This window comes from Mitsuaria sp. GD03876 (assembly GCF_029840635.1).
GTDB lineage: Bacteria > Pseudomonadota > Gammaproteobacteria > Burkholderiales > Burkholderiaceae_C > Roseateles.
The window spans coordinates 1-93,658 of sequence record NZ_JAOCCU010000024.1 but is presented as its reverse complement, the minus strand read 5'-3'; the positions used below and the strand labels follow the sequence as shown (position 1 = coordinate 93,658).

81 protein-coding genes and 2 pseudogenes are annotated in these 93,658 nt (G+C 71.6%); 42 read left to right on the top strand and 41 right to left on the bottom strand.

What is annotated here, in order from left to right:
* Together N5D62_RS16430 and N5D62_RS16425 are read right to left on the bottom strand one after the other, a co-directional pair.
* Positions 1 to 806, bottom strand: an 806-nt coding sequence (locus N5D62_RS16430; RefSeq protein WP_279758929.1) for a beta/gamma crystallin-related protein, incomplete at its 3' end; no start/stop codon positions are given.
* Positions 807 to 912: 106 nt separating this feature from the next.
* Positions 913 to 2,010, bottom strand: coding sequence for a hybrid sensor histidine kinase/response regulator (locus N5D62_RS16425; protein WP_279758928.1), 1,098 nt, complete (start codon positions 2,008 to 2,010; stop codon positions 913 to 915).
* A 222-nt stretch (positions 2,011 to 2,232) separates the two neighbouring features.
* On the opposite strand from N5D62_RS16425, the gene N5D62_RS16420 reads away from it, so the two are divergent.
* From N5D62_RS16420 to N5D62_RS16380, 9 genes are all read left to right on the top strand, one after another.
* Positions 2,233 to 3,108 carry an STAS domain-containing protein gene (locus N5D62_RS16420; RefSeq protein WP_279758927.1) on the top strand — a complete coding sequence of 292 codons (876 nt, stop codon included), beginning with the start codon at positions 2,233 to 2,235 and terminating at the stop codon, positions 3,106 to 3,108.
* The gene (locus tag N5D62_RS16415) at positions 3,105 to 3,539 is read left to right on the top strand and encodes an STAS domain-containing protein (protein ID WP_279758926.1); all 435 of its coding nucleotides are present in this window, start codon (positions 3,105 to 3,107) and stop codon (positions 3,537 to 3,539) included. The genes N5D62_RS16420 and N5D62_RS16415 overlap by 4 nt, the downstream gene beginning before the upstream one ends.
* Before the next feature lie 13 nt (positions 3,540 to 3,552).
* The gene (locus N5D62_RS16410) at positions 3,553 to 3,933 is read left to right on the top strand and encodes an anti-sigma regulatory factor (protein WP_279758931.1); all 381 of its coding nucleotides are present in this window, start codon (positions 3,553 to 3,555) and stop codon (positions 3,931 to 3,933) included.
* Positions 3,934 to 3,935: 2 nt separating this feature from the next.
* Entirely contained in the window at positions 3,936 to 4,997 is a 1,062-nt protein-coding gene (locus tag N5D62_RS16405) for a SpoIIE family protein phosphatase (RefSeq protein ID WP_279758925.1), read from the top strand.
* 5 nt (positions 4,998 to 5,002) lie between these two features.
* The gene (locus tag N5D62_RS16400; RefSeq protein ID WP_279758924.1) at positions 5,003 to 5,941 is read left to right on the top strand and encodes an ATP-binding protein; all 939 of its coding nucleotides are present in this window, start codon (positions 5,003 to 5,005) and stop codon (positions 5,939 to 5,941) included.
* Positions 5,938 to 7,950 (top strand): response regulator, encoded by a 2,013-nt coding sequence (locus N5D62_RS16395; RefSeq protein WP_279758923.1) that lies wholly within the window; start codon positions 5,938 to 5,940, stop codon positions 7,948 to 7,950. The genes N5D62_RS16400 and N5D62_RS16395 overlap by 4 nt, the downstream gene beginning before the upstream one ends.
* A 232-nt stretch (positions 7,951 to 8,182) precedes the next feature.
* Positions 8,183 to 8,698, top strand: a complete 516-nt coding sequence (locus N5D62_RS16390) for a hypothetical protein (RefSeq protein ID WP_279758922.1) — start codon at positions 8,183 to 8,185, stop codon at positions 8,696 to 8,698.
* 332 nt (positions 8,699 to 9,030) lie between these two features.
* On the top strand, positions 9,031 to 10,563 hold the full coding sequence (locus N5D62_RS16385; protein WP_279758921.1) for a hypothetical protein: 1,533 nt from the start codon (positions 9,031 to 9,033) through the stop codon (positions 10,561 to 10,563).
* Positions 10,564 to 10,629: 66 nt separating this feature from the next.
* A complete protein-coding gene (locus N5D62_RS16380; RefSeq protein ID WP_279758920.1) occupies positions 10,630 to 11,601 on the top strand; it encodes a hypothetical protein in 972 nt (323 codons plus the stop codon).
* Positions 11,602 to 11,637: 36 nt separating this feature from the next.
* Here N5D62_RS16380 and N5D62_RS16375 read toward each other — a convergent pair whose 3' ends face one another.
* A complete protein-coding gene (locus tag N5D62_RS16375; protein ID WP_279758919.1) occupies positions 11,638 to 13,776 on the bottom strand; it encodes a TonB-dependent receptor in 2,139 nt (712 codons plus the stop codon).
* Positions 13,777 to 14,016: 240 nt separating this feature from the next.
* Between N5D62_RS16375 and N5D62_RS16370 the strand changes: the two genes are divergently transcribed.
* Both N5D62_RS16370 and N5D62_RS16365 read left to right on the top strand, forming a co-directional pair.
* Positions 14,017 to 14,718, top strand: coding sequence for a hypothetical protein (locus N5D62_RS16370; protein ID WP_279758918.1), 702 nt, complete (start codon positions 14,017 to 14,019; stop codon positions 14,716 to 14,718).
* A gap of 114 nt (positions 14,719 to 14,832) precedes the next feature.
* Positions 14,833 to 16,263 carry a sorbosone dehydrogenase family protein gene (locus N5D62_RS16365; RefSeq protein ID WP_279758917.1) on the top strand — a complete coding sequence of 477 codons (1,431 nt, stop codon included), beginning with the start codon at positions 14,833 to 14,835 and terminating at the stop codon, positions 16,261 to 16,263.
* A 93-nt stretch (positions 16,264 to 16,356) separates the two neighbouring features.
* Here N5D62_RS16365 and N5D62_RS16360 read toward each other — a convergent pair whose 3' ends face one another.
* Positions 16,357 to 16,551, bottom strand: a complete 195-nt coding sequence (locus tag N5D62_RS16360) for a DUF6496 domain-containing protein (protein ID WP_279758916.1) — start codon at positions 16,549 to 16,551, stop codon at positions 16,357 to 16,359.
* Positions 16,552 to 16,716: 165 nt separating this feature from the next.
* On the opposite strand from N5D62_RS16360, the gene N5D62_RS16355 reads away from it, so the two are divergent.
* From N5D62_RS16355 to N5D62_RS16345, 3 genes are all read left to right on the top strand, one after another.
* Positions 16,717 to 19,257, top strand: coding sequence for a catalase (locus N5D62_RS16355; RefSeq protein ID WP_279758915.1), 2,541 nt, complete (start codon positions 16,717 to 16,719; stop codon positions 19,255 to 19,257).
* A 163-nt stretch (positions 19,258 to 19,420) separates the two neighbouring features.
* On the top strand, positions 19,421 to 19,735 hold the full coding sequence (locus N5D62_RS16350; protein WP_279758914.1) for a helix-turn-helix transcriptional regulator: 315 nt from the start codon (positions 19,421 to 19,423) through the stop codon (positions 19,733 to 19,735).
* Entirely contained in the window at positions 19,732 to 21,207 is a 1,476-nt protein-coding gene (locus N5D62_RS16345) for a type II toxin-antitoxin system HipA family toxin (RefSeq protein ID WP_279758913.1), read from the top strand. Before N5D62_RS16350 ends, N5D62_RS16345 begins: the two co-directional genes overlap by 4 nt.
* A gap of 39 nt (positions 21,208 to 21,246) precedes the next feature.
* Here N5D62_RS16345 and N5D62_RS16340 read toward each other — a convergent pair whose 3' ends face one another.
* The 3 genes from N5D62_RS16340 to N5D62_RS16330 form a co-directional block, all read right to left on the bottom strand.
* A complete protein-coding gene (locus tag N5D62_RS16340) occupies positions 21,247 to 21,810 on the bottom strand; it encodes a hemerythrin domain-containing protein (RefSeq protein WP_279758912.1) in 564 nt (187 codons plus the stop codon).
* Positions 21,807 to 22,079 (bottom strand): hypothetical protein, encoded by a 273-nt coding sequence (locus tag N5D62_RS16335; RefSeq protein WP_279758911.1) that lies wholly within the window; start codon positions 22,077 to 22,079, stop codon positions 21,807 to 21,809. Before N5D62_RS16335 ends, N5D62_RS16340 begins: the two co-directional genes overlap by 4 nt.
* A gap of 86 nt (positions 22,080 to 22,165) precedes the next feature.
* Positions 22,166 to 23,158, bottom strand: a complete 993-nt coding sequence (locus N5D62_RS16330) for an SDR family oxidoreductase (RefSeq protein ID WP_279758910.1) — start codon at positions 23,156 to 23,158, stop codon at positions 22,166 to 22,168.
* A 135-nt stretch (positions 23,159 to 23,293) separates the two neighbouring features.
* Between N5D62_RS16330 and N5D62_RS16325 the strand changes: the two genes are divergently transcribed.
* The 4 genes from N5D62_RS16325 to otsB are packed head-to-tail and all read left to right on the top strand — an operon-like array spanning position 23,294 to position 27,173.
* The gene (locus tag N5D62_RS16325; protein WP_279758908.1) at positions 23,294 to 23,506 is read left to right on the top strand and encodes a hypothetical protein; all 213 of its coding nucleotides are present in this window, start codon (positions 23,294 to 23,296) and stop codon (positions 23,504 to 23,506) included.
* Positions 23,507 to 23,566: 60 nt separating this feature from the next.
* Entirely contained in the window at positions 23,567 to 24,124 is a 558-nt protein-coding gene (locus N5D62_RS16320; protein WP_279758907.1) for a hypothetical protein, read from the top strand.
* Complete coding sequence (locus N5D62_RS16315) at positions 24,121 to 26,415, top strand: trehalose-6-phosphate synthase (RefSeq protein ID WP_279758906.1); 2,295 nt, start codon at positions 24,121 to 24,123, stop codon at positions 26,413 to 26,415. Before N5D62_RS16320 ends, N5D62_RS16315 begins: the two co-directional genes overlap by 4 nt.
* The gene (gene otsB, locus N5D62_RS16310; protein WP_279758905.1) at positions 26,412 to 27,173 is read left to right on the top strand and encodes a trehalose-phosphatase; all 762 of its coding nucleotides are present in this window, start codon (positions 26,412 to 26,414) and stop codon (positions 27,171 to 27,173) included. The genes N5D62_RS16315 and otsB overlap by 4 nt, the downstream gene beginning before the upstream one ends.
* On the opposite strand, the gene N5D62_RS16305 is transcribed toward otsB, so the two are convergent.
* The 3 genes from N5D62_RS16305 to N5D62_RS16295 all read right to left on the bottom strand — a co-directional run bounded on the left by N5D62_RS16305 (position 27,151) and on the right by N5D62_RS16295 (position 30,087).
* Positions 27,151 to 27,948: a hypothetical protein gene (locus N5D62_RS16305; RefSeq protein WP_279758904.1), complete on the bottom strand. Its 798-nt coding sequence runs from the start codon at positions 27,946 to 27,948 to the stop codon at positions 27,151 to 27,153. The two genes, otsB and N5D62_RS16305, sit on opposite strands and share 23 nt — an antisense overlap.
* A 166-nt stretch (positions 27,949 to 28,114) precedes the next feature.
* Positions 28,115 to 29,236, bottom strand: a complete 1,122-nt coding sequence (locus tag N5D62_RS16300) for a mechanosensitive ion channel domain-containing protein (RefSeq protein WP_279758903.1) — start codon at positions 29,234 to 29,236, stop codon at positions 28,115 to 28,117.
* Between the two features lie 41 nt (positions 29,237 to 29,277).
* Entirely contained in the window at positions 29,278 to 30,087 is an 810-nt protein-coding gene (locus N5D62_RS16295) for a hypothetical protein (RefSeq protein WP_279758902.1), read from the bottom strand.
* Between the two features lie 126 nt (positions 30,088 to 30,213).
* On the opposite strand from N5D62_RS16295, the gene N5D62_RS16290 reads away from it, so the two are divergent.
* Positions 30,214 to 30,654, top strand: a complete 441-nt coding sequence (locus N5D62_RS16290) for a hypothetical protein (protein ID WP_279758901.1) — start codon at positions 30,214 to 30,216, stop codon at positions 30,652 to 30,654.
* A gap of 60 nt (positions 30,655 to 30,714) precedes the next feature.
* On the opposite strand, the gene rpoN is transcribed toward N5D62_RS16290, so the two are convergent.
* Positions 30,715 to 32,118 (bottom strand): RNA polymerase factor sigma-54, encoded by a 1,404-nt coding sequence (gene rpoN / locus N5D62_RS16285; RefSeq protein WP_279758900.1) that lies wholly within the window; start codon positions 32,116 to 32,118, stop codon positions 30,715 to 30,717.
* A gap of 622 nt (positions 32,119 to 32,740) precedes the next feature.
* Between rpoN and N5D62_RS16280 the strand changes: the two genes are divergently transcribed.
* The 3 genes from N5D62_RS16280 to N5D62_RS16270 all read left to right on the top strand — a co-directional run bounded on the left by N5D62_RS16280 (position 32,741) and on the right by N5D62_RS16270 (position 36,917).
* The gene (locus N5D62_RS16280) at positions 32,741 to 33,961 is read left to right on the top strand and encodes an AI-2E family transporter (RefSeq protein ID WP_279758899.1); all 1,221 of its coding nucleotides are present in this window, start codon (positions 32,741 to 32,743) and stop codon (positions 33,959 to 33,961) included.
* A gap of 82 nt (positions 33,962 to 34,043) precedes the next feature.
* Complete coding sequence (locus N5D62_RS16275) at positions 34,044 to 36,410, top strand: ATP-binding protein (protein ID WP_279758898.1); 2,367 nt, start codon at positions 34,044 to 34,046, stop codon at positions 36,408 to 36,410.
* Positions 36,411 to 36,458: 48 nt separating this feature from the next.
* The gene (locus tag N5D62_RS16270) at positions 36,459 to 36,917 is read left to right on the top strand and encodes a PA2169 family four-helix-bundle protein (RefSeq protein WP_279758897.1); all 459 of its coding nucleotides are present in this window, start codon (positions 36,459 to 36,461) and stop codon (positions 36,915 to 36,917) included.
* 19 nt (positions 36,918 to 36,936) lie between these two features.
* On the opposite strand, the gene N5D62_RS16265 is transcribed toward N5D62_RS16270, so the two are convergent.
* The 4 genes from N5D62_RS16265 to N5D62_RS16250 all read right to left on the bottom strand — a co-directional run bounded on the left by N5D62_RS16265 (position 36,937) and on the right by N5D62_RS16250 (position 39,156).
* Positions 36,937 to 37,494: a hypothetical protein gene (locus tag N5D62_RS16265; RefSeq protein ID WP_279758896.1), complete on the bottom strand. Its 558-nt coding sequence runs from the start codon at positions 37,492 to 37,494 to the stop codon at positions 36,937 to 36,939.
* Positions 37,469 to 37,939 carry a hypothetical protein gene (locus N5D62_RS16260; protein ID WP_279758895.1) on the bottom strand — a complete coding sequence of 157 codons (471 nt, stop codon included), beginning with the start codon at positions 37,937 to 37,939 and terminating at the stop codon, positions 37,469 to 37,471. Before N5D62_RS16260 ends, N5D62_RS16265 begins: the two co-directional genes overlap by 26 nt.
* An 82-nt stretch (positions 37,940 to 38,021) precedes the next feature.
* Positions 38,022 to 38,393 carry a hypothetical protein gene (locus N5D62_RS16255; RefSeq protein WP_279758894.1) on the bottom strand — a complete coding sequence of 124 codons (372 nt, stop codon included), beginning with the start codon at positions 38,391 to 38,393 and terminating at the stop codon, positions 38,022 to 38,024.
* Between the two features lie 262 nt (positions 38,394 to 38,655).
* Positions 38,656 to 39,156, bottom strand: a complete 501-nt coding sequence (locus N5D62_RS16250; protein WP_279758893.1) for a hypothetical protein — start codon at positions 39,154 to 39,156, stop codon at positions 38,656 to 38,658.
* A gap of 261 nt (positions 39,157 to 39,417) precedes the next feature.
* Here N5D62_RS16250 and N5D62_RS16245 point away from each other — a divergent pair, with 261 nt between their 5' ends.
* Both N5D62_RS16245 and N5D62_RS16240 read left to right on the top strand, forming a co-directional pair.
* On the top strand, positions 39,418 to 39,960 hold the full coding sequence (locus tag N5D62_RS16245) for a response regulator (RefSeq protein WP_279758892.1): 543 nt from the start codon (positions 39,418 to 39,420) through the stop codon (positions 39,958 to 39,960).
* Between the two features lie 22 nt (positions 39,961 to 39,982).
* Positions 39,983 to 40,531: pseudogene (locus tag N5D62_RS16240) on the top strand (HAD-IIIA family hydrolase); the annotation flags it as partial.
* 52 nt (positions 40,532 to 40,583) lie between these two features.
* On the opposite strand, the gene N5D62_RS16235 reads toward N5D62_RS16240, so the two are convergent.
* From N5D62_RS16235 to N5D62_RS16210, 6 genes are all read right to left on the bottom strand, one after another.
* Positions 40,584 to 41,777 (bottom strand): DNA topoisomerase IB, encoded by a 1,194-nt coding sequence (locus tag N5D62_RS16235; protein WP_279758891.1) that lies wholly within the window; start codon positions 41,775 to 41,777, stop codon positions 40,584 to 40,586.
* Between the two features lie 121 nt (positions 41,778 to 41,898).
* Positions 41,899 to 43,356 carry a sigma-54 dependent transcriptional regulator gene (locus N5D62_RS16230; RefSeq protein ID WP_279758890.1) on the bottom strand — a complete coding sequence of 486 codons (1,458 nt, stop codon included), beginning with the start codon at positions 43,354 to 43,356 and terminating at the stop codon, positions 41,899 to 41,901.
* Positions 43,357 to 43,660: 304 nt separating this feature from the next.
* Positions 43,661 to 44,008 carry a hypothetical protein gene (locus N5D62_RS16225; RefSeq protein ID WP_279758889.1) on the bottom strand — a complete coding sequence of 116 codons (348 nt, stop codon included), beginning with the start codon at positions 44,006 to 44,008 and terminating at the stop codon, positions 43,661 to 43,663.
* A 184-nt stretch (positions 44,009 to 44,192) separates the two neighbouring features.
* Entirely contained in the window at positions 44,193 to 45,254 is a 1,062-nt protein-coding gene (locus tag N5D62_RS16220) for a glycosyltransferase family 9 protein (RefSeq protein ID WP_279758888.1), read from the bottom strand.
* 120 nt (positions 45,255 to 45,374) lie between these two features.
* On the bottom strand, positions 45,375 to 46,538 hold the full coding sequence (locus N5D62_RS16215) for a hypothetical protein (RefSeq protein WP_279758887.1): 1,164 nt from the start codon (positions 46,536 to 46,538) through the stop codon (positions 45,375 to 45,377).
* A gap of 140 nt (positions 46,539 to 46,678) precedes the next feature.
* Positions 46,679 to 47,593, bottom strand: a complete 915-nt coding sequence (locus N5D62_RS16210; RefSeq protein ID WP_279758886.1) for a YihY/virulence factor BrkB family protein — start codon at positions 47,591 to 47,593, stop codon at positions 46,679 to 46,681.
* Positions 47,594 to 47,738: 145 nt separating this feature from the next.
* On the opposite strand from N5D62_RS16210, the gene N5D62_RS16205 reads away from it, so the two are divergent.
* Complete coding sequence (locus tag N5D62_RS16205; RefSeq protein ID WP_279758885.1) at positions 47,739 to 48,080, top strand: PRC-barrel domain-containing protein; 342 nt, start codon at positions 47,739 to 47,741, stop codon at positions 48,078 to 48,080.
* 191 nt (positions 48,081 to 48,271) lie between these two features.
* Here N5D62_RS16205 and N5D62_RS16200 read toward each other — a convergent pair whose 3' ends face one another.
* Positions 48,272 to 48,727: a CBS domain-containing protein gene (locus N5D62_RS16200; protein WP_279758884.1), complete on the bottom strand. Its 456-nt coding sequence runs from the start codon at positions 48,725 to 48,727 to the stop codon at positions 48,272 to 48,274.
* An 88-nt stretch (positions 48,728 to 48,815) separates the two neighbouring features.
* Here N5D62_RS16200 and N5D62_RS16195 point away from each other — a divergent pair, with 88 nt between their 5' ends.
* The 3 genes from N5D62_RS16195 to N5D62_RS16185 all read left to right on the top strand — a co-directional run bounded on the left by N5D62_RS16195 (position 48,816) and on the right by N5D62_RS16185 (position 51,379).
* Positions 48,816 to 50,129 carry an O-acetylhomoserine aminocarboxypropyltransferase gene (locus tag N5D62_RS16195; RefSeq protein WP_279758883.1) on the top strand — a complete coding sequence of 438 codons (1,314 nt, stop codon included), beginning with the start codon at positions 48,816 to 48,818 and terminating at the stop codon, positions 50,127 to 50,129.
* On the top strand, positions 50,126 to 50,953 hold the full coding sequence (locus N5D62_RS16190; protein WP_279758882.1) for an alpha/beta hydrolase: 828 nt from the start codon (positions 50,126 to 50,128) through the stop codon (positions 50,951 to 50,953). Before N5D62_RS16195 ends, N5D62_RS16190 begins: the two co-directional genes overlap by 4 nt.
* Positions 50,954 to 51,085: 132 nt before the next feature.
* Positions 51,086 to 51,379 carry a DUF962 domain-containing protein gene (locus N5D62_RS16185; protein WP_279758930.1) on the top strand — a complete coding sequence of 98 codons (294 nt, stop codon included), beginning with the start codon at positions 51,086 to 51,088 and terminating at the stop codon, positions 51,377 to 51,379.
* A 6-nt stretch (positions 51,380 to 51,385) separates the two neighbouring features.
* On the opposite strand, the gene N5D62_RS16180 is transcribed toward N5D62_RS16185, so the two are convergent.
* The 4 genes from N5D62_RS16180 to kbl all read right to left on the bottom strand — a co-directional run bounded on the left by N5D62_RS16180 (position 51,386) and on the right by kbl (position 54,667).
* Entirely contained in the window at positions 51,386 to 51,604 is a 219-nt protein-coding gene (locus N5D62_RS16180) for a hypothetical protein (RefSeq protein ID WP_279758881.1), read from the bottom strand.
* A gap of 85 nt (positions 51,605 to 51,689) precedes the next feature.
* Positions 51,690 to 52,415 (bottom strand): hypothetical protein, encoded by a 726-nt coding sequence (locus N5D62_RS16175; RefSeq protein ID WP_279758880.1) that lies wholly within the window; start codon positions 52,413 to 52,415, stop codon positions 51,690 to 51,692.
* Between the two features lie 41 nt (positions 52,416 to 52,456).
* Positions 52,457 to 53,428 carry an NAD-dependent epimerase/dehydratase family protein gene (locus N5D62_RS16170; protein ID WP_279758879.1) on the bottom strand — a complete coding sequence of 324 codons (972 nt, stop codon included), beginning with the start codon at positions 53,426 to 53,428 and terminating at the stop codon, positions 52,457 to 52,459.
* A gap of 21 nt (positions 53,429 to 53,449) precedes the next feature.
* Positions 53,450 to 54,667 (bottom strand): glycine C-acetyltransferase, encoded by a 1,218-nt coding sequence (kbl, locus tag N5D62_RS16165; RefSeq protein ID WP_279758878.1) that lies wholly within the window; start codon positions 54,665 to 54,667, stop codon positions 53,450 to 53,452.
* A gap of 141 nt (positions 54,668 to 54,808) precedes the next feature.
* On the opposite strand from kbl, the gene N5D62_RS16160 reads away from it, so the two are divergent.
* The gene (locus N5D62_RS16160) at positions 54,809 to 55,387 is read left to right on the top strand and encodes an XRE family transcriptional regulator (protein ID WP_279758877.1); all 579 of its coding nucleotides are present in this window, start codon (positions 54,809 to 54,811) and stop codon (positions 55,385 to 55,387) included.
* Positions 55,388 to 55,526: 139 nt separating this feature from the next.
* Complete coding sequence (locus N5D62_RS16155) at positions 55,527 to 55,847, top strand: hypothetical protein (protein WP_279758876.1); 321 nt, start codon at positions 55,527 to 55,529, stop codon at positions 55,845 to 55,847.
* On the opposite strand, the gene N5D62_RS16150 is transcribed toward N5D62_RS16155, so the two are convergent.
* Positions 55,831 to 57,096, bottom strand: coding sequence for a YihY family inner membrane protein (locus tag N5D62_RS16150; RefSeq protein WP_279758875.1), 1,266 nt, complete (start codon positions 57,094 to 57,096; stop codon positions 55,831 to 55,833). The genes N5D62_RS16155 and N5D62_RS16150 overlap by 17 nt on opposite strands.
* A 19-nt stretch (positions 57,097 to 57,115) precedes the next feature.
* Between N5D62_RS16150 and N5D62_RS16145 the strand changes: the two genes are divergently transcribed.
* The 3 genes from N5D62_RS16145 (at position 57,116) to N5D62_RS16135 (ending at position 62,447) form a co-directional block, all read left to right on the top strand.
* Positions 57,116 to 57,538, top strand: coding sequence for a DUF2069 domain-containing protein (locus N5D62_RS16145; RefSeq protein WP_279758874.1), 423 nt, complete (start codon positions 57,116 to 57,118; stop codon positions 57,536 to 57,538).
* Positions 57,539 to 58,951 (top strand): FAD-binding oxidoreductase, encoded by a 1,413-nt coding sequence (locus tag N5D62_RS16140; RefSeq protein WP_279758873.1) that lies wholly within the window; start codon positions 57,539 to 57,541, stop codon positions 58,949 to 58,951.
* 205 nt (positions 58,952 to 59,156) lie between these two features.
* Entirely contained in the window at positions 59,157 to 62,447 is a 3,291-nt protein-coding gene (locus tag N5D62_RS16135) for a sensor histidine kinase (protein ID WP_279758872.1), read from the top strand.
* Here N5D62_RS16135 and N5D62_RS16130 read toward each other — a convergent pair whose 3' ends face one another.
* The gene (locus N5D62_RS16130; protein ID WP_279758871.1) at positions 62,448 to 65,681 is read right to left on the bottom strand and encodes an efflux RND transporter permease subunit; all 3,234 of its coding nucleotides are present in this window, start codon (positions 65,679 to 65,681) and stop codon (positions 62,448 to 62,450) included.
* Positions 65,682 to 65,709: 28 nt separating this feature from the next.
* Positions 65,710 to 66,927 (bottom strand): efflux RND transporter periplasmic adaptor subunit, encoded by a 1,218-nt coding sequence (locus tag N5D62_RS16125; RefSeq protein WP_279758870.1) that lies wholly within the window; start codon positions 66,925 to 66,927, stop codon positions 65,710 to 65,712.
* 392 nt (positions 66,928 to 67,319) lie between these two features.
* On the opposite strand from N5D62_RS16125, the gene N5D62_RS16120 reads away from it, so the two are divergent.
* Together N5D62_RS16120 and N5D62_RS16115 are read left to right on the top strand one after the other, a co-directional pair.
* The gene (locus N5D62_RS16120) at positions 67,320 to 68,396 is read left to right on the top strand and encodes a glycosyltransferase (RefSeq protein WP_279758869.1); all 1,077 of its coding nucleotides are present in this window, start codon (positions 67,320 to 67,322) and stop codon (positions 68,394 to 68,396) included.
* A complete protein-coding gene (locus N5D62_RS16115; protein ID WP_279758868.1) occupies positions 68,389 to 69,318 on the top strand; it encodes a hypothetical protein in 930 nt (309 codons plus the stop codon). The genes N5D62_RS16120 and N5D62_RS16115 overlap by 8 nt, the downstream gene beginning before the upstream one ends.
* Positions 69,319 to 69,334: 16 nt before the next feature.
* On the opposite strand, the gene N5D62_RS16110 is transcribed toward N5D62_RS16115, so the two are convergent.
* The 12 genes and pseudogenes from N5D62_RS16110 to N5D62_RS16055 form a co-directional block, all read right to left on the bottom strand.
* Positions 69,335 to 69,676, bottom strand: coding sequence for a YnfA family protein (locus N5D62_RS16110; protein ID WP_279758867.1), 342 nt, complete (start codon positions 69,674 to 69,676; stop codon positions 69,335 to 69,337).
* Positions 69,677 to 69,730: 54 nt separating this feature from the next.
* A complete protein-coding gene (locus N5D62_RS16105; RefSeq protein ID WP_279758866.1) occupies positions 69,731 to 70,834 on the bottom strand; it encodes a kelch repeat-containing protein in 1,104 nt (367 codons plus the stop codon).
* A gap of 44 nt (positions 70,835 to 70,878) precedes the next feature.
* Complete coding sequence (locus N5D62_RS16100; RefSeq protein WP_279758865.1) at positions 70,879 to 72,348, bottom strand: MFS transporter; 1,470 nt, start codon at positions 72,346 to 72,348, stop codon at positions 70,879 to 70,881.
* Between the two features lie 151 nt (positions 72,349 to 72,499).
* A complete protein-coding gene (locus tag N5D62_RS16095; protein WP_279758864.1) occupies positions 72,500 to 72,913 on the bottom strand; it encodes a hypothetical protein in 414 nt (137 codons plus the stop codon).
* A 63-nt stretch (positions 72,914 to 72,976) separates the two neighbouring features.
* Positions 72,977 to 73,762, bottom strand: a complete 786-nt coding sequence (locus N5D62_RS16090) for an inositol monophosphatase (RefSeq protein WP_279758863.1) — start codon at positions 73,760 to 73,762, stop codon at positions 72,977 to 72,979.
* A 268-nt stretch (positions 73,763 to 74,030) separates the two neighbouring features.
* Entirely contained in the window at positions 74,031 to 75,299 is a 1,269-nt protein-coding gene (locus N5D62_RS16085; protein WP_279758862.1) for an ABC transporter substrate-binding protein, read from the bottom strand.
* Positions 75,300 to 75,393: 94 nt separating this feature from the next.
* Positions 75,394 to 76,350, bottom strand: a pseudogene (locus tag N5D62_RS16080) (carbohydrate kinase).
* Positions 76,343 to 77,605 carry an AGE family epimerase/isomerase gene (locus tag N5D62_RS16075; protein WP_279758861.1) on the bottom strand — a complete coding sequence of 421 codons (1,263 nt, stop codon included), beginning with the start codon at positions 77,603 to 77,605 and terminating at the stop codon, positions 76,343 to 76,345. Before N5D62_RS16075 ends, N5D62_RS16080 begins: the two are co-directional and overlap by 8 nt.
* 72 nt (positions 77,606 to 77,677) lie before the next feature.
* Complete coding sequence (locus N5D62_RS16070) at positions 77,678 to 78,667, bottom strand: LacI family DNA-binding transcriptional regulator (protein ID WP_279758860.1); 990 nt, start codon at positions 78,665 to 78,667, stop codon at positions 77,678 to 77,680.
* A 211-nt stretch (positions 78,668 to 78,878) separates the two neighbouring features.
* Positions 78,879 to 83,912, bottom strand: a complete 5,034-nt coding sequence (locus N5D62_RS16065) for a hypothetical protein (protein WP_279758859.1) — start codon at positions 83,910 to 83,912, stop codon at positions 78,879 to 78,881.
* A gap of 326 nt (positions 83,913 to 84,238) precedes the next feature.
* Positions 84,239 to 84,964, bottom strand: coding sequence for a hypothetical protein (locus tag N5D62_RS16060; RefSeq protein WP_279758858.1), 726 nt, complete (start codon positions 84,962 to 84,964; stop codon positions 84,239 to 84,241).
* An 18-nt stretch (positions 84,965 to 84,982) separates the two neighbouring features.
* Positions 84,983 to 86,503, bottom strand: a complete 1,521-nt coding sequence (locus N5D62_RS16055; RefSeq protein ID WP_279758857.1) for a helix-turn-helix transcriptional regulator — start codon at positions 86,501 to 86,503, stop codon at positions 84,983 to 84,985.
* A gap of 243 nt (positions 86,504 to 86,746) precedes the next feature.
* Between N5D62_RS16055 and N5D62_RS16050 the strand changes: the two genes are divergently transcribed.
* From N5D62_RS16050 to sctS, 7 genes are read left to right on the top strand one after another with little or no spacing between them, the layout of a single operon-like run.
* The gene (locus N5D62_RS16050) at positions 86,747 to 87,427 is read left to right on the top strand and encodes a GNAT family N-acetyltransferase (protein ID WP_279758856.1); all 681 of its coding nucleotides are present in this window, start codon (positions 86,747 to 86,749) and stop codon (positions 87,425 to 87,427) included.
* Between the two features lie 9 nt (positions 87,428 to 87,436).
* Positions 87,437 to 88,531 carry a type III secretion system export apparatus subunit SctU gene (gene sctU / locus N5D62_RS16045; RefSeq protein ID WP_279758855.1) on the top strand — a complete coding sequence of 365 codons (1,095 nt, stop codon included), beginning with the start codon at positions 87,437 to 87,439 and terminating at the stop codon, positions 88,529 to 88,531.
* A gap of 20 nt (positions 88,532 to 88,551) precedes the next feature.
* Positions 88,552 to 90,618 carry a type III secretion system export apparatus subunit SctV gene (gene sctV, locus N5D62_RS16040; protein WP_279758854.1) on the top strand — a complete coding sequence of 689 codons (2,067 nt, stop codon included), beginning with the start codon at positions 88,552 to 88,554 and terminating at the stop codon, positions 90,616 to 90,618.
* A gap of 16 nt (positions 90,619 to 90,634) precedes the next feature.
* Complete coding sequence (locus N5D62_RS16035) at positions 90,635 to 91,498, top strand: type III secretion HpaP family protein (RefSeq protein WP_279758853.1); 864 nt, start codon at positions 90,635 to 90,637, stop codon at positions 91,496 to 91,498.
* Complete coding sequence (locus tag N5D62_RS16030) at positions 91,495 to 92,604, top strand: FliM/FliN family flagellar motor switch protein (protein ID WP_279758852.1); 1,110 nt, start codon at positions 91,495 to 91,497, stop codon at positions 92,602 to 92,604. The genes N5D62_RS16035 and N5D62_RS16030 overlap by 4 nt, the downstream gene beginning before the upstream one ends.
* A complete protein-coding gene (gene sctR / locus N5D62_RS16025; protein ID WP_279758851.1) occupies positions 92,582 to 93,247 on the top strand; it encodes a type III secretion system export apparatus subunit SctR in 666 nt (221 codons plus the stop codon). Before N5D62_RS16030 ends, sctR begins: the two co-directional genes overlap by 23 nt.
* Before the next feature lie 32 nt (positions 93,248 to 93,279).
* On the top strand, positions 93,280 to 93,543 hold the full coding sequence (gene sctS, locus N5D62_RS16020) for a type III secretion system export apparatus subunit SctS (RefSeq protein ID WP_279758850.1): 264 nt from the start codon (positions 93,280 to 93,282) through the stop codon (positions 93,541 to 93,543).
* Positions 93,544 to 93,658: the final 115 nt, after the last annotated feature.

The window sequence follows — 93,658 nt, the reverse complement described above, 5'->3', positions numbered from 1 at the left end:
TATTCGCGCGGCTCGCCGCGCGCGTTGACGGTCACGGTCGCTCCCGGCGGTCGCCGGGTCTGCATGTAATGGTCCTGTCCCTTGAATCGATAGGTCACGTCCCAGTACTGGGGGTTGCCGTTGTTGGGCGCCGCGCCGCAGCGCTGCACGTTGCGCACCTCGCGGTCGCGGTTGACGTTGCTGCCGACCACCGCGCCGCCGACCGCGCCGGCGGCCGTCGTCACGGCCTGCCCGGAGCCGCCGCCGAACTGGTGGCCCAGGATGCCGCCCAGCACGCCGCCGATGACGGCGCCGCCGACGTTGGGCCGGTCGCGCACTTCCTTCTGCTCGATCCAGCAGCGCTGCTGCGCGTCGCCCATCACCGCGCGCACGGACACGACCTGCGCCTGGAAGGTCGCCTCGTCGCCGCGGCGGTAGTAGGTCGGCTGCGGATCGGGGCCGTAGCGGTCGCGGCCCACGTCGACGCCGCCGTCGACGCGGCGCGCGGAGCTGATGCGGTCGTCCAGCCCCATCGACTGCAGCGACGGATAGCTGCCGGGCTGCAGCACGCGGCAGCGGCCGCTGTAGCCCGGGTCGGCGCAGACCTCCCAGCGCTCGCCGCGGACCTCGATCGACGACGCGCGGTCGTCGAAGCCGATCTCCTTGAGGAAATTGACCTGCGAGTCCGCGCCGGCCGAGCGGCCGCGGAAATGTTCGTGCTCGTAGAAGGTGATGTCGGCCATCGCCTGGCCGGCCAGCGCGCAGGCGGCGGCCGCGACGGCGACCTTCATCGCGCGCTTGAAGACGGGTGTGGAGCAACGGGTCATGGCAGTCCCCATCGTGGTTGGTGTGATGCCACCACTGTGGACCGCGCGGGGCCCCGGGTCTGTCGGGCCGCGCTGGCGACCGCTGTAGGACGGCATGCCGCCTCGTTCATCGTTCGGACTGGAGCCGCGGCAACAGCAGCTCGAACAGGGTGCCCTGCCGCGTCCGGGACGTGCCGATCAGCGAGCCGCCATGCGCCCGCGCGACGCGCTCCGGCTCCTGCAGCCCGGGGCCGACCTGCGCCGGCGACATGCCCGAGACCGGCTCGTTGCCGCCGAACAGGTGCAGCGTGGCTTCCGGATCGAGCACCGTGTCGAAGCTGATGCGCAGCATCAGCGAGCGCTGCGCGCCGCCGTCGACCTGGATGCGCAGCGCGCTGTCGCCGGCGTGGGTGGCGGCCTGCATCAGCAGCTGGTCGATGGCCTGCGCCATCAGCTCGGGGTCGAAGTCGCCGCTGGTGTCGCCGATCCGCTCGAAGGCGGGCGGCGACCACAGCACCGTCTGGTTGCTCTCGATGTCGAGCCGCTGCGCGGCCAGCGCCGCGAGGTCGCCGCGCACCGCCTGCACCTGCAGCAGTTCGCAGGGCCGGCGCGCCAGGCTGCCCAGGTGGTCGACCTGGCGGCCCAGCAGCGTCGCCGCTGCCTTGACGCGCTGGCCGGCCTTCTGCAGCGACGGGGATTCGGTCTGGCGGATCAGCAGCTCGGCGTTGAGCATCATGACCGACAGCGGGCTGCGGATGTCGTGGCTGAGCGCGCTCAGCATCAGCGCGTTGACGCGCGCCAGGCGCTCCTGCTCGACGATGCGCTCGGCCAGCAGGCGGCGCTGGCGATGCAGGTCGGCGAAGACGGCGACCTTGCTGCGCAGCACATGCGCGTCCACCGGCTTGTAGATGAAGTCGACGGCGCCGGCCTCGTAGCCCTTGAAGCTGCGCTGCGCCTCCTGCGAGCCGGCGGTCAGGAAGATGATCGGCACGTGGCGCGTGCGCGCCGCGCCGCGCATCAGCTCGGCCAGCGCGAAGCCGTCCATGCCCGGCATCTGCACGTCCAGCAGCGCCAGCACCACGTCGTGGACCAGCAGCAACTCCAGCGCGGCGGGTCCGCTTTCCGCCGTCAGCACGCGCAGGCCGGAATCGGCCAGCAGCGCTTTCATCGCGAGCAGGTTCTGAGGCTTGTCGTCCACCACCAGCACGCTGATCTCATCCACCACGTCGTTCTCCCACCGTTGATCTTTGGTTTGTCGGACAGGGCCATTGGGCAACCGGCGTGCCCGCCCTGGCTCGGGACTTACCCGCCCCTGATCCTCGCCCAGGGAAGCGCTGCCGTACGCTGTGGCGACGTTAGGATCGCGCCCGCCGCGAGGTCCGTCGCGGCCCTTTTCCCCCTTGCTGAATCCGAGGCGCCCCGCCCTCCCCGCGCCCGAGAGGAACCCATGAAACAGAACAGCGCCGCCGTCGAAGACCTCCTGTCCGCGCAACGCGACCGGGTGCTTGCCGAGTGGCAGGCCGAACTGACGGCCGGCGGCGGCAACCGCAGCCTGACCAGCGAACTGCGCGAGACCGGCGAGCTGCTGGAGGCCATCCTGGCCGGCGTGCGCGCCAACGGCAACACCGAGAACTTCGACGACGCGCCCTGGGCCCATGTGCGCGAAGTGCTGGGCAGCCTGTCGCGCTCGCGCGCGGCGCAGGGCTCGACGGCCGCCGACACCAGCCGCTTCGTGCTGGCGCTGAAGAAGCCGATGTTCGCCGGCCTGCAGCGCCGCTTCGGCGACCAGCCCGCGGCGCTGGTGGACGCCACCTGGGAGATCTCCTCCCTGCTGGACAACATGGCGCAGTACACCGTCACCACCTACCAGCGCAGCCGCGAGGAGATCATCGCGCGCCAGCAGCAGGAGCTGCTGGAGCTGTCCACGCCGGTGGTCAAGTTGTGGGAAGGCGTGCTGGCGGTGCCGATGATCGGCACGCTGGACAGCGGCCGCACGCAGCTGGTGATGGAGACGCTGCTGCAGCGCATCGTCGAGACCGGTTCCGGGCTGGCGATCATCGACATCACCGGCGTGCCCACCGTCGACACGCTGGTGGCGCAGCACCTGATCAAGACTGTCACGGCGATCCGGCTGATGGGCGCGGACGCGATCATCAGCGGCATCCGTCCGCAGATCGCGCAGACCATCGTGCACCTGGGCATCGACCTGGAAGGCATCACGACCAAGGCGACCCTGGCGGACGCGCTGGCGCTGGCGATGAAGCGCGCCGGGTTCGTCGTCACCAAGGGCCGGCCCGCGGCCGGCGCGGGTACCGCCGCATGACCACGCGCATCCCCATCCTGCGCATGGGCCGGACGCTGCTGGTGACCATCCAGGTCGACCTGCAGGACCAGACCGCGCTGGCGCTGCAGGACGACCTGGCCAACCGCATCCAGGACACCGGCGCGACCGGCGTGCTGATCGACATCTCCGCGCTGGAGATCGTGGACTCCTTCATCGGCCGCATGCTGGCCGGCATCTCCAGCATCGCCCGGGTGCTGGGCGCGACCTCGGTCGTCGTCGGCATGCAGCCGGCGGTGGCGATCACGCTGGTGGAGCTGGGCCTGTCGCTGCACGGCGTGCGCACCGCGCTGGACGTGGAACGCGGCATGGCGCTGCTGCGCGAGGCTGGCGTCGCGTCGGAGGCCGACGCCGAAGAGCCGTCCGGCGAGGCCGACGGCGCCGGCGAGGAGCCCCCGCGTGCCGGCCGCTGAGACCGCCGGCGCGATGCCGGTGCAGGCCGAGCCCGACATCGTGCTGGCGCGCCAGCTGGTGCGCCGGCTGACGCAGGAGCTGAAGTTCTCGCTGGTGGACCAGACCAAGATGATCACCGCGGCCAGCGAGCTGTCGCGCAACACCGTCGTCTATGGCGGCGGCGGGACCATGGAATGGGCGATCGTGACCGCCGGGCTGCGCACGGGCCTGCGGCTTGCCTTCGTCGACCAGGGACCGGGCATCCCGGACATGGAGCTGGCGATGAAGGACGGGTGGACCTCGGGCAACGGGATGGGCATGGGCCTGTCGGGCAGCAAGCGGCTGGTCAACGATTTCGAGATCGACTCCGCGCCCGGACGCGGCACGCGCGTGACGATCACGCGCTGGAAGTAGCCGTGCGCGCGCATCGACGCATTCCCGTCGACGACGCCAGCCAGGTCGGCGAGGCCCGCCGCGCGGCGCTGGCGCTGGCGGCGGAACTGGCCTTCGACGAGGAAGCCGCCGGCCGGCTCGCGCTGGCGGTGACCGAGCTGGGCACCAACCTCTTCCGCCACGTCGGACCCGGCCGCGAGGCCGCGCTGCTGATCGGTCGCGACGAGACCGGCGGCGAGCCCGGCCGGGACGGCGACGCCGTGCAGGTGCTGTCGCTGGACCGGGGCGACGGCATGGACGTCGAACGCTGCCTGCGCGACGGCTACAGCACCGCCGGTTCGTCCGGCACCGGCCTGGGCGCGATCAGCCGCCAGGCGTCGCGCTTCGGCGCGTTCTCGGCGCCAGGCCGCGGCACGGTCATCGCGGCGCGTTTCGCGCCTCGGGTCGAGCGCTCGCACATGCCGGTGCGCGCCCCCGCCTTCGACGTCGCCGGCCTGTCGCTGGCCGCGCCCGGCGAATCGGTCAGCGGCGACGCCTGGGCCTGGCGCCGCGACGGCGCGCGCGGGACGCTGGCGATGGCCGACGGGCTGGGCCACGGCCCCGACGCCGCCGCGGCGGCCGACAAGCTCATGCTGCTGCTCGGTCAGGCGGCGCCGGGCGCGCTGAGCTCCCCGGCCGCGTTCCTCGAACGCGCGCACGATCCGCTGCGCAGCACCCGCGGCTGCGCGGCCGCGGCCGTCGCGCTGGCCGAGGACGGCACGCAGCTGCTGTTCGGCGGGGCCGGCAACATCGCCGGCCGGCTGATCTCCGGCGTCGCCGACCGCTCGCTGATGTCGCAGCACGGCACGCTCGGGCTGCAGGTACGGCGCTTGCAGGACGCGGTCTACGAGTGGCCGCCCCATGCGGTGCTGGTGCTGCATTCGGACGGCATCGTCAGCCGCTGGTCGTTGGAAGACACGCCCGGCCTGCTGCGGGCCGACCCGGCGGTGATCGCCGGATGGATCGTCCGGGACCACCTGCGCGGCCGCGACGACGCGACCGTGGTGGTCGTGCGCCGGCACGAGGGCCCGGGGGAACGAGGATGACGCCGATGGACGACACGACCGCCGCCGGGCCGGACGCCGACGCGCTGCGCGCCGCGCTGGCCGCGTCGCGCGCGCAGGTCGAGGCCTTGCAGACCGAGATCGACGAGACCAACCGCGGCGTGCTCGCGCTGTACGCCGAGCTGGACACGCAGGCCCAGCAGCTGCGCCAGGCGACCGAGCTCAAGAGCCGCTTCCTGGCCTACATGAGCCACGAGTTCCGCACGCCGATCTCGTCCATCCGCAGCCTCACCCGGCTGCTGCTGGACCGCGTCGACGGGCCGCTGACCGAGGAGCAGGACAAGCAGATCACCTTCATCCAGCGCACCTCGGAGGAATTCGCCGACATGGTCAACGACCTGCTCGACCTGGCCAAGGTCGAGGCCGGGCGCATCGACATCTCCCCAGCCTGGTTCGAGCTGCTGGACCTGTTCGCCGCGTTGCGCGGCATGTTCAAGCCGGTGCTGGTCAACCCGGACGTGCAGCTGATCTTCGAGGAGCCGCAAGGCGTCTCGCAGCTGTTCACCGACGACGCCAAGCTGTCGCAGATCCTGCGCAACTTCATCTCCAACGCGCTCAAGTTCACGACCCAGGGCGAGGTGCGGGTCAGCGCGGTGGTGGGCGACGGCGCTGACGGCGGCGGCCAGCCCGAGATCACCTTCGCCGTCAGCGACACCGGCATCGGCATCGCGCCCGAGTTCCACGGCGCGATCTTCCAGGACTTCACCCAGATCGGCTCGCCGATCCAGAAGCGGCTGCGAGGGACCGGGCTGGGCCTGTCGCTGAGCAAGCGCCTGGCGGAGCTGCTCGGCGGCCGCGTCGGCCTGCGCAGCGAGCCCGGCGTGGGCTCGGTCTTCTCGCTGACGCTGCCGCTGCGGCTGCCCGACGCGCCGTCGTCCGTGCCCGCGGACGGCCGCGCGCCGATGACGGAGGTGCCCGACGCATGAACGAACCGCGCGCCATCGACCGTTCCCTGCACCGGCTGCTGGTGGTCAACGACGACCCGATCGGCCGCTACACCACGGTGCGGCTGCTCAACGCGGCCGGTTTCCCGACGATCGAGGCCGGCACCGGCGCCGAGGCGCTGCTCGCCGCGGACCAGCGGCCGTCCGCGGTGGTGCTGGACATCCACCTGCCCGACATCGACGGCTTCGAGCTGTGCCGCCGGCTGCGGGCGCAGGAGACCACCTTCCGGCTGCCGGTCATCCACCTGACGGCGGCCTACCTGACCGACGAGGACAAGGTGCGCGGCCTGGATGCCGGCGCCGACGCCTACCTGACGCACCCGGTGGAGCCGGCGGTGCTGGTGTCGACGATCCAGGCGCTGGTGCGCACGCGCGCGGCCGAGGAGGCGATGCGCCGCAGCGAGGCCAAGTTCCGCGCCGTCTACGCGCAGGCGCCCGGCGGCATCTGCCTGCTCAAGGCCGGCGACGGCACGGTGCTGGACGCCAATCCGGCGATGCTGGCGCTGCTCGGGCTGGGCGCCGACGCGGCGCAGGCGATCGTCGGCCGGCCGCTGACGGACTTCGTCCCGGCGTCGGGCCTGGCGGCGGCGCGCGCCTTCGTCGCGGCGCTGGGCAGCGAGGGGCTGCGGTCCGAGTTCCCGCTGCAATCGGCGCAGGCGCTGGCCGTGCCGGTCGAGTGGACCGCGTCGCCGCCGATCGAGCCCGGCGTGTGCATGGCGATGGCGGCGGACATGTCGCAGCGGCTGCTGATCGCGCGGCAGCGCCAGGAGCTGCTGGACCGCGAGCGCAGCGCCCGCGGCGAGGCCGAGCGGCTGTCGCGGATGAAGGACGACCTGATCGCGGTGCTGTCGCACGAGTTGCGCACGCCGCTGAACGCGATCATGGGCTGGACCCACGTGCTGCAGCGCCACAGTCCGCCGGACCTGCTGGCCAAGGGCCTGGGCGCGATCGACCGCAACGTGTCGATCCAGGCGCGGATGATCGCGGACATCCTGGACATGTCGCGGCTGAACCTGGGCAAGCTGCCGCTGGCGCGCGAGCGCGTGGAGGCCGGCGCGGTCGTGCGCGCCGCCGTCGCCGCGATCCAGCACACGATGGACGACAGCGGCCACCGGCTCGAGCTCGACCTCGAGGACGAGGCGACGATGCTGCTGGCCGACAGCGGGCGGCTGCAGCAGGTGATCTGGAACGTGCTGGGCAACGCGGCCAAGTTCTCGCCGCGCGACAGCACGATCACGCTGGCGATGCGCGCCGCCGACGCGGGCGTGCGGCTCGAGGTCCGCGACCAGGGCCAGGGCATCGCGCCGGAGTTCCTGCCGCACGTCTTCGACCGCTTCACGCAGAGCGACGCGGCCGGCAGCCGCCAGCACGGCGGGCTCGGCCTGGGGCTGGCGATCGTCAAGAGCCTGATCGAAGCGCATGGTGGCTGGGTCGACGTGCGCAGCGAGGGCCGCGGGCTCGGCACGGCGATCCGCTTCTGGCTGCCCGGCGCCGACACCGCGCCGGCGCTGCTGGAGGACGACACCGGGCCCGGCGGCCTGAGCAGCTTCGGCACGCTCGGCCCGGCGGTCGACCCCTCCGGGCCGGACGGGGCGCCGGTGTCGCTGGCGGGGCTGCGCGTGCTGGTCGTCGACGACGACGTCGATGCCGCGGCGATGCTCAAGCTGATCCTGGTGGACCGCGGCGCGCGGGTCACCGCGGTGAACGGCGCGGACGAGGCCCTGCTGGCCCTGGCGGGCCACGCGTTCGACCTGCTGATCAGCGACATCGGCATGCCGGGCCGCGACGGCTACGAGCTGGTGCGCGACATCCGCGCGCTGGAGACGCCCGGGGAACGCCTGCCGGCGATCGCGCTGACCGCGTTCTCGCGCGACGTGGACCGGCAGCAGGCGCTGCAGGCCGGCTTCGACGCGCACCTGGCCAAGCCGCTGCGGCCGCAGCTGCTGATGCGGCTGGTCGAACAGGTCGCCGGCAAGCAGGCCGGCGGCTGAGGACGGCCGGGCCGCGCGGGGACGCAGCGGCACCGCATCGGGTCAAGCAGGTCAAGCAGGCCGAGCAGGCCGAGCAGGCCGAGCAGGTCAAGCAGGCCGAGCAGGCCGAGCAGGTCAAGCAGGCCGAGCAGGCCGAGCAGGCCGAGTAGGTCGAGCAGGCCCGGTGGGCCGAGCGGGCCGGCGGCCCTGTCGCACCCTCGAACCGCGGGACATTGCCGGTCGACACACCGGCATGCCACAAGTTCCCCGCCCTCGCCCGACCGATGTCGATGCCTCCCCACGCGCCACGCCGCCCCAGCGCGGCGTACCGGCGCTCCCGCCTCCGCGCCAGGCCTGGTCCCAGATGCGCCGCCGGCTGCACCTGGCGATGGCTGACCTGCGCCGCGTCGTCCTCGATCGCTGCGACCGGCATCCGGAACGCACCCGCCTGGCGCTGGCGCTCGACGGCGCGATCGGCGACCTGGACAAGCTGCTCGACGCGTTCGACGGCCCGTTGATCGAACTGCTCGACGCCGCCGAAACCGCGCCCGACCGCGAGATCCGCGAGGACGTGCTCCAGCGCCTCGGGACCCACATGGCCGATGGCCGCGCCCGGTTCGCCCAGGATGAGCTGGTCGACCTGATGGACCGCAACGGCTTCGTCGACCTCGGCGTGCAGGCCCAGCTCGACGACGCCCTCACCGCGCTCGCGCGACGCCTCGGCATCGACGCGGGTGCCCCGGTCCCCTTCTCGCCAAGAAAAACCTGAGCCAGGCCACCTCGCCTGCCGCTCGCCCGCCCCTCGGATCGCCCCTCGGATCGCCCCTCGGATCGCCCCTCGGATCGCCCCTCGGATCGCCCCTCGCGCACACCGCGTCGGCGTCGGCGTCGGCGTCGGCGTCGGCGTCGGCGTCGGCGTCGGTGTCGGTGTCCGCCGCGTCGCTTGTCCGCCGACGATCGAACAACCCGGCGGGTTCAGCAGGAATTTCCATCTCGCGGCCTCGGCGGATGACGGACGTCAAGCGCGGCGTCAAACGGAGGGCGGGTGGTCCGTTGACAAAACCGGTCTCTCAACAGTCGGCCGGCGACGGTCCTCCCACGATGCTGAAGATGACCGCGGAACCCTTGCTGGTGTCCTTCGAGGACGACGACGGATGGGAGTACGTGATCGACCCGCGCGCCAAGGGCGAGCTGAGCCAGGAGCAGAGGACCTTCATCAACTGCGTGGAAGCGCGCGATCGCGCCCTGGGACCCACCGCGTTCAGCAGGATCTTCGGGGCTGAATCGCTGATGGACGCCTGCGGCGTCGAGAGCGAGCCGGATCGGGCGAGGGACCAGTTGACCGTCCGAGGGCTGGAGTTGCTCGTCGCCAGGCGACCGGCCCGAATGCAGGCGGCCCTGCGCGTGCGCGACGCGGCGGATGCCTTCCTGACGACGAGCACGAGCCCCAGGGAAACGCCACGACAGGCCGCTGCGACCATGCGCCTCGCGGCGGGCCTGACGCTCCAGGAGGAGCTCGGCGGTCCGCTGCGCGCCCTCAAGGCCGCCGACCGCGACCGTCTTGACGCGCGAGCCCCCGTGCGCGCGATGGCGCTGCGCGAGCATGCCCGGATGCTGGCGCGCTTCTTCGGCGTGCATCGCTCCGCGGCGCTGGGGATCGATTTCATCCTCGACGCCAACGGCCGCGTGGCGTATGCCTTCAAGGCGATGACGGCACGGGCGCCGCGCGCGCTCTGCGGTTCACACACCCAACGCGCGGTGGAAGCGGCCCTTTGCCCGGGTCCGCGCGCACCCGCGCCCCAGATCGTCGCCATGCCGGGACGTTGGTGCGCCGGCACCGGCGATGCCACCCGTCCCGCGCTGTTCGGGGCGGAGGAGCCCTCGGAAACCCTCGGCCTCCTGATGCCTGCGCCGGCGGGCTTCGACCTGTGCCTGCCCAGCGGGAATCCGGACGGCGAGGTGGCGCGCGATTTGATCGTCGCGAGGCACAACGGCAGGCTGGCGCCCGAGGCCATGGACCGGCTGCTTCTCGTCAAGCTGTTGTGCGGCGGGGCGGACCTGACGCCGCCCGAGGTCCTCGTGGACGTCAACGGCAAGCCATGGCTCCTGGACCCGGAGCGCCTGCTGGCGAGCGACGAGGAGGCGCGAAGCCTGGCGGCGGCGCGTCGCTTCCCGGACCCGGACGACGCCGGGCAGGGCGACACCGAGCCCGGCGCCAGCGAAACGTTCGAGCCGATGCCGATGCGAACCGATGCGCTGCAGACGCTCGCCGACCTCGACCTGGAGAAGCGGCAACGGGCGCTGGCATCGCGATGCCAGCCGACGGCACGAGAGAAGTTCCTGCTGTCCGAGGCGCTCGGACACACCGCGGTGGACGACGTCGCGGCGTCGGCGAGCCTGTGGCCCGGCGCCGGGGCGCAGGCGCGCGCCTTGCGGCTCGCGGGCGAGATTGCCGCCTGGGCGCGCGAGGCGATCCAGCACAAGGACCGCCTGTTGAACGAGCCGCTCGACGGCATCGAAGCCATCGACGCATTCGAGGACATGCGCCGGTTCGCCGACATGAGGAGTTCGGTCGCCTGGCTGCTCGAGACGATCCCGCTCGCGCCGCCGGTCGAAGAACCGCCGCTGCCCTGACCCGCCCCGCCGCGGGACCGCCCCGCGACCGCCCGGACACCTTCCTTCACCCCCAGGAGACCCCTGATGTTTCACCTGAACGCCAACGCATCCGGCTTGCCGGACGACAACCTGATCGAGCAGTACGACTACGTCGAAGTTCCCCCGGACCGCGACATGACCGCGGGCCGAGCCGCGATGAGCCCCTGGTTCCTCGCGCTCGACTGGTGCCGCGAGGCGCAGCCCCGGCCGCGCCGCTTCGGCCCCGATCACAAGGGCGACACCGAGTTCATCGCGGTCTGCAGGGCCGCGATGGCGCTGGCCAGCCCCGACCCCGACAAGGAGATGGAACTGGCGGCCAAGGCCTACGGCGCGGTCGGTACCTATATCGAGCGCCATCGGGGCGAGCGGAAGCGCCGGCTGCATCTGGAGCGCGCCGAGACGATCCGGGAAGCGGTGGAGGCGCTGTTTCAGGAACGTGCCGAGCAGCGCTCGCGCAGCAACAGCAACAGCGGCGACGGCGCGCGCCGCGACAGCAGTGGCGGCAGTGGCGGCGTCGTGCACCTCTCCGAGACATCGGGCGAATGGGCGCTCGACTTTGACCAAGCAATGTGGAACATGTCCGAGCGATCTTCGGCGGCCTCTGGCCCACGCTCCACGCCGCGATCTTCGCCGCGCGCTTCCCTGTCCCTCGTCTCCTCGTGTCAATCCTCCCGATCCTCGTCCCAGGTCACGTCCTATCCCCAGTTGACCCCCGAGTCCCGCGCGACCGATCGCGCAGGGCGACTCGACGAGGGGCTCGAGGCTGAATGGCGCCAGGCGCTGGAAGGGCAAGACCTGGCATCGCTGCATGGCCGCGCCCGCGAGTTGGACGGGCGCCCCAAGGACGCGAGCGCCACCGAAGCCGCGCGCGCGTTGCTGGCGGAGGCCTCCCAACTGCGCGAGCAGGCGCAGGCTGACCTGGACGCGCTCGATGACACGGCCGAGAACGAGCTCCGCGCCGTGACCGCGCGATTCAACGCCCTGCAGCATGTCATCGAGTTCGCGAGCCAGTACTGACGCTGACCCTCGCCGCGGCCGGCGGGCGCCTCGCGGTCAGTCCGCCGCGCCGGCCGCGCGCAGCGACAGGCCGACCCAGAACGCCCGGCCGGGTGCCGGCTCGAAGAACCGGCCGTTGCCGTCGTTGACGATCACGCTGCCCGCGTAGCGGCGGCCGGCGATGTTGTCCACGCGCGCGGTCAGCTCGGCGCGCAGGCCGGCAACGGTCCAGCCGCGCCGGGCGCGCAGGTTCACGATGCCGTAGCCGGCCGCCCAGTCGCCGTTGAGGTCGTTCACCGCGGTGCGCCGGGCACCGCGCCACTCGGCGGCGACTTCCCCATCCGCCGCCGTGTCGAAGGGCCGCCAGGCCAGCTCCGCGAAGCCGCTGCCGCCGTTCGTGCCGGCGATCCGGTTGCCGGCCGGCACCGGCACGTTCGCCGTCGGACACGGCGTGCCGGTGCAGGTCAGGAAGCCGTCCCGGTAGCTCGCCTTCAAACTGCCGACGGCCATGCCCGCGCGCCACCGCGGCGCGAAGTGCCATCCCGCCGACACCTCGATCCCATGACGCCGCGTCCGGCCGACGTTCTGGTAACTCGACCGTCCGCCGCTGTTGGACAGCACGCCGATCTCGTCGCGCGTCGCGACATGGAAGGCGGTCGCGTCCAGCTCGACATCGCCACCACGCCACTTCGCGCCGATCTCCTGCTGCAGGCTCTTCTGCGGCCGCAGCGCCGTGTTGAAACCGCCCTGCCCGTCGGCGCGATACGCCAGTTCGTTGAGCGTGGGCGATTCGAAACCGCGCCCGATCGCCGCGTGCAGCAGCAGCGACGGGACCGGCTTCCAGCCGACGCCCACCGCCGGGTTCGCGTACGTGTAGCGCAGCGATCCCGAGTCGTCGCCGTTGGACAGGAACCGATCCCGCGCCGACATCGTCACCCGCCCGGCGCGCACGCCGGCGCTGGCCGTCCAGTCCGTCGCGACCGGCCATTCCAGCTGCGCGTAGGCCTCACGGGTCGTCGCCGCGTTGTCCTCGTCGCGCCGCGGCGCGCCGGTGACGCCCAGCTGCTGCGCGGTTCCCGAGCCGATGAAGTTCTCGTAGCCCTGGCGGTCGTCGCGCTGGCGCTCCAGGTTCACGCCGGTGGCCAGCGTCGCCGGGCCGATCCGCCACAGCGCGCGGGCGTCGACGCCCTCATACCGCCGGCTGAAGTCGACGACCCCGCCGCCGCTGCCGGCCGGCGCCTGCGCCGCGACCGGAATCGCCTGCCACTGCGTCACCGAGCGCCGGCCCCCATAGGCGGCGACGACGGTCTCGGCCAGCGCGCCGGCGTCCTCGACGCGATGGCGCCAGCGCGCGCCGAGCTGCGTCTGGCGCGCGTTCTTGCGGGTGTCGAACTGCTCCGCCTGCGGCGCAGTCTGGTCCGGATCGGCGGCGAACTGGGCGGCCGTCAGGCCCAGCGGATCCTGCGCGCGCTGCTCGAGGTGGTTGAGCATCACCAGCACCTGGTCGCGCGCGCCGGTCCAGGCCAGCCGGCCGTCGGCCAGCGTGCGCCGCGCCGCGGCATGCGGCCGCGCGCCGTCGGTCTCCAGGTGGGACACGCCGAACCGCGTCTCCCAGCCCTGGCCGAACGGCGTGCCGGCGCTCAGCCGCGTCTGGCGCAGGCCGTCGCCGCCGACATCGACATCGACGCCGGCGAATCGCTCCCGCACCGGCGCGCTCACCAGCGCGATCACGCCGCCCGAGCTGTTGCCGTACAGCGCCGAGAACGGCCCGCGCAGCACCTCCACCCGCGCCGCGGACGCCAGGTCGAAGTGCGTGACCTGACCCTGCCCGTCGGGCATCGTCGCGGGAATGCCGTCGGTGTAGAGCCGCAGGCCGCGCACGCCGAACGGCGCCCGGGCGCCGAAACCGCGCGAGGACAGCTGCAGGTCCTGCGCGTAGTTCTGGCGGTTGTTGGCGGTGAGGCCGGGCACGCGGCTCAGCGCCTCGGACAGGTTGATCCGCGGTCCCGCGGCGCGCAAGGTGTCGGCGTCGACCACCGAGGCGGCATAAGGCGCCTCGTCGAGCCGACGCTCGCCGACGCTGCCGGACACGAGCACCGGCGGCAGCGCCGCCGGTTCGGACGCCTGCGACTTCGCCGCGGGGCTCAGCAGGCAGGCGGCGGCGCCGAGGCACGCCGGTCCGAGCATGGACTTCATTGTTCTCCCTGGTGTCATGGATGGTCCGCCCAGCGGGCAGGCCGCAGCTTGGGCAAGCGGGGTGCCGGCGCGCCGTGAAGCTCGGGCCTGTCGATGGCCCGCGTCGCCGCTGCGCGATCCACCCAGCGGATCAGGCCCTCCGACGAGGGCGATCGAGCCGGCGGCGGACGCGGGAGTCTCCCTCAACGCCAGGCCTGCCCGCCCCATGCGAACCCTTCGAATGAAAAAAGGATCCTGACGATGTTTCCTCGCGTCAATCTCACGGCCGACCTCGTCGGCAATCCCTTCGCCGATCCCTGGCTGAGCCCGCCGTCCTCGGGCACTGTCGGCCCCGCCCCGGCACCGGGCCCGGAGGCCGCGCGGCACGCGCGGCACGAACAAGCGCAGACCCCGGCGCAAGCGCGCTTCCTGGACGGGCTGGGATCGTGGATGGCGCGCCGGACGGCCGCCGCGCGCGCGCAGGTGTCGACCTTCGCCGTCCTGCACCGGCCGGGCTGGTCCAAGACCAAGCCGGTGAACTTCTCGGAGGTGCGCGCGCTGCACGGGAAGTGGCAGCAAGCGGGCGCGAGGCCGCGCGGCGAGGCCGCCGACGCGCTTTACCGTCGCGCCACGGCCTACATCGAGACGACGCGGGGACAGGCGACGCAGGGGCAAGCGCCATCGATGCGGCGACAGCAGGATCGCGACGCCGCGCAGCGCTACCTCGACGTGCTGCGCGCGGCGCGACGTCGAGGCGCGTCGGCCACTCGCTGGACGGAGTCCGGTGGCCTGACGACGCGACTGCTCTCGCTGCTGGCCTGCTGCGCGCCGGGATTGGCCAGCCGGATCCGCCGGCAACGTCGCCGTCGACGCTGGACGCCGGACCTCGAGCGCCTCCGGGCCGCGCCCGGCGCCCCCCGCACGAGCACCTGGCCGCTCCGGACGGACCGTCCCGGGCGGTGACCGCCCGCCGCCCGCCGGCGCGTGGCGACGGGGCGATGTCCGGGTAGGCACCCCGCTTGCTGCTCCCGCCAGGGCCGCCGCCCCGGCCGGGGCGGCCCCTGCCTGGAGAAGCCGATGAACAACAACATGCCCGCGCCCGCGCGATCCCGTCGCCGGCGCACCCGGATCGCCCTGGCGTCCGCCGCCCTCGCCGCCCTGGCCGCCTGCGGCATCCCGACGGTGCGCGCGCTGGAGGCCCAGCCCGCCACGCCGCCCGGCTACGGCCCCAACCCCGCGCTGCCGGAGCCCCAGAAGGGCCTGCTGCCGACGATCAACGTCGCCAAGGCGGTCGGCTGGCCGGCGGGCGCGAAGCCGCAGGCCGCCACCGGCCTGGCGGTCGCGCGCTTCGCCGACAAGCTGGACCATCCGCGCTGGGTCTACACGCTGCCCAACGGCGACGTGCTGGTGGCCGAGACGAACGCCCCGGTGCGCCCCGACGACGGCAAGGGCCCCAAGGCCTGGATCACCAAGCAGTTCCAGAAGAAGGCCGGCGCGACGCCCAAGAGCGCCAACCGCATCACGCTGCTGCGCGACACCGATGGCGACGGCGTCGCCGACCAGCGCTTCGCGTTCGCCGAGGGCCTGCACTCGCCGTTCGGCATGGCGCTGGTGGGCAACATGCTCTACGTCGCCAACACCGACGCGGTGGTGCGGTTCCCCTATGCGAACGGCCAGACCCGGCTGGGCGGCCAGCCGGTCAAGGTCGCGGACCTGCCCGGCGGCTCGATCAACCACCACTGGACCAAGAGCCTGATCGCCAATGCCGAAGGGACCAAGCTCTACGCCGGCATCGGCTCCAACAGCAACGTCGCCGAGAACGGCATCGAGAACGAGCAGCGCCGCGCGGCGATCCTGGAGATCGACCTGCAGGCCGGCACGACCCGCGTGTTCGCGTCGGGTCTGCGCAATCCGGTCGGCCTGGCCTGGGAGCCGACCGGCAAGGCACTGTGGGTGTCGGTGAACGAACGCGACGAGCTCGGCGACGACCTGGTGCCGGACTACATCACCTCGGTCCAGGACGGCGGCTTCTACGGCTGGCCCTACAGCTGGTACGGCAAGCACGTCGACGAGCGGGTGAAGCCGCAGCGGCCGGAACTCGTCGAGAAGGCGATCGTGCCGGACTACGCGGTCGGCGCGCACACCGCGTCGCTGGGGCTCGCGTCCGCGGACGGCAACAAGCTGACGCAGGACTTCGCCCACGGCATGTTCGTGGGCCAGCACGGTTCCTGGAATCGCAAGGTGCCGGCGGGCTACAAGGTGATCTTCGTGCCCTTCGTCGGCGCCAAGCCCAGCGGCATGCCGGTGGACGTGCTGACCGGCTTCCTCAACGACAAGGGCGAGGCGATGGGCCGCCCGGTGGGCGTCGCGCTCGACCGCCGCGGCGCGCTGCTGGTGGCCGACGACGTCGGCAACGTGATCTGGCGCGTCACGGCGACCGGCGCCGCCGGTCCGAACGCGGCCTTCCCCGCGGCGGCGGGAGCCGCCAGCACGCCGGCGTCGCGTTGACCTTGCCGCGTTGACCTTGCCGCGTGACGCGCCCGGCGTCACGCGGCAAAGCGCCCCGGCGACGGGCCACCGGGGCGCGGGGACGACCCGCCGTCAGTGGTGGGTCGTCTTGCGTTTGGCCGGCACCTTCGCGCCGGCCTTGCGGGCCTTGGACAGCCCGATGGCGACGGCCTGCTTCGGGTTGGTCACCTTCTTGCCGCTGCGGCCGCTCTTGAGCTCGCCGTGTTTCTCCTCGTGCATGGCCTTGTGCACTTCGTCCTGGGCCTTCTTGCCGTATCGCGCGGTCATGACGGTTCCTTTCAGCGTCGTTGCATGCCCTGGGAGCGGCAACCCGCATGCCGTGCGGTGGCATCGCGATTGCCGAACTGCCTGGCGACGGCTGCGCCGCCATCGCCCGCCGCGGGCCCTCGCCGCCCGCCGCCGCCCTCCATCGCCATCCCCTCAGGAAGCCCCATGGTCACGAAGAAAACCGCCTCCGCCGCCGCGCCCGCCGCCGCCGGCAAGTCTTCCCGGTCCTCGAAGAAATCCAACGGCCACGGCACCGCGCCCGGCGTGCCGGCGGCGGGCACGGGCCCGTCCAACGAGGGCCTGGGCTCCGCGCTGAGCACCTTCGGCGGACCCGCGCGGGCCGAGCTCAGCACCGCGGCGGGCCTGACCGAATCGCAGGTGCGGCTGGCCCGCAAGGCCGGCGGCACCGCCGCGCTGGCCGAGGCGATGCCGGCCAATCCGCTCAAGGCCGTCGAGCACGGCCGGGAGAACGCGATCAACCCAGTGCCCGGCGCCGCCACCGGGCCGAGCGACGACGTGGTCGCCGGCAGCACGGTCACCGAGGACTTCGCCTCCGACAAGGTCGGCGACGGCCTGCCCGAGGCCGGCTACAACGCCACCACCGAATCGCTGGACCGCGTGCGCGTGGACAGCGGCGGCCAGCCGCTGACGACCAACCAGGGCGTGCGCGTGGCCGACAACCAGAACTCGCTGAAGGCGGGGCTGCGCGGCCCGACGCTGATGGAGGACTTCATCCTCCGCGAGAAGATCACCCACTTCGACCATGAGCGCATCCCGGAGCGCATCGTGCATGCGCGGGGTTCCGGCGCGCACGGCTACTTCGAGTGCTACGACGCGCTGGACGACCTGACGGTGGCGGCGCCGTTCGCCGCCGCGGGCAAGCGCACGCCGGTGTTCGTGCGCTTCTCCACCGTGGCGGGAGAGCGCGGCTCGGTCGACACCGCGCGCGACGTGCGCGGCTTCGCGGTCAAGTTCTACACGGACGAAGGCAACTGGGACCTGGTGGGCAACAACATCCCGGTGTTCTTCATCCAGGACGCGATGAAGTTCCCGGACCTGGTCCACGCGGTCAAGCCCGAGCCGCACCACGGCATGCCGCAGGCGGCCAGCGCGCACGACACCTTCTGGGACTTCGTCTCGCTGATGCCGGAGTCCACCCACATGCTGATGTGGGTGATGTCGGACCGCGCCATCCCGCGCAGCTACCGGATGATGCAGGGCTTCGGCGTGCACACCTTCCGGCTGGTCAACGCCAAGGGCCAGTCGCAGTTCGTGAAGTTCCACTGGACGCCCAAGGCCGGCACGCATTCGCTGGTGTGGGACGAGGCGGTCAAGATCGCCGGCGCCGATCCCGACTTCCATCGCCGCGACCTGTGGGAGGCGATCGAGGGCGGGCTGCAGCCGGAATGGGAACTCGCGCTGCAGGTCTTCACCGAGGAGCAGGCCGAGGGCTGGTCCTTCGACATCCTCGATCCGACCAAGATCGTCCCCGAGGAACTGGTGCCGCTGCGCCCGGTCGGGCGCCTGGTGCTGACGCGCAATCCCGACAACTTCTTCGCCGAGACCGAGCAGGTCGCGTTCTGCGCCGCGCACATCATTCCCGGCCTCGACTTCACCAACGACCCGCTGCTGCACGGCCGCATCCATTCGTACGTGGACACGCAGATCTCGCGCCTGGGCGGACCCAACTTCCACGAGATCCCGATCAACACGCCGGTCGCGCCGGTGCACAACAACCAGCGCGACGGCATGCACCGGCAGGCGCTGCATCGCGGCCGCGTGGCGTATGAGCCCAACTCGCTGGGCGGCGGCTGTCCGTTCCAGGCCGGCGCCAGCGGCTTCGTGTCCTTCCCGCAGACGGTCGACGGCGAGTCGCTGCGCGGCAAGCCGGAGCGCTTCGCCGAGCACTTCGCGCAGGCGACGCTGTTCTGGAACAGCCAGAGCGAGGCCGAGCAGCAGCACATCGCCAACGCCTTCCGCTTCGAGCTGACCAAGGTGCAGGTGCCGGCGATCCGGCAGCGGATGCTGTCCAACCTGCTGCGCGTCGACGCGGGCCTGGCCGCGCGGGTGGCCGAGGGCCTGGGCATGGAACTGCCGGCCCCGGCGCCCGACCTGCTGCCGGCGACCGCCGTGGGCGCGCCGGTCGAGGGCTCGGTGCAGGCGCCGGAGGTGCGCAAGTCGACGGCGCTGTCGCTGACGGCGCATCCGGGTGACGGCTCGCTGCAGGGGCGCAAGGTGGCGCTGCTGGTCCACCAGGGCGTGGATGCCGACGGCTTGCGCGCGGCGCACCAGGCGGTGCTCGAGGCCGGCGGCGTGCCGCGGTTCGTCGGGCACCGGCTGGGCGACGTGATGCCGGCGTCCGGCGATCCGATCCAGGTCGAGGTCACCCTGGACACGGCGCCGGGCCCGGTGTGGGACGCGGTCGTCGTGCCGGGCGAGGCGGACGACCTGCCGACGCTGTCGACGTCGACACCGGCGGTGAACTTCGTGCAGGACGTCTACCGGCACTGCAAGCCGATCCTGGTGCTGGGCGCCGAGAGCGCGCTGCTGGAAGCGGCCCGGGCGCCGGGCTCGGCCGACGAGGCCACCGGCGACGCGCTGCTGTTCTTCCAGGACGGCGGCGCCGCCGGCGCGATCGAGGCCTTCGTCATCGCGCTGGGCCAGCACCGGCGCTTCGACCGGGAGCAGGAGCCGGTGTTGGTCTGAGACCGGCGCCACGATCCTTCCGTCGTCCGACCTCCACGGCAGCACCATGGCAATATGGTGCTGTTTTTTATTGTTTTGGCACTTTAATTCCATTTCCCTTTGGCGCCGTTTGGAACTAAAGTTCCATTCAGCCGTGATTACGCACTTTATTACCATGATGACCATGCCCGACATCGCCGAGAGTCTCAGAGACGCCGCCCGCCGCAACGGGATGACGCAGGCTCGCCTGGCCGATGCCGCCGGCGTGTCTCCCCGCACGCTGACCCACGTGTTCAGCGGCCAGGAGGACTACCGGGTCTCGACGCTGATGGCGCTGGCCAACCGGCTCGGCCTGGAGCTCGTGCTTCTCCCCAAGGGCGCGGGCGCCGGATTGGCCGTCGGAGAGCCCGCCGGCCCGCCGGTGCGATCCGTGATCAATGAGGCGTTGGAGGCGGCACAGGCCCGCCGCGATGCCGCGACCAGGACTTCAGGACGATGAACGTCAAGGCCCTCGCGATCCATCTCGGCACGACCCGCCTGGGCGTGCTCTTCCAGTACACGCTCTCGGCGGACACGGTGGTGAACCGGTTCGTCGCCGACGACGCGCTGGGCGCCGGCGACGCGACGCCCACCCTGTCGCTGTCGCTGCGCGCCTCGAGCCCGCAGGCGCAGGCCGCCGTCTGGCGCGACGTGCTGTCCCGGAGCTTCAACGGCCGCCATTCGAGCCGAGGCGGATGGCTGCTGCCGGCCTTCTTCCAGAACCTGCTTCCCGAAGGCGTCTTCCGCGACCACGTCGCGGCGCTGCGCGACTGCTCGCCGACCGACCATTTCGAGATGCTCGCCGCCTGCGGCAAGGACCTGCCCGGCAACGTGCACGCGCTGCCGGTGGCCCTGTCCCGCGACGAACTGGCGCGCTGCGTGACGCAAGGCCAGGACGCCCTGGAGATGTCGGTGACGGCGGATCCGCTGGACGAGGGAGTCTCGCTGTCCGGCGTGCAGCCCAAGCTGGGCGTGGTCCGCGACGGCGACCGCTATGTCGGGCGGACCAAGGACCAGGACACCCACATCATCGCGAAGCTGCCGGTGGTGGGACAGCCGCGGCTGCCGGAGGTGGAGGAACTGACCCTGCGCCTGGCGCGGGCGGCCGGCGTCGACGCCTGCGAGGCGACGCTGGAGCCGCTGTCGCGGCTCGGCATCGCGCACGACTACGACCTGGGCGATGCCGATGCCAGCACGCATTTCCTGGCGGTGACGCGTTTCGACCGCTCGCCGGCGGGGCGGATCCATGTCGAGGACTTCGCGCAGATCTTCAGCCGCATGCCCGAGGACAAGTACGGCGCCGGACCGGACGGGCCGGCGATCAGCTACGTCGACCTGGCCCTGGCGATGATGACGCAGCCCTCGCTGGGCGAAGCCGCCGTGCACGAGCTGCTGCGGCGGCTGGTCGTCAACGAGCTGGTCGGCAACCCCGACATGCATCTCAAGAACATCGGCGTGCGTTATCTCGACGGCGTCACGCCGACCCTGTCGCCGGCCTACGACCTCGTGGCCTACGCCGTCTACCACCGCATCCGCGGCCACGCGCTGCGCACCGTGCCCGAGGCGATGGCGCCTGACCGCGGCGAGATGCGGCACGCGACGCCGGCCGAGCGCCAGGCCCTGGGGCCTCAACTGCTGAGGATCTTCTGCGACGAAGCCGGCCTGACCTTCAAGCCGGCCGAGCAGGCCGTGATGCGATGCGTGAAGGCGGCCTTCGACCACTGGCCGGCGATGATCGACGCGTCGGCGCTGACCGACGCCCAGAAGCAGCGACTCCTGTCGCACTTCATGCAGCACCGGATGATCCAGTCGCTGGCCCGGCGCGCCGAGCGCGCGGCGGCGCGGATGGCCGGTCGGGCCGACCAAGCGGACCCAGCGGGCCCAGTGGACCGAGCGGACCCGGTCGACCCAGTCGGTCTCGCCGGCGATTGAGGCGCCGGCCGCGGGGTCGCCGCGGAATCGCCCGCGCGCTCAGGCGTCCTGCTGGCGCTCGTACTCCACGCTCTCCAGCGTGAGCTCGTCGCGCCACTGGCGGTCGAGCTCGTCGCGGCGGCGGCGCATGGACGTCGACAGCGATCGCCAGTCCACCGACGACGCATGCGTGAGCCGCGGCAGGATGCCCTGCTCCACGTCCTTGGCGTGATGGCTGACGTAGCGTCCCAGCACGCCGACCAGCGGCGCGAACTGCGTGTCGTCGGCGCGCATGCGCCGCAGCTGCGACATCAGGATGCGCACCACCAGGTGCTCGATCTCGGCCTCGTTGATCAGGCGGCGCTCGACCGCGCCGATCTCCGGGCACTTGCGCACCGCCGGATAGAACAGCTCTTCCTCCAGCGTCGCGTGCAGCGTCAGCAGCGCGCAGGTGCGGCGCACCAGCGTCTCGCAGGACTCGGCGTCGCCTTGCGCCCACAGCCGGTCGAACTGGTGGAACGCGTGCTGCGCGCGCTGGTGGTCGTCGACCAGCAGCGCGACGACCTCGTCGCGCGCCACCAGGTCCGATCGGATCTCGCTCTGCGGCAGGACGTGGGACCTCATGCCGGCACTCCTTCCTCGGCGCTTTGGCGCGCCGGCGTCGCGTGGTCGTCGTGATACCGGCGCGGCCCATCGGGATGCACGCCGGGATCGTCGGGATGCTCGTGCGGCGCCTGCTCGGGGCCGGGGGCCGGCGGCTCGGCCGGCTGGTCCTCGTCGGTGCGCGGCCCCGGACCGGGCTTGGGCGCGGCGCCGGCCTCCAGCGGCGGCCGGCTCGCCGGGTCGCCGCGCCAGGCCGGCGGCCAGGACGTCTCGAAAGCCTTGTCATCCATGGAACTGCACTCCTTGAGGGCCTGCCGGCAATCCGGGTGCCGTCCCGGGCCAGGGGACACGGGCGACCCCACGGCACCGGAACGGGTCAGATCGCGCCGACGCTGCCGGTCACCGGCAGCACGATGCCGGTGACGTAGCCCGAACACACCGGCGAGGCCAGGAACACGTAGGCCGGCGACAGCTCCTCAGGCTGCGCGGCGCGTTTCATGTCGCTGGTCGCGCCGAACTCCGGCACCTTCTCCGCCGGCGCGTCGGCCGGATTCAACGGCGTCCACACCGGCCCGGGCGCGACCGCGTTGACGCGGATCCCCCGCGGCAGCAGGTTCTGCGCCAGCGACTTGGTGAAGGCGTGGATCGCGCCCTTGGTCGAGGCGTAGTCGAGCAGCGTCGCGCTCCCCTTCAGGCCGACGACCGAGCCGGTGTTGACGATGCTCGCGCCCGGCTTCAGGTGCGGCAGCGCGGCCTGCGCCATGTGGAAGTAGCCGAAGATGTTGGTCCGGAAGGTCAGTTCCAGCCGCTCCTCGGTGATGTCGCCGATCTCCTTGGCGTGCTCCTGGAACGCGGCGTTGTTGACCAGCACGTCGAGCCGGCCGAAGCGCTGCACGACCTTCTGCACCGCTTGCAGACAGAACTCCCGGTCCTGCACGTCGCCCTTGATCAGCTCGCACCGACGGCCCTCGGCCTCGACATGGCTGGCGGTCTGGCGCGCGTCGTCGTCCTCGTCGAGGTAGACGATCGCGACGTCCGCGCCCTCGCGGGCGAACAGCACCGCCACCGCGCGGCCGATGCCGGAGTCGCCGCCGGTGACGATCGCGGCGAGCCCGTCGAGCTTGCCGCTGCCGCGGTAGTCCGGGGCGAGGAAGCGCGGCGCGGTCGACAGGTCGCCCTCGTGGCCGGGCTTGTCCAGGTGTTGCGCGGGAAAGCGGCTCGGCTCCTCGCGGGCGCCGGCCTGCACCGGCTCGCCCTTCGCCGGCTTCCTGCCGCCGTCCTTCGCGGCGGCCTCCTGGTCCTTCACGTCCTGCTGGTGCTGGACATGGCGCTGCTTGTCCGTCGTGTCCTTGGGCGTCTTGCTGGTCATCGCGGGGCTCCTCGGGTCGGTCGTCGATACCGGGAATCGGCAAGGGGCGGACCGTGCGCCGGCGCGCATCGCCCGCGAACGCCGAGGCCATCGGGCGCGCCGCTTGCAGGCGGGCCGGCAGAACAAGGACCACCCATGACGCCATTCGCCCTGCCGTTGCGTGCCCACACGGTGCCGCCGTCGCCCCCGCATCCCAACGAGGTGCCCTTCGTGCCGCCGCCGCCGCACGGCCCCGCGCCGGAGCCCGACACCGATCCGCCCGACGTCATCGACCCGCCCATCCCGGGCGAGAACCCGGTGCCCGTGCGCGAGCCGCCCTACATGCCGCCGCCCACCGCGGTGAACTGAAGGGCGGCACGGCGATTGCCTCTCGGAGGGGCTTGTTTCCCTCTGTCACAGGAGTCGCCTTTGAATGCATTGCTGCTCCCGGCGCTGCGCCGGGCATGCGCCGACGGCGTGTTGGCCAGCCTGTTCTCAGGACTGGCGCTGTTGCGCGGCAGCCGGTCCGACCTGGCTCACCTGGTCGGCCGATCCGAGTACCGCGTCGGCCGCCCGCCGCTGAAATCCTCCGCCGCCGACATCGCGCTGCACGCCGCCACCGGCCTGGTCTGGGGCGCGCTCTACGACCGCGTGCGCGCGATGCGCCAGCGCCCCACCCCGGCCAACGCGATCACCGACGCGCTGCTGCTGACCGCGGTCGCGGTCGGCGTCGACCGCGTGGTCACGCCCAGCGTGCTGACGCCCGGCGCGGACAAGCGCGCGACGGCCTCCGGCACGCGGCCGCCGTCGGCCATGAGCCTGCTGATGGTCTACGGCGGCTTCGCCGCCGGCCTGGCGCTGGGCGGCCTGCACGCGCTGCGGGACGCGCCGGCGCGGGACGACGACCCGGGCGATGCGGCCGACTACGACGAGGACTTCGGCGTCCTGGCAGATCTCGCGCCCCGTCGCGCGAGCGGCCGGGCATGAAGTCGCTGCACCTCCAGATCCGTTTCCTCGTCCCGCTGCTGATCACGCTGACCGTCGCGGCGCTGCTGGCGCTGCCGCTGCTGGACCGGATGACGCTGCGCTGGTTCTCGCGCGACCTGAGCGCGCGCGGCGAGATGGTGGCCAAGACCCTGTCGGTCGCCATCGCCGACATCGAGCCCACCGCCAAGCGCGACCGTCTGCGCAACCTGCTCGAGCGCGGCGTGCTCGACGAACGCCTGGTCGGCATCGCGATGTGCGCGGCCGACGGCACGCAGGTGCTCAGCACCAAGGGCTTCCCCGACACGCTGGGCTGCAAGGAGGCCGAGCTCACCGCCCGCCAGAAGGACCCGCGGCTGGAACTGGCCAGCGGCGCGGTGCACGTGGGCGTGTTCCCGGTCAATCCGCAGCAGGCGGACTCCGACCGGCTGGTGCTGCTGCACGACCTCAGCCTGCCCGACCGCCGCAGCCTGGACACGCGGCGCTACATGATCATCTTCATCACCGTGCTGGGCCTGGCGGTGGCGGGCATCACGATGATCGTGGCGCAGCTGAGCTGGCGCGGCTGGGTCTCGGGCATGCGCGCGATCCTGCGCGGCGAAGGCCTCGTGCGGCCGCTGCTGGGCACCGGCACCGGCGCGGAACGCGGCGGCCCGCAGAGCGCGCCGCCCGAGCTGCAGCCGCTGGAGGTCGAGATCCGGCAGCACATCCGCGAGCTCGAGGACAACCTCTACCGCGAGCACGGCCCGCTCACGCCCTGGGACCCGGAGCGCCTGCGCGGCCTGCTGCGCACGCAGCTGCGCGGGGACCAGGTGATCGTGGTCTCCAACCGCGAGCCCTACATCCACCAGCGCGGCCCGGACGGCATCTCCGTCAGCCGTCCCGCCAGCGGCCTGGTGACCGCGGTGGAGCCGGTGATGCGCGCGTGTTCCGGCACCTGGATCGCGCATGGCAGCGGCACGGCGGACCATGACGTCGTCGACGCCAACGACCGCGTCGCGGTGCCGCCGGACACCCGCGAATACGTGCTGCGCCGCATCTGGCTGACCGACGAGGAAGAGCGCGGCTACTACCAGGGCTTCGCCAACGAGGGCCTGTGGCCGCTGTGCCACGTGGCGCACGTGCGGCCGGTGTTCCGCGAGTCCGACTGGGCGCAGTACCGCGCGGTGAACCAGCGCTTCGCCGACGCGGTGGTGGCCGAGGCGCGCGGCGACGATCCGGTGGTGCTGGTGCAGGACTATCACTTCGCGCTGTTGCCGGCGATGGTGCGGGAGAAGCTGCCCAAGGCGACCATCATCACCTTCTGGCACATCCCCTGGCCCAACCCCGAGTCCTTCGGCATCTGCCCGTGGCGGCGCGAGCTGCTGCAGGGCATGCTGGGCAGCACCATCCTGGGCTTCCACACCCGCTTCCACTGCAAGAACTTCACCGAGACGGTGGACCGCTACCTGGAGGCGCGCATCGAGCACGAGCACTCGACGATCAGCTACCAGGGCGAGCCGACGCTGGTGCAGAGCTATCCGATCTCCATCGCCTGGCCGACCGACGAGGAACGCGCCGGCTGGCCCTCGCCGGCCGATGCGCGCGCGGCGGTGTTCGAGCGGCTGAACCTGGCGCCGGACACGGTGATGGCCGTCGGCGTGGACCGCTTCGACTACACCAAGGGCATCCTGGAGCGGCTGCACGCGGTCGAGCGCCTGCTGGAGAAGTACCCGCAATGGCAGGGGCGCTTCGTGCTGGTCCAGGTCGCGGCGCCGACGCGCAGCGCGCTGGAGGAGTACCGCGAGTTCCAGGACCGCATCCACCGGGTCACCGAGCGCATCAATTTGCGCTTCGGCGGCGCGGGCTACAAGCCGGTGCTGCTGCTGGCCGAGCACCACGACCATTCGGCGCTGATGTCGCTGTACCGCGCGGCGCACATGTGCGTGGTGACCAGCCTGCACGACGGCATGAACCTGGTGTGCAAGGAGTTCATCGCGGCGCGCGACGACGACCAGGGCGTGCTGATCCTGAGCCGCTTCGCCGGCGCGGCGCGCGAGCTGCCGGAGGCGCTGGTGATCAATCCGTACCACGTCGAGGAGACCACGGACGCCTTGCACCGCGCGGCCACGATGCCGGCGCAGGAGCAGCGCGAGCGCATGGCCAGCCTGCGCATGACGGTGCGGGAGTTCAACGTCTACCGCTGGGCCGGCCGCATGCTGGCCGACGCGGGCCAATGGCGGCTGCGCGAGCGCATCACGCGGCGCGTGCAGCGCCGCTCGCGCGAGTCGGGCGAGGAGGCATTGCTCCCATGATGCCGACCCGCTACCTGCTCGACGCCGAGGGACGCGCGGCGATCGATCGGCTGCTGGCGCGGCGCCCGCTGCTGGGGTTCGACTTCGACGGCACCCTCGCCCCCATCGTGATGCACCCGGACGAGGCGCGTATCCCGGAGCACACCGCCCGGCTGCTGGAACAGCTGGCCGCGCGGCTGCCGGTGGCGGTCGTCAGCGGCCGCCAGGTGCTGGACGTGCGGCACCGGCTGGGCTTCAAGCCGACGCATATCGTCGGCAACCACGGCGCGGAGGACGAGTTCGACGGGCCCGATCCGCGCGTGGTGGCGACGCTGGCCGCCTTCCGGGAGCGCGCCAAGCGCATGGAGCCGGCGCTGAACGCCGCGGGCGCGACGATCGAGGACAAGGGGGCGTCGATCGCGATCCACTACCGGATGGCGCCCAATCCGGCGCTGGCGCGCGAGGCGATCGACGCGTTGATGCGGGACCTGCCGCCGGGCATCGACACCGAGCCCGGCAAGCGGGTCGTCAACGTGCTCGCGGCCGGCGCGCCGGACAAGGGCCAGGCGTTGCTACGCCTGGCGGCCCGCTACGGCACCGACGCCGGTTTCTACATCGGCGACGACACCAACGACGAACCGGCGTTCGAGCGCGCGCACGACACCTGGGTGACCGTGCGCGTGGGTCCCCGGCTGGACCACAGCCATGCGCGCTACTACCTGAACGAGCAGGCCGAGATCGACGACGTGCTGCGGCTCATGCTCGATCGAATCGGTTGAGCGGCGACGACCGCTTCGCCGCGGCCTCCGCTCGCATCGCCAGCACGGCGGCCAGGTCCTCCGCCGCGGCGCAGTGCATCAGGCTCTCGTTCGTGGCGAGGTCGACCGCGCTGAAGTCCTTGCGCTCGAACGCCTTGACGGCCTGCCCGAGCGCGTTGTGCGCCTTGTCGATCTCGGTGGACAGCGGCCGCGACCGCGTGCCGTCCACGGGCATGAGCGCGGCCTTGAGGTGCTTCAACTCGCCATGGGCTTTCTGAAGCCGTTCGATGGCGGCCCTCGCGGCGGGACTGATCGGCGTCGGGGACGGCAGCCGTTGCGGTGGCCAGACCACGTGGTCCGAGTCGATCACCGGGCGCGAGGTGTCCATCGCCGTCGCCCTCGGTGTCGCCCTCGGTGCCGCGACCGCGACCGGTGCGCGAGCCACGTCCTGAAGATCGCCGGCCCAGGCCTTCGCGCTCAGTTGCTCGAACTTCCGACGGTCGTGCAGGAAGTTCGCCGCGGTCACGCCCTGGGCCAGGGCCCGGATCTCGCGGACCGGTGTTGTCGCGGAGGCCTGCCCGGCCTGCTTCTCGTGCTCGATCGCTGCCCTGGCGGGCGCGAGGTCGCGCATGATCGCCCGTTCCCACGTCGCCCAGGCGTCGCGTTGCATCGCCCATTCGTGCTGGAGCGGCCCCGGCTTCTCGGCCAGGGCCGACGACTTCGCGAACATGCCCTGCGCCAGCGGCAACGCCTTCACGTAATCCACCGTCGTCTGGCCGTGCCTGTCGAGAGCCACCCAATCCGCCCCCGCCGGCAAGGGCGCGCCCGCTGTCGATTCGAACTCGATACACATGCCTGGGCCCGCCATGGTCGCGTTGATCGGCCTGTCGTACATCGCGCAGTCTCCTCGATGGAAAGGCCGTTGAGTTGCCTCCGGCCTGCCCCGGTTCCCGCGTCCGTGCTCAAGGCGCCGGCGACGGCGGCAACGACGGCTTGACCACCGGCGCCGACGGCGCGGGGATGTCCTCCACCAGCGCCCTGACCCGCGGCAGCGACTGCGGATGCGTCTTCTGCAGCCAGGCGATCAACCCTTCGCGCAACTCGCAGCGCAGGTCGAAGGCCTTGCCCGAGTCCTTCGCGCTGACCAGCACGCGGATCTGCATCGTGCGTTCGGTGGTCTCGACGACCTGCACGCCGCACACCCGCCCGTCCCAGTGCGCCGAGGCCTTGCACATGGCCGCGGCCTTCTCGCGCAGTTCCGACACCGGCAACGTGAAGTCCACCCACAGCATCACCGTGCCGAGGATGCTGGCGCTGGTGCGGGTCCAGTTCTGGAACGGGTTCTCGATGAACCACTGCAGCGGGATCACCAGCCGGCGTTCGTCCCAGACCTTGAGCACGACGTAGGTGGAGGTGATCTCCTCCACCCGGCCCCACTCGCCCTGGATGATCAGCACGTCGTCGAGCCGGATCGGCTGCGCCATCGCGATCTGCAGGCCGGCCAGCAGGTTGCCGAACACCGAGCGCGCGGCCAGGCCGAACACCAGCCCGGCGATGCCCGCCGAGGCCAGCAGGCTGGCGCCGACTTGCTTGGCGCGCGGGAAGGTCATCAGCACGAAGGCCAGCGCGGTCAGCATCACCGCGCCCTTGGCGATGCGGGCCAGCACCTTGGTCTGCGTCTGGATGCGGCGGGCCTCGAGGTTGTCCTCGACGTCCACGCGGTGCATCGCGGCGACGCCGTTGGCCACGCCGGTGATCGCGCCGCTGGCGACCGCGCCGATGGCCACGATGGTCAGCACGCCCAGCAGATGCTGCACGCCGTCGATCCCGGGCACCGTGTCGGGCACGCCCTGCGCGGCGATCAGCAGGCCGGCGACGGGCATCGCCCAGCGCATCGGATTGGCGCAGCGCTGCACGACCGAGGTCAGCAGCGACGAGAAGCGCGTCAGGCGCAACGCGATCGGCTTGAGGATCGCGTGCAGCAGCAGCGCGCCGGCGACGATCACCAGCGCGCCGAGCAAGAGCTGGCCCCACAGCAGGAGGGTGCCGTCGTACGCCGCGAGGCGGGATGTCCAGTCGTTCATGTCCGCCAGGCGGCAAGCGCCGTTCCGGCCGGCGCGTCGGGTCAGCGGCGCTCGAACAGCGGCAAGGGTCCCTGGGCCAACTCGGCGCGGAGTTCCCCGGCCTCCTGTCGCGACAGCTCGTGCCACGTGGGGTCGTCCGGTCGCGGCGCAGGCAGCGCGGTCAGCCCGTGGGCGGCGGCCGACGGTCGCTGCAGCGCGTGCAGCGCGTCGACGAACTCGTTGGCGAACTCGGGCGTGACGACGAGCTCCGGTGCGAACCGGTCGAATTTCCGGGCCAGGTCCTGCAGCTGGTGGGCATCGCCGGTCGTTCCGCCACGCTTGATGGCAGACCCGGCCCGGCTCAGGTGCTCCTCCATGTTGTTCAACGACAGGCTCAACCAGGTCGCGTCGCGTCCCCCTTCGCCAATGAGGCGGAGCGCCCGGGACAGGGCCACGCCGCCCTCCATCGCTTGCTCCACGCGCTCATGCACCTGCCCGAGCGTGAAGCGCGGGACGGCCGGCGCGGCTTGCGCCTGCCCGCCGGCGTGCCCGGCCCCACTCTTCAGCGAGGTCAAGCTCTCCTGGGCCTCGGCCAGGGCCCCTTTCAGCCGGTCCATGCGCGGTCGGCAAGGCGCCGACATCACGTTCTGCCGCAGCTGTTCCTCCAGGTAGAGGCATGCCGCCGACAGCATGTCGACCGAGGCCTGGAGCCGGTCGAGGGTCAGGTCTTTCGCCGACGGCAATCCCTCGAAAAGGAAGCCCCTCAAGGATTGGTCAGTCGGCACGCGTGCTGGCGCCGCCTCACCGCCGGGGTGGGCCTCGGGAGGCATGGGGTGATCGGGGCATGCGCCGCGGCCGTTGATGGGATGCATGAGAACTTCTCCTGGAAAGCCCCCGGACGAAGGGCCCGGGACAGCGGCCGTGAGTGGCCCCGGGTGGCCTCGCCGCAGGCCGGCGGATTGCCGAACCGGGGCAAGAAGAACTTCAGGAGAGTGCTCATGACCACCGCGCAAGACGGAACCCCGCGTCCCGGCGACAACGGCGATGCCGGCCGCGGCGACGAAGGGCGCGCGGGCGGCGCCGGCGACGCCTCCGCCGCGCCCCGCCGCATGCTCGACAAGGCCCCGGTGTCGCCCGGCACGGTCCCGCCCGACGAGGCCCCTCGCCACAACGACGACGTGCAGCTGCCGCACGAACGCGACCAGAGCGTCGGTGGCGATTCGACGGGCGGCCATGGCACCGGCGCCGCCGGCGAGAACCAGCGCGAGGTCATCGGCCAGGCGCGCGAGGACCTGGCGCAGGGCCAGGTCGACACCGACCTGCGCGGCACGCCCGGCCTGGACGCGGAGCGCCGGGACCGGCTGGACGCGGAGCGCCGGGACCGGCTGGTCAAGGACGCCGGCCCGCAGACCCCGCCGTCGGCGCCGCGCCGAAAATGACGACGGGGCCTCGTCGGGCCCCGTCCTTGTCTCCATCGCGCCTCGGGAAGATCCGGGTCGTCAGCTGTGCTGGCGGCGGCGCTCGACGGCGTCGATGCGCAGCATCTGGCGGTACTTGGTCACCGTGCGCCGCGCCACCACCAGGCCCTGGCGGGCGAGCTGGCGGGTGATCTCGGCGTCGGACAGCGGGTTGTCCGCGCGCTCGGCCTCGATGATGTCCTTGATCAGCCCGCGGATCGCGGTGCCCGAGCAGGCGCTGCCGTTGCTGCTGACGATCGCGCGGGAGAAGAAGTACTTCAGCTCGTACACGCCAGTCGGCGTCGCCAGGTACTTGTTGTTGGTCACGCGCGAGACCGTCGACTCGTGGATGCCGACCTCGTCGGCGATCTCCTTGAGGCCCAGCGGCTTCATCGCCATCGCGCCGAATTCCAGGAAGTGCCGCTGGCGGCGCACGATCGCGTTGGCCACGTCCAGGATGGTGGAGAAGCGCTGCTCGATGTTGCGCATCGTCCAGCGGGCTTCCTGCAGGTGGTTGGCCATCTCGGCATGGCCCTGCTGGCGGTGACGCTGGAACAGCTCGGCGTAGACCTGGTTCATCCGCACCTTCGGGATCACGGCCGGATTGAGCTGCACGCGCCACTGGCCGCGCACCTTGGTCGTCAGCACGTCCGGCACGATGTACGCGGCCTGCGTGGTCTCGTAGCGCCAGCCCGGGCGGGGGTCGAAGCGGCGCAGCTTCAGGCAGACGGATTCGGCCTCGGCCACGCTCACGTCCAGCAGCTGCGCCAGCGCCGGCACGTCGCGCGAGGCCAGCAGGTTCAGGTGTTGCGTGATGATCCGCTCGGCCAGCGTCCGGCTGCGGGCGTCCTCGATCTTGGGCAGCTGCAGCAGCAGGCATTCGGCGACGCTGCGCGCCCCGACGCCCAGCGGATCGAGCGCCTGCACGCGCTTGAGCGCGATTTGCATCTCCTCGATCGCCACCGGCGGCTGCATCTGGGCGACCGCCGCGAGTTCCTCGAGCGAGCTGCGCAGGTAGCCGTCGTCGTCGACCGACTCGGCCACGATCGTCGCCAGCACCAGGTCGCGCGGGGACAGGCGCAGCACGTTGAGCTGGCTGCGCAGGTGTTCGCGCAGGCAGGTCTGCGCGGCGGTCATCTCCAGCGCGCTGAGCTCGCCGTCCTCGGCGCGGCGCATCGATCCGGAGCTCTCGGCGCGCCAGATCTCGCGGTCGTCGGGCAGCGGCTCCGGAGCGTCGGACATCACCGGTCCCGGCGCGACCGGCACGTCCGCGTCCAGCGGCAGCGCGTCGTCCGAGCCTTCGGTGACCTCCAGGAAGGGATTGCGCCCCAGCATGTCGGTGACCATCGTGGAGAAGTCCAGCGACGACATCTGCAGCAGCCGCACGGCGTGCTGGAGGCGAGGCGACAGCGTCTGCGTCTGCTTGTGCTCGTGCCTGAGTTCCATTGCTCCCACTTGTGAGACTCCTGTCGAAAGGGGGTGAAACCGCCTGCAACCCGTTCCGTTCCTCCCGCGATGCGCAAGGCCGGGAACGGCTTGTAGGCAGTGCCGGTGACCGGCCTGATGGAACCCACAGCGCAAGGACCATGCCATCGCCGCTTCGAGGTTTCACATCGCGAAGACCGCGTCATCCGGCGTGCCTGCCCGATCGCCGCAAACCCACTGGGCACGGGGCCTGCCGGGGAATCGTCGACGGCGAGGCCTGACCCCGTCTCCTCCTCAGCCCGCCCGCCGTCCGTCCGCATCGCGGACGCGCCATGCCGTCCCCCGGCCCTTCCCAGGCAAGGCTTTCGGCATCCTTTACCGATGCGAGGCCCCTCGCTCCCCCCGCCAAGAAGAAAGCGAAGGCCGCGGGCGCTACTGGGACCGGAATGAGGCTTGGGGGTCCAGGAGGGATCCCCCATGCCTCGTGGAGGGTCCGCGCTTGGCGTCGAGCAGTTGGGCGGTGCATCGCCAACCCACGCAAGACAGGCCCGAGGTAACCCCCTGTACCCACGTCGCCAACGCGGTTGGCCCGTCCCTTGCTTCGCCGCAGTGACCGCCCTCGCATTTCGTCATCCTTACCATCTTGCGTTCCGCCCCCCTGCCCCCGACCTCGATGCGCCGCTGGGCGACGCGGGGCCTGCTGTTGATCGCGCTGGTCTTCCTGCTGAAGGAGGCGAGCGCGATCGTGTTGCCGGTGCTGGTGGCGTTGATCCTGACCTTCGTGCTGGCGCCGGCGGTGCGGACGATGCGGCATCACGGCATGCCGGAGGCGGTGAGCGCCGCGATGTTGGTGACGACGCTGGTGGGCTGCACGGTATTGAGCGTGGCCTTGCTGGCCGAGCCGGTGGCGGACTGGTGGCAGCGGGCGCCGGTGGCGGTGTCGCAGGCCTTGAACCGGGTGGACCGGTGGCGGGCGGCGATTCCGGGTTTCGGTCCGCCGGTGGAGCGTCGCGCGGGACGCGCGGCCGCGGCGACGCCGCCGAACGATCCCTTGCGGGAGCGGCTGGCCAGCGAGGGTGTCGCGCTGACGGCGCAGGTGCTGGGCACCGGCGTGAAGTTCCTGGTGTCGGCCGCCGCGACGACGATCCTGCTGTATTTCCTCCTGGCGTCGGAGCACTGGGTGCTGTCGCGCTGCATCGAGCTGCTGCCGCACCGGCAGCGGCTGCGCGCGGTGGTGCTCGGCGGGCTGCGCGCGGCGCAGCGCGACATCTCGCGCTACGTGGTCTCGGTCTCGGCGATCAACCTCGTCATGGGGCTGGTGGTGGCCGGCACGATGTGGCTGGTGGACCTGCCCAATCCCGGCCTGTGGGGCGCGGTGGCCGGCCTGCTGAACTTCGTGCCCTACCTCGGTCCGCTGATCATGTCGGGGCTGCTGCTGGCGGCCGCGCTCGCCTCGTCGCTGGGCGATGCCGGGGTCGGGTCGCTGCTGGCGCCGGTGGCGGCCTACCTGTGCATCCACGCGGTCGAATCCAACGTCATCACGCCGATGGTGATCGGCAAGCGGCTGTCGATGAATCCGCTGTCGGTGCTGCTGTCGGTGATGTTCTGGGGCTGGCTCTGGGGCGTGGCCGGCGCGGTGCTCGCGGTGCCGCTGCTGATCTGCCTGCGCAGCCTCAGCCAGCGCAACCGCCGCATGCGTCCGGTCGCCGTCTACCTGCGCGGCAGCGACCGCCCCTGCCCGCCGTTGAGCGCCTTGCTGCGTCCCCATCCCGACGGCCCCGCCGGTCCCGTCTCCCCAGGCGGCGCCACCGCCGCCGGCCGCCCCACCCCACGCTCGGACCCCCTTGAACAGCACCGCCCATAATCTGCCGCCTCGACGCTCCCGCGTCCGCGCCGCCGCCTTCTGGCCGCGGCGCCACGCCCGTTCCTCCGCCGCCCCCTCGCCCATGCCCCTGCCGATCCGTTCCCGCCTGCTCGTGCTCGTCCTGTCCGTGATGCTGCCCGGCATCATCGCGGCGCTGTGGGTCAGTTGGCAGACCTGGAGCGACGAGCAGGAAGCCACCGTGCGCCACATGCGCGACAGCACGCGCGCGCTGTCGATGGTGGTGGACAAGGAACTGGCGCGCCGGGCCAACATCGCGCGGGTGCTGTCGCTGTCGCAGATCCTGGACAGCTCGCCGCAGATCCCGGCCGACGACCTGGCGATGCTGGAACTGCAGTCGCGCCGCGCGATGCAGGGACTGGCCGGCTGGGTCGAGCTGGCCGCGCCGGACCGGACGCTGTTCAGCACGCGGCTTGCCGCCGGGCGGGTGGCGGACACGCCGCCGACGGGCGCGGTTCCCGCCGCGCCGCTCGCGCCACCCGTCGCCTTCCCGCCCGCCACCGGCGCCTCGGCCGCCGCCACGTCGGCGGCCACCGTCCCGCCGGGCCTGCCCACGCGGGCCGCCTCGCGGCCGGTGCTGGTGCGCGAGTCGGTGCCACTGTCGGAGCAGGCGGTGATCGGCGACCTCGGCCCGGACCGCGCCACCGGCCAGCTGCGCGCGCAGATCGTCCAGCCGATCGAGCGCGGCGGCCATGTCTGGCTGAACATGACGATCACCGTGCTGCCGCAGGAGCTGCAGCAGATCATCGACGCGCAGCGCCTGCCCGGCGACTGGACCGCGACGATCATGGACGGCAGCGGCACCATCGTCGCCCGTCACCCCGGCGGCATCAGCTACGCCGGGCGCCCCGCCACCGACGACCTCAAGCGGCTGATGGCGACGCGGGACGAGGCCCAGTTCGAGTCGGTCAACCTCGACGGCAAGCCGGTGCTGGGCTACTTCAGCAAGTCGCCGCAGGGCTGGACCGTGGTCACCGCGGTGCCGCGGGTGTCAGGCCTGGCGGGCCTGGGCGGCAGCACCGCGCTGCAGCCGATCGCCGTGGGCGCGCTGCTGCTGGTGCTGGTGGGCATGTTCGGCGCGCTGTGGATCAGCCGCCGCATCTCGGGCCCGATCCACGCGCTCAACGAGATCGCCAACGCGCTGCGCGCCGGCGAGCCGGTGCGCGCGCCCAGGACCGGCATGCTCGAATGCGACGAGGTGGCCCTGGCGCTCGAGGATGCCAGCGCCGCGATCCGCCAGGGGCGCTCGGAGCTGGAGGACCGCGTCAACGAGGCGATCGACCGCACCCGCGAGGCGGAACAGCTGAGCTCGCGCGCGCAGCGCATCGCCGCGCTGGGCCGGCTGACCGGCGGCGTCGCGCACGACTTCAACAACCTGCTGGGCGTGATCAGCAACAGCGCGCACCTGATCCAGCGCAGCCCGCATGCCGAGTCGATGGCGATGCCGCTGGGCGCGATCATGCGGTCGGTCGATGTCGGCAGCCGGTTGACGCAGCATCTGCTGCGCGTGTCGGGACGCCAGCCGGTGCATCCGCAGGTGATCGACCTGCGCTCGACGCTGGGCGAGATGAACGAGCTGCTGGCCACGGTGCTGGGCAAGCGGATGCAGCTGACGACGACGATGGCGCCGGACCTGCCCAGCGTGCGGGTCGATCCGTCGGAGCTGGAGCTCGCGCTGATCAACATCGCGCTGAACGCGCGCGACGCGACCAACGGCATGGGCGAGATCACGCTCGAGGCCGGCCGCGCGTCGCCGGGCGACGTGCAGGACCTGGCGCCCGGCGAGTACGTGGCCATCACCTTCACCGACCGCGGCCCGGGCATCCCGGACGACATCCTGGGACGCGTCTTCGAGCCCTTCTTCACCACCAAGCAGGTCGGCAAGGGCACCGGCCTGGGGCTGAGCCAGGTGATGGGCTTCTGCGTGCAGGCCGGCGGCACGGCGCGCATCGCCAGCCAGCTCGGCGCGGGCACGACGGTGACGCTGCTGCTGCCGTCGCAGGCCAGCGCGCCGGTGCGCGCCCGGCCCGACCAGCCGCGCGAGGACGCGCGCGCCAACAGCCTGGCCGGCGCGCGGGTGCTGCTGGTGGAGGACAACGAGGAACTCAACCGCGTCACCGCCAGCCTGCTGCGCAGCTTCTCCTGCCAGGTGCTGTCGGCCAAGGACGCGGACGAGGCGCTGCAGCTGTTCGGCAGCGGCGCGGCGGTGGACGTGGTGTTGTCGGACGTGGTGATGCCGGGCTCGATGGACGGCCAGGCGCTGGCCCGCGAGCTGCGCACGCGCCGCGCCGGGCTGCCGATCGTGCTGATCAGCGGCTTCAGCGAGGCGCTGACGGCCGAGTCCTCGTTCATCGTGCTGCGCAAGCCGGCGTCGCCGTCGCAGATCCTGGAGGCGCTGCGGCGCGCGATGGGGCTGCCCACGGGTACGTGACTTGCTGAATCCCTGGCATCTCCACTCCCCCTTTCGGAAAGGACTGCCATGGACAACAAGGACGTCATCGACGAACTGAACACGCTGATCGAGACCTGCAAGGACGGCGAGTACGGCTTCCTGAGCTGCGCCGAGCACGTCAAAAGCACCAGCCTGCGCGAGGTCTTCGCGCAGCGCGCCGCGGACTGCCGCCAGGCCTGCGCGGAATTGCAGCAGCTGGTGCGGCAGCACGGCGGCCAGCCCGAGGACGAAGGCAGCACCAGCGGCGCGATGCATCGCGGCTGGGTGGCCGTCAAGGGCACGCTGACCGGCTACAGCGACAAGGCGATGCTCGAGGAATGCGAGCGCGGCGAGGACGCGGCCGTGGGCCGCTATCGCAAGGCGGCGCAGAAGGACCTGCCGGCCGGCGTGCTGGAAGTGGTCCAGCGACAGCTCGCCGGCGCGCTGCGCAACCACGACCAGGTGAAGCTGCTGCGCGACCAGGCGCGCAACGCCGAGAAGGTGTAAGGCAAGAAGGCGCCGCGCGTCAGCGCGGCGCCGCGGGATCGTCCTCGCGTGACGCCTCGCGCTTCTGCTTGCGCCCGTGCATGAACCCGGCGATCACGCCCAGCAGCAGCTGGGACACCTCCGGGCCGAGCTTGCCGCGGATGCTCAGCGGCATCAGCCCCCACAGCATCGTCAGCAGCTGCAGCGTGCCGAACTCCGGACGCGCGGCGTTCTCGCCATGCGCCGGGCCCTGCCCGTCGCCCGCCGCCGGTGCCGCGCCGTGGAAAGCATGCCGCCCGCGACCGGCATGCCGGTCGTGGTGCCCGCGCCCAGGGCGCCGGCCACGGATCAGCCGCCAGAACAACCAGCTGGCGCCGGTGCCCAGCGCCGGCAGCAACCAGCGGCTCGGCACCAGCACCGCCTTCCCGCGCTTGTGCAGCGCGTCCCAGTGCAGCTGAAACTCCAGGTCGCGCCGGACGACGCGCAGTTCGGCCATCTCGATGCGCAGCGTCAGGTCCTCGATCGTCTCCGGCAGGTCGGCGCGATCGGGGACGTCGGGAATGCGGCGGGGATCAGGGCGTGGGGGCGGTGCGGGCATCGGCGCTCGGTTCCTCGGGATCCATCGGATCGTTGAACAGCCAGTGGAACTGGCGACGGGAGGCCGGCAGCGACAGCATCGGCGCCAGCGCCTTCATCGCCGCGACGACCCACAGCAGCACCAGCAGGTTGAGCACCAGCACGCCGCCGAACGCCCACGGCCAGCTCAGGCCGAAGTGCACCGCCAGCGCGGCCAGCAGCGCCCACAGCGCCAGCCAGGCCGTCGCGCCGGCGATCGCGGCGACGACGCCCAGGATCGCCAGGCTCACCAGCCCGTGCCGCGCGCGGCGCAGCTCGAGCGCCAGCAGCAGCAGGCGGCCCGACAACATTCCGCGCGCCGCGCGGGCCATGCCCTGCAACTCCCCCAGCCATCCCGCGTCGGGCGGCAACTCGCCGCGCGGCGGCGCCCCGGAGGGCGGCGCCGGCGGCGGAGGGAACGGCGGCATGCCGTCCCCGGGTCCGGTCGCGGAAGCGGAAGACGCGGAGAACGCGGACGAAGCAGCGCTGTCGCTCATGGGCGCGCCGCGCTCAACGCGTCAGCCGCGCGATCAGCATGCCAACCGCCAGCGCCGTGCCCACCGCCATCAGCGGATGCTCGCGCACGTTGTCGCGCAAACTGTCACACCACTCGTTGCCCGTCGTGCGCAAACGCTCGGCACGCTCGTGCAGCAGATCGTTCGTATCCTCCAGGCTCTTCTGCAAATGCTGCGCCGCCGGGGCCGCCGACGTCGCCAGCCGATCGATCGTCGCGTGCGCCTTGTCGGCCACGCGATTCACCATGTCGACCGCGGCGGTGCTCGACGGCGCGGCGCCCGCACCGTTCGAAGCCTTGGCAGCGTCCTCGGACGTCGTGAACGGCACAGTCTTGTCGCTCTTCTCGTTGTTGGGAGTGGTGCTCATGACTCAAATTCCTTTCTTGATGCTCGGCAAGGCAGTGGAAGGTGGACTCGTTGATGGCAAGGAGCGTTCCCTCCATCCGCACCACTCGCACGGGTGAGCGATCGCGGAGGAAAACCGGTGCCCCCTTGCGCTCAATTTCCTCCTCGCCGCTCGGAATTCGCTCCAGGGGGCACCGGTTTCCCTCCGCTTCACCCACAGCGAGACAGTCGACGAGGGGAGCCGTGGTGCGCTGCGGCGCGGCGCGACGCTGCGCGGGCGGTCGTCAGCGCGGGAGCGGCGGCTTCGGGTGCGCGTCCAGGCCGCGGTGCGGCGACTCCGCCACCTGCGGGCGGCCGCCCTCCGGCTCCAACATCTCCTCGATGATGAAGTGACCGTAGTACTGCGCGCGCTCGGCACGATTGCGGCGCGCGATCTCGGCGATCTCCCGCGCCTGCGCGTCGTCCTTGGCCTTCACGACCAGGAAGTGATAACCGCGCTCGGCCAGCTCGCCGTGGCTGCGCAACAAGTTGATCTCCTGGCCGATCGCCGCCAGCGGACTCGCGCGCTTCAGGTCGCGCTCCACCAGCGCCACCATCTCGCGATCCCCCACCGCATGCAGGTCGCCATCCGCGATGCCGTGCGCGCTCAGCGCCGCCCGGGCCTGCGCCGCCTGCGTCGCGTCCGCGAAACTGATCACCAGGTGATCCACCGGCTTGTGCACGCCAAAACTGGTGGGACGCTCGTCGTCACTGCCGGCAGCGCCGGAACGGATGCTCGTGGCCATGTCGACCTCCTTGAAAGTCCAAAGGACCCTTCCCCACCAAGGCAAGCCTCATACCCATCGCCGCTCGCGCCTTTGCGGATCGCGAAGCGATCGCCGCCCAAAGCCCCGTCATCGTGTCGCCCCCGTTGACGCGGGGGTCATCCGCCGGTTACACCGGACGCGCTGAATCCCTCCGTGGAATCCCCAACCCTGGGGAGCCTCACGGGCACGGCGATTGCCCTTTTTCGCGACCAACTGATCAGAACAGGGAAGGAGCGAACGATGAATGACGGCCTCAGCTCGGTGCTGTACATCGAAGACAGCCCCCTCAACGTCATCGTGATGGAGGCAATGTTCGAACAGCGTCGCGACCTGCGCCTGCATGTCGCCGAAGCCGGCATGCCGGCCTGGCGCCTGAGCGCGAAGCTGCAGCCGTCGCTGCTGCTGGTGGACCTCAACCTGCCCGATTGCCACGGCTCCGACCTGCTGAAGCTGCTGCGCATGCGGCGCGGCTGGGCGCAGGTGCCGGCGATCGCGGTGACGGCCGATTCCGACTTCGATGCGATCGGCTGCGGCTTCCTCGAGCTGTGGGCCAAGCCGCTGGACGTGCGCAAGACCCTGGACCGCCTGGCCGAACTGCTGCCGCCGCCCAGGCTGGCGCATCTGCCTGCCGCTCGCTCGGCCGGCGCGATCGAGACGGCGGCCCCGTCCGGCGGTGTCGTGATCGACCCCGCCACCGAAGGCACGCGACGAGAGCCCGGGATGATGGCCCGGCACAAGCAGTCGCTGGCGCCGCGCCAGACCGACTACGGCTGGATGCGCTGATCGCGCCAAGGAGGCCACCCCCGTGACCGCCTGGCTCGACGCACCGCTCACCACCCTCTCCCTCCACGACCTGGACTTCTCCCGCGAACAGCGGGAAGTGGCCTCGCGCGCGCGGCTGCGGCCGGCCGTGTTCCTCGACAAGGACGGCACGCTGGTCGAGCCGGACGACGCCGCCGTCGCCGATCCCAACCGCCTGCGGCTGGTGCCGGGCGCGGGCGAGGCGCTCGCGCGGCTGGGCGCGGCGGGCCTGGCGCTGGTGCTGGTCACCAACGAGAGCGGCATCGCGCGCGGCGCCTTCACCCGCGCCCAGTTCGCGCGGCTGCAGGGCGCGCTGCTGCGCCGGCTGCAGGAGGAATTCGGCGTGACGCTGACGGACGTGGCCGTCTGCCCGCACGCGCCGGACGCGCAAGGCCGTCCGGCCTGCCTGTGCCGCAAGCCCGCGCCCGGCATGCTGACCCGCGCTGCGCGGGCGCACGGCCTGGACCTGGCGCGGTCGTGGATGGTGGGCGACCTGCTCGACGACGTCGAGGCCGGCCATCGCGCCGGCGCGGCGGGCCTGCTGCTGGACACCGGCGGCGAGACCGCCTGGCGACGTTCGCCGCTACGGGAGCCCGACGGCGTGTTCAGCGACTGGCCGTCGCTGACCGATCACCTGCTGCGCGCGGCCGCGACGACGGACGCGGCGCTGCTCGCGGCGAGCGCGCCGGACGACCCGGACGCGTCGACGGCCGATCCGCTGGACTCGATCTGCGACGCGATCGGCCCGTCGCCGGGCCCGTCGTCGACGGTGCAGGCGCCGGCGTAGCGACCTCCACCCGCGGCTGGGTCTTGAGCAGGCCCATCAGGCGCCGTTCCGCGATGCTCAGTCCCTGGCCCGCCGGCGGCGCCCGCATCCAGCGCTGCGACGGCAGCTCGGCCAGCCGGTCCGACTGACCCCAGGCGAGCACCGCCGGATGGATGTACGACTTGCGGCAGACCGCCACGGTGTTGCCCAGGCGCGTGGCGACATCGGCCACCGTGCGCTTGAGCGCGTCGACCGGCGCGGTGCCGGCGCGCGCGTGGCCCAGCAGCAGGTCCAGGGCCAGCACGCTGGCATGCCAGGTGCGGAAGACCTTGGCGCTGCAGGTCGGGCCGCCCGCGCTGGCGAGCCAGTCGTTCACGTCGGAGGCATCGATGCGGTGCGGCTCGCCCGCTTCGTCCTCGTAGCCGAAGAGTTCCTGGCCCGGCAGGTCGCGGCAGCGGCGCACCAGCGCGGCCACCCGGTCGTCGCGCACGGCGAGCTGGTGGCGCACGCCGCTCTTGCCGGGAAAGCTCAGCAGCAGCGCGTCGCCCTGGACCTTCACGTGCCGCGACAGCAGCGTGCTCAGCCCGTAGGAGCCGTTGCTGCGGGCGTACTCGCGGTGACCGATCCGCATCCAGGTGCGGTCGAGCAGCCGCACCAGCGCGGCGATGACGCGTTCGCGGTCGAGCCCGCCCTCGCGCAGGCGCCGCGCGACCTGGCGTCGCAGGCGCGGCAGGCGCTGGCCGAAGTCCAACAGCAGCCCGAACTTGTTCTCGCCGCGCAGCGCCATCCAGTCGGCGTGATAGCGGTACTGCTTGCGGCCGCGCGCGTCACGCGCCGTGGCCTGGATGTGGCCGTCGTCGCGGGCGCAGATCCAGACGTCGACGTAGGCCGGCGGGATCGCCAGCGCGCGGATGCGCCGCAAGGTCGCGGCGTCCTTGACCGGTCGCCCGTCGGCATCGACGTAACGGAAGCCCTTGGCCGCGCGCCGGCGGCGCAGGCCGGGCTCGCAATCGGACACCCAACGCAGTGACATACACATCCTCCTGCCTCTCCCGAGGCAGGCGGCATGCCAAGACCCTCACCCCAGCCCTCTCCCGCAGTGCGGGAGAGGGAGAAGAGAAGAGAAAGCGCCGCGCGGGCCTTGCCGGGCGGAGTTACTGCGCGGCCTTGTCGGCGGCGGCGGCATCTTCGGCCGCGTATTCCTTGAGGCGGTTGTAGAGCGTCTTCAGGCTGATGCCGAGCACGGCCGCCGTCTGCTCCTTGTGATGCTTGTAGTGCTGGAGCGTGGCCAGGATGAAGGCCTTCTCGACCTGCGCCATCGAGCTGCCCAGCGGCATCGTCACCGACGGGCCGGAGGACTCCGACGACACCGTCGCCGTGGCCGCCGGGGCCGCGGCCGGCGAGGCGATCGTCGTCGAGGCCGCGGACGAAGCGGCCGTGGACTGCGGCTCGGCGCCCTCGCCCTTGGGCAGCCACTGCTCGTCGACGACGTCCGCCGCGGCCATCACGTAGGCGCGCTGGACCGCGTTGCGCAGCTCGCGCACGTTGCCCGGCCAGTGGTAGGTCTGGAGCTGGGCCAGCGCCTTGGCGGTGAAGCGCTTGTTCTTGCCTTCCTTGGCCGCGATCTGGCGCAGGAAGTGGTCGGCCAGCAGCGGCACGTCGTCCAGGCGCTCGCGCAGCGGCGGCATCTCGATCGGGAAGACGTTGAGGCGGTACAGCAGGTCCTCGCGCAGCTTGCCGGCCTGCACCGCCTGCAGCAGCGGCCGGTTCGACGCCGCGATGACCCGCACGTCGGCGTCCAGCGTCGTCGTGGAGCCGACCCGCATGAAGCGCCCGGTCTCCAGCACGCGCAGCAGCTTGACCTGCAGCTCCATCGGCATCTCGGTGAGCTCGTCCAGGAACAGCGTGCCGCCGCTGGCGCGTTCGAAGAAGCCTTCGTGCTGCTTGTCCGCGCCGGTGAAGGCGCCCTTCTCGTGGCCGAAGATCTCGCTTTCGATCAGGTTGGGCGAGATCGCGCCGCAGTTGACCGCCAGGAACGGCTTCTTGCGGCGCCGGCTCAGGTCATGGACGGTCTGCGCCACCAGCTCCTTGCCGGTGCCGCTCTCGCCGTTGATGAAGACCGACACGCTGGTGCCCGCCACGCGCGAGATCTGCTCGTAGATCCGCTGCATCGGCTGGGTGCGGCCCCACAGCAGCCCGAAGTGGCCGCTCTGCGCCAGGTCGGCGTTGAGCGCGGACACCTCCGCCTGCAGCGCCGCCGGTTTCATCACCCGCGACAGCACGCCTTGCAGCTGCGTGATGTTGATCGGCTTGACCAGGTAATCGGCCGCGCCCAGGCGCAGCGCCTGGATCGAGGTGTCCAGGCTCGCATGGCCGGTGATCAGCACGACCTCCGAATTGGCCACCAGTTGCGGATCCTGGAACAGCTCCATGCCGTTGCCGTCCGGCAGTTGCAGGTCCAGCAGCACGACATCGGGCTGCTGCAGCGCGATGTGCCGCCGGGCATCGCGCAAGGTATGGGCCACCGACACGGTGAACTTCTCGCTCGCAATCAGTTCCTGCAGGGTGGCGACGGAATCGACGTCGTCGTCCACGATCAATGCATGGGTCACCGGTACATCCTTCGTTGTGTAAAGGGAGAGGCGCCTGGGCGCCGTCGCGCTCTGCGGCGCGTCACTGGGGGATTCGTGAGGAAAGTCTTCCAAGCCTCCCTAACTCATTCTTGCAGCAAGCTGACCGCTTGCCAGCCCCCCGCGCGAATCGATTTGAAAAAAATTCCGGTGACGAGATGGCGAGAGGCGTACCGAGCCAGACGACATACGAACAACACCCACGAAAGAACGGCACCGGTCCACGATCCGCGGATCGCGCCGGTGCCGGAGGACGGTCAAGGACCGGAGGACGTCGGGAGCGGGTTCAGGCATCCCGACGGCGGCGCTGGATCCAGCCCACCAAGGCCAAGGCGACGACCAGGGTGAGGAAGTTGCGGATCTCGAACGAAGCGCCGGCCACCTCGGCATCCGCGTCGAGGACGGCGGACGAGGTCGGCAAGGCGGTGGTGGACGTGGCCGGCGCCTGGCCCTGGGAGGCGTTCCGAGGGGCGGCCGGGGGACGATGGGAGGGGCTGTTCGCCGGGGCCGCGGCCTCCGGTCGGGCCAGCGCCGCGAGCTTGGCACCCTCCAGGAAACTGCCGGAGCCATCCGCGTGCGCCGCGGTCGCGGCGAGCATCAGCGGCATCGCCCAGGCGAGCTTGCGCAGGTGCATGAAAGATCTCCTGTGTTGGAAACGACCGGCCGGGATCGGCGCGATCGGCCCTGGCCGGACATCCGTCCAGCCGGGGCGAGCGCCGCGCGTTCGCGCGCGGCCCGGCACAGGAGGCAAGCACCGTGCCCGGCGCAACGTTCGGTGACGATTTCGCACCGGTTCGCGGGACAGCGGAAAGTGGCAATCAGCCCAGGAGCCGCTCTCGGCGCAGCGCCTCGCCGGGCAGCACCGCCGGCACGCGCGTGGCCGCGGCGATGGTCAGCGGCAGGTCGTCGACGGCGATCAGCACGCGCGCGCTCGCCATCAGCGCCGCGAGCTCGCCGATCGACGCCACCGGCGGCAAGACCTGGCCCCGCGCCGGCATCGCGGCCCGGAGTTCCGCCAGCGCCGCCTCGTCGCCCGGCCGCGCGCAGAGCACGACCGCGGTGTCGTCGGCCCAGGCGTCCAGCAGCACGTCCGCCGCCGCCGCGAAGGCCGCGGCCGGGCAGTGCCGCGCGCCGCCGCCGCCCGGGCACACCAGCACGTAGCGCTGACCGAAGCCCAGCCCCGCTTGCTGCAAGGCGTTCCGCATCTGGTGGCTGTCCTTGGGCAGCAGCCGCAGCCGCGGCCGCTCGTCGGCGGTTTGCATGCCGATGTGGTCGACCAGGTCCAGCTGGCGCCGGGTGTCGTCGTGGGCGGCGCCGTCGTCCGCGACCTCGTCGCTGAGCAGCCCGTGCGCCGGTTCGCGCACATGCGCCAGCGTCAAGGGGATGCCGGCCATGCGGCACAGCAGCGCCGCGGGCAAGGCGCTCTGGGCGGAGGGGCAGAACAGCACCGCCGCGTCGAAATGGCTGCGGCGCAGCTTGCGCACCAGGTGCATCTCGGCATCGCCGCGCATCGTCGACGGCTCGGCGTTGAGCGCCGCGGCGCCCGAGGCGGTCCAGGGCGCGTTGAAGCTCATCACGTCGTCCACCGACTGCAGGTGCGGCCGCAGCACCAGCGCCTCGGGCGCCGCCAGCAGCGTGCGATGGGTCCAGGGCATGGTTTCGTGCAAGGCCGCGAACGCGGCCGTCGAGGCCAGCACGCCCGCCACCCCGTCCAGCCGCACCAGCAGCACGCGGCGCACGTTGCACCAGCGGCGATGGCGCTCCTCGGCGAGCAGGCGGGCGTCGAGCGGCGCCGGGCCCTCGAACACGGGCACGCCCGCCTCGTCGGGTCCCGGAGGACTCGGCGGGCGGGCGCGCTGTTCGAGGGACGTCGCGATCATGGCGCTTGTCGGGCAAGCGGCATGCCGGACGGAGAACGAGGATCGGCGCGGCCTGCCGCGTGATCGCCCGCTCGCGTCGAGGGCGACGCCGGCCCCCTCGCGGGGGCCGTCAGGACGAGGTCACTTGGTCTTGCCGGACGACGAGCCGGACGAGCCCGAGGACGTGCCGGACGCGTTCGGCGTGGTGCCGGTGGAGCCGCTGGACAGGCTCGACGAGCCGGTCGACGTGGACAGGCTGCCCTCGTGCGTGCCGGTGCCGCTGCCCAGGGAGTTGCCGCCCTGGCCGTAGCGCGTCGAGTCGGACGTGTCCTGCTGCCCGGCGTACTGGCTGGAGGACGTGCCGGACGACGCGCCCAGCGTTCCGGCCGCGCCGCCGGTGCCGCTGCTCGATCCCTGGCGCGACGAGCGCTCCGTGCGCCACTTGTTGAAGTCGTCGGAGAACTTCTGGTACCGGTCCTGGCGCCAGCTGTGATAGTCGTCGTCGAGGTTGCGCATCTGCTCGGCGCGCCACTGCTGGTAGTCGGGGTCGTGGTGGTGTTGGGCCTGCGAACCGCCTTGCGAGCTGCCTTGGTAGCCGCCCTGCCCGCCTCGATAGGTATCGCCCGGGCCGCCGCCGTAGCCGCCGCCTTGATAGCTGCCGCCCTGGTAGCCGCGGCCTTCATGCGAACCGCCGTGCCAGCCCTGGCTGCCGCCGTAGTGCTCGCCCAGCGTGCTGCCGTAGCTGCTGCTGGCGCTGCCGCCGGCCATGCCGCCGTAGTCGCCGCGGCGGCCGGCGTCCTCGCGCCAGCCTTCCTGGCGCGGCCCCTGGTCGCGGTAGCCGCCGCCGCCGGAACTGCCCTGGCCATAGCCGCTGGACGCGCCGTAGCTGCTGCTGCCGTAGTTGCCGGAGCCGCTGTAGCCGCCGTAACCGCCGGAGCCGCCCTGGCTGCCGCCGCCGTAGTTGCCGCTCATCGAGCGACCGCGGTCGCCGCCCCAGCCTTCGTTCTCATAACCGCCGCGATAACCGCCCTGGCTCTGCAGGTCGCCGTGGCCGCGGTAGTCCTGGCGGTACTCGTCGCGGGACTCGCGCCCGCCGCCGTAGCCGCCATAGCCGCTGCCGCGCTGCTCGTCGCGATCGGCCTGGAAGCTCGAGCCCTGGTAGGCCGCCTGGTCCCCGTCGCGCGAGCGATCCTGCGACCGGTAGCTGCCAGACTGCGCGCCGTAGTTCGGGCGATCGCGGTCGCTCTGATCCCATTGGCTCTCTTGACGCTGGTCCTGTCGTCCTCGTTGCCCATACTGGTTCATGGCACTTCCTTTCAGCCGTTTGGCCGGTTGAACAAACCCGGCGACACGCGCCGCCGAATCACAAGGGAACAGGCAAGCACCATGCCTTCCACCGCACGCCTGATCGCCGGGATATCCCTGTTCATCGGGCCTGTCGTCGATCAGCCCTCGCGCAGTGTTCGCGTGGCGGTGGCCGCGGCCTGCTCCCGCAGGCTGTGGCGCTTGGCGAAGGCCCAGCTGAGTTCGGCGCCCATCAGGAACACCTGGGTCGAGTAATAGACCCACAGCATCATGACCACCAGCGACGCGGCCGCGCCGTAGGCGGAACTGACGCCGCTGCGGCCGATGTACAGCCCGATCAGCGCCTTGCCCAGGCTGAACAGCGCGGACGTGATCAGCGCGCCGACCCAGACGTCGCGCCAGCGGACCGGGACATCGGGCACCCACTTGTAGATGACGGCGAACATCACGGTGATCAGCGCGTAGGCGAGCGTCGCGTTGAGGATCTGCGCCAGCAGCACGAACTCCGATCCCAGCCATGGCGTCCACCACTTGCTGATCGCGGCGAGCGCGGCGCTGGCGACCATCGACACCATCGACAGGAACCCCAGGCCGAGGATCAGGCCGAGCGACAGCAGCCGCTTGCGCAGCAGCGTGAGCACGCCGCGCCAGACGGGGCCTTCGCGCAGGGTGGGCGCCTTCCAGATCCGGTTGAGGGCGTTCTGCAGTTCCGCGAACACCGAGGTCGCGCCGACCAGCAGCACGACGGTGCCGATGACCGCGGCCCAGCCGCCCTCCTCCGGCCGGTTGACGCGCTTGAGCAGGTCCTCGACGGCCATGGCGCCCTGCACGCCGATCAGGTCGGAGAGTTGGTCCATGACCTCGCCGCGGGCGGCCTGCTCGCCGAAGACGATGCCGGCGACGCTGATCACGATCAGCAACAGCGGCGCGATCGAGAACAGCGTGTAGTACGCGAGCGCGGCGCCCATGCTGGGGGCGTTGTCGTCGCTCCAGCCCTGCGCGGCCTCGCTGACGATCTCGACGGCTTCGTGGACGGCGGGGGGCAGCTTGGGCATGCGCGGTGGGCCGCGAGGCGTGTCGCGGCCGTCGGAGGCTGAAGCGGATTCCGTTGTCCAGGCAAGGGAAATTCCCGGGGCGAACTGCGCTTCGGCACGCGATTTGCCTCGTGGTTCCTATCTCAACTGACTAGGAGCTCCCCTCATGGCCAGCACCACCATCGCTTCGGACCGCGTCGAAGGCACGAAGGTCTACAACGGCAACGGCGACAAGCTCGGCACCATCGACAACCTGGTGATCGACAAGCGCTCGGGCCTGGTCCGCTACGCGGCGCTCGAGTTCGGCGGTTTCCTGGGCATCGGCACGGACCGGTATCCGATCCCGTGGAACATGCTGAAGTACGACACCAGCCTCGATGGCTACGTCGTCCCGCTGCGCGAGGACCAGCTCGAGAAGGCGCCGCGCTACGCGCAGACCGACCGCCCCGAGTACACCGACGAATACGGCCGCAAGGTCTACGACTACTACGGAGTAGCTTGGATGTGACGCCCGCCGCGGCGCCGAGTTGGGCGCCCGGCGGCGTTGCAGATCCTCGCCATAGCGCCGCTATGGCTCCGGTCTGCGCCTAGCCGCGCATCCCAACTCGGCACCGCGGCAGGCATCACATACGGTTTCGCAGGCTGCAATGAAAAACGCCCCGGAGTTCGGGGCGTTTTTTCGTGCGTGGGTGGCGGCGATCAGGCGGCGTTCGCGCCATCCTCGCTCGGCCAGTCGCGGATGTAGGCCTTCAGCATGCGGTTCTCGAAGTCCTGCGCGTCGACCACGGTCTTGGCCACGTCGTAGAACGAGATCACGCCCATCAACTGCTTGCCGTTGAGCACCGGCATGTAGCGCGCATGGCGCCCCAGCATCATCCGGCGGACCTCGTCGATCTCGGTCTCCGGGGTGCAGGTCAGCGGTGCGTCGTCCATCACGCTGCGCACCAGCCGGGTCCCGACGCTGCCGCCGTTGCCGACCACCGCCTGGATGACCTCGCGGAAGGTCAGCATGCCCACCAGGTCGCCGAACTCCATCACCACCAGCGAACCGATGTCGCGCTCGGCCATCGTCTCCGCGGCATGGGCCAGGGGTTGGTCGGGAGAGACCGTGAAGAGCGTGCTGCCCTTGACGCGCAGGATGTCGGAGACTTTCATGGCCGCCTGAGAAAAAGTTGGCGGTGAACATAGCACACAATGCCCGGCGCCAGACACCACTCGTCACGACTACAGGCAGGAGACACCCATGGCAGGTCCCTCGGACCCCGGCTTTGATACCTTGGCGCTACACGCCGGCGCCGCCCCCGATCCCACCACCGGCGCCCGCGCCGTCCCCCTGCACCTGACGACCTCGTTCGTGTTCGAAAGCGCCGAGCAGGCCGCCGGCCTGTTCAACATGGAACGCAGCGGGCACGTCTACTCCCGGCTGTCCAATCCGACCACCGCCGTGCTCGAGGAACGCATCGCCGCCCTGGACGGCGGCGTCGGCGCGATCGCCACCGCCAGCGGCCAGGCCGCGCTGCACCTGGCGATCGCCACCATCGCGGGCGCCGGCGACCACGTCGTCGCCTCGAGCGCGCTGTACGGCGGCTCGCACAACCTGCTGCACTACACGCTCAAGCGCTTCGGCATCGAGACGACCTTCGTGCGTCCCGGCGACCTCGACGCCTGGCGCGCCGCGATCCGTCCGCGGACGAAGCTGCTGCTGGGCGAGAGCCTCGGCAACCCCGGCCTGGACGTGCTGGACATCCCGTCCATCGCGCAGATCGCGCACGAGGCCCACCGCCCGCTGCTGGTCGACGCGACCTTCGCGACGCCCTACCTGCAGCAGCCGATCGCGCTGGGCGCGGACCTGGTGCATCACTCGGCGACGAAGTTCCTGTGCGGGCATGGGACCGTCGTGGGCGGCCTGCTCGTGGACGGCGGCCGCTTCGACTGGGACCGCGCCCATGCGGCCAGCGGCGACCTTCGCCGCTTCTCGGAACTGTCCGAACCCTACGACGGCTTCCACAGCATGGTGTTCACCGAGGAAAGCACGGTCGGCGCGTTCCTGCTGCGCGCCCGCCGCGAAGGCCTGCGCGACTTCGGCGCCTGCATGAGCCCGCACACCGCCTGGCTGATGCTGCAGGGCATCGAGACGCTGCCGCTGCGGATGCAGCGCCACGTGAGCAACGCGCAGCGGGTGGCCGAGTTCCTCGAGGCGCAGGACATCGTCGAGCGCGTCAACTACCCCGGCCTGGCCTCGCACCGCGATCACGCGCTGGCGCAGCGGCTGCTGCCCAAGGGCGCCGGCGCGGTGTTCAGCTTCGACCTGAAGGGCGGACGCGAGCCGGGCCGGCGCTTCATCGAGTCGCTGCGGCTGTTCTCGCACCTCGCCAATGTCGGCGACGCGCGGTCGCTGGTGATTCATCCGGCATCGACGACGCACTTCCGCATGGACGACGCGGCGCTGGCCGCCTCGGGCATCGGCGCCGGGACGATCCGCCTGTCCATCGGACTGGAGGACCCCGACGACCTGATCGCCGACCTGAAATCCGCGCTGAAGGTGGCCGCCAAATGAGCAGGACGACATTCGACGTGCAAGGCCGGACGGCCTACGCCTACACCGGCGGCAAGGCGTTCGACGCCACGCTGCCCTGCGTCGTGTTCATCCACGGCGCGCTGCATGACCACAGCGTGTGGACGCTGCTGGCGCGCTACTTCGCCCACCACGGGCGCAGCGTGCTCGCGGTCGACCTGCCGGGCCACGGCCGCAGCGCCGGGCCGGCGCTCGCCGACGTGGCCGCGCTCGGCGGCTGGATCAACGCGTTGCTCGACACGGCCGGCGTTGTCGGCGACGGCGCGGTCTCGCTGGTCGGCCATTCGATGGGCTCGCTGATCGCGCTCGAGGCGGCGGCGCAGCGCCCGGCGCGCGTGGCGCGGCTGGCCCTGGTCGCCACCGCCTGGCCGATGAAGGTCTCGGACGCGTTGCTGAGCACCTCGCGAGAACGGCCGAAGGCGGCGATGGCGATGGTCAACGCGTTCTCGCACTCGACGACGGCGGGCAAGCCCTCGTATCCGGGACCGGGCGCGTGGATGCACGGCGGCAACCAGGCGCTGATGGAGCGGATGCAGGACGGGTACGCCGACGGCAACCTGTTCGAGCACGACTTCCTCGTCTGCGATCGCTACCAGGGCGCGCCGGACGCTGTCGCCCAGATGACGGCCGCGGGCGTGCCGGCGCACCTGATCCTCGGCGCGAAGGACGCGATGACGCCGCCCAAGGCCGCGAAGGCGTTGGCGGAGATGCTGCAGGCGCGCGTGCAGACGCTGCCCGCCGGGCATTCACTGATGACCGAGGCGCCGGAAGGGATGTTGAATGCGCTGAAGGCGGCGCTCGGCTGAGCGCCGTTCAATCGACCGAGCAGAAGGCCCCGCGATCGTCGACGAGGGCCTCGCCAGGAGACGCCCATGAGCACCAGCCCCCTGCCCCACGCGCCGCACGAGGGCGATTCGACCGCGGATCGCGTGAAGGCGATGCGCAGCTTCGCGGAGTTCTATCCGTTCTACCTCGGCGAGCACCGCAACCGGACCTGCCGGCGGCTGCACTTCGTCGGGTCCACGCTGGGACTGCTGTGCCTGGCGTACGCGCTGGCGACGCAGCGCTGGGGCTTCGTGCTGGTGGGCTTGCTGTGCGGCTACGCGTTCGCGTGGATCGGGCACTTCGGCTTCGAGAAGAACAAGCCGGCCTCGTTCAAGCGCCCGCTGTACAGCTTCATGGGCGACTGGGTCATGTACAAGGACATCTGGACGGGGAAGATCCCGTTCTGAAACGAGCTAGGGCAGCTCCAAGCCCCAGTCCTCCCTCGCCGCGACGCGCACGTCCTTGAGCATGCCGTCGAGCTTCATGAGCTTCTCATCCGCGAAGAGTTGCTCATCCTCGTCGGACGACTCGGACGACACCTTTTGAAGGTGCTGCTCGTAAAGCTTCAGCGCCTCCCAGAGCAGGTTGTATTCGCTGACGATGAGCGAGCCAGCTGCGGCGAAGAGAGACATGGACGGCACCTCCGGAAGGAAGGCGGTGACTCTGTCCGTCGACGCCGCGCCCGTCATTGACCTATGCATGTGAATCGCATCCGGCTCACCCTTCGGTGCGATTCACTCCCCCGGAAGACAGCAACCCCTTCGCCGCCTCGATCCTCAGCGCCATCGGCACCGACGCGTCGTTCATCACCTGCAGCAGGAACTCCCGCGGATCGGTGAAGCGGGTCGCGGGGGCGAAGACGGCGGGCGCTTCGGGCGTCGATGCCGGGGACGTCGAAGGCCCCGACGACGCGGCGACCGGCGTTGCCGACGCCGTCGGCTTGCTCGCGGCGAGCTGTTCGAGCGCCACCTCCCACGCCGACGGCGTGATGCGCTTCAGCCCCTTGAGCAGATCGGCCTGCCCCTCGAGCCCGGGTGGAATGTCCAGCCAGGTGGCCTCCACGAACACCGGTGCCAGGTCCGGCGCGACGAAGGCGGACCATTGGTCCTCCCGGACCTCGGCCGGCACCTCGGGAATCGCCGTCAGCCAGCGGATGCGCGACGCAGCCACGCCGGCCAGGAAGCGCGCCTGGATCCCGTCGAAGAACGCCTTCGCCTCGTCCGGCGCGACACCGCGCTCGAGCGAGAACCACAGCTGATAGCTGTTCTCCCCGGCGATGGCGATACCCGGCGCGGGCAGCGAGAGTTCGAGCTGCACGCCCCGCCAGACGGCCCCCATCAGGTCCCAATCCGACGGCCGCCCCACATCGAGCACGAGCGCGCGCGCCGATCCCTCGGGACCGGCGGCGTAGAGGCGTTGGAATTCGGCGGCGAATCGGGACACGGGCAGTTCGGAGCGTTGCGGCAGCCCCGGACTCTACGTCCTCACGCCTGCGTCGCCGCGGCCGCCTGCTGCTCGGCCTGCGCCTTCAGCGAGGCCAGCATGTCGTCGACCATCGCGTCCAGGTCGTAGCCCAGCTTCCAGCCCCAGTCGCGCTGCGCGACCGCGTCGTCGATCGACTGCGGCCAGCTCGCCGCGATGTTCTGGCGGAAGTCCGGCGCGTAGTCGATCGCGAAACCGGCAATCCGGCGGCGGATCGACGCCGCGATCTGCTCCGGCGTGAAGCTCACGCCCGCCAGGTTGTAGCTGCCCCACTCGGTGATCCGCTCCGCCGGCGCTTCCATCAGCTCGATCGTCGCGCGCAGCGCGTCCGGCATGTACATCATCGGCAGCGCCTGGTCTTCCCGCAGGAAGCAGGTGTAGCGGCCCTGCTTGAGCGCCTCGTGGAAGATCTCGACCGCGTAGTCGGTCGTGCCGCCACCCGGCGGCGTCTTCCAGCTGATCAGGCCCGGATACCGCAGGCTGCGCACGTCCACGCCATGGTTGGCGTGGTACCAGCGGCACCAGCCCTCGCCGGCCAGCTTGGAGATGCCGTAGATCGTCGTCGGATCCATCACCGTGGTCTGCGGCGTCTCGCGCTTGGGCGTCTGGGGTCCGAAGGCGGCGATCGAGCTCGGCCAGAACACCCGCTCCAGCTTCACCGTGCGCGCCAGCTCCAGCACGTTGAGCAGGCCCTTCATGTTCAGGTCCCAGGCCCACATCGGGTGCTTCTCGCCGGTGGCCGACAGCGCCGCCGCCAGGTGGTAGACCTGCGTGATGCCATGGCGCTTGACCACCGCCGCCAGCGCGGCGGCATCCGTCACGTCCAGCATCTCGTGCGTCAGCTGCGGCACGCGGCCCTGCGGGGCCACATCGCTGGTGATCACGTTGGCGTTGCCGTGCCGCTTGGCCAGCTCCACCGCCAGTTCCGAACCGATCTGGCCGTTCGCGCCGATCAACAGGATCTTCGTCGTCATGGGGATCTTCTTCTCGACGCCTTACTTCACCAGGCCCAGCTCGCGGCCCGCCTGCGCGAACGCCGCCACCGCCTTCTCCAGGTGCTCGCGCTCATGCACCGCCGAGATCTGCACCCGCACCCGCGCCTGCTCCTTGGGCACGACCGGGTAGAAGAAACCGACTGCGTAGACGCCCAGCTCCAGCAACCGCGCGCTGAGCTGCTGCGCCTTGACCGCGTCGAACAGCATCACCGGCACGATCGGGTGGGTGCCCGGCTTGATCTGGAAACCGGCTTGCTGGATCGCCTCGCGGAAATAGGTCGTGTTGGCCTCGAGCTTGTCGCGCAGCGCGGTGCTGCCTTCCAGCAGGTCCAGCACGGCGATCGACGCGCCGACGATGCTCGGCGCCACGGTGTTGGAGAACAGGTAGGGCCGCGAGCGCTGGCGCAGCAGCTCGATGACTTCCTTGCGGCCGGTGGTGAAGCCGCCGGAGGCGCCGCCCAGCGCCTTGCCCAGCGTGCCGGTGATGATGTCGACCTTGCCGAAGACGCCGCGATGCTCATGCGTGCCGCGGCCGGTCTTGCCCATGAAGCCGCTGGCATGGCACTCGTCGATGCCCAGCAGCGCGCCGTGGCGGTCGGTGATCTCGCGGATCCTGTCGAGCTGCGCGATCGTGCCGTCCATCGAGAACACGCCGTCGGTGAACACCAGCACGTGGCGCGCGCCGGCCGCGCGGGCGGCGACCAGCTGCGCGTCCAGGTCGGCCATGTCGTTGTGCTTGTAGCGATAGCGCTTGGCCTTGCACAGCCGGATGCCGTCGATGATCGACGCGTGGTTCAGCTCGTCGCTGACGATCGCGTCCTGCTCGCCCAGCAGCGGCTCGAACAGCCCGCCGTTGGCGTCGAACGCCGCCGCGTACAGGATCGTGTCCTCGGTGCCGAGGAAACGCGCGATCCGCTGCTCCAGTTCCTTGTGGATGTCCTGCGTGCCGCAGATGAAGCGCACCGACGACAGGCCGTAGCCATGCGTGCGCAGCGCCTCATGAGCCGCTTCCAGCACCCGCGGATGAGCCGACAGGCCCAGGTAGTTGTTGGCGCACAGGTTGATCACCTCGCGGCCGTCGTTCGTGCGCACGATCGCGCCCTGCGGGCTGGTGATGATGCGTTCGCTCTTGTAGAGCCCCGCGTCCCGGATGCCCTGCAGCTCGTTCTGCAGGTGACGGTAGAAGTCGTCGGCGGTCGGTTGAGCGATGTTGGTCATGCGGTGCTCCTGCGGCACAATCCGTTAAATCGAACGCGTTCGTTATATCGAACAGCCGTGCAGTATCAAGGAAGAGCGGTGGCCGGTCAAGGCGCCGCCTCCCTGGCTGACCGCTCCCCCACCGCCCTCGCCTTGCCGCCGATGTCCGCCATTCCGACTGAAAAGCTAGAACCTCCGCGCGTCGGCGCCACGCTGCAGGCGCTGCGGCAAGCGCAGGGCCTGTCGCTGGACGAGTTGTCGCGGCGGGCGGGCGTGTCCAAGTCGATGCTCTCGCAGATCGAGCGCAACCAGGCCAATCCCACGGTGGCCGTGGTGTGGCGGCTTGCCAATGCGCTGCGGGTGGAGTTGTCGGAGCTGCTCGGCGGCGAGCGCCCGGCCGCCCCGCCGATCGAGATCGTCGCCTCGCACGCGACGCCGGGCCTGTCGAGCCCGGACGGCCTGTGCCGGCTGCGCATCCTCGGGCCGATCGACCTGGCCGGCAACTTCGAGTGGTACGAGCTGACGGTGCAGCCGGGCGGCGCGCTGGAATCGGCCGCGCACGAGCCGGGGTCGCGGGAGCACCTGAGCGTGCTGGGCGGCGAGCTCGAGGTCACCGCCGGCGGCAGCCGGCAGCTGGTGAAGACGGGCGAGACCGCGCGCTACGCGGTCGACGGCGCGCACGCGATCCGCAACCTGTCGAAGAAGGCGGCCACCGCGCTGCTGGTGGTGCTGCACGCCTGACCTCCGCCGCGCTCCGCCGGGATCGGCCGGACCGCATCGCGACCACACCTCCTGTTACTTGACCCTCGCGGTCACATGCCGACAATCGCGCGATTCGCGGAGGCGAGGGAGCGTTCCCAGCATCAGAGGCAGTACATCCATGCAGCAGCGCTCGTTTTCAGAGAAGCACCCCCACATTCCCACCCCGACCCAACCGGCCACCGTCGACACCGAGACCCAGGCGAAGCAGCTCCAGCTGCTCGACGGTTCGGCGCGCCTGCGCGTGGCCGAGCAGCGTGCCCGCGAGCACCGCGCCTCACCGCTGATCGACAAGGCCGCCCTGCCCCTGGGCGCGACGCCCAAGTACGGCATGAAGCCGACCGGCCACACGCGGCCCAAGCCGGCGTACCGGCGCGCGATCTATTCCGTGGTGGCGCTAGCGGCGGTGATCGGCGGCGCGGCCTTCACGTTCCTGCGATAGCCAGCGGCGCCTCGCGCCCGATCAGGACGCCCAGCGTCGTCTGCTCCCAGCCGGCCTTCTCCCACAGCGCCGACAGGCCGTCCTGGCGCTCGGCCAGCAACGCGCGGATCAGCGGCTCCGCCATCGTCGACGACGGGTCGCACAGCAGCACCAGCCGCTGCGCGCCGTCCTCCTCCAGGCGGCCGACCCAGTCCAGCTTCTGCAGCTGCTGGATCACCGGTTCGAGCTGCAGCGGATCGACCCGCATCCGCTGCGACATCAGGATCATCGACAGCCCCGACTCGCCGCCCACGCGCGCCGCGTCCAGCTCCCGGACGACATCCAGCGCCAGCGCCATCGGCATGCCGGGCGCGTTGCGGCGCACCGCCACGCCGCCGGCCAGCGCCGGCGCGTTGGCCGCCAAGATCGCGCCGAGCAGCACGATCGACCAGCCGACATAGATCCAGATCAGGAAGATCGGCACCGCCGCGAACGCGCCGTAGAGCGTCGAATACGTCGGCACCAGCTTCAGGTACCAGGCCAGCGCCTGCTTGGCGCCGTGGAAGGCCACCGCGACGAAGGCCGCGCCGGTCAGCGCGTGGCGCCAGCGCACGTCGGTGTTGGGCACGTAATGGAACAGCGCCGCGATCGCACCCCACAGCACCAGCAGGTCCACCGAGTTCAGCAACACCACCAGCCCGCGCGGCATGTTGTCGACCAGGTCGCGGCTGGCCGTGATCAGCACGCTGGTAACGGTCAGGCTGCCGCCCAGCAGCAGCGGGCCCAGCGTCAGCGCGGCCCAGTACACCAGCACGCGCTGCGCGATCGGGCGCGGCCGCTGCACGCGCCAGATCTGGTTGAGCGTGCGGTCGATGGTCAGCATCAGCGACAGCGCGGTCACCGCCAGCACGATCAGGCCGACCACGCCGAGCCGGTTCGCCTTGGCCGCGAACTGCGTCAGCGACATCAGCACCGGGCGCGCGATGTTGTCGGGGATCAGCGACTTCAGGAAGTACTTCTCCAGCGCCGACTGGAAGCTGGAGAACATCGGGAACGCGGTGAACAGCGCCAGCGCCACGGTCAGCAGCGGCACCAGCGAGATCAACGTCGTGAAGGTCAGGCTGCCGGCGGTCAGGCCCAGGCGCTCCTCCCGGAAACGCTGCACGAACAGGCGCAGCGTGCGCGCGTACGGCCACTTCAACAGCTCCCGCCCGAGCTCCCGCACTCCCTCTTTCCAGCTCTGCGTCTGGGCCTCTTCTCGCTTGATCATGCTGGCTATGATGCCAGCCATGTCAACCCTCGCCGCCGCTCCCGAGATGCCGTCCCCGCGCACCGAGCCCACCCCGCGCGAGCGCGGCAGCCGCCACCTGGCCTTCCTCGCGACGCTGGCGCTGGCGCTGGTCTGCCTGGCCTGGGAACTGTGGCTCGCGCCGACCGGCCGCGGCACGCTGGCGATCAAGGCGCTGCCGCTGCTGATGCCGCTGGCGGGCCTGTGGCGCTACCGCATGTACACCTACCGCTGGGTCAGCCTGATGATCTGGCTCTATGTCACCGAGGGCCTGGTGCGCGGCACCTCCGAACGTGGCATCGGCATGGCGCTGGCCTGGGTCGAGGTGGTGCTGTCGGTGACGATCTTCATCGCCTGCGCCGCGCAGATCCGGCTGCGGCTGGCCCAGGCCCGGCAGGCCGGCGACACACCGAAGGACGCCTGAATGAGCGCCGCCCTGATCGACGCGCTGCGCGCCCAGTTGGGCGAGGCCCAGGTGCTGCTGCCCGCCGCGCAGGACCTGTCCGCCTATGAGCGCGACTGGCGCAAGCGCTACGCCGGCCGCGCGCTCGCGGTCGTGCGGCCGGCCGACACGGCGCAGGTCGCCGCGGTCGTCGCGCTGGCCCGCGAGCACCGCGTGCCGCTGGTGCCGCAAGGCGGCAACACCGGGCTGGTCGGCGGCGGCGTGCCGGACGGCTCGGGCACGCAGCTGCTGCTGAGCCTGCAGCGGCTGAACCGGATCCGCCAGATCGACCCGTCCAACCTGACGATGACGGCCGAGGCCGGCTGCGTGCTGCAGAACGTCCAGCAGGCCGCGCGCGACGCGGGGCTGCTGTTCCCGCTGAGCCTGGCCGCCGAAGGCAGCTGCACGATCGGCGGCAACCTCGCGACCAATGCCGGCGGCACGCAGGTGCTGCGCTACGGCAACGCGCGCGAGCTGTGCCTGGGCCTGGAGGTCGTGACCGCCGACGGCACCGTCTGGGACGGCCTGTCCGGGCTGCGCAAGGACAACACCGGCTACGACCTGCGCGACCTGTTCATCGGCTCCGAAGGCACGCTGGGCGTGATCACCGCCGCGACGCTGAAGCTGCATCCGCTGCCGCGCGCGCGGATGACGGCGCTGGCGGCCTGCGACACGCTGCGCGACGCGGTGACGCTGCTCGGGCTGGCGCAGTCGCGTTGCGGCGCGGCGCTGACCGGCTTTGAGGTGATGAACGCGCTGTCGCTGGCGCTGGTCGCCAAGCACTTCCCGCAACTGGCGCAGCCGCTGGGCCCGCGGCCATGGACGGTGCTGCTGGAACTCTCGGACAGCGAGGGCGAGGAACACGCCCGCACCCAGTTCGAGTCGCTGCTCGAGGACGCGCTGGAGCGCGGCGCGATCGACGACGCGGCGGTGGCGGAAAGCCTGTCGCAAAGCCAGGCGATGTGGCACCTGCGCGAGTCCATCCCGCTGGCGCAGAGCGAGGAAGGCCTGAACATCAAGCACGACATCGCGCTGCCGGTGTCGCGGATCCCGGACTTCGTCGAGCGCTGCGACGCGCTGCTCGCCGAGCGCTTCCCGGGCGCGCGGCTGGTGGACTTCGGCCACCTGGGCGACGGCAACCTGCACTACAACCTGCAGGCGCCCGAGGGCGTGGCCGCCGCCGACTTCCTGCGCGAGCACGAGGCGGCGGTCAACGAGATCGTCTACGACCAGGTGACGGCCCATGGCGGGTCGATCTCGGCCGAGCACGGCATCGGCCAACTCAAGCGCGACGAGCTCGCGCAGCGCAAGAGCCCGGTGGCGATGCAGCTGATGCGCCAGATCAAGCAGGCGCTGGATCCGCGCGGACTGCTGAACCCGGGACGCGTGGTCTGAGCCCGCCCCGGGGCAACCCGGGGTCGTTCGTTTAGAGAGGCAAGTCACCGCGGCTTGCAGGTCGCGCCGGGATGGCGAAGGCACAATCCGCCGGCTTCCGCGCCCGAGCGCGCCGCCCGCCTTCCCTGCCTCGTCGATGTCCTTCCCGCGCCCGGTTCGCTTTCCCTTTCCATCGCCGTTCGCGCCCGCCGCGCTGGCGATCGCATTGATCGCCGCCTGGGCGCCGTGGCCCGCGCACGCCCAGTCCTCGACGCCGTCCGAGCAGCCGCTCGCGCACCTGCAGCACACGACCTGGACGCTGAAGGACGGCATGCCCGGCCCGGTCATGGCCATCGCGCAGACCACCGACGGCTACCTGTGGCTGGGCACGGGCGCCGGGCTGTATCGCTTCGATGGCCTGCGCTTCGAGCGCTTCGACACGATCGCCGGCCAGGCCTTGCCCAGCCGGCAGGTGCTGTCGCTCTTCGCCACCAAGGACAACGGCTTGTGGGTCGGGCTGCTCGACGGCGGCACGGCGTTCGTCCGCCAGGGCCGCGTGCTTCATGTCGATCCGCCGACCGGGCACTTCGTGACCTCCACCCGCGCCTTCGCCGCGGAACGGGATGGCACGCTGTGGACCGCCACCGGCCGCGCCCTGCTCAGGCACCAGGGCGAGGGCTGGGTCGCGATCGGTCCTGAATCCGGCTACGACGACGGCAGTGGCCACGCGCCGCCGACGCTCAAGGTCGACGTCGACGGCCGCGACAACGTCTGGGTCGTCACCGACCGCACCGTGTTCGTGAAGGCCGCCGGCAGCGCGCGCTTCGTCGCCACCGAGGTGCCGGCGCTGGGCCTCACCCAGCTCGTCATCGGCGCCGACGGCAACGCCTGGGCCAACGACATGTCGGGCGCGGTGCGCGGCCTCATGCGGCTGCCGCCGCCCTTGTCCGCATCGCTCGCATCGCTCGCATCGCCCGCATCGCCCGCATCGCCCGCATCGCCCGCATCGCCCGCGTCGTCGGCGTCGTCGGCATCGGCATCGGCATCGGCATCGGCATCGGCATCGTCGTCGGCATCGGCATCGGCATCGGCATCGGCATCGTCGTCGGCATCGGCGGCACCGGGAGCGCCGGCCATGGCCGCGCCCTACCCCGTGCCGAGGAGCTTCTTCATGCCCGCGTTCGACCGCCGCGGCCTGCTCTGGTACGGCGCGAAGGACGGGCTCAACCGCCTCGACGTCTCCGGCACGCCCGAGGCGGCCGGGGCGACCCACCAGTTCCTGGGCACCGACAAGGGCCTGTCGGGCGAGCTGGTGATGCGCGTCTTCCAGGACCGTGACGGCGCGATCTGGGTCGGCACCAACGGCGGACTCGACCGCTTCCGAGGCGCCGCGGTCGACCGCATCGACCTGCCCAACCGCAGCGCCAGCATCGCGATGGCCACCGACGACGCCGGCGCCCTCTGGGTCGCGTCCGGCGACACGGTGCGGCGCCTGGCACCCAGTGGCGCCACGCTCGAGGAGGTCCCCACCGATCCAGGCATGGAGACCTTCACCGCCATCCACGTCGATCGCCACGGGCGGCTCTGGGTCGGCGGGCGCAAGGGCTTGTGGCGCCAGGACGGCGACCGCTTCGTCCAGTTGCCCACGCCGGACGGCCTGCCCTGGCTCGCGGCGGTCTTCGAGATCACCGAGGCCGCCGACGGCTCGATCTGGTTCAACGGCCATCGCTACGGCCTGATGCGCTACGCCGACGGCAAGGTGACGCGGCTGTCCGGCCGCGACGGCTTCCCCTACAAGGGCCCCGACGCGATCGCCGCGGACGCGCGCGGCCGGATCTGGATCGGTTACGGCGACGGCACGCTGCTGCGCCGCGAGGGCGACAAGACGATCGCGCTCACCCCGGCCGACGGGCTGAAGATCGGCGGGATCAAGGTGATCGCGCGCCAGGGAACGCGGCTCTGGATCGGCGGCGACCGCGGTGTCCAGTTGGTCTCGGAGCCGGGGATGCCCGTGCTGCGCCTGGCCGATCCCGACGCGCTGGACGGCGTGTCGGGCATCGTCGAGACGCCCGAGGGCGAGTTGTGGATGAACGGCGCGAACGGCATCACGCGGCTCACCGCGGACGAGGTCCGGCGCGCGCTCGAGGTCGCGCCCGACACAGGACGCGCCGCCACGCCGAATACGTCGGGGATGCCGGACGCGCCACGCGCGCCGGCCGCCGCCCGTCCCGCGGGTCGGCGCTTCGACCTGACCGACGGCCTCAGCGGCCGCGCCGAGCAGTCCTGGCCCTTGCGGACCGCGGCGCGCACGCCGGACGGACGGCTGTGGTTCTCGCTCAGCAACGGGCTCGTGCGCATCGATCCCACGCGCTTGCCCAAGGGCGACGTCGCGCCGCCACCGGTCGACGCGCAGCGCCTGCTGATCCACGGCGAGCCGGTGCCGATGCCCGAGGGCGGCCTGCCGCGCCTGGCGCCCGGCACGCGCGACCTGGAGATCGCCTACACCGCGATCAGCCTCGCGCAGCCCGAGCGCACCCGCTTCCGCTACCGGCTGGTCGGCCAGGACGCCGACTGGCAGGAGGCCGGCACGCGGCGCCGCGCGTTCTACACCAACCTCGGCCCGGGCGCCTACGAGTTCCGCGTCGAGGCCTCGCAGGACGGCGGTCCGTGGAGCGCCGAGCCCGCCACGATGCGCTTCGAGATCGCGCCGACGCTGACGCAGAACGCGTGGTTCCGCGCGGCGGCGGTGCTCGCCGGGATCGCCGTGCTCGGCGTCCTGGCCGCGCTGCGCGGCCGCCAGCGCCGCGCGCATGAGCAGGACCGCCTCGCCGCCCGCGTGCAGGAACGCGAGCGCATCGCGCGCGACCTGCACGACACGCTGCTGCAGGGCGTCTACGGCCTGATCCTGCGCTTCGAGGCGATCGCGCGACGCCTGCCGGGCACCGAGCGCGCCGCGATGGAGCGCGTGCTGCTCGACGCCGACGCCCTGCTGATCGAGGGCCGCGACCGCGTCACCGACCTGCGCCTGCCGCCGCCCGATCTCAACCGGCTGGAGCAGACGCTGGAGGCGCTCGGCCGCGAACTGTCGCACACGCACGGCGCGGCCTTCGCGCTGCGCGTCGACGGCGCGCCGCGGCCGCTGGCGCCGTCGCTGTCGGCGTCGTTGTGCCTGATCGCGCGCGAGGCGATCTTCAACGCGTTCCAGCATGCGCGGGCCAACCGCATCGAGGTGACGGTGCGCTACGGCGAGGACGCGTTCTCGCTGACCGTCCAGGACGACGGCGTCGGCGTGCCGGCCGAGGTGCAGGCCCGCGGCGGCCGCCCCGGCCACTGGGGCCTGTCCGGCATGCGCGAGCGCGCCGAACTGGCCGGCGCCACCTACCGCCTGGCCTCCGAGCCGGACGCGGGCACGCGGGTCGAGCTGTGCGTGCCCGCCACGCGCGCCTACGACACGAGCGACGGCGGCGGCAACCCGGCGCGCGGCGGCGCCTGGTGGAACCGCCGACGCGCCGGCTGATCAGTCGTCGCTGCCTTGCGGCGCGAAGGACTGGGCCGGTGCCGGCTTGAAGCGCCGGTACACCCACTCCAGGATCCAGAACACGAACAGCAGCCAGCTCAGGTAGGCCAGCGCGACCACGATGGTCTGCAGGATGCTCAGCGCCCAGGCGCCGCCCGCGGTGAAGCGCTGCGCGCGGCGCGGGAAGTTGGCCTTGAGCCGCTCGAAGAAGAGCTCGATGCTGTCGTAGAAGCACGGGATCATGAGCAGCGTCAGGAAGGTCGAGGTGATCGTCCCGCCGATGATGGCCACGGCCATCGGGCGGTAGAACTCGCCGCCCTCGCCCACGCCGATCGCCACCGGCAGCATGCCCGCCACCAGCGCGAAGGTCGTCATCAGGATCGGCCGGAAGCGCTTGCGGCCCGCGTGCATCAGCGCCTCCTCGCGCGGCACGCCGGCGTTCTCCTCCTGGCGCGCGGCGTCCAGCAGCAGGATGGCGTTCTTCGCCACCAGGCCGGCCAGCATGATGATGCCGATGAAGCTCATCAGGTTCAGCGTGCCCTTGGTGATCAGCAGCGCCACCACCACGCCGATCAGCGCCAGCGGCAGCGAGTACATCACCCCGATCGGCGCGGCGAAGCTGCCGAACTGCATCACCAGGATCAGGTACATCAGCGCGATGCCCGAGAACAGCGCGATGAACATCGCGCCGAAGACCTCTTCCTGGTCCTTGGACGCGCCGGCCAGCTCGATGCCGTAGCCCTGCGGGAAGTTGATCGACTTGGCCAGCTTCACCGCGTCCTTGGTCACCTCGCCCGGCGAGCGGCCGTGCGCGTTGGCCGACACCGCGATCATCCGCTTGCCGTCCGAGTGCTGGATCTTGGCCGGGCCCTTGCCCATCGACACCTTGGCGATCTGCTCCAGCGGCACCATCACGCCGGCGCCCGACACGGCGATCGGCAGCCGCTCGATGTTGCTGGCGTCGACGCGGTCGGCCGGCGCCAGGCGCACCGCCACGTCGCGGGTCTCGCCGCTGGGGTCGACCCAGTCGCCCACCTCCACGCCGGCGAAGGCCACGCGCAGCGCGCTGGCGGCGTCGCCCACCGAGATGCCCAGCGAATTGGCCAGCCCGCGGTTGAGCTCGATCTGCAGCTCGTCCTGCGGGTCCTGCTCCGACAGGCCGACGTCCACCGCGCCCGGCACGTTGCGCAGCTTGGCCATGTACTCGGTGGTGATCTCCATCAGCTTGCGCGACTCGGTGCCGTGGAAGCGGATCTGCACCGGCTTCTGCGCGCCGTTGTTCAGGTCGTCCAGCACCACGTACTCCGCGCCCACCAGCCGCGACACGCGGCTGCGCAGGTCGGCGGCGATCTCGGGGGCGCCGCGCTTGCGCTCGGTGCTCTTGCCCAGGTCGACGTAGATGCGGCCGCCGCTGACGTTCACGTACTCGTTGGTGGCCTTGGTCTCGGGCAGCTGGCGCGCCAGCGCCGAGCCCGCGGCCATCTTCAGCCGCGCGTACTCCAGGCTGGAGCTCGCGGGCGTGCGCACCTCGATGGCGATCGTCCCGGAGTCCGACGCCGGCAGGAAGCTCGAGCCGCCCCAGGTCGACTGCAGGAACAGCGCCAGCACCAGGCTCGCCGAGGCGAAGAAGGCCATCCAGCGGCGGTGGTGCAGCGCCCACTCGATGACGTAGCCGTAGCGGTCGGCCTGGTGGTCGAACCATTCATTGAAGCGCTGCAGCAGCTTGGAGATGCCGGTCTTGGGCGCCTCGTGATGCCCCGGGGGATCGCCCCAGTAGGCCGACAGCATCGGGTCCAGCGTGAACGAGATGAACAGCGACACCAGCACCGAGGCCACCACGGTCAGCCCGAACGGGCGGAACCATTCGCCGGACACGCCCGGCATGAAGGCCACCGGGATGAACACGGCCACGATCGAGAAGGTCGTGGCCGCGACGGCCATGCCGATCTCGGCCGTGCCCTTGAGCGCGGCGGTGCGGCGATCGGCGCCGCGCTCCATGTGGCGCACGATGTTCTCGCGCACCACGATCGCGTCGTCGATCAGCACGCCGATGGCCAGCGACAGGCCCAGCAGGCTCATGAAGTTCAGCGTGAAGCCGCACAGCCACACCGCGATGAAGGCGGCGATGACCGAGGTCGGCAGCGACAGCGCGGTGATCAGCGTCGAGCGCCACGAGTTCAGGAACACGTAGACCACGAAGATGGTCAGGCCCGCGCCGAAGACCAGCGCGTGGATCACGTTGTTCAGGCTGTCCTGCGCGTCGCGGCCGCCGTCCTGCGTGACCTCCAGCTTCGTGCCCTTGGGCAGCGTCGCGTTGATCTCCTCGACCAGCTTGCGGGTCGCGTCCGCGACCGAGACGGTGGAGGCGTCGCGCGAGCGCGTGACCGACAGGCCCACGTTGGGATGGCCGTTGCGCACCGAGAAACCGGTCTGCTCGGCGAAGCCGTCCTGCACCGTGGCGACCTGCCCGAGGCGGATCAGCTCGCCGCCGAAGCGCTTGACGACGATCTGGTTGAAGTCGGACGGCGACTCGATGCGGCCCAGCAGCCGGATCGACTGGTCTTCCATCAGCCCGCGGACCTTGCCCACCGGCGCGGTGGTGTTCTGCATCTTCAGCGCGTTGACGACCTCGGTCACCGACACGTTGAACTCACGCAGCTTCTGCGCGCTCAGCAGCACCGACAGCTCGCGGTTGAGCGAGCCGTTGACCGTCACCGTGGCCACGCCGGAGATCGCCCGGAAGCGGTCGGCGAGCTGGTCCTCCGCCAGGCGCGAGATCTCGGCATGCGTCTGCTCGCTGGACGACAGCGCCAGCTGCATGATCGGCTGCGCCGACGGGTCGATGCGCTGCAGCACCGGCTCGCGCATCTCCAGCGGCAGCTTGTGCCGCACCGCCGCGATCGCGTTGCGGACCTCGTCCGCCGCCTCGATCATGTTCTTGTTGAAGTTGAAGATCAGCAGCAGCTGCGCGTAACCCTCGCTCGCGGTGGAGCGCACCTCGGTCACGCCCGAGATGCTGTTGAGCGACTTCTCGATGCGGTTGATGATCTCGCGCTCGGCCGTCTCTGGCGACGCGCCGGGATAGGTGATGCCGACCACGAGCAAGGGCTGCTCGACGTCGGGGATCTGGTTGACCCGCAGCTTGGACAGCGCGAGCAGCCCCAGCGCCATCAGCCCGATGATGATCACCACCATCGAGATCGGCTTCTTGACCGAGAAATTGGACAGGAACATCGGAGGTCTCCTCTGACTCGGTCCGGATTCAGATGCCCGAGGCGGCCGAGGCGGCCACGCCCGGGACCAGGCCCGGCGCGACGCCCGGCACCGCCGGCGACGCGCCCGTCTTGGCGCTGCCGGCGTCGGCCACGGCCGGCACCGCGGCCTTGGTCAGCTCCACGCGCTGGCCGTCGATCAGCGTGCTGGTCGGGTGGCGCAGGATGCGGTCGCCATTCTTGAGGCCGTCGGCGACGACGTACAGCCCCTGCCGGTCGTCGCGGGCGCCGAGCTTCACGGCGGACTTGCCGACCTTGCCCGCGTCCACGCGCCAGACATAGGCCCGGTCGCCCTCGCGCACCAGCGCGCCGTCCGCCACCATCAGCGCCGAGACGCTGTTGGTCTGCACCCGGCCCTCGGCATACAAGCCGGCCACGCCGGGCTGCTGCGCGCCGGCGAAGTCCACCAGCACCTCGACCTGGCGGGTGCTCGCGTTGGCCGCCTGGGCGATGCGGCGCACCTTGCCCTGGAAGTCGACCTGCGGATAGCCGTTGACGCGGAAGTAGACCGTCTGGCCCAGCTTGAGCTCGGACATGCGGTCGGCGGACACCAGGCCCTCGAAGCGCATCGACGCCGGATCCATCACCTTGATCAGTTCCTTGCCCAGCTGCGCCGAGTCGCCCGGCGAGACCTTGCGGTCGCTAACCACGCCGTCGAACGGCGCGCGCACCTCGGTGCGCTGCTGCTGCTGGCGCGCGGTGGCCACGCGGGCCCGGGCGGCGACCAGGTCGCTCTGCGCGTTGTTGCGGCGGATCTCGGCATCCTCCATCGCCTGGATGGAGCTCATGCCCTGCGCCTGCAGCGTCTTCAGGCGCTGGTACTGGCGCTCGGCCTGCTCGAAGCTCTGCGAGGCGGCGCGCGCGGACTCGTCGGCGGACTGGACGGTGTCGCGGATGGCGGTGTCGTCCAGGCGGACCAGCAGGTCGCCGCGCTTCACGCGCTCGCCGTTTTCCTTGTGGACCGCCAGCACGATGGCCTGCAGCTCGGCCCGCAGGTCGGCGCGGCGTTCAGGCTGGATGGAGCCAGTGATCACCGGGCCGCTGGCGTATTCGCTGACCCCCAGCGTCTGCACGTCCTCGGGGGCCACCAGCAGGCTGGGCGCGCTGGCCGCGGCAGCGGCGGGGGTGGCCTTCTTGTCGGGAGAGGGTTTGCCGCAACCGGCAAGCAAGGACATGGCGACAAGGGCAAGCAGCGACAAACGCAACATGAAGCGGGCTCCGGAGAACGTGGCGGGTGGCGTAAAGATGTGTTTTTCGTGCGCAGGGCGCAAAAAGGCGCGCTAGCTTAACTTCAATACCACTGGGGGTAGCTGGTCATATCTGCGGCTCATCCCAGTCAATCTGCGCTTCGTCGCGCCGGCCGTTCCGGCACCGAACCAATTCCCTTCGCCCCGCCACCCGGCGCGGCCGCTCCGCGCGTTTCCCGTCGTCCCGGCACCCGATCTGTTCGCTTCGCGTCAACAGTGGACGGGGAATTGCGCACACCCCTTCGATTCCTGCAAGCCGCGCCCCCTTCGAGTACGGGGTACGACTAGTTATATTGCTGATTGTTAAGAAATAGACTCCGAACGTTTTTTAGCCTTTTTGCCGTTTCGACGTCATGCGCGCACTTTCCATCGTTCACGTGGTGTTCTCTTCCCGTATCGCCGGCGGCGAGCATCACTGCGTCGACCTGGCCAACGCCCAGGCCGCGCTGGGTCACACGGTCCACGTGATCGGCCCCTCGGGCTCCGCAGTCCGTCATGCGCTGGACCCGCGCGTGCGGTACCACGGCCTGCGGCTGCCGGTGCTGCGCGGGGCGCGGGTGAAGCGGCTGGCGGCCCGGCTCGGCGCGGACATCGTCCACGGCCACCTCGGCCCGGCCTGCAAGGCGGTGGCCGCCGCCAAGCAGAGCGCGCGGGTGGGGACCCTCCATGTGGGCTATAAGGCCCACCATCACGCGCGAATGGACGCGCTGGTGTGCGTCAATTCGGCGCAGGTCGGTCACCTGAAGGAATACGGCGGCATGCATCGCGTCATCTACAACTGGGCCCCGGAGCGCAACCCCGGCGCCTGCGCCGCGAAGGCGGCCTCGGGCTCGCTGCGCCTGGAACTCGGGCTGCCGGCCTCGGCGCTGGTCATCGGCTGCGTCGGCCGGCTGCACGCGGCCAAGGGCATGCACACGCTGATCGAGGCCTTCCGCCGCCATGCCCCGGCCGAGGCGCACCTGGTGCTGATCGGCGAAGGCCCGCAGCGCGCCGAACTCGAGGCGCTGCGCCAGGACGATCCGCGCATCCACCTGCTGGGTTTCCGCTGGAACGTCGACGAGCTGCTGGCCGAGATGGACCTGTACGTGTCCTCGTCGCGCGAGGAGCAGTTCCCGCTGGCGATCCTGGAGGCGATGCGCGCGCGGCTGCCGATCGTGGCGACCGCCACGCTGGGCGCGCGCGAGATGCTGGACCCGGCGCGATCGGCGATCGTGCCGGTCGACGACGCGCCGGCGATGGGCGTGGCGATCGCCGAGGCGCTCGAGCAGCGCCTGCGCGGCGGCCGCCGCCCGGTGGACTACGACATGGACCGCTACGACCGTTCCACGGCGGTGCGGGCCACGCTGGGGCTGTACCAGGACGTGCTGTCGCGGCAAGGCGTCGCGGTGCACGACATGGCGGACCTGCGCGTGGAAGACGCGCGTGGTTAAGCGGCCGAAGTCGGACTTCTGGACCGTCGGCGTCGTCCCCGAGCGCCTGGACCGGCTGAACCCCGAGCGGCTGCGCGAACTGCGCGACCGCATCGTCTGGATGCCGCCGGCGGGCGACTGGCGCTACTACGCCGATCCGTTCGCGCTGCGCGAGGGCGACGAGCTGCATGTGTTCGTCGAGAACTTCGATTACCGGACCAAGCGCGCCGACCTGCAACGCCTGACCCTGAGCCTGCGCGACGGCGCGTGGAGCGCGCCGCGGCCGGTGCTGCAACTGCCGGTGCATCTGTCCTACCCGTTCGTGTTCGAGCACGACGGCCAGGTGTGGATGGTCCCCGAGTCCAGCCAGGCCGAGGAAGTCGCGCTGTACCGCGCGGTGGACGGCGCCGAGCGCTGGGAGCGATGGGAACGGGTCTGCGCGCTGCTGCCGGGCGTGCGCGCGGTGGATGCCTCGCTGCTGCGCCACGACGGGCTGTGGTGGATGTTCTACGCGGTCATCGGGCCGGACAAGCGCGACCAGCGCGAGCTGCACGTCGCCTTCGCCGAGTCGCTGCAGGGACCGTGGACGCCGCACCGGGCCAATCCGGTGCGTTCGGCGCAGGACGGCGCCCGGCCCGCCGGCACGCCGTTCATCGGCGCCTACGGCCTGGTGACGCTGCCGGTGCAGGACAGCCGCAACGGCTACGGCGGCGCGACGCGCTGGGTGCGCTTCGACCGGCTGTCGCCGGAGGCGGTCGAGGTCCGGGCGCTGCCCGAGACCTTCACCGGCGACCTCGCGCATGGCGAGTTCACCAGCGGCCTGCACACGATGTCGGCCTGCGGCGAGCTGACGCTGATCGACGTCAAGCGGATCGACCGCTCGCGCCATCGCCAGTGGCTGGACTGGAAGCGCCGCGTGCGGCGCTGGCTCGGCCGGCGCTGACGCGCCTGGCGGGCGCTCAGCCCGCGTTCGCGGCCCTGGGCCCGAACATGATGATCGCCATCCCGACGGCGCACACCGCCACGCCGAGCCAGTCGGTCGGCGTCGGCGTGATCTTGTCGACCAGCCACAGCCACAGGATCGCCACGCCGATGTAGACGCCGCCGTACGCGGCGTAGACGCGGCCGGCGGCGGTCGGATGCAGCGACAGCAGCCACGCGAACAGGGCGAGGCTCGCGGCCGCCGGCACCAGCAGCCAGATGGACTTCCCCTGCTTCAGCCAGAGGTAAGGCAGGTAGCAGCCGACGATCTCGGCGAGCGCGGTGACGATGAACAGGGCGAGCGTCTTGAGGAGGTCCATGGGGCGCGATTGTCGTCAAGCGCGGATCGGCTCCGGGAGGACCCGGCGTTCCGCTCAGCGCGCGGAGGCGAAGCGAACGCGCCAGCTGCGCGATGTCGGCACGATGTCGGCGTCGTAGCCGCCAGCGATCAGCACGCCACCGCCGGGTAACGCCGTCGCCGTGCTGAAGGCATAACCCGCCGCGACGCCGCCGCGCAGCTGGACGAAGCGGTCGGTGCCGGGGCGCCACAACTCCACGTCGTCCGCATCGCCAGCGACGATCACCTCGCCGCTGTCGAGCACGGCGGCGGCGCTCGCAATCTTGTAGCGAGGATTCAGCAGTGCGGGGCCGGGCGTGAACGCCCCCGACGCCGGGTCGTAAATCTCCGTCGTCGCGAGGCGGTGGCGGTCGTTGCAGTCGGAGGAACCGGCCAGCACCATCACTCGCCCATCCTTCAGCAGGAGCGCCGCCAGCTTGCATCTCGGCTGGGTCAACGCGCCCGTCGGCGTGAAGCGTCCGGCCGCCGGATCGAACAGCTCCGCCGACGCGGTCGACGTACTGCGGGCGACCAGCCCGCCGACGATCAGCACCCGCCCGTCGTTCAGCCGCACCGCGGCATGGTGAGCGCGCGGCGTGTGCATGGCGCCGGTGACGCGTGTCCTGTCCGAAGCCGGGTCGTATCGCTCCACCACATCCGTCGGCCGGTTGGTGGCGGTCGCGCCGCCAGCCAGGAGGACCTCGCCGCCGCGCAGCGCTGTGGCGGTGAAGTCCATGCGCGGCGTCGACAGCGGCGCCGCCGGCACGAAGCGACGCGCGGCCCTGTCATAGCGTTCGATCGAGGTCATCGTCGACGTGCCGTTCCAGCCGCCGGCCACGATCGCGCCGCCATCGACGATGGGCGCGGACGCATGGGACACCCTGGCGTCCCGCATTCCGGCGATCGGCGCGAAACGGCCCGAGACCGGATCGAAGAGTTCGGCCGAAGCCTGGATCGCTTCGCAGCTCGAGCGTGCGCAGCCACCGGTGATCAACACCTGGCCGCCCAACGGCGTCGCCTGATGCCCCGCTCGCGCCGATCGCATCGCGACACCCTCCTCGACCACGAGATCCGGTGTACCCAGGGTCGCCGCGGCGATCGCCATGGCCGGCAATGCCAGCGCTACAAGCAGGATCCTCATCGCGTGCCTCCGTCCCGATCCACATCGATGGCCGGAGATTGTGCTCAACGATGAGCTGAACCTCCAGTGGGGGCGCCTGCGATCGGAGTCGCTTCCGGCGGGCGGTCCATCGACGGCGCGATCTCCTCCAGCGGCTTGCACTCCGCGTCCACGCCGAAACGCAGCGCGAGCAGCCCGGCCACGATCACGAGGAACGCGCCGATCCCATATCCGATCGCGACGTTGGCGCGCAGACCGCTCTCCACGAGCCAGCCGAAGAACAGCGGCGCGGCGAAGCCGCCGGCGCCGGTGCCGACCGCATAGAAGATCGCGATCGCCATCGCCCGCATCTCGAGCGGAAAGATCTCGCTGACCGTCAGGTAGGCGGAGCTCGCCGCCGCCGAGGCGAAGAAGAACACCACCGACCAGCACAGCGCCTGCGAGCGCGCGTCCAGCACGTCCGAGACGAACGCGACGCCGGTGGCCGCGAGTCCCACGCCCGCCAGCGAATAGGTCAGCGCGATCATCCGCCGCCGGCCGACGCGGTCGAACAGCGGGCCCAGCAGCAACGGCCCCAGCACGTTGCCCAGCGCGAACGGGAAGATGTAGAGCGCCACGCGGTGGTCGGCGACGCCGTAGAAGCGCGTCAGCACCAGCGCGTAGCTGAAGAAGATCGCGTTGTAGAAGAAGGCCTGCGCCAGCATCAGCGACAGCGCGACGCCGCTGCGCGCGCGGTAGCGGCGCAGCAGCACGTGCAGCACCTCGCGCATCTCGGGCACGCCGCGGCGGTGCTCGCGCTGCGGGGTCGGCTCGAGCGGCGGCAGCGGGCCGTGCTGGGCGGCGACCTCCGCCTCGATCTCGGCCACGATCCGGTGCGCTTCCTCGGCCCGGCCATGGCGAAGCAGCCATCGCGGACTTTCCGGCACATGGCGCCGCACCAGCACCATGCCGACCGCGAGCAGCGCGCCCATCGCGAAACCGACGCGCCAGCCCTGCACCGGACCGAGCACGTCCGGATGCAGCAACAGCAGGCTGGAGGCCGCCCCGAGCGCCGCGCCGATCCAGAAGCTGCCGTTGATGGCCAGGTTCACGCGGCCGCGCACGCGCGCGGGGACCAGCTCGTCGATCGCGGAGTTGATCGCGGCGTATTCGCCGCCGATGCCCAGCCCGGTGACGAAGCGGCACAGCGCGAAGAAGGTGAAATCGGTCGAGAACGCGGTGGCGAGCGTGGCGACGGCGTAGACGGCCAGCGTGGCGAGGAACAAGCGCTTGCGGCCGAGCCGGTCGGACAGCCGCCCGAACACCAGCGCGCCGACGATCGCGCCGGCCAGGTACAGCGAGCCGGACCAGCCGACCTGCACGGCGGTCAGCGCGAGGGTGTCAGGTCGTTCCAGCACCGCGCCGACGGAGCCGACGAGGGTGACCTCCAGCCCGTCGAGCACCCAGGCCACGCCCAGGGCGAGCACCACGCGCCAATGCCAGCGCGACCACGGCAGGCGATCCAGCCTGCGAGCGATATCCAGAGAAGCCGTCATCGACGGCGAAGGCGGCAATCGGCGTTCCGCCCGGCCTTACCCGATCACCAATCACCGTTCACCGTTCACCGTTCACCGTTCACCGATCACCGATCACCGATTGCCGATTGCCGATCACGCCATCGGCGGCCGATCGCCCTGCCTCGGCGCCTCACTCCGGATCGATGAACTTCCACGTCTCCGCGCCGTCGAAGCGACGCACGCGCACTTGGTCGAGCAGCGCGCGCGGGAACATGTTCAGGTTGACGCCGTGCCGGTCGCCCGCCTTCGGCGTCATCGGCTCCCAGTGCGTCGCGCAGCCGCAGTGCCGGCAGCGCATCGTGCGCAGGCATCGGTCGCCCCACACGTACTCGGTCAGCGCGCCGCCGTCGTCCTCGATGCGGACCGTGCCCCACTCGAAGTAGCCCCACTTGCCGCCGATCCGGTGGCACAGCGAGCAATTGCAGGCGGTCGCCTTCTCCGGTCGCTCAGGCAGCGTCAGCCGCACGGCACCGCAGTGGCAGGACCCCTGCAGCAGCGGGTCGGCGCCGGGGGTCGCATCGCCTTCGTTCACGTCAGCGTTCATCGTTGGGCTCCTGGTCGGCCGGGTCTCTGATCGGGCATCTGGATCGTGACGCACCCGCCCGGCTCAACGCCAGGCGGCGGCCGCCTCGTCCCACACCTCGGGGCTGCGCGCCACGAGCAGGCCCGGCTGCCGGTCGCCCGCGCGGTACGGCGTGCCGTCGAAACGCGCCGCGACGCCGCCCGCCTCGGTGATGAACAGCGTGCCCGGCGCGTGGTCCCAGGCCAGCTTGCGCCAGTACACGGTGGCGTCGAAGGCGCCTTCGACGAGCGCCGGATACTCCGCGCCGGCGCAGTTCAGCCCCGGCAGCAATTCCACGCCGGACCAGGTCGCGATGCGCGCCTGGTGGTCCTGCGGCAGGAAACGCGTCTTGACGACCGCTCGCTTCAAGCCCGGGCCGGCGGCCGCGCGCAGCCGCTGGCCTTCGCGCCAGGCGCCCTGCCCGCGCCGCGCGTGATGCAGCACGCCGGCGATCGGATCCAGCATCCAGGCGGCGACGGCCACGCCGTCCTCGAGCAGCGCCACCATCGACGACAGCGGCTCGCGCCCCGAGATGAAGTTGAAGGTGCCGTCCAGCGGATCCACCAGCCAGACCGCGCCTTCGTCGAGCTGGTCGAGCAGCTCCGGCGTCTCGGCGCATTGCTCCTCGCCGACGACGCGCGATCCGGGCACCAGCGCCTGCAGTTCCGGCGTCAGGAAGGCCTCGACGTCGCGGTCGACCGTCGTGACCCATTCGCCGGGCGCCTTCTCCATCACCTCGTCGTCCGCCAGGTGGCGGAAACGCGGCGCGATCCAGGTCGTGGCGGCATGCCGCAACAAGGCGGCGACGGGGTCAGGCGTTGTCGAGCTCATGCGGACATGCTACCCGCCGCGCCATGCCCCTGATGGCACCCGGTGCGCGGGACAACCGCTCCCACGCACCACGCGACGCTCGGGCAGCCGGCCGACAGCGGCGACAGCGGCGACAGCGGCGACAGCGGCGACAGCGGCGACAGCGGCGAGCCTTGGGCCGTTGGCCGCTGGCCGTGGGCAGCGGGCCGCGATGCGCCTCCCGCCTGGTGGATCACCGCGCCCGCGCCCCGCCCGCCTTCACGGCATCTTCACGCCGCCTGCCTCGCCGTCACTGCGTCTTGGCCGCCGCCACCAGCCGGTCCATCGCCTGCGCCGGCGTGATCGCGTCGCTGTTCCAGAACTGGCTGACCACGTCCTTCATCGCACCCTCGGCGGCGGCCTTGACCGCCATGCCGTGCGCGATCGACGGCAGCAGCGTGTTGGCCTTGCCCGCTTCCGCGAAGTCCGCCGCCGACGCCTTGGCGCAGTCGTCGTACTTGGCCAGGTTCACGCCCTTGCGCACCGGGATCGAGCCCTTCTCCAGGTTGAACGACTCCTGCACCGCCGGCGACATGATCGCCACGGCCATGTCGCGCTGCGCCTGCTGGTTGGCCTCGCCCTTGACCTTGAACATCGCGAACGAGTCGACGTTGAAGGTGTAGCCCTTGGCCGTGCCCGGCGCCGGCACGCACAGGAAGTCCTTGCCCGCGACCTTGCCGGCCGCCAGGAACTCGCCCTTGGCCCAGTCGCCCATGATCTGCATCGCCGCTTCGCCCTTCATGACCATCGCGGTGGCCAGGTTCCAGTCGCGGCCCGGCGCGTTGCGGTCGGTGTAGGCCTTCAGCCGGCGGAAGGTCGCCAGCGACTTCTCCATCGTCGGGCTCTTCAGGCTCGCCGGGTCCAGCTGCACCAGCGCCTTGCGGTAGAACTCCGGCCCGCCGGTGCCCAGCACCACCGTCTCGAAGGTGGTGAAGTCCTGCCAGGACTGGCCGCCGTGCGCCAGCGGCGTCACGCCGGCCTTCTTCAGCGCGTCGGCCGCGACGAAGAACTCGTCCCAGGTCGTCGGCGGCTTGACGCCCGCCTTCTTCATCACCGCCGGGTTGATCCACAGCCAGTTCACCCGGTGCACGTTCACCGGCACCGCGATGTAGTGGCCCTGGTACTTCACGATGTTGCTGATCACCGGCAGCAGCAGCTCGTCCCAGTGCTCGGCCTTGGCCACGTCGTCGATGTTGGCCAGCATGCCCTCGGCCGCCCAGTCCTGCAGCAGCGGGCCCTTGATCTGCGCCGCGGTCGGGGCGTTGCCCGAGATCGCCCGCGACTTCAGCACCGTCATCGCCGCGTCGCCCGCGCCGCCGGCCACCGCGAAGTCCTTCCAGCGATGGCCCTTGGCCTGCAGCGCGTCCTTCAGGCCGGAAATGGCCTTGGCCTCGCCGCCGCTGGTCCACCAGTGCAGCACCTCCAGGTCGCCGGCCCGCGCCGGTCCGGCGGCCGCGCCCAGCGTCGCGAGCGCCGCGGCCGCGATCAGCGCGCGGCGGTTCCAGGTCATCGTCTTCATGCGTCTGTCTCCTGTTGTGGCCACGGGATCGTGGCGTTGGGGTCCTGGCGTCGGCTCGCGCCGCGCCGGGTTTCTGAAAAGGATCGGCGCCCGCTCAGGGACCTTCGCCGGCGGTGGCCGGCCGCGCGTCGTCGGTCGCCTGCAGTTGATCGAACAGGCGCCGCGCGGTCGCCGCGTCGGGCGGCGTCGCGCCGCGCTGCAGGCACGCGGCCGATCCCGCCGCCAGCGCCGCGTGCAGGTGGGCCCGCAGCGCGCGGTCCGGATGCCGGTGCAGGCTTTGCAGCAGGCCCGCCATCGCCGCGTCGCCGGCGCCGACGGTGTCGGCGACCTCGACGGCCGGCGCGCGCGCCATGCAGGCGGCCTCGCCGCGCGACAGGTAGGCCACGCCGCCGCCCCGCGTCAGCAGGTGCATCGCCGCTGGATTCAGCGCGCGCAGCCGCGCCATCGCGTCATCCAGCCCGAGCCCGGGGAACAGCCCGCGCAGGTCGTCGTCGGACACCTTGATCACGTCCGCCAGCGCGGCCATGCGGTGCAGCGTCGGCGTGTAGCCCTCGGCCATCAGCGTGCGGTAGTTGGGGTCGTAGCTGATCGAGACGCCCTACCCCTTCAGCCGCTCGGCCAGCGCGACCAGGCGCGTGGCCAGCGGCTCGCGCGCCAGGCTGATGCCGCCGAAGTGCGCCCAGCGCGCCTGGCCGGACCACCCCTCGGGCAGCGCCTCGGGATCGAAGGCCAGGTCCGCGCTGTCGCCGCCGACGAAGAAATAGCGCGGCGGTTCCCCATGCTCGACGATCGCCAGCAGCGGCGCGCGATCGGCGCGCTGCATCAGCCGGGTGTCGAGCCCGACCGCCTCGCTCGCCCGCATCAGCGCGTCGCCGAACAGGTCCCGGCTGACCGCGCCGGCGAAGGCCGCGCGCTCGCCCAGCGAGGCCAGCGCCCGCGCCACGTTCCAGGTCGAGCCGCCGACGCGGCTGACCCACTGGTCGGCGTCGGCCTGCTGCAGCAGGTCGGTCAGCGCCTCGCCCAGGCACAGCAGGTCCGGCGCGTCACGCATGGCGGCTCCCGGTCAGCACGTCCGCCGCGTCGATCGCATCGAGGCCGTCGAGCACGTCCACGATGTCGTCGCAGGCGCCCATCGTGTGGTAATCGACCTTGCCGGCCGGGCTCTTCTCGTCGCTCAGCTTGCGGTTGTGCCCATCCAGGATGCGGTACCAGGCGCCGTGCTGGTGGTCGACGAAATGCGTCCAGCTGTAGGCCCACAGGCGCTGGTACCAGTCCCAATAGGCGCCGTCGCCGGTGCGGTGCGCCAGCCGCGCGGCCGCGGCGGCGCTCTCGGCCTGGACCCAGAAATACTTGTCCGGGTCGCAGACCGTCAGGTCCGGCGCCAGCGAGTAGCACAGCCCGCCATGCTCGCCGTCCCAGCCGCGGCGCACCGCGACGCGGAACAGCTGCGTCGCCGTCGGCACGATCCAGGACAGGTCCTGGTCCAGGTGCCGGCCGCGCGCCTCGAGCTGCAGCAGCAGCTTGGTCCACTCGGTGAAGTGGCCCGGCTGGTAACCCCAGGGGCGGAACAGGTTGGCCGGATCGTCGCGGTTGAACAGCCAGTCCGGCTGCCAGTGCGCGTCGTAGTGTTCCCAGATCAGCCCGCCGCAGCGCTGCGCCTGGCGGCGCGTCACGTGGTCGGCGACGCGCGCGGCGCGCGCCAGGTAACGCGCCTCGCCGGTGGCGTCGAAGGCGGCCAACAGCGCCTCGCACGCATGCATGTTGGCGTTCTGCCCGCGGTACGGCGACAGCACGTGCCACTGCGGACTCGCCTCGTCGGCGTACAACCCGGCGGCCTCGTCCCAGAACCGTTCCTCCATCAGCGCGAAGGTCTCGGCGATCCAGGGCCGCGCCTCCGCCACGCCGGCCATCGCCGCATGCGCGTAGGCCAGCAGCACGAAGGCCAGCCCGTAGCAATGGCGCGTCGCGTCGATCACCTCGGCCCGCCCGTCGTGCCAGTCCAGCCGCCAGGCATACCCGCCCAGGATCGGATCGAGGTGGGCCTCGCGCAGGAAACGCACGCCGTGGCGCACGCCGTCCAGGTAGGCCGGGTCGCCGAAGCGGCGATGCGCCATCGCGTAGGTGAAGACGAAACGCGTGCTGCTGACCAGGTGCCGCTCGCGCGCGTCGTAGACGGTGCCGTCGTCCTTGAAGAAGTGGAAGAAGCCGCCGCTCGGGTCGATCGCGCGCGGGTGATAGAAGTCCATCGTGTGCTTCGCGTGGGCGAGCAGGACCTCTCGGGAACGGAAATCGGGCAGGTCGGACATGGTCGATGCGGGTCGATGCGGGTCGATGGGGATCGATGCGGATGAAGTCGGAGGGCGCGCGGCGGTGGCGGTTCAGTCGACGCTGCTGGAGCTCTCGCGGACGATGAGCTCCACCGGCAGCGTCAGGTCCAGCGGGGTCTCGGCCGGCGTGCCGAGCAGCAGCTCCACGCCCTTGGCGCCGAGCGACTCCTTGTCCACGCGGACGGTGCTCAGCGGCGGATGCGCGACGGACGCGCCGCCGATGTCGTCGAAGCCGACGACGGCGATGTCTCCCGGCACGTTCAGGCCTTCGTTGAGGCAGCGGCGCATCGCCACCAGCGCGGCGCTGTCGTTGAAGCAGACGACCGCGTCGGGCCGCGGCCGGCGCGCCAGCAGCTGGCCCATCGCTGCGGCCACGCCGGCCTCGCCGTCGCCGAGCTGCGGCGCGATCACCTCCAGGTCGGGATCGGCGCGGACCTGCGCCTCGAACAGCGCCCGGCGGTAGCCGCGCGCGCGCTGCTCCAGGCTGTAGTGCGCCGGCGATCCGGAGATCAGCGCGATGGTGCGGCGGCCGCTGCGCAGCAGGTGGCTGGTGGCCAGGAAGCTGCCGTGCTGGTGGTCCGGGTTCACCGAGGTCATGCCGCGGCGGTGCAGGTCGACCAGCACCAGCGGCTTGCCGGTGCGCTGCAGGCTGTCGAGGATCTCGGGCTCGAAGTAACCGACGCACAGGAAGGCGTCGAGCTGGTGCAGCCGCATCTGCTCGACCACCGGCTGCGCCGGCCCCGCCACGATGAAGGACAGCGAAACGCCCTCGCGCCTGGCGGCCTGCTCCGCGCCTTGCAGCACCGCGGAAAAGAAGGGGCTGGAGGCCAGCGTGTTGTGCTGGCTGTGCAGCAGGAAACCGATCCGGCGGATCCGGTGCTTGCGCAACTGCGCGAAGTCGTAGCCCAGGCGCAGCGCGGTCTCGCGCACGACCTGGCGGGTGGACTCGGACAGGCCGGACTGGTTGCGCAGGCCGCGCGACACGGTGCCGATGGACAGGCCCGAGGCCTTGGCGATATCGCGGATGGTGACGGAGCTCATGGGTGGAGGCGATTCTTGGAAAGGCCCTGAGGCGGGTCAACGAAACCGCCCCAGTTTCCCAAGTGTTTAGCCGCGACGGCTAAACACGCTCGATCAGCCCCTCAGGTCGTCACCGCGTCACGCCATCGCCCGGCGCGGCCATCGCCGGGCCCCAGGGGCACCGAGCCCTGCGTCGCCGAGCCCCGCGTCGCTGAACCCCGCGGCCGCCGGCTCAGGCCTGCACCGGCTGCGCGTCCAGCGTGATCAGGTCGCGGCCGCCGTGCGCGGTGTTGACCTTGCCGCCCAGCGTGACCTTGCCGCCGCCGAGGAAGCGCTCGGCGAAGCCGGTCGGGCCCGCTTCCTTGTCGTCGATCTTGTTGGGCGAGGCCCGCACCTCGCCGCCCACGGACGATTCCTTGGACCGCTGGTTGGTCTCGTTGACGAACAGCCGGAACGGCTGCCAGTTCGCTTCCTGGCCCACCTGCGCGGCGATCTGCTCCTTCAGGTGCTGGATCTGCTCGGCCGCGCCCGGGTCGGGCGGCGTGCCCGCCGGCTGCTGGCGTTGCAGCACGGCCATCCGTTCCATGCAGGCGTTGATCGTGTCGGCCGCGTCCTGCGTCAGGCACTTGCGTTCGATGAACAGGCGGTTGTTGCCCGGCGGCAGGTCGGCCATCTGCTGCAGGAAGCCGTCCAGCACGCGGTCGCCGTCGCGCAGCCGGCCGTCGGTGGTGCGCTCGCCCAGGCGCGGCTCCCACTGCGCCCGCTGGCCGTTGACCAGCTTGACGAAGTCCTCCTCGACCGCGAACTCGCGGTGCTTGTAGGAGATGTTGGGCTTGACCTTGCCGTCCTCGGTGGTGATGCGCACGAAGCCGTTCTTGGCCTGGATCACCAGCTCGGTCTCGACGCCGACCTTGTGCCGCGCGAACAGCCCGATGTCCGGGTTGGCCGGGTTCTTGATCGTCGGATGCGAGATGCCGGCGCTGGCCGCCATGCCGATCGAGGTCCGCGAGCCGCTGCCCGCCTGCACCGTCTGCGTCGCGCCGGCGGTGTCCTTGGCCTTGTTGCGATTGAGGAAGGTGTGCTTGATGCCGGCGCCGCCGGTGACCGAGAAGCTGGTGCCGGCGCCCATCTTGGCCGCGACCGTGCCGTCCACGCCGACGCTGCCGGTGATCTGGTGCGACTGGCCGGTGTTCCAGCCGAAGGAGATGTCGCGGAAGTCGCCGACCTTCCCGACCATCTGCGTCCACATCTCGCCGCCGTTCATCGGACGGCTCCCGGGCGGCGCGGCGCCCGGCGCCGTGCCCTTGGGCGGCTTGGGCTGCGCGGCGATGTCGAAGACGCTGTTCACCGTCAGCTCGCTCATGCGCTTCCAACTGTCCACGGGCGCGGTCAGGCGCGCCTTCTGCGCGTCGTTCAGCGTCTCGTGCTCGGTGCCCTGCTTGTTGGTGCGCATCATCAGGCCCTGCGAGAACAGGTGGGAGCCGCCGATGCGCGCCATCGCCTGGCCGGTCAGGTTCACCACCGGCCCGGCCTCGGCGCCCAGGCGCACGCCGCCGCCCAGCATCTCGTTCACCTTGCGCTCGTTGCCCAGGAAGATCACGCCGGTGTTGGAGGCCACGCCGGCCTTGAGCACCGCGGTGCGGGTGTGGTCGACGTTGAACTCGCCCACCGGCGTGACGCCGGTCGTCAGCCCGCCCAGGCCCTCGAAGCGCGCGACGCCGTAGCCGAACATGCCGCCCACGCCGTTCTTGCGGCCGTCGCTGTAGTCGGTCATGTCGCCGCCGGCGACGACCTGGATCATCACCTGGCGCAGCAGGTCGCGCCGGTTCTCGGGCGTGGCCGCGTCGAAACGCCGCTGCAGGTCCTCGAAGGCGCTGTCCATCGACGCCTTGCCGCGCAGGATCTTCAGGTCGTCGCCCAGCGCGGTCATCTCCGCGCCGGTGTCCTTGGGCCCGGTCGAGCTGGCCAGCCGGCCCTCGCCCACCCAGCCCTGCAGCGTGTCGGGCAGCAGCGGTCGCGCCTGCTGCGCCTGGGACTCGGCCTGCACCGTCGCCGCGTGCAGCGGGGCGGCGTTGGGACCGCCCAGCTCGCGGTTGAGCGCCTCGGCGCGGGCGCGCACGCCGGCATCGGGGACGCGCGTGCCCTGCGACAGGTCGATCATCGGATCGGCGCCGCCCGGCACCTTCGCCGCCCACTGCTCCATCGCCGCCAGGCGCATCAGCGCGCGGGTGCGGTCGGCCTCGCCGAGCGTGGCGAAGTTGGCCGTCAGGTCGTTGCGCATCAGCCGCTGGCCGGTGGCCAGCGCGGTGGTCAGCCGCTTGGCGTGCTCGCCGGGCACCGTGCCCAGGTTGGATCCCAGCGGCCCCGACTGCATCAGCGTCTTCAGCGGCGTCTTGTCCTTGCCGAGCTTGCGCCGCGTGCCGGTGACCGTGCTGCGGATCGGATGCTTGAACGCGTCGCCCATGTTGGGCAAGGTCCCGGCCGGCGATGCGCAGGCCAGGTCGATGTACTTGCAGAACTTGTGCAGCCGCTTCGTCATCAAGTGGAATTCGGAGCCCTGGCCGCTTTCGGTGAAGCCGTTGCGCAAGGCGACGTAGGCCGGCTTGTATTGCGAGACGGCCGGGTCGGCGTGCGTCGCATGCGTCATGTTGGCCTTCGCATAGAGGAAGGCCTGGCTCGCGAGCGTCATCGGGTCTTCCGCCTGGCGGCGGCCGCCGCCGGCGCGCTTGGCGTTGCCGGTGCCCAGCCAATCGGCGTTGAGCAGCTGCGTGCCCTGCGCGCGGGCGCGGACTTCCGTCTCGATCTGGTCGGCCGACTGCGGCTGCGGCACGCGCAGGCCCTGCGCCAGCAGCGCGCTCTCCGCGCGCAGCGCGAGCTTGTAGTGCTCCACGCCATGCTCGGCGTGGCGCCGCGTCGCCCGGCTGGCGACGTCGGTGCCGGCCGGCGGCAACGTCAGGCCGTGCAGGTCCAGCAGCGCCTGCATGCCGCCGGAGGTCGAGGCCAGCGCGCGGCGCGCGGCATTGGCCAGCTGCTGGATGTTGGGACCGGTGCTGGGCGCCGTGTCGCCAGGATTGGCCGCCATCGGCGACGCGCCGCGGCCGGCCGCCGGCGTCAGCCCGTCGATCGCCGGGGCCGGGTCGTTCCAGAGGTGGTGATAGACCTGCGCGGCATCGGCCGGGTTCTCGGTGACCGAGCGCAGCACCGACGCGATCAGCAAGGCCTGCTCGTGGCGCAGCGGGTGGCCGTCGGGCCGGCCCGCGGGATCGGGATTGGGATGGCGCAGCAGCGCGTCGGCGAGCTGCGTGGCCGCCGGGGTCGCCTCCGGCGCGCCGGTCGCGCCCGCGGCCGGCGTGAACAGCCGGCCCACCTCCGACGTGAAGGCCACGGCGGTGCCGAATTCCGCCGGCGCCTGCGCGGCCTGGCCGGCGCTGCCCTTGCCGCCCGCCAACAGCTTGGACGCGCCGTCCGCGGCGACGTCGACCTTCTTGTCGACCGACTTCAGCTGCCCCGGGCTGGTCGCCGTCGTCAGCGTCTTGGCCGGCGTCTGCCCGTCGTGGAAACGCGTCGGCGCGGTGCCGCTGGAGGACGCGCTGAACGGTCCGACGGTGACGTCGTACTTGGCCGGCGTCATGCGGTTCTGCAGCGCGTGCAGCGGCTTCTTCATCGCGCTCACCGGTCCCTGCGCCGGATTGTTCTCCGGCGCCGGACGCGGCGTGTAGAGCGCGTTGCTCAGCGCGGTCAGTTCGTGATCGATGCGACCGGCGGCCGCGTCGGCGGCGGGTTGCAGGTGGTCGCGCGCCACGATCGAGGCCGCCGCGGTGCGGTCCGCCGTCGCGGCCGCGGTCGCGCGCTGGTCGCGGGTGTTCGCCGCCGTCGCGACATGCGCGGTCTCCTGCGTCAGCTGTTGCGCCATCGGCTGGAGCTCGGCGTGGCCCTGGTCGGCGGCGGCCTGGGTGTCGAGGGCGGTCTGCTGCTTGGTGCGCAGTTCCGCGCGGGCCTCGTCGCGCGCGTCTCGAGCGACCTGCAGCGGATCCGGCCCCGGGGCGGCCGGCCGCGCTGGCGCCTGCGAGGTCGACGGCGCCGCGGCCTGCTGCTCCAGCCGCTGGACCTGCCGTTCGAGGTCGGCGATCCGCGTGCGCAGCGGCGAGTTCGTCGCGATCTCCGCATGCGCCTCGTTGTTCAGCCGGTCCAGTTCGGCGACCTGGCCGCGCTTGTCGTTGACCGCGCCGCGCGTGGTCTCGGCGGTCTTCGTCAACTCGGCCAGGTCGGCCGCGGCGCGTGCGACCGCCCGATGCGCGTCGCTGGCGGCGGCGGCATCGTTCAACGCCGTCCGGGCGGCGTTGGCATGAGCGGTCATCGGCGCCAGGTTGGCCGTCTGCACCGTCGTCAGCGCATCGCGCCGGCCCTGCATCTGCGCGCGCGCCTGGGTGACGGTCGTCTCCACCCCTTGCGCCGCGGTGTGCGCGGCGGTGGCGGTAGTCAGGTCGCCCCGCGCCGCGTCACGCTCCTCGCCGCGCGTCTGGATCAACCGGTCATGCGCGGTCAAGGCCTGCTCGGCCGTCGTGACATGCCCCTCCTGCGTCGCCAGGTCGGCCCGCGCGGTCCGCAACTGGTCGGCCAGCCGACGGCGCTGCGCCGCGGGATCGCCCGACGACGCGCCCGCGGCCGGCGGAGCGCCCAGGTCCGCCTCGAGGTCGATCACCCGCTCCCTCGCCGCCGCCAGCGCCGGCGCGGCGCGCGCGTCCAGCACCGCCTGATGCAGCGGTCCCCGGTCCGTCGTGGCCTGGTCGAGCGCACCCTGGCGACGGGTCACCTCCGCCTGTTGCTGCTGCACCCGGGTATGGGCATCGCCAACGGCCGTCCGCGCGGCCGCGATGTCGGCGTCCAGCGCCGTCAGCTTGTTGTCCACCTCGCGCAAGGCGTGATCGCCACGCTTCTGCAGCTGCTGCATCGACTGCTCGCGCGCGGTGTGCACCGCGGCGACAGGCGCCTGCTGGTCCACGCGCACCGGCACCGCCGCATGCGCGTTGTGCGCATCGGTCAGCGCGACGGCCACCGCCGCGGGCAACGCGGCAGCCCGCGGCCGCAAGGTGCCGCCCGCCGCATGGTTGCCGCTGTTCTGGCCCATCGGCAGCAAGGGAATCGCCGGCGTGTGATGCGTCGTGCCCGTCGTCCCCTGCGTGCCCGTGCCGGTGCCCGTCGTGAGCACGTTCGGATTCACCGGCGGCGGCGTCTGCGGGGTGTTGGAACGAAGGAACTTGAACATCGCCGGCTCTCCAGAAGCTGCAAGACTCGGCCGCCAACTCTGGACGACAGCGCCGTGACAGACCGACGTGATCCGAAGAGCGCATCACGAAGGCGAAGCGGGCTTCGGGAATCTCGGGGCTTGGAGCGGGGCGAACAGGTTGGAGGTCGTCGGGAAGCACCCTTCCCGCGGTAGGCCCGGCGCGGGCTCTTCACGACGCAGGGGGCGTCCCTCCGGGAACCCCCAGCATCATTCCGGCCCCACCCTCGCTCGCTGCCCAACAACGAGCGGACTGCGATTGAGGATCCGTCATCAGCGATCAGCGATCAGCGATCGGCGATTCGCCGTCAGCGCTCGGCGCCATGCTCCTGGCGCGCGGCACCGCCATCGCCGGTGCCATTGCCCGAGTCGCCCGACGGCGACAGGTCAAACCATCCGGCGGCGATGACCACGACCAGCGCCGCCACCGCGGCGAGCAGCGCACCCCAGCTCGCGATCCGCATGCGCGGCGAGCCGCCGACCCGCGGCGCCGCATCGGGACGCACGCCCTCGATGCGCGCCGCGCCGCGGCGCGGCTGGACGCGGGATTCCGGCCCGACGACGCGGCCGGGCTCGTCGGCGCCTTGCACTTCCTGCGACCAGACGTCGTCCTCCGGCGCGGAGGCGCGTCGCGAAGTCGACCCGGCACGACGCACCGCGCCGCCCGGCGGCTGGCGCTGGGTCGACCGGGTCCCGCCGCCACCGCCGACCGCGCGCGTCGCGGTCTTGCCGGCGCCCTCATGAGTCGACGAGGTCGCGGTGGCGCCGCTCGACCCGCCCTCGCCCCGGCCCTCGCCCGTGACGCGCTCTTCCTCGTCGTCCAGCAGCTGCCGGGTGACGGCCCCCATCAGGCGGCTGGCGGAGGCGCTGCGCCGGCCGCCGGCGTCGTCGCGACGGCGCGTCGAGGCATCGCCGAGGATCGACGGGCCCCGCGCCTCGTCCGCCGCGCCCAGCGGCGATCCGCCGTGCGCGCTCGATGCGCTCGGTCCCGTCGCGACGGGCCGCGCGGGCAGTCGGGGCGGATCGGCGCGCATGACCGGTCGCGTCCGCCGTCAGTCCGCCCCGAGCACCAGCGACCTCGGCGGCTCGATGGCCGCGGCCGCCGTGGCGACGGCCGCCGCGGTAGACATCGCCACCGCGATCGAGGGGCGCTCGATCTGGCCTGCCTGGCCGGAGGTCGCGCTGGGCGTCTCGCCGAATTGCTGGCGGTAGTTGTGCGCCAGCGTCGAGCGGTTGGCCAGGCCCCAGCGCGCGGCCACCGCCAGCACGCTGTCGCGGCCGGCCATCTGCTGGAGCTCAGTGCGGATGCAGGCCATGCGCAGCTTGCGGATCACCTCCGCCGGCGTCAGCCCGAGGTGCGAGCGGAACGCCATCTGCAGCGCCCGCTCGGTGACGTCGATCTCGGCGGCGATGCGCCGCACCGACAGCGTGCGGTCGTGCAGGTGGTCCAGGATGTATTGGTAGGCGCGTCGGTAGCGCGGCGGCAGCCGCAGCTGGTCGGCGTCGGCCTGCTCGGCGCGCTCCTGCTGTTCCAGGAACCGGGAGTACGGCATCCGCGTCAGCTCGAAGCGCAGCCGCGCCAGCGAGAGTTGCGCGTGCTGGCGGTAGCAGCGCAGCGCGTCGGCATGCCGGCCGTTGACCGCATGCAGCTTGGATGCGCAGTACCGCAGTTCGATCGCGTGGCGGTGGTGCAGCTGCCGGCCGTCGTCGATCGCCAGCGGGCCGAGGATGTCATAGGCGGTGCGCGCCTGGCCGCGCTCGAGCAACGCCAGCGCCGCCTCGACGCGGGCGCGTTCCTCCAGCGGCGGCAGGCGCCGCTCGCGCTGCCAGCGCACGCCGTCGAAGAGGCCGTCGTGGCCGCCGCCGGACTGGCCCGCCTCGATGGTCATCAACGCGATCAGGAACTCGAGCCGCGCGACCGCCGCCGGCATCGCCGCCAGCGCGCTCGCCGACGCGCGCAGCGCGCCGACGGTCTCGCGTTCGCGCGCCGGTTCGACGGCGGGCACGTCGTCGAAGCGCCGCACCGCGCGGCACACGTCGATCTCCAGCCCGATCGCCGTCAGCAGCGCCCGCATCGCCGCCGGGGCCTGCGGCGAGGACGCCAGCGCCGCGGCGACCGCCAGCGTGCGCGTGGCGCGGCGGTGCTCGCCCATGGCCTGCATCGCCTGCGCCATGCCGGCCAGCGCGTCGACGCGCAGCGCCAGCGGTGCGTCCTCGGCATCGGCGACGACGTTGAAGGACTCGGCCGCGCGGCCCGGCTTGTTCAGGTGCAGGAACAGGAAGCCGCGGTCCATCGACGAGAACCAGCGCACCTGCGCCCGCGGCAGCGCCTCGTACAGGCGCAGCTGTTTCTGGAAGAGTTCCTCGGCCTGCTCGTCGCGGCCGGCCGCCAGCAGCGCCTGGCCCAGCACCTGGCCCAGCGCGGCGAGCCGCTGCGGATCGCCGGACGGCCCGCGGTCCAGCCGGCCCAGTCCCAGGCGCAAGGCCTCCTGCACATCGCCGCGCCGCAGCGCGTCGGCCACGTCCGCGTCCCTGTCCGATACCCGCAGGCTTCCCAGCGCAAGCAACAACATGTGAACTCCCTTCCTTCGCATTTCGATGCAGGCCGCCATGTCGCGACGGCAGCGAATGCTAGGCAGCGCCCCTGCGCGGCGGGCTCATGTCTTCACGATGAAATCCTCAACAATCCTCACGCCGCTCCGAGCGCGAGACCTGGACGCCCGGCGCGATTTCGCATCCGCGCAAACCGCTTCGCCCCATCCCCGTGTCCCCTGCGCGTGGCCGCCGACAGTGAGCCACGACCAGGAGGAGCCCACGTGTCGCTTGCCTTTTCACCGATCGAACCGCAGGTCCGGGCGCTGTCCGTCTCGCTCGCCGAATCGGCCGCCCGCCTGACCCCGCTGCCCATCGAGATGCGCCCCGCGGACATTGCCGACGCGGCGTCGATCGCGGCGATCTACAACGCGTCGCTGCGCACCCGGCCCTACCAGCCCGACGACACGGCCGAGGCCGTCGCCCCGCACTGGCTGGCCAGCGAGCTGGCCCGCACCCGGGAGATGACGGAGCCGCCCTCCCCGCACTACCTCGGCCCGATGAGCCTGCCGATGGCGCGGATGCAGGTCGTCGCCCACCTGCATCACCGGCGCCACCTGCTGGTGGCCGTGCATGACAGGGAGATCGTCGGCTGGCTGGGGTCGCTCGGCCTGCACGACCGGCCGGGGCTGTCCTCGCTGTTCGAGCTGGCCTACTACGTCGCGCCGCGCTGGCGCGGCCGCGGCGTCGGCGCGCAGATGGTCCGCCACGTGATCGGGCAGGCGCCCGGCTGGGGCGTGGACCGGCTGCTGGCGATGGTGTGGAGCGACAACGGGCCCAGCCTCACGGTGCTGCGCCATGCGGGCTTCGCGTCCTGGGGCGTGCTGCCCGGCGCGATCACCGCCTTCGGCAAGCGCCGCGACATGCTGATGCTGGGCCTGGTGCTGCCCGCGGCCGTCTCGTGAGCGCGCGCCATGGGTGAGAAGACCGAACAGCCCAGCCAGAAGAAGCTGGACGACGCGAAGAAGAAGGGCCAGTCGCCCAAGAGCCAGGACATCAACGCCGCGGCCGGGCTGCTGGTGGTGACGGTGTGCCTGAGCGCGGCGGCCGGCACCGCCTTCGGCCACCTGGAGCGGCTGTTCGCGCTGGCCAGCGGCCTGGGACTGCAGGCCCGCACCGACGAGGACATGCTCGCAATCGCCTACGACATGGCCATCGAGGGCCTGTGGATCGTGCTGCCCTTCGTGGTCGCGGCGATCTTCGTCGGCCTGGTCGCGTCGTTCGCGCAGGTCGGCTTCAACATCACCTTCGAGCCGCTGACGCCCAACTTCGACAAGGTCAATCCGGGCTCGGGGCTGAAGAAGCTGATCTCGCTGCGCTCGCTGATCGAGTTCGCGAAGACCGTGTTCAAGGCGATCCTGGTCGGCAGCGTGGTCGCGATGATCACGATGGGCCTGATCCCGCTGATGGTCGGCGCGGCCACGCAGACGCCCGCCGGCGTCGCCGCCGTGGCCTGGGCCGCGATGCTCAAGCTGTTCGTCGCCGCCGTGATCGCGCTGGTGGTGCTGGGGCCGGTGGACTTCGCGCTGCAGCGCTGGCTGTTCATCCGCGACCAGCGCATGGACAAGGACGAGCTCAAGCGCGAGTACAAGGAAATGGAAGGCGACCCGATGATGAAGGGCCAGCGCAAGCGGCTCGCCTTCGAGCTCGCCCACAGCAGCCCCAAGCAGACGGTGCCGAACGCGACCGTCGTCGTCACCAACCCGACCCACTACGCGGTGGCCCTGCGCTACCTGCCCGGCCAGACGCCGCTGCCGCTGATCGTGGCCAAGGGCGCGGACGCGCAGGCGATGGAGATCCGCCGCATCGCCGAGGCCGCCGGCGTGCCCATCGTCGGCGACCCGCCGCTGGCGCGCGCGCTGTTCAAGGTGCCGGTCGACGAGACCGTGCCCGAGGCGCTGTTCGAGGCCGTCGCCACCGTGCTGCGCTGGGTCGCGATGCTGGACCGCGTGACGCCGGCCGGCGGATCGCCCGCCGCCTCATCCGCCTCGCCGGCCTCGCCGCGCTGATCGCCTGACCGGAGTTCCCCATGGCGAAATCCCTGACCGACAAGAGCACCTGGGGCAACGACCTCGCGATGAGCTTCCTCGTGGTGGCGATCGTGGGGCTGATGATCCTGCCGCTGCCCACGGTGGCCATCGACAGCCTGCTGGCGGTGAACCTGGCGGTGAGCGTGCTGCTGCTGATGACCTCGCTGTTCATCCCGAACGCGGTGGCGCTGTCCTCGTTCCCGTCGCTGCTGCTGTTCACGACGCTGTTCCGGCTGTCGCTGAACATCGCGTCCACGAAGTCCATCCTGCTGCACGCCGACGCCGGCCACCTGATCGAGAGCTTCGGCGAGCTGGTCGTCGGCGGCAACCTGGTGGTGGGCATCGTGGTGTTCATCATCATCACGGTGGTGCAGTTCATCGTGATCTCCAAGGGCTCGGAGCGGGTGGCCGAGGTCGGCGCGCGCTTCACGCTGGACGCGATGCCCGGCAAGCAGATGAGCATCGACGCGGACCTGCGCGCCGGGCTGCTCAGCGGCGACGAGGCGCGCCGCAAGCGCGCGCTGCTGGGCATGGAAAGCCAGATGCACGGCGGCATGGACGGCGCGATGAAGTTCGTCAAGGGCGACGCGATCGCGGGCCTGATCATCACGCTGGTCAACATCCTGGCCGGCATCGTCGTGGGGATCATGTACCACGGCATGACCGCCGGCGAGGCCGCGAACCGCTTCGCGGTGCTGTCGATCGGCGACGCGATGGTGTCGCAGATCCCGTCGCTGTTCATCTGCGTGGCCGCCGGCGTGCTGATCACCCGCGTGGCCGACGAGCACCAGAAGAAACCCCGTTCGCTGGGCCAGGAGATCTTCGCGCAGATGACCGCCAACGTGCGGGCGATGTACCTGGCCGCGGGCCTGGTGATCGCCTTCGCGGCGGTGCCCGGTTTCCCGGCGCTGCAGTTCCTGGCGCTGGGCGTGGGCCTGGCGTTCGCGGGTCGCTACCTGTCCAGGCAGCGCAAGGCCGGCGAGGCCACCAGCCTGTCCGCGCCGATCGCCGCGCTGCAGCGCGAGGGCGCCAAGGGCGACGCGCCGTCGATCATGCAGGAGGCGCCCCACTTCTCACGGCCGCTGGCGGTGCGGATGTCGGCGTCGCTGGCCGCGCTGCTGCTGCCGCAGCAGCTGGACCAGGCGGTGGAGCGCGAACGGCTGCAGCTGCAGTCGATGCTGGGCGTGCCCTTCCCCGGCGTGTCGATGTGGGTCGAACCCACGCTGGAGGAACTGCGCTTCGAGGTGCTGATCAACGACGTGCCGGTGCGCCGCGTCGAGCTGCCCGGCCGGCTGCTGCTGGTGCCGGCCGCGCTCGCGGGCGAGCCCTGGGCCGCGTCGGCCGAGCAGCACGGGCCGGTGCTCGACCAGCCCGGATCGCTGTGGCTGCCCGCGGCGCAGGTGCCCGAGGCCGAGCGCGCGAAGTGCCTGGACATCGAGCAGGCGATGGCGCGGCAGGTGATGCTGCTGCTGCGGCGCAATGCCCACCTGTTCATGGGCGTGCAGGAGATCCAGTGGATCGTCGACAAGGCGACCGCGGACTACCCCGGCCTGGTGGCCGAGGTGCAGAAGATCCTGCCGGTGCAGCGGATCGCCGAGGTGATGCGGCGGCTGCTGGAGGAGCAGGTGCCGATCCGCAACGTGCGCACGATCTTCGAGAGCCTGATCACCTGGGGCCCGAAGGAGAAGGACATGCTGCTGCTGACCGAGTACGTGCGCGGCGACCTGGGGCGCTACCTGGCCTTCGAGGCCAGCGGCGGGCGCGAGTACGTGTCGGCGATCCTGCTGGACCCGGGCGTCGAGCAGGCGATCCGGCAGTGCATCAAGCCCACGCCGACCGGCAACTACCTGGCGATGGCGCCGGAGAGCGCCGCGGCCATCACCGAGAAGGTGCTGCGCATCGCGGGCGAGGCGCCCGAGGCCGGCGTCGCGGTGATCACGTCGATGGACATCCGCCGCTACGTGAAGAAGATCATCGAGTCGCGGCTCGAGGGCCTGCGGGTCTATTCCTACCAGGAGCTGGGCAACCAGGTCGAGCTGAGGCCGCTGGGCCGCGTGGCGGCGTGAGCGCGGCGGAGCGCCCATGACCGACGACGAGATCCGCCGGATCCGGCGCATCGTCGCCGGCGATCCGCAGCTGCCGCCGTTGCCGCCGCCGGTCGACCCGCGTCACGCGGAACGGTTCCAGCGCGCGCTGGGCGGCGTGCGACGCGGGCTCGCGCCGGTCGATGCGCTCGCGGCCGACACGCCATCGAGCACCGCCGCGCCGCCGCCTCCCGCACCTCCGTCGGCATCAGCATCAGCATCAGCATCGGCATCGGCATCGGCATCGGCATCGGCATCGACGTCCGCCAGCCCGCAGCACGCGTCGGCGCACCCGGGCGCGGCCGCGTCCGCGCCCTCCTCCCGGACGGGATCGAACGAAGCGCCCTCCTCGAGCGACGGTGCCGGACGGCGAGACGGCGGCGCGGCATCCGCGCGCCGCAAGGACGGCTCCCGCGCTCAGGACACGGGGCCGGCCGCCGGTCGCCGGCCGCTGGCGCCGATCGCCGGCGTGGCCGGCGCGGCAGCCCAGGAGACATCGAGCGCGGACGGCGAGGCGACGCTGCCTGAAGAGGCGGTCGTCGCGCCCCACCTGCCGATCCCGGCCGTCAACTGGACGCCGTTGCCCGAAGGCTGGGAGACCTCGATCGCCGACACCGTGGCCGCGCTGTGCCACGGCAGCGATCCCGCCTTCCACAGCTGGACGATCCAGGTGCCGCTGGACGCCGAGGCCCTGCCCCACACCGAGCTGCGGCTGACGTTTTCGCCTCACCACCTGCTGCTTCGCTTCAGCACGCAGTCCACGCGCTCGCTCGCCCTAGTGTCCGCGCACCAGTCGCAGTTGCGCGGGCTGCTGGCCCGCGCGCTGCCCGACCAGCGGCACATCGACATCGACATCACATGACCGGGCCGACCCTTTCCGAATCGATCGCCGCCGCGCCGCTGGCCGGCCGGCTGCCGACGATGGCGCCCGGCGACGCGGCGCTGTCGCGCCTGGCGCATGACGCGCGTTTCACCGCCTGGCTGCGATCGACGCTGGGGCACGCCACGGTCACCGTCGCGGCCGCGGCCGTTCGCCAGGAAGCGGATCAGGCGACGGACCAGGTGGCGAATCCGGCGGCGGACCCGGCCGCGGGCTCGGACCCGGACACGCCGATGCCGTGGCGGATCACCGTCGAGACCGCGCATGGCCGGTTCAGCCTTCGCCTGGACGCGGCGGCCTCGCCGGCCCTGCAGCTCGCGCTGGCGCATCGGCCCCGGGACACCGCCTGTGCCGTCGTCACGCTGCTGCTGGCGGGTTGGGCCGAGGCCTTCGCCTCCGCGCTGGGCCCGATGCGCGTGGTCGACATCGCCCCGGAGAACCACGGCGATGCGCGTCCGGTCGTGCTTGGCGGCTCGACGCCGGTGACGCTGCTGGACGCCGATGCCGGGCTGCTCGAGCGCCTCGCCGCCGTCATCGCCCGAGCCGGCATCGACCTGTCGCCGCTGGCGCGGCTGCCGTTGCGGCCGTCGATCCGCCTGTTCTCGCGCGCCCTGCCCCGCGGCGTGCTGCGCGCGCTGCAGCCGGGCGACGTCGTGCTCGCCGGCGAGCAGGCCCCGCTGCTGCGCTGCGGCGTGGGCCGCGCGTGGCGGGCCCGCCTTCACATCGATCCCCAGGAGTTCACCGTGCACCTTGCCGAGCCGCCCATGATTTCCGACGACCCGGCCGCGGCCGACGCGATGCCCGACGCCGCCGGTTCCGACGCGCCGCTGGCGGCCGCCGGCTCGCTCGACGAGCTGCAGCTGCCGGTGGCCTTCGAGCTCGACACCGCCCGCATCGGCCTGGCCGACCTGGCCAGCATGCAGCCGGGCTACGCGGTGGAGCTGGACGTGCCGCTGCGCGAGGCGACGGTGCGCCTGGTCTGCCACGGCCGGCTGCTGGGCCAGGGCCAGCTGATCGCCATCGGCGATCAGCTCGGCGTGCGCATCACCCGGCTGGAGTTCGCGCATGACGCCGCTGCAGCACGCTGATCCGGTCTCGCTGTTCCTGGTCCTGCTGGCGCTGGCGGCGTTGCCGTTCGCGGCGATGGTGGTGACCTCGTACACGAAGATCGCGATCGTGCTGGGCCTGCTGCGCAACGCGATCGGGGTGCAGCAGGTGCCGCCGAACATGGTGCTCAACGGCGTGGCGATCATCATCTCCTGCTACATCATGGCGCCGGTGTTCATCGACGCGGGCAAGAGCGTGAACCTGGGCGGTTCCAGCGGCGCGATGGGCACCGGCACGCAGACAATCATGCAGGCGGCGGACGCGGCGCGCGAGCCGTTCCGGCGCTTCCTGGACAAGCACGCGGAGGAACGCGAGAAGCAGTTCTTCCTGAAGTCCGCGGCCATCATCTGGCCCACCGAGCAGGCCGCGGCGCTGAAGAAGGACGACCTGATCGTGCTGGCGCCGGCCTTCCTGCTGAGCGAGCTGACGGCGGCCTTCCGCATCGGCTTCCTGCTGTACCTGGCCTTCATCGTGATCGACATCGTCATCGCCAACGTGCTGCTGGCGATGGGCCTGTCGCAGGTGACGCCGAGCAACGTCGCCATCCCGTTCAAGCTGCTGCTGTTCGTCACGCTGGACGGCTGGTCGCGGCTGGTGCACGGGCTGGTGCTGACCTACCGCTGAGCCGCCGACGGACGCGGCGAGGAGACGATCTGATGACCTACGACGTGGTGGTGCAGCTGACCTCCGAGGCGCTGATGATGTGCGTGCTGCTGTCGCTGCCGGCGGTGGCGGTGTCGGCGGTGATCGGGCTGCTGGTGTCGTTCTTCCAGGCGATCACGTCGCTGCAGGACTCGAGCATCTCGCAGGGCATCAAGCTGCTGGCGGTGACCGGCGTGGTGGTGGTGACGGCGCCGTGGGCCGGCTCGACGCTGATGAAGTTCAGCGAGAACCTGTTCGCCGCCGTGTTCCAGAAATGAAGCTCGGACAAGCGCGGCACAACGCCGAGGCCCAGCAGGCGCGCGAGGCGCAGGAAGCGGCCAAGGCGCGCGACGGCGGCTCGTCCGGCGCCGGCCAGTCCGGTTATGCCGGCGG

Coding starts and splice junctions, on each gene's coding strand:
- N5D62_RS16420 (WP_279758927.1), top strand. CDS start 2,233: ATGAAACAGAACAGCGCCGCCGTCGAAGACCTCCTGTCCGCGCAACGC.
- N5D62_RS16415 (WP_279758926.1), top strand. CDS start 3,105: ATGACCACGCGCATCCCCATCCTGCGCATGGGCCGGACGCTGCTGGTG.
- N5D62_RS16410 (WP_279758931.1), top strand. CDS start 3,553: ATGCCGGTGCAGGCCGAGCCCGACATCGTGCTGGCGCGCCAGCTGGTG.
- N5D62_RS16400 (WP_279758924.1), top strand. CDS start 5,003: ATGGACGACACGACCGCCGCCGGGCCGGACGCCGACGCGCTGCGCGCC.
- N5D62_RS16395 (WP_279758923.1), top strand. CDS start 5,938: ATGAACGAACCGCGCGCCATCGACCGTTCCCTGCACCGGCTGCTGGTG.
- N5D62_RS16390 (WP_279758922.1), top strand. CDS start 8,183: ATGCCACAAGTTCCCCGCCCTCGCCCGACCGATGTCGATGCCTCCCCA.
- N5D62_RS16385 (WP_279758921.1), top strand. CDS start 9,031: ATGCTGAAGATGACCGCGGAACCCTTGCTGGTGTCCTTCGAGGACGAC.
- N5D62_RS16380 (WP_279758920.1), top strand. CDS start 10,630: ATGTTTCACCTGAACGCCAACGCATCCGGCTTGCCGGACGACAACCTG.
- N5D62_RS16375 (WP_279758919.1), bottom strand. CDS start 13,776: ATGAAGTCCATGCTCGGACCGGCGTGCCTCGGCGCCGCCGCCTGCCTG.
- N5D62_RS16370 (WP_279758918.1), top strand. CDS start 14,017: ATGTTTCCTCGCGTCAATCTCACGGCCGACCTCGTCGGCAATCCCTTC.
- N5D62_RS16365 (WP_279758917.1), top strand. CDS start 14,833: ATGAACAACAACATGCCCGCGCCCGCGCGATCCCGTCGCCGGCGCACC.
- N5D62_RS16360 (WP_279758916.1), bottom strand. CDS start 16,551: ATGACCGCGCGATACGGCAAGAAGGCCCAGGACGAAGTGCACAAGGCC.
- N5D62_RS16355 (WP_279758915.1), top strand. CDS start 16,717: ATGGTCACGAAGAAAACCGCCTCCGCCGCCGCGCCCGCCGCCGCCGGC.
- N5D62_RS16350 (WP_279758914.1), top strand. CDS start 19,421: ATGCCCGACATCGCCGAGAGTCTCAGAGACGCCGCCCGCCGCAACGGG.
- N5D62_RS16345 (WP_279758913.1), top strand. CDS start 19,732: ATGAACGTCAAGGCCCTCGCGATCCATCTCGGCACGACCCGCCTGGGC.
- N5D62_RS16340 (WP_279758912.1), bottom strand. CDS start 21,810: ATGAGGTCCCACGTCCTGCCGCAGAGCGAGATCCGATCGGACCTGGTG.
- N5D62_RS16335 (WP_279758911.1), bottom strand. CDS start 22,079: ATGGATGACAAGGCTTTCGAGACGTCCTGGCCGCCGGCCTGGCGCGGC.
- N5D62_RS16330 (WP_279758910.1), bottom strand. CDS start 23,158: ATGACCAGCAAGACGCCCAAGGACACGACGGACAAGCAGCGCCATGTC.
- N5D62_RS16325 (WP_279758908.1), top strand. CDS start 23,294: ATGACGCCATTCGCCCTGCCGTTGCGTGCCCACACGGTGCCGCCGTCG.
- N5D62_RS16315 (WP_279758906.1), top strand. CDS start 24,121: ATGAAGTCGCTGCACCTCCAGATCCGTTTCCTCGTCCCGCTGCTGATC.
- otsB (WP_279758905.1), top strand. CDS start 26,412: ATGATGCCGACCCGCTACCTGCTCGACGCCGAGGGACGCGCGGCGATC.
- N5D62_RS16300 (WP_279758903.1), bottom strand. CDS start 29,236: ATGAACGACTGGACATCCCGCCTCGCGGCGTACGACGGCACCCTCCTG.
- N5D62_RS16295 (WP_279758902.1), bottom strand. CDS start 30,087: ATGCATCCCATCAACGGCCGCGGCGCATGCCCCGATCACCCCATGCCT.
- N5D62_RS16290 (WP_279758901.1), top strand. CDS start 30,214: ATGACCACCGCGCAAGACGGAACCCCGCGTCCCGGCGACAACGGCGAT.
- rpoN (WP_279758900.1), bottom strand. CDS start 32,118: ATGGAACTCAGGCACGAGCACAAGCAGACGCAGACGCTGTCGCCTCGC.
- N5D62_RS16275 (WP_279758898.1), top strand. CDS start 34,044: ATGCCCCTGCCGATCCGTTCCCGCCTGCTCGTGCTCGTCCTGTCCGTG.
- N5D62_RS16270 (WP_279758897.1), top strand. CDS start 36,459: ATGGACAACAAGGACGTCATCGACGAACTGAACACGCTGATCGAGACC.
- N5D62_RS16265 (WP_279758896.1), bottom strand. CDS start 37,494: ATGCCCGCACCGCCCCCACGCCCTGATCCCCGCCGCATTCCCGACGTC.
- N5D62_RS16260 (WP_279758895.1), bottom strand. CDS start 37,939: ATGCCGCCGTTCCCTCCGCCGCCGGCGCCGCCCTCCGGGGCGCCGCCG.
- N5D62_RS16255 (WP_279758894.1), bottom strand. CDS start 38,393: ATGAGCACCACTCCCAACAACGAGAAGAGCGACAAGACTGTGCCGTTC.
- N5D62_RS16250 (WP_279758893.1), bottom strand. CDS start 39,156: ATGGCCACGAGCATCCGTTCCGGCGCTGCCGGCAGTGACGACGAGCGT.
- N5D62_RS16245 (WP_279758892.1), top strand. CDS start 39,418: ATGAATGACGGCCTCAGCTCGGTGCTGTACATCGAAGACAGCCCCCTC.
- N5D62_RS16235 (WP_279758891.1), bottom strand. CDS start 41,777: ATGTCACTGCGTTGGGTGTCCGATTGCGAGCCCGGCCTGCGCCGCCGG.
- N5D62_RS16225 (WP_279758889.1), bottom strand. CDS start 44,008: ATGCACCTGCGCAAGCTCGCCTGGGCGATGCCGCTGATGCTCGCCGCG.
- N5D62_RS16220 (WP_279758888.1), bottom strand. CDS start 45,254: ATGATCGCGACGTCCCTCGAACAGCGCGCCCGCCCGCCGAGTCCTCCG.
- N5D62_RS16215 (WP_279758887.1), bottom strand. CDS start 46,538: ATGAACCAGTATGGGCAACGAGGACGACAGGACCAGCGTCAAGAGAGC.
- N5D62_RS16210 (WP_279758886.1), bottom strand. CDS start 47,593: ATGCCCAAGCTGCCCCCCGCCGTCCACGAAGCCGTCGAGATCGTCAGC.
- N5D62_RS16205 (WP_279758885.1), top strand. CDS start 47,739: ATGGCCAGCACCACCATCGCTTCGGACCGCGTCGAAGGCACGAAGGTC.
- N5D62_RS16200 (WP_279758884.1), bottom strand. CDS start 48,727: ATGAAAGTCTCCGACATCCTGCGCGTCAAGGGCAGCACGCTCTTCACG.
- N5D62_RS16195 (WP_279758883.1), top strand. CDS start 48,816: ATGGCAGGTCCCTCGGACCCCGGCTTTGATACCTTGGCGCTACACGCC.
- N5D62_RS16190 (WP_279758882.1), top strand. CDS start 50,126: ATGAGCAGGACGACATTCGACGTGCAAGGCCGGACGGCCTACGCCTAC.
- N5D62_RS16185 (WP_279758930.1), top strand. CDS start 51,086: ATGCGCAGCTTCGCGGAGTTCTATCCGTTCTACCTCGGCGAGCACCGC.
- N5D62_RS16180 (WP_279758881.1), bottom strand. CDS start 51,604: ATGTCTCTCTTCGCCGCAGCTGGCTCGCTCATCGTCAGCGAATACAAC.
- N5D62_RS16170 (WP_279758879.1), bottom strand. CDS start 53,428: ATGACGACGAAGATCCTGTTGATCGGCGCGAACGGCCAGATCGGTTCG.
- kbl (WP_279758878.1), bottom strand. CDS start 54,667: ATGACCAACATCGCTCAACCGACCGCCGACGACTTCTACCGTCACCTG.
- N5D62_RS16160 (WP_279758877.1), top strand. CDS start 54,809: ATGTCCGCCATTCCGACTGAAAAGCTAGAACCTCCGCGCGTCGGCGCC.
- N5D62_RS16155 (WP_279758876.1), top strand. CDS start 55,527: ATGCAGCAGCGCTCGTTTTCAGAGAAGCACCCCCACATTCCCACCCCG.
- N5D62_RS16150 (WP_279758875.1), bottom strand. CDS start 57,096: ATGATCAAGCGAGAAGAGGCCCAGACGCAGAGCTGGAAAGAGGGAGTG.
- N5D62_RS16145 (WP_279758874.1), top strand. CDS start 57,116: ATGTCAACCCTCGCCGCCGCTCCCGAGATGCCGTCCCCGCGCACCGAG.
- N5D62_RS16140 (WP_279758873.1), top strand. CDS start 57,539: ATGAGCGCCGCCCTGATCGACGCGCTGCGCGCCCAGTTGGGCGAGGCC.
- N5D62_RS16130 (WP_279758871.1), bottom strand. CDS start 65,681: ATGTTCCTGTCCAATTTCTCGGTCAAGAAGCCGATCTCGATGGTGGTG.
- N5D62_RS16125 (WP_279758870.1), bottom strand. CDS start 66,927: ATGTTGCGTTTGTCGCTGCTTGCCCTTGTCGCCATGTCCTTGCTTGCC.
- N5D62_RS16120 (WP_279758869.1), top strand. CDS start 67,320: ATGCGCGCACTTTCCATCGTTCACGTGGTGTTCTCTTCCCGTATCGCC.
- N5D62_RS16110 (WP_279758867.1), bottom strand. CDS start 69,676: ATGGACCTCCTCAAGACGCTCGCCCTGTTCATCGTCACCGCGCTCGCC.
- N5D62_RS16105 (WP_279758866.1), bottom strand. CDS start 70,834: ATGAGGATCCTGCTTGTAGCGCTGGCATTGCCGGCCATGGCGATCGCC.
- N5D62_RS16100 (WP_279758865.1), bottom strand. CDS start 72,348: ATGACGGCTTCTCTGGATATCGCTCGCAGGCTGGATCGCCTGCCGTGG.
- N5D62_RS16095 (WP_279758864.1), bottom strand. CDS start 72,913: ATGAACGCTGACGTGAACGAAGGCGATGCGACCCCCGGCGCCGACCCG.
- N5D62_RS16090 (WP_279758863.1), bottom strand. CDS start 73,762: ATGAGCTCGACAACGCCTGACCCCGTCGCCGCCTTGTTGCGGCATGCC.
- N5D62_RS16085 (WP_279758862.1), bottom strand. CDS start 75,299: ATGAAGACGATGACCTGGAACCGCCGCGCGCTGATCGCGGCCGCGGCG.
- N5D62_RS16075 (WP_279758861.1), bottom strand. CDS start 77,605: ATGTCCGACCTGCCCGATTTCCGTTCCCGAGAGGTCCTGCTCGCCCAC.
- N5D62_RS16070 (WP_279758860.1), bottom strand. CDS start 78,667: ATGAGCTCCGTCACCATCCGCGATATCGCCAAGGCCTCGGGCCTGTCC.
- N5D62_RS16065 (WP_279758859.1), bottom strand. CDS start 83,912: ATGTTCAAGTTCCTTCGTTCCAACACCCCGCAGACGCCGCCGCCGGTG.
- N5D62_RS16060 (WP_279758858.1), bottom strand. CDS start 84,964: ATGCGCGCCGATCCGCCCCGACTGCCCGCGCGGCCCGTCGCGACGGGA.
- N5D62_RS16055 (WP_279758857.1), bottom strand. CDS start 86,503: ATGTTGTTGCTTGCGCTGGGAAGCCTGCGGGTATCGGACAGGGACGCG.
- sctU (WP_279758855.1), top strand. CDS start 87,437: ATGGGTGAGAAGACCGAACAGCCCAGCCAGAAGAAGCTGGACGACGCG.
- sctV (WP_279758854.1), top strand. CDS start 88,552: ATGGCGAAATCCCTGACCGACAAGAGCACCTGGGGCAACGACCTCGCG.
- N5D62_RS16035 (WP_279758853.1), top strand. CDS start 90,635: ATGACCGACGACGAGATCCGCCGGATCCGGCGCATCGTCGCCGGCGAT.
- N5D62_RS16030 (WP_279758852.1), top strand. CDS start 91,495: ATGACCGGGCCGACCCTTTCCGAATCGATCGCCGCCGCGCCGCTGGCC.
- sctR (WP_279758851.1), top strand. CDS start 92,582: ATGACGCCGCTGCAGCACGCTGATCCGGTCTCGCTGTTCCTGGTCCTG.
- sctS (WP_279758850.1), top strand. CDS start 93,280: ATGACCTACGACGTGGTGGTGCAGCTGACCTCCGAGGCGCTGATGATG.